This is a genomic window from Coleofasciculus sp. LEGE 07092, from assembly GCF_015207375.1.
Classification (GTDB): domain Bacteria; phylum Cyanobacteriota; class Cyanobacteriia; order Cyanobacteriales; family Coleofasciculaceae; genus LEGE-07092.
The window spans coordinates 1-86,798 of the sequence record NZ_JADEWY010000005.1; the positions used below are offsets into that span (position 1 = coordinate 1).

The 86,798-nt window shown below is 46.2% G+C and carries 81 protein-coding genes, 2 tRNA genes, 2 pseudogenes and 1 CRISPR repeat array; of the genes and pseudogenes, 41 read left to right on the top strand and 44 right to left on the bottom strand.

Going from position 1 to position 86,798, the window contains the following annotated elements; all coding sequences use genetic code 11:
- Positions 1 to 36: 36 nt before the first annotated feature.
- The 3 genes and pseudogenes from sppA to IQ257_RS02200 form a co-directional block, all read right to left on the bottom strand.
- Positions 37 to 1,854 carry a signal peptide peptidase SppA gene (gene sppA / locus IQ257_RS02190; protein WP_193932909.1) on the bottom strand — a complete coding sequence of 606 codons (1,818 nt, stop codon included), beginning with the start codon at positions 1,852 to 1,854 and terminating at the stop codon, positions 37 to 39.
- A gap of 124 nt (positions 1,855 to 1,978) precedes the next feature.
- A complete protein-coding gene (gene fni / locus IQ257_RS02195; RefSeq protein ID WP_193875769.1) occupies positions 1,979 to 3,007 on the bottom strand; it encodes a type 2 isopentenyl-diphosphate Delta-isomerase in 1,029 nt (342 codons plus the stop codon).
- Positions 3,008 to 3,352: 345 nt separating this feature from the next.
- A pseudogene (locus tag IQ257_RS02200) lies at positions 3,353 to 3,544 on the bottom strand (transposase); the annotation flags it as partial.
- Between the two features lie 47 nt (positions 3,545 to 3,591).
- On the opposite strand from IQ257_RS02200, the gene IQ257_RS02205 reads away from it, so the two are divergent.
- Positions 3,592 to 4,113, top strand: coding sequence for a hypothetical protein (locus IQ257_RS02205; RefSeq protein WP_369076440.1), 522 nt, complete (start codon positions 3,592 to 3,594; stop codon positions 4,111 to 4,113).
- A 4-nt stretch (positions 4,114 to 4,117) separates the two neighbouring features.
- Positions 4,118 to 4,651 (top strand): hypothetical protein, encoded by a 534-nt coding sequence (locus tag IQ257_RS02210; RefSeq protein WP_416207921.1) that lies wholly within the window; start codon positions 4,118 to 4,120, stop codon positions 4,649 to 4,651.
- Positions 4,652 to 5,116: 465 nt separating this feature from the next.
- Here IQ257_RS02210 and pyrR read toward each other — a convergent pair whose 3' ends face one another.
- The 4 genes from pyrR to IQ257_RS02230 form a co-directional block, all read right to left on the bottom strand.
- A complete protein-coding gene (gene pyrR / locus IQ257_RS02215; RefSeq protein WP_193875763.1) occupies positions 5,117 to 5,662 on the bottom strand; it encodes a bifunctional pyr operon transcriptional regulator/uracil phosphoribosyltransferase PyrR in 546 nt (181 codons plus the stop codon).
- Between the two features lie 255 nt (positions 5,663 to 5,917).
- Positions 5,918 to 6,892: an adenosylcobinamide-phosphate synthase CbiB gene (gene cbiB / locus IQ257_RS02220; protein ID WP_228060351.1), complete on the bottom strand. Its 975-nt coding sequence runs from the start codon at positions 6,890 to 6,892 to the stop codon at positions 5,918 to 5,920.
- A 203-nt stretch (positions 6,893 to 7,095) separates the two neighbouring features.
- The gene (locus IQ257_RS02225) at positions 7,096 to 7,485 is read right to left on the bottom strand and encodes a GFA family protein (protein WP_193875761.1); all 390 of its coding nucleotides are present in this window, start codon (positions 7,483 to 7,485) and stop codon (positions 7,096 to 7,098) included.
- A gap of 18 nt (positions 7,486 to 7,503) precedes the next feature.
- The gene (locus IQ257_RS02230; RefSeq protein WP_193875759.1) at positions 7,504 to 7,947 is read right to left on the bottom strand and encodes an Rrf2 family transcriptional regulator; all 444 of its coding nucleotides are present in this window, start codon (positions 7,945 to 7,947) and stop codon (positions 7,504 to 7,506) included.
- Positions 7,948 to 8,180: 233 nt separating this feature from the next.
- Here IQ257_RS02230 and IQ257_RS02235 point away from each other — a divergent pair, with 233 nt between their 5' ends.
- Positions 8,181 to 8,576, top strand: a complete 396-nt coding sequence (locus IQ257_RS02235) for an AbrB family transcriptional regulator (protein ID WP_193875757.1) — start codon at positions 8,181 to 8,183, stop codon at positions 8,574 to 8,576.
- Positions 8,577 to 8,806: 230 nt separating this feature from the next.
- Here IQ257_RS02235 and IQ257_RS02240 read toward each other — a convergent pair whose 3' ends face one another.
- A complete protein-coding gene (locus IQ257_RS02240) occupies positions 8,807 to 10,291 on the bottom strand; it encodes an ArnT family glycosyltransferase (RefSeq protein ID WP_228060352.1) in 1,485 nt (494 codons plus the stop codon).
- Positions 10,292 to 10,969: 678 nt separating this feature from the next.
- On the opposite strand from IQ257_RS02240, the gene IQ257_RS02245 reads away from it, so the two are divergent.
- Complete coding sequence (locus tag IQ257_RS02245; protein ID WP_193875755.1) at positions 10,970 to 12,877, top strand: cation:proton antiporter; 1,908 nt, start codon at positions 10,970 to 10,972, stop codon at positions 12,875 to 12,877.
- Positions 12,878 to 13,073: 196 nt separating this feature from the next.
- On the opposite strand, the gene IQ257_RS02250 is transcribed toward IQ257_RS02245, so the two are convergent.
- Positions 13,074 to 13,778 carry an esterase/lipase family protein gene (locus IQ257_RS02250; RefSeq protein WP_193875753.1) on the bottom strand — a complete coding sequence of 235 codons (705 nt, stop codon included), beginning with the start codon at positions 13,776 to 13,778 and terminating at the stop codon, positions 13,074 to 13,076.
- 43 nt (positions 13,779 to 13,821) lie between these two features.
- On the opposite strand from IQ257_RS02250, the gene IQ257_RS02255 reads away from it, so the two are divergent.
- From IQ257_RS02255 to msrA, 4 genes are all read left to right on the top strand, one after another.
- Positions 13,822 to 14,556: a precorrin-2 C(20)-methyltransferase gene (locus tag IQ257_RS02255; protein ID WP_193875751.1), complete on the top strand. Its 735-nt coding sequence runs from the start codon at positions 13,822 to 13,824 to the stop codon at positions 14,554 to 14,556.
- Between the two features lie 81 nt (positions 14,557 to 14,637).
- Complete coding sequence (locus tag IQ257_RS02260) at positions 14,638 to 15,858, top strand: energy transducer TonB (protein ID WP_193875749.1); 1,221 nt, start codon at positions 14,638 to 14,640, stop codon at positions 15,856 to 15,858.
- Between the two features lie 120 nt (positions 15,859 to 15,978).
- Entirely contained in the window at positions 15,979 to 17,055 is a 1,077-nt protein-coding gene (rfbB, locus tag IQ257_RS02265; RefSeq protein ID WP_193875747.1) for a dTDP-glucose 4,6-dehydratase, read from the top strand.
- A 12-nt stretch (positions 17,056 to 17,067) separates the two neighbouring features.
- Positions 17,068 to 17,538, top strand: a complete 471-nt coding sequence (msrA, locus tag IQ257_RS02270; RefSeq protein ID WP_193875745.1) for a peptide-methionine (S)-S-oxide reductase MsrA — start codon at positions 17,068 to 17,070, stop codon at positions 17,536 to 17,538.
- Here msrA and IQ257_RS02275 read toward each other — a convergent pair.
- Positions 17,529 to 19,265: an NAD+ synthase gene (locus IQ257_RS02275; protein ID WP_193875773.1), complete on the bottom strand. Its 1,737-nt coding sequence runs from the start codon at positions 19,263 to 19,265 to the stop codon at positions 17,529 to 17,531. The two genes, msrA and IQ257_RS02275, sit on opposite strands and share 10 nt — an antisense overlap.
- A gap of 541 nt (positions 19,266 to 19,806) precedes the next feature.
- Between IQ257_RS02275 and IQ257_RS02280 the strand changes: the two genes are divergently transcribed.
- From IQ257_RS02280 to gndA, 4 genes are all read left to right on the top strand, one after another.
- Positions 19,807 to 20,649 carry a DUF928 domain-containing protein gene (locus IQ257_RS02280; protein ID WP_193875743.1) on the top strand — a complete coding sequence of 281 codons (843 nt, stop codon included), beginning with the start codon at positions 19,807 to 19,809 and terminating at the stop codon, positions 20,647 to 20,649.
- 30 nt (positions 20,650 to 20,679) lie between these two features.
- Positions 20,680 to 21,375, top strand: coding sequence for a purine nucleoside permease (locus tag IQ257_RS02285; RefSeq protein ID WP_193875741.1), 696 nt, complete (start codon positions 20,680 to 20,682; stop codon positions 21,373 to 21,375).
- Between the two features lie 49 nt (positions 21,376 to 21,424).
- Positions 21,425 to 23,674: a CHASE2 domain-containing protein gene (locus IQ257_RS02290; protein ID WP_193875739.1), complete on the top strand. Its 2,250-nt coding sequence runs from the start codon at positions 21,425 to 21,427 to the stop codon at positions 23,672 to 23,674.
- A 963-nt stretch (positions 23,675 to 24,637) separates the two neighbouring features.
- Positions 24,638 to 26,086, top strand: a complete 1,449-nt coding sequence (gene gndA / locus IQ257_RS02295) for an NADP-dependent phosphogluconate dehydrogenase (RefSeq protein WP_193875737.1) — start codon at positions 24,638 to 24,640, stop codon at positions 26,084 to 26,086.
- Between the two features lie 72 nt (positions 26,087 to 26,158).
- Positions 26,159 to 27,418: a CRISPR direct-repeat array (repeat unit 37 nt; unit sequence GTTTCAATCCCTGATAGGGATTATAGAGGATTGCGAC).
- A 364-nt stretch (positions 27,419 to 27,782) separates the two neighbouring features.
- Here gndA and IQ257_RS02300 read toward each other — a convergent pair.
- Entirely contained in the window at positions 27,783 to 28,376 is a 594-nt protein-coding gene (locus IQ257_RS02300; protein WP_193875735.1) for a Uma2 family endonuclease, read from the bottom strand.
- A 101-nt stretch (positions 28,377 to 28,477) separates the two neighbouring features.
- Complete coding sequence (locus IQ257_RS02305; RefSeq protein WP_193932912.1) at positions 28,478 to 30,475, bottom strand: protein kinase domain-containing protein; 1,998 nt, start codon at positions 30,473 to 30,475, stop codon at positions 28,478 to 28,480.
- Between the two features lie 298 nt (positions 30,476 to 30,773).
- Here IQ257_RS02305 and IQ257_RS02310 point away from each other — a divergent pair, with 298 nt between their 5' ends.
- Genes IQ257_RS02310 through IQ257_RS02320 form a run of 3 tightly spaced genes read left to right on the top strand, consistent with a single transcriptional unit; the run spans position 30,774 to position 33,800 of the window.
- A complete protein-coding gene (locus IQ257_RS02310) occupies positions 30,774 to 31,361 on the top strand; it encodes an FHA domain-containing protein (protein ID WP_193932914.1) in 588 nt (195 codons plus the stop codon).
- 58 nt (positions 31,362 to 31,419) lie between these two features.
- On the top strand, positions 31,420 to 33,537 hold the full coding sequence (locus IQ257_RS02315; protein ID WP_193873042.1) for a mechanosensitive ion channel domain-containing protein: 2,118 nt from the start codon (positions 31,420 to 31,422) through the stop codon (positions 33,535 to 33,537).
- Between the two features lie 17 nt (positions 33,538 to 33,554).
- Positions 33,555 to 33,800 carry a helix-turn-helix transcriptional regulator gene (locus IQ257_RS02320; RefSeq protein WP_193873041.1) on the top strand — a complete coding sequence of 82 codons (246 nt, stop codon included), beginning with the start codon at positions 33,555 to 33,557 and terminating at the stop codon, positions 33,798 to 33,800.
- Positions 33,801 to 33,916: 116 nt separating this feature from the next.
- Here IQ257_RS02320 and IQ257_RS02325 read toward each other — a convergent pair whose 3' ends face one another.
- Complete coding sequence (locus IQ257_RS02325) at positions 33,917 to 34,774, bottom strand: shikimate dehydrogenase (protein ID WP_193873040.1); 858 nt, start codon at positions 34,772 to 34,774, stop codon at positions 33,917 to 33,919.
- Between the two features lie 227 nt (positions 34,775 to 35,001).
- Between IQ257_RS02325 and IQ257_RS02330 the strand changes: the two genes are divergently transcribed.
- The 3 genes from IQ257_RS02330 (at position 35,002) to IQ257_RS02340 (ending at position 38,416) form a co-directional block, all read left to right on the top strand.
- Positions 35,002 to 35,199, top strand: coding sequence for a chlorophyll a/b-binding protein (locus tag IQ257_RS02330; RefSeq protein ID WP_193873039.1), 198 nt, complete (start codon positions 35,002 to 35,004; stop codon positions 35,197 to 35,199).
- Between the two features lie 401 nt (positions 35,200 to 35,600).
- Positions 35,601 to 37,085 carry an Asp-tRNA(Asn)/Glu-tRNA(Gln) amidotransferase subunit GatB gene (gatB, locus tag IQ257_RS02335; protein ID WP_193873038.1) on the top strand — a complete coding sequence of 495 codons (1,485 nt, stop codon included), beginning with the start codon at positions 35,601 to 35,603 and terminating at the stop codon, positions 37,083 to 37,085.
- 311 nt (positions 37,086 to 37,396) lie between these two features.
- A complete protein-coding gene (locus tag IQ257_RS02340; RefSeq protein ID WP_193873037.1) occupies positions 37,397 to 38,416 on the top strand; it encodes an aldo/keto reductase in 1,020 nt (339 codons plus the stop codon).
- Positions 38,417 to 38,584: 168 nt separating this feature from the next.
- On the opposite strand, the gene IQ257_RS02345 is transcribed toward IQ257_RS02340, so the two are convergent.
- From IQ257_RS02345 to psbX, 4 genes are all read right to left on the bottom strand, one after another.
- Entirely contained in the window at positions 38,585 to 39,103 is a 519-nt protein-coding gene (locus IQ257_RS02345) for a TolB family protein (protein ID WP_193873036.1), read from the bottom strand.
- A complete protein-coding gene (locus tag IQ257_RS02350; protein ID WP_322744142.1) occupies positions 39,100 to 39,651 on the bottom strand; it encodes a TolB family protein in 552 nt (183 codons plus the stop codon). Before IQ257_RS02350 ends, IQ257_RS02345 begins: the two co-directional genes overlap by 4 nt.
- A 25-nt stretch (positions 39,652 to 39,676) precedes the next feature.
- Positions 39,677 to 40,492 carry a Ycf66 family protein gene (locus IQ257_RS02355; protein ID WP_193873034.1) on the bottom strand — a complete coding sequence of 272 codons (816 nt, stop codon included), beginning with the start codon at positions 40,490 to 40,492 and terminating at the stop codon, positions 39,677 to 39,679.
- A gap of 167 nt (positions 40,493 to 40,659) precedes the next feature.
- Positions 40,660 to 40,779 (bottom strand): photosystem II reaction center X protein, encoded by a 120-nt coding sequence (gene psbX / locus IQ257_RS02360; protein ID WP_193873033.1) that lies wholly within the window; start codon positions 40,777 to 40,779, stop codon positions 40,660 to 40,662.
- Positions 40,780 to 41,169: 390 nt separating this feature from the next.
- On the opposite strand from psbX, the gene IQ257_RS02365 reads away from it, so the two are divergent.
- On the top strand, positions 41,170 to 41,454 hold the full coding sequence (locus tag IQ257_RS02365) for a YggT family protein (protein WP_193873032.1): 285 nt from the start codon (positions 41,170 to 41,172) through the stop codon (positions 41,452 to 41,454).
- 40 nt (positions 41,455 to 41,494) lie between these two features.
- Here IQ257_RS02365 and accC read toward each other — a convergent pair whose 3' ends face one another.
- Positions 41,495 to 42,841, bottom strand: a complete 1,347-nt coding sequence (gene accC, locus IQ257_RS02370) for an acetyl-CoA carboxylase biotin carboxylase subunit (RefSeq protein WP_193873031.1) — start codon at positions 42,839 to 42,841, stop codon at positions 41,495 to 41,497.
- Positions 42,842 to 43,081: 240 nt separating this feature from the next.
- Here accC and IQ257_RS02375 point away from each other — a divergent pair.
- The 3 genes from IQ257_RS02375 (at position 43,082) to IQ257_RS02385 (ending at position 43,906) form a co-directional block, all read left to right on the top strand.
- Positions 43,082 to 43,163: transfer RNA gene (locus IQ257_RS02375), tRNA-Leu, on the top strand.
- Entirely contained in the window at positions 43,125 to 43,445 is a 321-nt protein-coding gene (locus tag IQ257_RS02380) for a hypothetical protein (protein WP_193873030.1), read from the top strand. The genes IQ257_RS02375 and IQ257_RS02380 overlap by 39 nt, the downstream gene beginning before the upstream one ends.
- A 125-nt stretch (positions 43,446 to 43,570) precedes the next feature.
- Positions 43,571 to 43,906: a hypothetical protein gene (locus IQ257_RS02385; RefSeq protein WP_193873029.1), complete on the top strand. Its 336-nt coding sequence runs from the start codon at positions 43,571 to 43,573 to the stop codon at positions 43,904 to 43,906.
- A gap of 317 nt (positions 43,907 to 44,223) precedes the next feature.
- On the opposite strand, the gene IQ257_RS02390 is transcribed toward IQ257_RS02385, so the two are convergent.
- From IQ257_RS02390 to IQ257_RS02410, 5 genes are all read right to left on the bottom strand, one after another.
- The gene (locus IQ257_RS02390) at positions 44,224 to 44,883 is read right to left on the bottom strand and encodes a hypothetical protein (RefSeq protein WP_193873028.1); all 660 of its coding nucleotides are present in this window, start codon (positions 44,881 to 44,883) and stop codon (positions 44,224 to 44,226) included.
- The gene (locus IQ257_RS02395; protein ID WP_193873027.1) at positions 44,867 to 46,480 is read right to left on the bottom strand and encodes an S-layer homology domain-containing protein; all 1,614 of its coding nucleotides are present in this window, start codon (positions 46,478 to 46,480) and stop codon (positions 44,867 to 44,869) included. Before IQ257_RS02395 ends, IQ257_RS02390 begins: the two co-directional genes overlap by 17 nt.
- Before the next feature lie 253 nt (positions 46,481 to 46,733).
- A complete protein-coding gene (locus tag IQ257_RS02400; RefSeq protein WP_193873026.1) occupies positions 46,734 to 47,375 on the bottom strand; it encodes a flavin prenyltransferase UbiX in 642 nt (213 codons plus the stop codon).
- Positions 47,376 to 47,594: 219 nt separating this feature from the next.
- Positions 47,595 to 48,299 (bottom strand): actin-binding WH2 domain-containing protein, encoded by a 705-nt coding sequence (locus IQ257_RS02405; RefSeq protein ID WP_193873025.1) that lies wholly within the window; start codon positions 48,297 to 48,299, stop codon positions 47,595 to 47,597.
- Between the two features lie 220 nt (positions 48,300 to 48,519).
- The gene (locus tag IQ257_RS02410; protein ID WP_193873024.1) at positions 48,520 to 49,005 is read right to left on the bottom strand and encodes a sterol desaturase family protein; all 486 of its coding nucleotides are present in this window, start codon (positions 49,003 to 49,005) and stop codon (positions 48,520 to 48,522) included.
- A 338-nt stretch (positions 49,006 to 49,343) separates the two neighbouring features.
- On the opposite strand from IQ257_RS02410, the gene IQ257_RS02415 reads away from it, so the two are divergent.
- Both IQ257_RS02415 and IQ257_RS02420 read left to right on the top strand, forming a co-directional pair.
- Entirely contained in the window at positions 49,344 to 51,050 is a 1,707-nt protein-coding gene (locus IQ257_RS02415; RefSeq protein ID WP_193873023.1) for a GH3 auxin-responsive promoter family protein, read from the top strand.
- Positions 51,051 to 51,408: 358 nt separating this feature from the next.
- Positions 51,409 to 52,845, top strand: a complete 1,437-nt coding sequence (locus IQ257_RS02420; RefSeq protein ID WP_193873022.1) for a trypsin-like peptidase domain-containing protein — start codon at positions 51,409 to 51,411, stop codon at positions 52,843 to 52,845.
- A 206-nt stretch (positions 52,846 to 53,051) separates the two neighbouring features.
- Here the strand turns inward: IQ257_RS02420 and IQ257_RS02425 are convergent, their stop codons facing one another.
- Positions 53,052 to 54,086: a nitrilase-related carbon-nitrogen hydrolase gene (locus tag IQ257_RS02425; protein WP_228060353.1), complete on the bottom strand. Its 1,035-nt coding sequence runs from the start codon at positions 54,084 to 54,086 to the stop codon at positions 53,052 to 53,054.
- A gap of 190 nt (positions 54,087 to 54,276) precedes the next feature.
- Positions 54,277 to 54,555, bottom strand: coding sequence for a photosystem I reaction center subunit PsaK (psaK, locus tag IQ257_RS02430; protein WP_193873021.1), 279 nt, complete (start codon positions 54,553 to 54,555; stop codon positions 54,277 to 54,279).
- Between the two features lie 259 nt (positions 54,556 to 54,814).
- Here psaK and IQ257_RS02435 point away from each other — a divergent pair, with 259 nt between their 5' ends.
- Positions 54,815 to 55,444, top strand: coding sequence for a phosphoribosylanthranilate isomerase (locus tag IQ257_RS02435; protein ID WP_193873020.1), 630 nt, complete (start codon positions 54,815 to 54,817; stop codon positions 55,442 to 55,444).
- Positions 55,445 to 55,562: 118 nt separating this feature from the next.
- On the opposite strand, the gene IQ257_RS02440 is transcribed toward IQ257_RS02435, so the two are convergent.
- Positions 55,563 to 55,859, bottom strand: coding sequence for a WGxxGxxG family protein (locus tag IQ257_RS02440; protein WP_193873019.1), 297 nt, complete (start codon positions 55,857 to 55,859; stop codon positions 55,563 to 55,565).
- Positions 55,860 to 56,181: 322 nt separating this feature from the next.
- Between IQ257_RS02440 and IQ257_RS02445 the strand changes: the two genes are divergently transcribed.
- The 3 genes from IQ257_RS02445 (at position 56,182) to IQ257_RS02455 (ending at position 58,545) form a co-directional block, all read left to right on the top strand.
- The gene (locus IQ257_RS02445; protein ID WP_193873018.1) at positions 56,182 to 57,048 is read left to right on the top strand and encodes an alpha/beta fold hydrolase; all 867 of its coding nucleotides are present in this window, start codon (positions 56,182 to 56,184) and stop codon (positions 57,046 to 57,048) included.
- An 85-nt stretch (positions 57,049 to 57,133) separates the two neighbouring features.
- Positions 57,134 to 57,568 (top strand): ferritin-like domain-containing protein, encoded by a 435-nt coding sequence (locus IQ257_RS02450; RefSeq protein WP_193873017.1) that lies wholly within the window; start codon positions 57,134 to 57,136, stop codon positions 57,566 to 57,568.
- Positions 57,569 to 57,600: 32 nt separating this feature from the next.
- Positions 57,601 to 58,545, top strand: a complete 945-nt coding sequence (locus tag IQ257_RS02455; protein ID WP_193873016.1) for an FTR1 family iron permease — start codon at positions 57,601 to 57,603, stop codon at positions 58,543 to 58,545.
- On the opposite strand, the gene IQ257_RS02460 is transcribed toward IQ257_RS02455, so the two are convergent.
- The 6 genes from IQ257_RS02460 to IQ257_RS02485 form a co-directional block, all read right to left on the bottom strand.
- Positions 58,546 to 58,851 carry a hypothetical protein gene (locus IQ257_RS02460; protein WP_193873015.1) on the bottom strand — a complete coding sequence of 102 codons (306 nt, stop codon included), beginning with the start codon at positions 58,849 to 58,851 and terminating at the stop codon, positions 58,546 to 58,548. It abuts the gene before it with no gap.
- 194 nt (positions 58,852 to 59,045) lie between these two features.
- Positions 59,046 to 59,786 (bottom strand): pentapeptide repeat-containing protein, encoded by a 741-nt coding sequence (locus tag IQ257_RS02465; protein WP_193873014.1) that lies wholly within the window; start codon positions 59,784 to 59,786, stop codon positions 59,046 to 59,048.
- Positions 59,787 to 59,905: 119 nt separating this feature from the next.
- Positions 59,906 to 60,610: a pentapeptide repeat-containing protein gene (locus IQ257_RS02470; protein ID WP_193873013.1), complete on the bottom strand. Its 705-nt coding sequence runs from the start codon at positions 60,608 to 60,610 to the stop codon at positions 59,906 to 59,908.
- 337 nt (positions 60,611 to 60,947) lie between these two features.
- Positions 60,948 to 61,295 (bottom strand): hypothetical protein, encoded by a 348-nt coding sequence (locus tag IQ257_RS02475; RefSeq protein ID WP_228060354.1) that lies wholly within the window; start codon positions 61,293 to 61,295, stop codon positions 60,948 to 60,950.
- Between the two features lie 84 nt (positions 61,296 to 61,379).
- Complete coding sequence (locus tag IQ257_RS02480) at positions 61,380 to 63,014, bottom strand: alpha-D-glucose phosphate-specific phosphoglucomutase (RefSeq protein ID WP_193873012.1); 1,635 nt, start codon at positions 63,012 to 63,014, stop codon at positions 61,380 to 61,382.
- 225 nt (positions 63,015 to 63,239) lie between these two features.
- Positions 63,240 to 64,127 (bottom strand): rhodanese-related sulfurtransferase, encoded by an 888-nt coding sequence (locus IQ257_RS02485; RefSeq protein ID WP_193873011.1) that lies wholly within the window; start codon positions 64,125 to 64,127, stop codon positions 63,240 to 63,242.
- Positions 64,128 to 64,283: 156 nt separating this feature from the next.
- Here IQ257_RS02485 and IQ257_RS02490 point away from each other — a divergent pair.
- Positions 64,284 to 64,356, top strand: a tRNA-Ala gene (locus tag IQ257_RS02490).
- 136 nt (positions 64,357 to 64,492) lie between these two features.
- Here the strand turns inward: IQ257_RS02490 and IQ257_RS02495 are convergent.
- From IQ257_RS02495 to IQ257_RS02500, 3 genes are all read right to left on the bottom strand, one after another.
- Positions 64,493 to 65,404, bottom strand: coding sequence for an AAA family ATPase (locus IQ257_RS02495; protein ID WP_228060355.1), 912 nt, complete (start codon positions 65,402 to 65,404; stop codon positions 64,493 to 64,495).
- Positions 65,405 to 65,449: 45 nt separating this feature from the next.
- Complete coding sequence (locus IQ257_RS31335) at positions 65,450 to 65,635, bottom strand: AAA family ATPase (protein ID WP_228060356.1); 186 nt, start codon at positions 65,633 to 65,635, stop codon at positions 65,450 to 65,452.
- Between the two features lie 199 nt (positions 65,636 to 65,834).
- The gene (locus tag IQ257_RS02500) at positions 65,835 to 65,990 is read right to left on the bottom strand and encodes a hypothetical protein (RefSeq protein WP_193873010.1); all 156 of its coding nucleotides are present in this window, start codon (positions 65,988 to 65,990) and stop codon (positions 65,835 to 65,837) included.
- A gap of 121 nt (positions 65,991 to 66,111) precedes the next feature.
- On the opposite strand from IQ257_RS02500, the gene IQ257_RS02505 reads away from it, so the two are divergent.
- Positions 66,112 to 66,600 carry a hypothetical protein gene (locus IQ257_RS02505; RefSeq protein WP_228060357.1) on the top strand — a complete coding sequence of 163 codons (489 nt, stop codon included), beginning with the start codon at positions 66,112 to 66,114 and terminating at the stop codon, positions 66,598 to 66,600.
- The gene (locus IQ257_RS02510; protein ID WP_193873009.1) at positions 66,597 to 67,019 is read left to right on the top strand and encodes an HNH endonuclease; all 423 of its coding nucleotides are present in this window, start codon (positions 66,597 to 66,599) and stop codon (positions 67,017 to 67,019) included. Before IQ257_RS02505 ends, IQ257_RS02510 begins: the two co-directional genes overlap by 4 nt.
- A 144-nt stretch (positions 67,020 to 67,163) precedes the next feature.
- On the opposite strand, the pseudogene IQ257_RS31340 reads toward IQ257_RS02510, so the two are convergent.
- Both IQ257_RS31340 and IQ257_RS02520 read right to left on the bottom strand, forming a co-directional pair.
- Positions 67,164 to 67,761, bottom strand: a pseudogene (locus tag IQ257_RS31340) (Uma2 family endonuclease).
- A 28-nt stretch (positions 67,762 to 67,789) separates the two neighbouring features.
- Entirely contained in the window at positions 67,790 to 68,008 is a 219-nt protein-coding gene (locus IQ257_RS02520) for a hypothetical protein (protein ID WP_193873008.1), read from the bottom strand.
- Between the two features lie 5 nt (positions 68,009 to 68,013).
- On the opposite strand from IQ257_RS02520, the gene IQ257_RS02525 reads away from it, so the two are divergent.
- Genes IQ257_RS02525 through IQ257_RS02540 form a run of 4 tightly spaced genes read left to right on the top strand, consistent with a single transcriptional unit; the run spans position 68,014 to position 73,105 of the window.
- Positions 68,014 to 68,760 carry a DUF6884 domain-containing protein gene (locus IQ257_RS02525; protein ID WP_193873007.1) on the top strand — a complete coding sequence of 249 codons (747 nt, stop codon included), beginning with the start codon at positions 68,014 to 68,016 and terminating at the stop codon, positions 68,758 to 68,760.
- Positions 68,757 to 70,256, top strand: a complete 1,500-nt coding sequence (locus IQ257_RS02530; protein WP_193873006.1) for a DNA double-strand break repair nuclease NurA — start codon at positions 68,757 to 68,759, stop codon at positions 70,254 to 70,256. The genes IQ257_RS02525 and IQ257_RS02530 overlap by 4 nt, the downstream gene beginning before the upstream one ends.
- Before the next feature lie 15 nt (positions 70,257 to 70,271).
- Positions 70,272 to 72,074: an ATP-binding protein gene (locus tag IQ257_RS02535; RefSeq protein WP_193873005.1), complete on the top strand. Its 1,803-nt coding sequence runs from the start codon at positions 70,272 to 70,274 to the stop codon at positions 72,072 to 72,074.
- 5 nt (positions 72,075 to 72,079) lie between these two features.
- Positions 72,080 to 73,105 (top strand): hypothetical protein, encoded by a 1,026-nt coding sequence (locus tag IQ257_RS02540; RefSeq protein ID WP_193873004.1) that lies wholly within the window; start codon positions 72,080 to 72,082, stop codon positions 73,103 to 73,105.
- Positions 73,106 to 73,403: 298 nt separating this feature from the next.
- On the opposite strand, the gene IQ257_RS02545 is transcribed toward IQ257_RS02540, so the two are convergent.
- The 6 genes from IQ257_RS02545 to IQ257_RS02570 all read right to left on the bottom strand — a co-directional run bounded on the left by IQ257_RS02545 (position 73,404) and on the right by IQ257_RS02570 (position 78,550).
- Positions 73,404 to 73,652: a DUF4926 domain-containing protein gene (locus IQ257_RS02545; protein WP_193873003.1), complete on the bottom strand. Its 249-nt coding sequence runs from the start codon at positions 73,650 to 73,652 to the stop codon at positions 73,404 to 73,406.
- Between the two features lie 15 nt (positions 73,653 to 73,667).
- Positions 73,668 to 74,102: a type II toxin-antitoxin system VapC family toxin gene (locus tag IQ257_RS02550; RefSeq protein WP_193873002.1), complete on the bottom strand. Its 435-nt coding sequence runs from the start codon at positions 74,100 to 74,102 to the stop codon at positions 73,668 to 73,670.
- On the bottom strand, positions 74,099 to 74,431 hold the full coding sequence (locus tag IQ257_RS02555; RefSeq protein WP_193873001.1) for a hypothetical protein: 333 nt from the start codon (positions 74,429 to 74,431) through the stop codon (positions 74,099 to 74,101). Before IQ257_RS02555 ends, IQ257_RS02550 begins: the two co-directional genes overlap by 4 nt.
- A gap of 253 nt (positions 74,432 to 74,684) precedes the next feature.
- Positions 74,685 to 75,422, bottom strand: a complete 738-nt coding sequence (locus IQ257_RS02560; protein WP_193873000.1) for a hypothetical protein — start codon at positions 75,420 to 75,422, stop codon at positions 74,685 to 74,687.
- A gap of 161 nt (positions 75,423 to 75,583) precedes the next feature.
- The gene (locus tag IQ257_RS02565; protein WP_193872999.1) at positions 75,584 to 77,797 is read right to left on the bottom strand and encodes a phosphoketolase; all 2,214 of its coding nucleotides are present in this window, start codon (positions 77,795 to 77,797) and stop codon (positions 75,584 to 75,586) included.
- A 231-nt stretch (positions 77,798 to 78,028) separates the two neighbouring features.
- Entirely contained in the window at positions 78,029 to 78,550 is a 522-nt protein-coding gene (locus tag IQ257_RS02570) for a DUF1499 domain-containing protein (protein WP_193872998.1), read from the bottom strand.
- Positions 78,551 to 78,804: 254 nt separating this feature from the next.
- Between IQ257_RS02570 and pds the strand changes: the two genes are divergently transcribed.
- The 3 genes from pds to IQ257_RS02585 all read left to right on the top strand — a co-directional run bounded on the left by pds (position 78,805) and on the right by IQ257_RS02585 (position 82,320).
- The gene (pds, locus tag IQ257_RS02575; protein ID WP_193872997.1) at positions 78,805 to 80,250 is read left to right on the top strand and encodes a 15-cis-phytoene desaturase; all 1,446 of its coding nucleotides are present in this window, start codon (positions 78,805 to 78,807) and stop codon (positions 80,248 to 80,250) included.
- A 17-nt stretch (positions 80,251 to 80,267) separates the two neighbouring features.
- Positions 80,268 to 81,194 (top strand): 15-cis-phytoene synthase CrtB, encoded by a 927-nt coding sequence (gene crtB / locus IQ257_RS02580; RefSeq protein WP_193872996.1) that lies wholly within the window; start codon positions 80,268 to 80,270, stop codon positions 81,192 to 81,194.
- A 202-nt stretch (positions 81,195 to 81,396) separates the two neighbouring features.
- On the top strand, positions 81,397 to 82,320 hold the full coding sequence (locus tag IQ257_RS02585) for a hypothetical protein (RefSeq protein WP_193872995.1): 924 nt from the start codon (positions 81,397 to 81,399) through the stop codon (positions 82,318 to 82,320).
- Positions 82,321 to 82,396: 76 nt separating this feature from the next.
- On the opposite strand, the gene IQ257_RS02590 is transcribed toward IQ257_RS02585, so the two are convergent.
- Positions 82,397 to 82,828, bottom strand: coding sequence for an FHA domain-containing protein (locus IQ257_RS02590; RefSeq protein ID WP_193872994.1), 432 nt, complete (start codon positions 82,826 to 82,828; stop codon positions 82,397 to 82,399).
- Between the two features lie 259 nt (positions 82,829 to 83,087).
- Between IQ257_RS02590 and IQ257_RS29725 the strand changes: the two genes are divergently transcribed.
- The 3 genes from IQ257_RS29725 (at position 83,088) to IQ257_RS02605 (ending at position 86,690) form a co-directional block, all read left to right on the top strand.
- Entirely contained in the window at positions 83,088 to 83,204 is a 117-nt protein-coding gene (locus tag IQ257_RS29725; RefSeq protein WP_322744148.1) for a WD40 repeat domain-containing protein, read from the top strand.
- A gap of 33 nt (positions 83,205 to 83,237) precedes the next feature.
- Complete coding sequence (locus tag IQ257_RS02600) at positions 83,238 to 84,596, top strand: hypothetical protein (protein ID WP_193872993.1); 1,359 nt, start codon at positions 83,238 to 83,240, stop codon at positions 84,594 to 84,596.
- Positions 84,597 to 84,779: 183 nt separating this feature from the next.
- Positions 84,780 to 86,690, top strand: coding sequence for a pentapeptide repeat-containing protein (locus IQ257_RS02605; RefSeq protein WP_193872992.1), 1,911 nt, complete (start codon positions 84,780 to 84,782; stop codon positions 86,688 to 86,690).
- The last annotated feature ends 108 nt before the right edge of the window (positions 86,691 to 86,798 follow it).

Sequence of the window (86,798 nt, forward strand, 5' to 3'; positions counted from 1 at the left end):
CTCCCCATCTCCCCATCTCCCCATCTCCCCATCTCCCTAATCCAATCGCCAGTTAAAAGGCAAACGCGCATAAATCCCTTTCGGATCATTCATTGCCTGCAAAATCCCTAAGTCTGCTTTCAGTTTCAGAAATTCTGCGGTGAGGAGATCCGATTGCAACCGATTGCGGACACCGCCTTCTCCAATGAGATTTGTCAAAATCTGTTCTTCTAAGCTGCGAACTTTTGGATACTCTTCCAGTTCCCAATCATTCCCTAACTTAGCTTGCTTGGCTGCATACTCGATAGCGGCATCAAGTCCACCAAGCTCATCGACTAAACCTAATTGCTTGGCATCGATTCCTGACCAAACCCGTCCTTGGGCAATCTGTGCTACTTTTTGTTTGGGGAGTTTGCGGGATTCTGCTACTTTATTGAGGAAGCGATCATAAATCTGATTGACCATGCTTTGATAGATTGTCAGTTCTTGGGGTGTTTTGGGACGGGCAACGGTTTGACTATCTGCAAGACGCCCGGTTTTTACCACATCCCAGGTGATGCCATTCTTGTTTGCCAGTTCTTGAACATTCGGTAGTAATCCAAAGACACCAATAGAACCGGTGACTGTATTCGGTTGGGCAAAAATGCGATCGCTATAGGTAGAAATCCAGTAACCACCCGATGCTGCCACATTTCCCATTGATACAATCACAGGCTTCTTCTCGCGGGTAAGTCGCACCTCTCGCTGAATCACATCAGAAGCCGTCGCACTCCCCCCCGGACTATTAACCCGCAGCACTACCGTTTTGACGTTTTCATCAAGTCGTAACTGCCGCATCTGTTCAGCAAAGCTGTCTCCCCCTATCTGCTGAACACCACCTTCACCATCAACAATTTCGCCTTCGGCGTAGAGTACAGCAATTTTATTGTCTGAAGAGCGATGTATTGCCTTTTTATTTTTTACATCTGCGTAGGTAGCGAGGCTAATTTGTCGGAACGATTCATCCTTTTCACTAGCACCTGATAATTCTTTGAGTTCAGCAACGACTTCATCAGAATAGGCGACTTTATCCACCAAACGCCCCTGAAGCGCTGCCTCAGCCATTAATACTCCTTGATTATTAGCGATCGCTTGTAACTGTTGCGGGGGAATTTTGCGACTCTTGCCCACTTCTGTCAGAAATTCATTCCACAAATCGCCCAACAAGGCTTGCATCTGCTGTCGGTTTTCGGGACTAAGCTGTTTGAGAACAAAAGGTTCTACCGCTGACTTGTACTTTCCAACCCGAATCACCTGAACACCAATGCCAAACTTTTCCAATGCCCCTGTAAAAAATAGCGGTTCGGAACTAAAGCCATTCAGTTCCATGCTACCCATCGGGTTGAGTATGATTGTATCCGCAACTGAAGTCAGGTAGTACTCATCTTCACCTAAATCCACGTCGTAGACGATAATTTTCTTGCCCGTCGCTTTAAAACGCTCTAAGGCTTCCCGTACCTCTTTGAGAGTGGCAAAGCCAGTATTGCTGCCAGCACCTGTGCGAGAACCGTCTAAGTAAAGGGCAACAATGCGTGAGTCTTTGGCTGCCTTATCCAAGTTGTCTAGAACGGTACGCAGGGTAATTGTATCGGTTACCTCGCCCAATACCGCCTCTTGGAGCGCGTCGCTAGTGCTAGAACTCGGATCAGTATCAGTGATAGTCAATGCCGTATCGAAAACCAGCACCGACTTATCCTTAACCTGTGGACTCGTATCTCTTGAGGCTGCTGCAATAATGAGTAGTAGTAGCCCAGTGGTTCCTAAACCGAAAAATAAGATCAGACCTGCAAGGCTACCAATCAAGCTGGCAAAGGTTTGTTTGAAGAATTGACGCATTTGGGAAATGGGAGAATAGGGAATAGGCTTCCGCCGTGAGCATCAGCCGAACGGGAATGGGAAATGGGGAATAGCAAGAACTTTGCCCCAATCGCCAATAACCACCTACCAGGTATCAATACCTTTATCCTAGCTTCTGCAATGCGTCGGATTGTTTCAGTTGAGACAGGGTAGCATTACCCGTACAAAAAAGTACCGTAGTAATTTCTGCAATTAATAGCTGCACTAGGGCATCAACGGTATCCCCCGACTCAGCGGCGGCTTGCAGAAAGGGAAATGCCAAACCTGCAATATCAGCCCCCAGTGCGATCGCTTTGGCAACCTCTAACCCATTCCGCAATCCCCCAGAGGCAATTAATGGTACATCGGCAGCAATTGCCCGAATGCTGGTAATGCATTCCGCCGTTGGCAATCCCCAATTAGCAAAGGTTTGTCCCAACCGACGTTGCTGGAGGTTTAATGCCCGTTCGCTTTCGACTTTTGCCCAGGAAGTGCCACCAGCACCCGCAACATCAATGGCTGTCACCCCCGCACCCAGTAACTTATGTGCCATTTGCGCGGAGATACCGTTTCCGACTTCTTTCACAATGACGGGTACGGTTAATTTACTGCACAAAATGTTAATTTTGTCAATCAATCCTCGAAAATTTGTATCCCCTCCAGCCTGAACGCATTCCTGTAAAGGATTGAGATGCAAAATCAAGGCGTCTGCGGATAAAAGCTCAACCACACGCATACATTCATCGAGTCCGTAACTGTAATTGAGCTGAACTGCACCGAGATTAGCAAATAATAGGATATCAGGAGCGAGCGATCGCACGGCAAAGGTATTGGCAACGTTGGGGTTTTCTACCGCTACCCGCTGAGAACCAACGCCCATCGCTAGTTTATACTGTTGAGCAACTTCAGCTAGACGAAAGTTAATCATCTTTGCCTGTTCGGTTCCCCCAGTCATGGACGAAATCAGCAGCGGTGCGCCTAGGGTTTTGCCCAGAAACTTGGTGCTGATGTCAATCTCACTGCGGTTGAGTTCTGGCAAACAACTGTGAGTGAAGCGGTAGCGTTCCAGTCCATTGGTGACGCTGTGAAATTGGACATCTTCATCAAGACAAATTCTGATATGGTCTGCCTTTCGCGTCTGGGTGTCGGTCATAGGTCTGGGATGGGCAGGTTAACGAACGATCTTGATTGTCCCATCAACCCGTACATTGGCTAAATATGCAAGCATCTCTGATTGTGGAGTCTGTACGCGGTAATTTAACGCTTGTATTCCTTGCTAGGCTTGCCTTGGAGCGTTTTCAGTTGGTTAGGAGATGCTTGCAAAATCCCCCAACCTTTGACTAGGCAAGGATTTCGGAGTTCTCCTGCTTTGGAAAAAATGAGGATTTGGCAAAAATTTGACCCTTTTGTAGCTCCTAACGGGACTTAAACAAATATCAGCCCCAGATAAAGCCCAAACTGGCTTTATATTGGTATTCTTTTAACCCTAACCATCCCTTGGCTTCTTGATAAATTCTTTGTCTTTTTTTCCTGACTCTAATGCACGGGAGGGCTGATACAACTCTATATCTAACGGCAAGCTTTTTTTGCCATCGTATAAATGGGTCGTTACTACCACTACCCCGTTATCCGTTTTCCCTATTTCTCCAATGTATTGTCTTCCTACCCCGGCGGTAAAATTCCCGCTTTGTTCCAACACTTAATCCTCGGAAAGCTTATGGAGGTACAAGTACAGCTATAAAATTTTTTCAGGAACTTTCTAAGACTTTCAAATACGTTCGCTTAATCTGCTACGATGAAATAAATGCTGAAACATTAGCAATTTTTTTTGAATATAAATTGTTTTCCTTGAAAAAAGATACAAATGAAGCCAAACAAATTATATCCTTAGCTAACTCTAGTGGATGTAGTTTAGCTGTCAGAGCTGAAGATATTTTTGTCGTTACCCATTGGCTTACAGCTTATTTGGGTCAGCAGTTAGTTTCATGGCAAAAACAAGAGTTTAATCAGCCTCCTAAACCAATGGTTTATCTTATTCAAGACTATGAAGCCGGATTTTATCCGTGGGGTAGTGAACATCTGCTAGTGCGTAGCACTTATGAATATAAGGAACCAATGATAGCCGTGTTTAACAGTAACTTGCTAAAGCAGTATTTCCATAAGCAGAATTACCACTTTGACCATGAATACAGTTTTGAGCCAAAAATGAATGAGGCGCTAAGTAACCTGCGTAGCAACTTGAAGGAAAGGAAAACGTAAGCAAATACTTGTTTATGGTCGTCCTTCAGCGCAAAGAAATGCATTTAGCTTGATTGTTGAGGGATTGCGTATTTGGCGTCACCGTTTTCCCCTGGCATCCACTTGGACAATACTATCAGCGGGACAGCCTCATTCCAATATAGATCTCGGTGATGGTGTAGTAATCAAATCTATGGGCAAACTTAGTTTAAAGAACTATGCTTACGCTCTTGGTGAATCTTCAGTAGGCTTATCTTTAATGGTGTCACCTCATCCGAGTTATCCACCGTTGGAAATGGCTCATTACGGAATGTGGGTGATTACCAATAAGTATGAAAATAAGGATATTTCTTTATGGCACGATAATATACTTTCAATAAATGATTGTTCTCCTGAAAATATTGCTAATAACTTAATCACTCTCTGCCAACGGATTGAAGCTGATCCAATGTCCGGTTGGGAGGGCAAATCACATATAGAGGATTATGTTTCGGATGCTCCTTTGTTCCCGTTCATAGAAGAATTGTGCGAGCTATTACAAAAAAGTGCCGATTTTTAACTGGATGGAAACTTTATCCCATATTCCCTACATCAACTTGTGAGATACAAGTATTACGTTAATTCTAGGTATATAAATCGGCGAGTCGGTCATGGGTTGAATCTTTATCTCCAATAGATAATCACGGGAAGAATCTACTCGTTCTGAGGTAGTTCTGTTCAAGATAATCGGGAGCATCCCATTTTGGAAAAGAGAGAAAACTAATTCACGAGATTCCATCACGAATAATGCTTTGAGCCTTTTCCTAAAGTACCGTTTTAGCTGTGCCGCACCAGTAATATCCTTATCCTTAAATTTTGCAATTGTTCTTGCTGACTATTACCTCGACTACTGTGTAGCTGTGTGTGGCTGCTGATTTGGCTACTGACTTATCCAAATGAGCGAACGGTAAGTACTCACTGGTGCTATTACCTTTGATACCGTAAGTTGAATTAAATCTTGTGGGGTGGGCATCTTGCCCGCCCTTCACGACGGTAGAACTTTAACTAACTCCACAGCATCCCGCCCATCGATTTCTTGCAAATAAACCTTCACCTGTTCTTCCCTAGATGTAGGTAGCTGCTTACCTGTAAAATCAGGACAAATCGGCAACTCCCGATGTCCCCGATCGACAAGAACCAATAACCGAATGGCTTGAGGTCTACCGTATTCCGTTACAGCATTCAAGGCAGCCCGAATAGTACGCCCACTATAAATAACATCATCTACTAATACCACCGTCTTGCCAGACAGATCACAAGAAATTTCAGTTTTAGCCGGTGTCCGGGTGCCAATTCGATCCAAATCATCTCGATAAAAAGTAATATCTATCGCTCCCACCGACACCGATACCTGTTCTAAAATTTCTATCTGACGCCCTAGCAGCTTGGCTACAGCTACGCCTCTGGTGTAAATCCCTAATAGCACAACTTTAGACAAGTCTCCCGATTGTTCGATTACCTGAGACGCCAAGCGGGTAATCGTGCGGCGTAATTCTTCGGGGGAGAGAATTTCAATAATTTGGGTAGACATTCTAAATGATGACATTCTAACGCTTAAAGTCCTTGGTTCACCGACCCCTGAAGAGTTGAAAACGTTAAACTCTGTCATTACAGAAATCAATACCTGGTTGACTGACACAACTTGTGAGCAGATGCCCAGAAAGCCCTCACCCTAGCCCCCTTCTTGATAACAACTTTATTTTATATAGACAGGTAAGGGTTTACAGGCAAATTTGGGTAAGTCCTGGTACATTTAGTTTTCTTACCCACTCCCCAACTTATTCTTCTAGCTAGAAAGGACTAACAGAGCGATCGCTAAAGCAAGCCAAATAAAAACGCAATACCTTGTCAACTGTAAAGCTTGGTTAATTGTTGCTGGGGTAATGGGGTGAACCGCATCGCCCAACAACGGTTTATATTTGGCAATGCCCTGATACCAATTCGTTCCTCCTACTTGCACCTCCAGAATTACGGCATAAGCACACTCACTCCACCCGGAATTAGGGCTAGAGTCTTTAGAAGCATCGCGGCGGCAAACGTTTAAGACAGTTCCAGGTTTTCCAGACACAAAAGCCAGAGTCAGTACTGTTAAGCGACAGGGTAGCCAGGTAAGGAAGTCTTCGAGTCGCGCACTAAACCAGCCCAAATCTTGATACGGTTCGTGTCGGTAGCCAATCATGGAATCGAGAGTACTGGCAGCTTTATACCCTAATGCCAGAGGAACGCTACCCACTACCGGGAAAAATGCCCCAAGAATAGCATAGAAGAGAGGAGCCGTTACGCCATCAGTGGCATTTTCCGTCACCGTCTCCAGTACAGCGCGGAAGATTTCGGGTTCGGACAGTTTTTCTGTATCTCTACCAACATACTGACTTAATTTCAAACGCGCTTCCTTGAGTTGTCCTGTGGTTAGCGGTTGCAATACATCAACGGCGGCTGCCCGCAAACTCCGACCGGCAAAACAGCTAGCTAGTAGAATTCCTTCTACCGCAATACCCGCCACCGGATGCAGCCAGCTTGCACCTCGAACTATCAACCATCCCATTAGTCCGCTACCGATGATCACTCCCAAACCCACTCCAATTCCCCCTAGCCGTTCCTGCCATTTACTGTGGCAGTTATTAATAATCCATTGAGTGCAGCGAGAAATTATCCAGCCCATAACCTGTACTGGATGCAGCCAACCCCAAGGATCGCCAATTAGGAAATCTAAGCTAGCCGCTATTAATAAAACAATGGTAGTAATCGTGGTATTCCCCAAAATTAATCAGCGATGAACTTTCCAGAAGGCTGAGGGCAGAAGAATGGATTGGATGAACCAAAAGCCATTTACCCTAGTTGTGACAAGTTTTGACCCAATGGTCTAACAAATTTTGGATAATAGGTAACGGCAAAATGCCAATGATCCGCTTCTGCCCAGGTTTTATTGTCCGCACGAATGGGTTAGTTCTGAGGGAAGCTGTTCTAGTCTTTTAGCTTGTCGATATTCTCTTCCCAATTGGCACCATCGAACGGCACAATCTGAAATCGAGACAGTCTATCACCATCAAGACAGCGCACATTAACATCAATTGCGTGTGGATGAGAACGAGGTCGATAAAAGGGATGAATACCACAAATACGGCAAAATGTATGTTTAGCCGTGTGGGTGTTAAAAGTATAGGTTGTTAAGGTATCAGTGCCCCTGAGTAAGGTAAACTGTTCGGGGGACACTATCAGGTGTAAGAATCCCTTTTTTTTACACATCGAACAGTTGCAATCAACTGCCTCGTGCTTGTCAACAATTACACGGAAGCGGACGGCACCACAGTGACAGCCGCCTTCATAGGTAACGAGTGGGTTTGCGTTCGTCATCTTGGTTGAAAAATTTACTCAAATAACGAAACTGGTTTCTGCTCCTTGTGCCGCTTGCCAACTACGGGCATCGTAGTAAAGATCGGCAAGGGTAATACTATATAAAGCCTCTTTGAGCTTTTGGTGCAACCGATGCCAGAGAGTAAATGTTACCCAGTCTTCGGCTTGCTTGGCATCGGGGGTATGGTGGGGTAAAGGTTCGATTGTTTCACCGACAGCTTCTAAGATATCACCCAGAGAAATTTTTGAAGGCTCACGAGCTAATTGATAGCCACCTTGAGCGCCCCGCACGGAATCCACTAAATGAGCGCGACGCATTTCAATCAACAGCTTTTCTAAATAGGGAGCGGGTAAGTCTTGGCGATGAGCGATCGCTTTGACAGATGTCGGTCCGTAACCGGGTTGCAGGCTGAGATCTAGCAGTGCTTTGACACTGTAATGTCCGCGAGTTGTAAGCTTCATATTGATTAAAAATTTCCTTCATTATCCCAAGGGTTTGGTTGTTTACAACCTCTCACTACGGATAGATCCCGAATTACAAACCCGGATCAAAAAAATATAACGAACCTAGTTGACAGTTTCCGTGTAATATAGTTTTATAGGCTGATATAACACCAAGATTTTTTGTCTTGGTTGACGATCAGTAGAGCGAAACCGCTGCATACCAGTTAACTGCTTAGTGTAAATTCAAGTTAATGGCTAAAAAGAAAAAAATGGATCCCTTAGAGGGTGAAGCACTGATTCAGAAAGTCAAAGAGCTAGGGAATCTCAGCAAAGAAGAAAAAGCCAGAGCCTGTGGCTACTACACCGTCACAAAGAACGGAGTAGAGCGAGTCAACATGATGAAGTTTCTCAATGCTCTCATTGATGCTGAGGGGATTGAGTTAGACAGCAAAGTCAATGGCAATGGACGAGGTGGAAGGAGTGCCAGTTATCGCATTTCGGTGCAGTCTAACGGCAACCTGCTAATTGGTTCTGCCTACACCAAACAAATGGGCTTACAACCAGGAGATGAATTTGAAATCACCTTGGGACGAAAGCACATTCACCTCAAACAAATCGATTCAGAAGACGAGGTTGAGGAAATCTAAGTCCCTTTCCCAAGGAAAAGGATAGAGTTATCAAGATTCGATTGTTCTACAAACCTCAATGGTTCTTGAGGCAGAAGCTGCTCAATCGATAAATTTATGTCCTAACTGCTAGTTTTGGCAAGTCGATTAGGTAACGACAGAAAGCCCACGCTACAACCGTTGGGTTTAACGTGGGCTAGTGTCGGGTAAATTATGTTCTAAACCATTAGGAAATCTTCAGGTTCCCTAGATTAGCCAGGAGAGTCGGTTGAATCTATTGAAGGTTTTCTCAAAGAGAGAAGATCCAGGGATCTGCCTGTGGGTGCGCCTGAGTGAAGAACAGTGTCAACCGATTCAACAGGGGTAACTTCGGGTAGTTTCCACATCCAATGGGGAGAGGTTGTAAACAACAGCAGCGAGACATAAAGACCCCAAAACAGAATAAAAATAAACTGTAAGTCGCGTCGGGCTACCAGAAACGCTGCGATCGCTAGAGTCAAGGCAACGGAAGTGGAAATGACAGGCAAGGAACGATCAGCCGTTGTGAACACAAAATAAACAGTAGCGGCGACTCCCCCGACAGCCATGAGGCTCAAACCAATGCTCCAGAAACGGGGATAAAACTGACGGATAGAGCCATTCCAAACTTCAGCAAGCTGAAATCCAGCAGCAAGTGCTAAGGCGGGGTAGATAGGCAAAATATACCAGGGCAGTTTGGTTGCCATCAAGGAAATTGCCACAAAACCAACACCAGCCCAAACCAGGACTAGTTTTGCCCAACTCCAATTACGATGTTCCCAAGCCAGCCGTAATCCGTAGGGTATAAACAGCAACCAAGGGGCTGAAAATTTCAAGAGTTCTACCCCGTAGTACCACGGAAAACCGTTGTTACCTTCAACGGCTATCCAGAGCGGTTTAAAGGACTGGTTTACAACACCAGTGATAAATCCTGGACCGTATTCTAGCCAACCCGCCATGTACCAAGCTAAGGCGGGTGCAATGCCCAGAAGCAAGCCAATCCACCAGTAAATAGACGTTAAGAGTCGGGGAGTATCCCAGGCTAGAAATAAGCAGACAATTGCTCCCACCAAAAATCCCAGGAAAAGTCCTTTGGTAAGGCAAATCAACCCCAATCCTATGCCCACGCCCAATGCCCAACGGAAGTCACGACGCGATCGCAATGCGCACCCTATCGCCAGCATTACAAAGCACAATGCCGCTCCATCCGGGATTGCCAGACGCCCGTAACCAACCACTGGCAATAGCGTTAAATAAATCAAGCTAGCAAAAATTGCGCTCTGACGCGAGGGAAAAATTTCTCGACCAATTCCATAAAGTAGCGGGACTGAAAAGGCACATAATATAGCACCTGGCAAGCGTATTGCCCACTCGTTATCGCCACCCACCTTATCGGCAAAAACAATTAGCCAGTAAAGGAGGGGAGGCTGTTGATGGTTCAGGTTGCCATCAACAGTTGGATAAAACCACTGCCAAGACGCTACGGTTGTTTTACTAATTTCATGACTTAACAGCGGTAAACTGTCTAGATTAATGCAAAATAAGAGCAACGCTGCTAGGAGTATCCCTAAAAGCCACATTCGCTCAACCCAGCGTTGAGTTTTGCGAATTCTGTTTCCTGAACGTCCCCAAGTAAAAGTTTGACGATTCATCTCAACTAAACAATTCAGATTGCTGCTTGTTGCCAGTCGGATTGCGGCTGGCAAGCGTGCGTTCAATGTCAGTCGCCCAGTTGCACTGCGCAATCAAAAGGTGACTTTACCAATTATGGCTTTCCAATTAGAAATAAAAAACGCATCTCTACAATAATTGGTGTAAATTGTCGGGTGACTTGTCCGCAAGCTAAGAGCTGTAGCGCCTGCTGCACGAGATAAAGGAGGGAGTAAAAGCCTGATAGCCGTGACTTCCCTGCCAACATCGAAGTGCTAAAATACCTGGAATGAAGCACACGTTAATTTTTTTTTCAAATTTCCATCCAAATTTCCAAAGTTGTTGTAAAGCGGTACGCTCAGAGTTTCCTCTAACTACATCCTTACGGAGGTAGCTCGGCTCATTCAGTAACAATCCTCCAAAATAGAGCAGAAAATCAATACGATGAGAACCAACATAGCCCCAACTGTACAACAATGACAGCCAGACGATTCCCCCTCGCATTCTCCAGAAGAAAATCTATTATACGGTGGAGTTGGCAACCTTCACGACAATTACGACATGACAGCAACCAGGATTTTTTGAAAAAAGCAAGAGAAGCTAGAGATGCTCTAGGGGCAGTGTTAGTTCACAATCATTACTTTGAGACAAATGACCTATCAACAAACTCAACCCACTGCTACATTTAAACATGGAAAAGAATGAGGCAATAAGACCTGAGTCGATCGCCAGCGACAGGTACGCATATGGAAGGATCGTTTGAATTAACCCTACAGATGGTCATCACCATCTTCGCCGGAATCAGTGCGCAGGTCATTGCTGAGTACTTAAAAGTTCCCAGTATTGTCTTTCTCCTGATCTTTGGCGTTTTGCTCGGACCTGATGGCTTCGGTCTGTTGCATCCGCAAGAACTGGGCATTGGCTTAGAAGTCATTGTCGCCCTCTCTGTGGCAGTCATTCTATTTGAGGGAGGACTGAACCTAAATCTACGAGACTTGGGCAAAGTTTCTGGCAGTCTGAGAAACTTGGTAACGCTAGGGACGCTGATCACGTTACTGGGAGGCGGAATGGCAGCCCACTGGTTAGGAGAATTTCCCTGGTCTATCGCCTTTCTTTATGCAGCTCTCGTAGTCGTTACCGGTCCAACAGTTATTGGTCCGCTGCTCAAACAAGTGAAAGTCGATCGGCGAGTCGCAACACTTTTGGAAGGCGAAGGCGTTTTAATTGACCCCGTAGGTGCCATTCTTGCGGTTGTCGTACTAGACACGATCTTAAATAGTGATGCTGGTCCTTCAGCAGCAATTATCGGTCTGAGCCTACGCCTCGGCATTGGCGGTGCTATTGGCGGTATTGGTGGCTGGTTGCTAGGTTTGTTTCTCAAACGTACTGATTTTTTGTCAGAAGACCTGAAAAATCTGGTTGTGCTGGCGGGACTGTGGGGCTTGTTCGGATTGGCTCAAACGATTCGCTCTGAATCTGGACTAATGGCAACTGTCGTGGCGGGAATCGTGATGGGAGCCTCTTCCCTACCTGAAGAGCGGTTGTTGCGACGGTTTAAAGGACAGTTAACCGTTCTCGGTGTCTCGGTGCTGTTCGTTTTGCTTTCGGCAGACCTTTCCATTGCCAGTGTCTTTGCCTTGGGTTGGGGCAGTCTCTTTACCGTCTTAGCGCTGATGTTTGTCGTGCGTCCCCTGAGCGTCAGCCTGTGTACATGGAATAGTGGGCTAAACTTCCGGCAGAAACTCTTTCTATTTTGGATTGCTCCCAGAGGAATTGTCAGCGCTTCGGTTGCGTCCTTGTTTGCAATTCTCTTGACGGATCGGGGGATTAATGGGGGTGATTCTATCAAAGCGTTAGTCTTTCTCACCATTATGATGACGGTATTTTTACAAGGGCTAACGGCTCGCTGGGTTGCAAAATGGCTGCAACTCAACCCCCAGGAGAAGGCAACCGGTGCGGTAATCGTAGGGTGCAATCCACTCAGTCGCCTGATTGCCCGTATTTTTCAAGAGCGAAACGAATCAGTGGTACTGATTGATACTGACCTAGAAGCGTGTCAAAAAGCAGAGGAAGAAAATCTGCGAGTCTTCCACAGTAGTGGTTTAGATGTTGATGTACTTGAAGATGCCGGAATTGAATCGGTGGGAACCTTTCTAGCAATGACTAAGAATGCTGAGGTGAACTTGGTTTTGGCTCAACGCACGGCTGAGGAATTTACTCCCCCACGAGTTTTAGCCGTATTTCCTCGTGACCCCCAAGCTAACCCAAGTAACAACAAAAACAAAGTCACTCAGGCGTTTGTTCCCCAACTTTCTATCAAAGCTTGGAACCAATACATTACGGATGGGCAAGTGAAGTTGGGTAAAACGACATTGAAAGAAGCTGGATTAGCGTTTCAACGAGCACATTTACAAGCCCTCATTCGTTCAGCAGAACTGGTGCCTCTTCTGGTAGAACGGGAGGGTAACGTTCAAGTGGCAGGAGCCAATGAAACGTGGCAGGCAGGGGATGAAATTATTTATCTGCTACACGATCCTAGACCCAAACTTTTGAAACGCTTGTCGGGTGGCTCATCTTCCTCTCGTCTGGCGGTAGAGAAGCTGCCAGAAGTGGAAGAAATTCCCATTTCAGAGCCGATCTCAGAACTGATTTAACGACTTGCTATCAGGTATCAGTTCTCTGTTATTGCTCTGGGTGCTGGGTACAGGACACGGGTAAAGGCATTCCCTATTGTGCTTCCCCTCGATCTGCCTTAAATAATAATTTCTTGGGAGCGTTATTCATATTACCAAGATGGTGAGGACGTTACATTCAACCTCTCTACGTCATGGCAGGAAAGTCGATTGTCTATCAAATCAAATACGATACCCAAGATTCCATAGATTCCGGCGAACCATACCAAAGTCCCACTCTCCTCGGAGAATGCAGCACCCCTTCCAGCGTAAGATTTGTTGCCCCTTCCAAATGAGCCGCATCAATCGGCGTGATACCATCACCCCAACAGTTACCTTCACCACAGGTCAACTTATAACTGTTATAAGCCAACCACTGACCTAAGCGCCTCTTACCGTAAATTGCCTTACCCGCCACACAAACATACCGAACCTGCGGGTAAAACGCACCCGGATAGTGAATTTTCACAAAATCCAGATTTCGTTTAGTCCAACGTTCTTGGCTGATATGAGGTGTACCCAGCGTCACCAACGTCGCAACGTCAGGGTGAGCGTGCCACAACCCGACTGTTGATTCAGTTACATCCCCATGAATAATGTAGGGTTTTTCCCCTAAATAAATCCGCGCAATCCAGCCCCCCGCCGAGTGACCGATTAAGTTAACTTGAGAAACGTTATACTCCTCAAGCATCCCTTTCACGGTTTGGTCGATTGTCCGCAAAATCGGTACGATTGAACGCCCTCCCACCGTGGGAAACCAATCCCGTTGTTGCAGGGGTACAGTGACGGTAGGAAACCCCAATTCCTGTAAGGATTGCTCTAAAGCCCGATATTCAGTTGCCCCAGCGAAAAAACCCGGTAAAATGACGGTCGGTAACGGCATTTAGGATTTAAACTGTTACATTTTCTTTACATTTTAGAAGATTGTGCAACCCGGTATTCTCTATGGCATCAGTGTTGGACCCGGCGATCCCGAATTAATGACGCTCAAAGGACTGCGAATTTTGCAACAAGTGCCCGTGGTGGCTTTTCCGGCTGGAGTTCACGGCAAACCAGGATTCGCTCAACAAATTGTGAATTGTTGGTTGAATGAGCATCAGGTGCAGCTTTCCTTAACTTTTCCTTATGTGCAAGACCTTGACATTTTGACTCAAGCATGGATAGAAGCGGCAGAGCAAGTCTGGCACTATCTTCAAGCCGGTCAGGATGTGGCATTTGTTTGTGAAGGCGATATTAGTTTTTACAGCACGTTTACCTATTTGGCGCAAACCCTGCAAGAACAGCATCCTATGGTGACGGTGCAGAGGGTTCCGGGAGTCTGTTCACCGATGGCAGCCGCTTCAGTGTTAGGGTTGCCCCTAACCTTGCGGCAAGAGCGCCTCATTGTGCTGCCGGCTCTCTATAATGTGGAGGAGTTGGAAACAATTTTAGACTGGGCAGATGTCGTAGTCCTTATGAAAGTAAGCTCGGTTTACGAACAAGTCTGGAAAATACTCCATCGCCGTCAGCTATTGGAGAAGGCGTGGGTGGTGGAACGAGCAACACTACCTGACCAAGTAATTTATGAGGATTTACACGATCGCCCTACCCTAAACTTGTCCTACTTTTCTTTAATGATTATAAAAGTGAGCGAATCCTACCCCTCAATTGACGCAAGTTAATAGATAAAACTTTTCTACTGATCCCATCCCCCGACCCAACAACCTGCGTACCCCAATGCAGTGAAGTGAACTATAACAGCTATGTCTAAAGATTCCTTTATCAAAAGCGTCTCTGAAAAGCTCAATCAACCCACCAGTATCGCAGTAATGGCATCTGTAGGTATTCACGCCATACTCGGAGTGTCACTACCCTACGTCATGCCGGTTTTTTCCCGCGAAGAACCGCCACTGCGACAGACTGTTCAAGTGCTAGAGTTAACACCAGCAGATTTGAGCCGTCTCCCGGATCTTTCTGTACCGTCTTTACCGCCCTATTATCAGACACCGTTGTCTTCTCAGTCGCTGCTACCGCCTCAAACCCCACCAGATTCCCGAAAGTCTGGTAGCACGTTTTCTTTAGATCCTCGCCAGTCATTTCAAATTCCTTTGGGAGGTAAACAAACTGATCAAAGGGGAAGTAAACGAACCGCTCAAAAGGGCAAAGGTGAAAAACAGGAGCAGCCCCAATCCAGAATTGTCGTGCCTCATAAGAATCCGGCAATGATAAATCTGCCCCTATCAGGTGGCAGACTCGCTTCGGCTTCCCTTGAACAATTTGAGTCTGAGAATCAGGACACTCAATCACAAGGCTCCTCCACTACAAGGATGGATTCAGGGACTAGTGAGCGTCGGAATCAAGAGCGGGAGTCTCAGAGAGGGATTGCACCACCAGGAGAAGCTTTCAAGCACGACATTGTTGCCCATAATCCCCAAGCCAACCATCAATCGCCAACCAATGAAAATTCTGACGCTCAACGCCCACGGCCGTCACAACAAAACACCCATGATCTAGCGGGGAACTCGAAACCTGACAGCACAAGTACTGACAATCAGGAAGTTGCGCCAAATAATCCTACAGGGCGAGATGGGAATACACCAACGATAGAAATGCCTTTGGCTGGCACCTATCCGAAAGAGGCTTGCTCAAAAAAACTGAGCGGTACAGCAGTCTTTGGGGTATTAGTGGGTGCTGATAGCAAGATTGCTAATATACAGGTACTCCAGAGTGCGGGTGAGCTTCTCGATACACAGGCGCGACGACAGATCAATGCCCGCCGTTTTGAAAATTCAACGGGTCAACAAAAAGCTTATCGGGTTTCCGTCCCCTTTGAGTACAACAATAAGATTTGTCCTTCTTCGTCGGCTCCCCCAGACTCCCCTCAATCGGAAAACTCTCCTGAACCGGAAAACTCTCCAGCAGCTCGGCAAACTCCCAAACCGGAAAACTCTCCTGACGCTCAAGAGACGCCTGATAACGAATAACCTGTCCGTTCTACTGGAATCCCCAAATTTCAAGGGCGCTGGATGAGAGAATAAGATTAGCAACGATTCGGGGCTTAACCAAGCCGTGTTCAGATTACAACAAGAGGAACCCAAGTCACTATGCCTTTAAGAGAACCTCGCCACTTGTTAGTAACGGGTGGAGCGGGGTTTATCGGCTCCAATTTCGTCCATTACTGGTGCGATCGCTACCCAGGTGATCGCGTAGTTGTGCTAGATTTGCTCAGTTACGCTGGCAATCGCCGCAATCTAGAAGCGTTGGAGGGAAACCCCAATTTTCGGTTTGTACAGGGAGATATTTGCGATCGCACCTTAGCAGACGCCCTACTGCAAGCTGAAAATATCGATACCATCGCTCATTTTGCCGCAGAATCCCATGTTGATCGCTCGATCTTAGGACCTGAAGCCTTTGTGAGAACTAATGTTCTCGGCACCTCTACCCTTTTAGAAGCCTTTCGACAACACTGGCAGCAGCGAGGGCAAAAGAATAACACCTTTCGCTTTTTCCACATTTCCTCCGATGAAGTATTCGGTAGTCTCAATCCTGAGAGCCCACCGTTTACAGAAACCACGCCCTATTCTCCCAACAGTCCCTACGCTGCCTCCAAAGCGGGTAGCGATCACATCGTCCGTGCCTATCACCACACCTACGGCTTACCCACACTCATTACCAACTGCTCAAATAATTACGGTCCCTACCAATTTCCCGAAAAGCTGATTCCCTTGATGTGCATTAACATCTTAACGGCTCAACCCTTACCGATTTACGGAGATGGAGAGAATGTACGGGATTGGCTTTACGTCGGTGATCATTGCAACGCTATTGATTTGGTGATTCACAAAGGCACCCCAGGAGAAACCTATAACATTGGTGGTAATAACGAAATTAAAAATATCGAACTGGCTCGCATGGTGTGCCAGCTTATGGATGAACTGGCACCCAACTTGCCCGTGCGCCCGAGTAGCCAATTAATCACCTTTGTCAAAGATAGACCAGGACATGACCGTCGTTACGCTATTGATGCTAGCAAGATTAGCACTCAATTTGGTTGGAAACCTCAAAAAACGATTCAAGAAGGTTTGCGCCAAACTGTTGAATGGTATTTAAATAACCGTGATTGGTGGGAACCCTTGCTGTCAGACGAATATCAAGCTTACTACCGACAAGTTTACGCTTAGAAATTTGTCCTTATGGAAAAAGCTACATTTGGAGCCGGTTGCTTTTGGGGAGTAGAGGCAGCATTCGGCAAAGTCAAAGGAGTGACATCTACCTCAGTCGGTTATATGGGGGGGCATTTTCCCAACCCCTCCTACCTTGATGTTTGTGCCAGAATAACCGGACATGCTGAAGTCGTACAGATTGAATACGACTCCTTGCAGATCTCCTACTCTGAACTCCTTAATGTAGTTTGGACTATCCACGACCCCACCCAATTCAACCGCCAAGGAGTTGACAGAGGCGAGCAATACAGATCCGTGATATTTTTCCATAATTCTGAGCAGGAGAAAACCGCAAGAGCATCGAAACAGAAACTTCAGCTATCTGGCAACTATGACAAAGACATTGTGACGGAAATTAAGCCAGCGTCAGACTACTATTTAGCTGGAGAAGAACACCAGCAGTATTTTGAAAAGCGGGAACGACGGATCAATCATTCATAATTCACCCAACGACTAGCAATCGGCATCCGCCAACCCGTGCCAAAAGCGCGATCGGTAATTTTCAGTCCCGGTGGGGCTTGCCTGCGCTTGAATTCAGCACGGGCAACCATTCGCAGAACTTTATTCACAATGGCTCGATCATGACCGACATTGATAATTTGCTCCGGAGATTGATGGTTGTGAATCAGTCGGTGCAAGATGTCATCAAGAACGTCGTAAGAGGGTAGAGAGTCTTGGTCAAATTGATTGGGCTTGAGTTCTGCACTGGGGGGTTTAGAGAGAATAGAACTCGGAATAATTTCGTTTTGGAAACTGGATTCAGATGTCCCAATTCCCCTACTATTAATCCACTTACATAAGGAATAAACGCGGGTTTTAGGAACATCTGCGATCGCAGCCAATCCCCCATTCATATCCCCGTAGAGGGTGCAGTACCCAACTGCCATCTCTGATTTGTTACCCGTCGATAAGAGCAGATAGCCAAACTTATTCGCAACTGCCATTAACAAGTTACCCCGAATCCGGGCTTGAATGTTCTCCTCGGCAACGCCAAACTCCGTCCCCGCAAATAGCGGTTCTAACGTCTGTTCATACCCTTCCATTAAGTTCCCAATCGGCAGAACGTGAGTCTTGATGCCCAAATTTCCTGCTAAAGAGAGGGCATCGCTAACCGAGTGTTCAGAACTAAACGGCGACGGCATCAGCACACCCAGCACATTTTTAGCCCCTAATGCTTCTACTGCAATCGCCGCAACCAGAGACGAATCAATACCACCACTCAACCCAATAACAACTTGCTTAAAACCACATTTACGGGTATAGTCTTTTATACCGAGAACGAGGGCTGACCAAATCTCCTCATCTTCATTGGCTGATGCTGCTGCTAAGGTTGTTGGCAGCAAGTCTCTCATGTCCTCCTCAAAGTCCAAAATTATCAAATCCGTCTCAAACCCACGGGCGTGACAAACTTTCTCTCCAGCCCGATTAAACGCCACACTGTTACCATCAAAAATCAGGTCATCGTTTCCCCCCAACTGATTGACGTAGAGAAGGGGTTGCTGGTAGCGCTTTGCAGTATGCTGCAACAGCGCCTCTCTCAGTTTCTGCTTGCCGACACTGTAGGGCGATGCTGAGAGGTTAACAATAATATCGACACCCTGTTCGGCTAAGTCTGTAATGGGATTGACTGCATAATTTTTTTTGCCCCAAAACTCCTCATCATTCCATAAGTCTTCGCAAATGGTAACGCCTATTTTGACTGAGGATGTCACAGGCTTACTCTGCTGTGTTTCTACAACCTCTAAGGTAAAAGAATTACTGTGAAGCCCTGGTTCAAAATAGCGGTTTTCATCAAAGACATCGTAAGTGGGCAAGAGTCGCTTGTGAAAAACCTGCTGCACCTTACCCTGCTCAATCAAGGCGATACTATTAAATAGGGGCTTACCACCTGCAATTTGTGCTTTGGGATTTGGCGTCACTGTTCCCACCAAAACCGCTAAAGAGGGGGGTAGCTGCTGCGTTAGCTGTTCCAAGGTAACAGCCATAGAGTCCACAAAACTGGGATTGAGCAGCAAGTCTCTGGGTGGATAACCACACAGCGAAAGTTCTGGGGTTAGCAAGAGGCGAACACCCTGACGGGCAACCCTATTGGCAGCCTCGAGAATCTGTTGGGCATTGTCAGTGAGGTTGCCGATGGTGGGATTGAGTTGAGCGATCGCGAGTTTCATCGTGTCGGTTTTGCGGCACACAATATCCAAACTCTAATCGATCTGTGAAGGATGAGCAAAGTTTAGGTGAATTTTAAGGGAGTAGGGAATAGGGAGTAGGGAGTAGGCTTTTGCCGTGAGCGTGACCCTAAGACCTGTCGAAGGGTCACGCCGAAGTCCGAACGGGAGTAGGGAATATCAGGGGCTGTTACCGAACCTTTGCAAAAAATACACGTTATGTTTGTTACAAATGAAGCAAAGTTCACCGTTTCTTTTTAATCGGTTAAATTTTGTTTCTCATTTCTTTAAGTTTGTGGTCTATGGAGAGAAGCTATTCACTGTATTATTACTAGTTACAGGCAGTATGAAATTAGGAGTTTTAAGGTTTTAGAGTCTAATTTAAAAAAAATACCGTTCAATGCCTTCCTTTTATTCGTTAAAATCCTAGGTAAATTTGCCAAATTTAGGAACGGAAACTAATCGGTTTAAGTTGTCGTCAAGAATTAACTGAGACTGATTCTGGCTGTAGGATTCATGATTAGAATCGGAGAAACATAAACATATGGTTTACTGGAAGCATCTTTCCTATCTAGGCGCTTTTGGCGTCACCCTCTTTTTACAAGTGGCAACATTTTCTTTGGCAGTACCGCAGCTCAAGGCGCAATCCCTAGAAGTTAGTCTCACTTTTCCACCTGGAAAGGGTGTAGGAGCGCCCGCTAGAACAGGTGGCGGGGGACGGCGTTCGGGACTTAGTTGTGTGCAAGGTAATATTCCCCTAACCGCCTTAACCCCGACGAATAATCTGATAACAACTGCTTCCGGGAATCCCACCTTGTTTTGGTATATTCCTGCCACTAAGGCGGATTCGGCAGAACTGATTGTGGTTGACGAAGAGGGAAACGAAGTCTATTTGAATACCTTAGCACTTCAGAATGCTCCTGGTGTTGTGGAACTGAGTCTTCCAGAACAGGTATCCCTGGAACCAAATAAGCGATACATCTGGCAGTTTTCTATTATTTGCAATCCGTTAGATCGGAGTGAGGATAATTACGTCCGGGGTTGGATTGAGCGTAAACAGAGTCAGGAGCTGGACATAACCTTAGCGGAACTGAATCAAAACCTGAAGGAACTGGAAACTAACCCCTGTGAGGTAAAAAAACGCCTGCAACAGCAAGCTAAAGATTTAGCAGGGGCTCAGATTTGGGCAGAGACAATTACCATTCTTGCCCGGTTATACCAGACACTGCCAAAAGATCGCACGATCGCGACGGAATGGGAAGAACTATTAGAATCAGTGGAGTTAAATGCGATCGCGACAAAACCCCTATTGGATTGTTGCAGACCTGAACCCCAACCGACTGACGGGGTAACGATGTCTCCAGAGGAGATATCCGACGAAAATTAAAACAGACTTTTGCTATAGCAACCAATTTGTATGAATAAGAGCCTTACTATCTGTGCTATTACTGCCACCATTTTGATTTTGGGTTCAGTGTCTACCAAGGCGCAGACAACCTTTCAAAATCCCTTATTGTTTTCCCAACAACGCAGCAATACGCAAACGACTGAGGGTGAAACGAGGGTTCGTATTGACCTCAATCGTGCCAAAAACTTAGCTCGTCAAGGGGCAGAGAGAGCTAATGGTGGACTTGGGCGCTATCGTGCCGAACCAGCTATGCATGGTCCGATAGAAGAGTCGCCTTATGTGGATAATGGTGATGACACTTGGACGTTTACCTTTCAGGGAGGCGCACCGAATTCCAGACCTGATATCGAGACAGTTGTAACGGTTAGCGAAACGGGAACGGTAACGATAGACTACAACGGCGCAATTCGTACAACCGAAAACACCATCACTCAACGACGCAACGCTACTATTGACCTTAATCGGGCTAAAAATTTAGCCCGTCAAGCGGCTGAAAGACTCAATGGCGGATTGGGGCAGTATCGCGCTGAATCGTCTATGCACGGTCCGGCAGAGAAATCGCCTTATGTAGATAATGGTGATGGCACCTGGACGTTTACGTTTAAGGGCGGCACACCCACTGATCAACCCACAATTGAGACGGTGGTAACGGTTAACCAGACGGGGAACGTAACTGTAGACTACAACAGTTCAATTCGCCAGTGAAACTAATGTAGAGATGTACCTAGGTATGTCTCTATAGGATGAAACAATTATGCCAAGACCCTTAAAGCAACTACTTTGGGAATGGCGCGGCGTGTGGATTACTGCCCCGGCTGTTACAGGTGTAGTGATTTTACTGCGCCTGACTGGTTTTTTCCAGTCATGGGAGTGGGCAGCTTACGATCAATATATGCGCCTGCGTCCTTATGAAGAACCCGATCAACGAATTGCGATTGTGGGTATTGATGAAGCGGATGTGAACGAAATCGGTCAGGCAATTATTCCCGATGGCACTTACGCCCAGTTAATTGAAAAACTCAAAACTAGCGAACCGAGAGCTATTGGTTTAGATGTTTATCGGAATGTACCAGTAGAACCTGGCAATCGAGAATTGTTGCAGGTGTTCCAATCGACACCCAATCTGGTTGGCATCCAAAAAGTGGTTGGGGACAGCAGCCGGGAGGCTGTAGCACCGCCACCTGTCCTGAAAGAAAAAGGGCAAGTGGGTGCCAATGATATTATCTTTGATTCCGATAGCAAGGTTCGGCGCGGCTTGCTGCAAGTCGAGAGTAGCAATGGGGAAACTCTTCCCAGCTTCGGATTGTATTTGGCACTGCTTTATCTAGATGCTGAAGGTATTGCCCCCAAACCCTTTACTGACAATCCTTTTATATGGCAGTTGGGCAAAACTATGTTTACTCGGTGGCAAGCCAATGATGGGAGCTATGTGCGAACTGATGACCAGGGTTATCAAGTAATGTTGAAGTATCGGGGAGGTGAGAAACCCTTTGAAACCGTCTCTATGCAAGATGTTCTGAAAGACCGCTTACCGAAAGATTGGGGACGCGATCGCATTATTTTAATTGGTTTTGTGGGTGAGAGTTTTCAGGATTTTATCTTTACCCCCGATAGCAGCAGTTTGTTTGCCCTACCAAAACGCATGGCGGGGGTTGAATTCCATGCAAATCTCACCAGTCAGGTTATCAGTGCTGCCTTAGAAGGTCGCCCTCTCATCAAAAGTTGGTCAGAACCTGTAGAGGGCTTGTGGATTTTGCTATGGTCTGCCGTGGGTGCTGTTTTGAGTTGGCAGGGACGATACAAGCGTGGCATTCGCCAGATTTCTTTGGGCAGGATGATAAAACCGATTCTGGCTGGGGGAATTTTGGTGGGGAGTACGTTTGCAGCATTTTCTTTGGGGTGGTGGATTCCGGTTATACCCCCCTTCGTTGCCATATCGGGGGCAGCGATCGCCATTACCAGTTACCTGGCGTACAATGCAGGCAAAATCCGCGAAACCTTTGGGCGCTATCTCACCGATGAAGTGGTTGCCAACTTACTAGAAAACCCCAACGGCGCAAAAATCGGGGGCGAACGGCGCAAAATCACGATCCTCACCTCTGATTTAAGGGGCTTTACTGCTACATCAGAACGCTTGCCGCCTGAAGAGGTGGTGAAGGTACTCAACCTGTATCTGGGGCACATGGCAGATATCATTACCCAGTACCAGGGAACCATTGATGAGTTTATGGGGGATGGGATTTTAGTGTTGTTTGGTGCTCCTACCCTCAGAGATGATGATGCCCAACGAGCGATCGCTTGTGCAGTTGCCATGCAGTTAGCCATGGTATCTGTGAATCAGGAGATGAAGCGATTAGATTTGCCATTTTTAAAAATGGGAATTGGCATCAACACGGGTGAAGTGGTTGTGGGAAATCTGGGATCGACAACACGAACCAAATACGGTGTAGTTGGCAGTCAAGTGAACCTGGCTTATCGTATCGAATCCTATACCACTGAAGGTCAAATTTTTATCTCTGAGTCTACTTTAGACGCTGTTGGGCAAACTGTAAAAATTGAGGGGGAGAAGCAGGTTCAACCAAAAGGAATCAAGGAACCCATTACCATTTATGAGGTGGGTGGAATTGGGGAACCTTTTAATCTGATTTTGCCCAAAGAAGAAGAGGTATTCGTTGAGCTAGCCGCAGAAATTTCTATACACTATTCTGTTCTCGAGGACAAGCATATCAGCAACACCCGCTTTGAGGGCAGTTTAACGAAACTTTCTACTAAAGGAGCTGAAGTGCGATCGCCGCATTCTGTTGCCCCCTTGAGTAATATCAAGCTAAATTTATTAAGCTCAAATAATCAATCTCAATTCAGTGAAGATATTTATGCTAAAGTGTCGGAAAAACCAACCTCTAACGAAAGCTTTTACATCCAATTTACATCCTTACCACCTACGGTAGAAAGCATTCTGGAAAATCTCTATCAGTCTTCTCAAGTTGACATCTCCCTCGGTTAAAACACGAAGGATTCTAAGAGGATGTGGCTACGGGGTCTAAAAGACGCCCTACGCCACACTCCTTACGATATGATTTGGTCAGACAACTGATTACATCGTATCGTTGTGGGACTGCCAAATCTCCCCTTTAGAGTTAATGGTGCGGAGTTCTTTCCCGGTGCGACTGTCCCACAGTTTAATTGTCAGAACGTTACCGTAGTTATCGTAACTGCTGCTAGGGAAGGAGGGAAGGTTTGCCCGTTGGGACTGAATCTTGAGATAATCTTCTTCTTAGTCAAGCTTTCGGCTGATTTCCGCAGACCAAGCAGGACTCCATCAGTATAATTAAAGGCTGACCGCAATAGACGCATTTTCTCTCAAAAGAATTGCTCAGTTGCTCTTGAGGCAATTCCCGACACTTCAGGCACCCGAAAAACTCATCCCGGCTTTTAACGGCAAAGCAGCAGCATCCCGAGCATTTTTGTACTTTCCAAGTTACGTCGAGCATTGATTATTAAGCAAACGGTAAATAAGCTGCCACCTAAATGCCATCGATTGCGCTGATAAAGTCGCATTACTTCAGTCACTAAGGAGCAGACGGTGAATTCAGAGCCAAGAACGCAAAAACTTTCTCTCCGTTTTCTCATCCACAAGAGGGAAGCAAGAAATTGAACGGGCGGGTTATTTTTGCTTTGGCTGACTATATAGCGTTTTTCTATCGAGTGAGATACAAAGCCCTGGATTTCAGGGAGTCAAGAGTAGGCAGTAGGCAGAAAACTCGATGTACCTGACTGTAAAGAGGAATTGCTATATAAACTCCACTAGTTTGGCACAAGTTTTTATCATCTACCATAGGGTAGATTTCTTTTAGTCCACTGGGGCAGACTCTTAATGTATTTTTTACGAGACTACTCCACAGATCGGGCTACCCTGTAGGGGAGATAAACCCTACTACAACCTAAACAGAGTTCTGACGAGAGTTTTATGACACAACCAAGCTTTGGCGTAATTGGTTTGGCAGTGATGGGAGAAAACCTGGCTCTTAATGTTGAGAGTCGAGGATTTCCCGTAGCCGTTTACAACCGTACCGCCGCAAAAACCAAAGATTTTATGGCGGAGCGAGCTCCGGGCAAGAACGTTAAGGATACTTATTCCGTTGAAGAATTCGTGCAAGCTCTAGCACGCCCCCGCAAAATTCTGGTAATGGTAAAGGCAGGCAAACCCGTTGACGCAGTTATCGATCAACTCAAACCCCTGCTAGAACCCGGAGATATGATTATCGATGGCGGAAACTCTCTCTATGAAGATACCGAGCGACGTACCAAGGAGTTAGAAGCCACAGGACTAGGTTTTGTGGGCATGGGTGTCAGTGGTGGCGAAGAAGGAGCGCTCCACGGCCCGAGCTTGATGCCAGGAGGAACTGATACGGCTTATAAGGAGTTAGAGCCAATTCTCACCAAGATTGCAGCTCAAGTCGATGATGGTCCTTGCGTCACTTACATCGGTCCCGGTGGTGCCGGTCATTATGTAAAGATGGTGCATAACGGTATTGAGTATGGCGATATGCAACTCATTGCTGAAGCCTACGACTTACTCAAGAACGTCCTAGGACTTGATCACAACCAGCTTCATGAGGTGTTTGCCGAATGGAATACCACCGACGAGCTGAATTCGTTCTTAATTGAAATTACCGCCGATATTTTCAAGTACATTGACTCAGACACGAAGGGTTCCCTGGTAGAGTTGATTCTTGATTCTGCCGGACAAAAGGGAACGGGACGCTGGACGGTGGTAAGTTCTCTAGAGTTGGGTGTACCGATTCCGACGATGTACGCGGCGGTGAATGCCCGTGTGATCTCGTCTTACAAGCAAGAACGGGTGGCTGCTGCCAAAGAGCTAACGGGACCAACGAGCAAGTTTGATGGGGATGCGAAGGCATTTGTCAACAAAATTCGTGACGCCCTCTATTGCTCAAAGATGTGTTCCTACGCTCAGGGCATGGCATTGTTGAGTAAAGCGTCTGAGGAGTTTGGCTATAATCTGAACTTGGCAGAAACGGCTCGGATTTGGAAAGGTGGGTGCATTATTCGTGCAGGCTTCCTGGATAAAATTAAGAATGCCTTCAACGAAAATCCCAAGCTACCCAACCTGCTGCTAGCGTCTGAGTTCAAGCAAAGTATTTTGGATCGGCAAGAGGCTTGGCGAGAGGTGCTGATAGTCGCGAATAAACTGGGGATTCCAGTTCCGGCGTTCAGTGCTTCCTTAGATTACTTCGACAGCTATCGACGGGAACGCTTGCCGCAAAACCTGACGCAAGCACAGCGTGATTATTTTGGTGCGCACACTTACGAGCGAACCGATAAAGAGGGCGTCTTCCATACGGAATGGACTCAAACCGATAAAGAGTCGTTGCAACTTGGCACTACTGATTAGGGAGGGTTTTGCCCTTACCTTCTAACCCCCTCTCTCAATATTGGGAGAGGGGGTGTTCACTAGTGCAACTGAGTTTCAATCCCTGATAGGGATTATAGAGGATTGCGACATCCGCTACATCCTGAATGGCGTCCAAGTAAAAGGTTTCAATCCCTGATAGGGATTATAGAGGATTGCGACTTATACCTATCCTCACACCTGTTATTCAGAAGTAGGTTTCAATCCCTGATAGGGATTATAGAGGATTGCGACCTGGGGCTACCTCAAAAATTACCTCATGAGGATGTTTCAATCCCTGATAGGGATTATAGAGGATTGCGACCTTCATCAACTTGGCGATCACGGAAATAGATTGCTAAGTTTCAATCCCTGATAGGGATTATAGAGGATTGCGACTCATGCCGAACTACTGGCTGATCAGACCGAAGCTGTTTCAATCCCTGATAGGGATTATAGAGGATTGCGACCTAATGATAAATTACGACGCAGACTCTAGCCAAAAGTTTCAATCCCTGATAGGGATTATAGAGGATTGCGACTTACTAGTTTTATAGCACTTTTGCTACTTTTATAGGTTTCAATCCCTGATAGGGATTATAGAGGATTGCGACATTTGGTTATTCGCCGCCATTGCAGAGTAGGCTGATACGTTTCAATCCCTGATAGGGATTATAGAGGATTGCGACTAAATTGCAGCAGTACTTCCCCAAGGAAAAGCACGGTTTCAATCCCTGATAGGGATTATAGAGGATTGCGACGTAGCTCAGTGGTAGAGCAGCTATTTAATAGTTGGTTTCAATCCCTGATAGGGATTATAGAGGATTGCGACTTGGCTGTTTTGCCTCTCAGTTCGGGAAAAACCCGTTTCAATCCCTGATAGGGATTATAGAGGATTGCGACCAAAGGCTTGAGCAGGATTGCCATTGAGTTCGCAGTTTCAATCCCTGATAGGGATTATAGAGGATTGCGACAATCTTTAGGTAAAGTTCCTCATCAATGGGTTCTGTTTCAATCCCTGATAGGGATTATAGAGGATTGCGACTAAAGGAAACTATCAGATGATGTTCCTGAAACTAGTTTCAATCCCTGATAGGGATTATAGAGGATTGCGACCTTCCTGTCTCAAATTTTGAAATAATTGCCCCATTAGTTTCAATCCCTGATAGGGATTATAGAGGATTGCGACGGACGAAGCGTTCCGCTCATTGCAAGCCAGCTACCTGGGTTTCAATCCCTGATAGGGATTATAGAGGATTGCGACCATCGATCATCTTTCCGAAGAAGCCTCGGAGTTGGTTTCAATCCCTGATAGGGATTATAGAGGATTGCGACCGCAGGCATCCAGAACCCTTACCGTATTTAGTTTTCAAGGTGCGTTGGTGACAGTCTCCTCTCATAATAGCATTCCAGAGCCAAAGGTTGACAAGAGGAAATTTTTAAATCGGCTGAAATCCATTCATAGTAAGGCTTTCAGAAGCGGTGACACCCTCCTTTACAAGGTAAAGGCTGTAAACCCTTATCCAATAAGGAATGTAGCCCGAAAATCCAAACAACTTCAGAAAACACCTACAGGTTGTCACCATCAAGGGAAAAAATCGAATTATCTCGCAATTGCTCACCGCCAATTCTCTCCATTTTACCCTGGCAATAAGGACAAAGAGAGTAAAAGCTAACGCAAATACCTCTTCAAGTACTCTTATCCCTCACCCCGCCGCAGTCCTCGTGTAAATTCCCTTAATGCCTCAATTTTGGAAGCCATCATCAGACACCGAGATAGTAGGTTGATGTCCAATTGTGGCAGAACTTCTGAGCGCTCAATCCGCTCGTATTCTGACTTACGCAAATGGTAGAGCCTAAACACCCCATCTTCCCAAAGCCATACTTCAGGGACACCTAAAGCTTGATAGCGAGTCAACTTGCGTGAGCTGCCACTGGTAAAAATCACTTCAATCGAGAGATCGGGACGGGTCGCTGAGAAGCTCCCAATAGCAAAGGATTCATCAGCTTGTGCCGAAACCTCAAGTTCCTCTTTTTCTTGAGTACAGCTACCTAGTGGGTTAAATTCGAGTTCTTTCTCCAGAAAATACTGAACTAATAACGCCGTAATCATTCGGCTGATTGATTCGCAGTCTGGAGAAACTCTCAAGATCTCAACCTCTTCCTTGTAGTAACCCAGCCGTATCCCAGGTGAGTCGGCAAAGCTTTCCTGTAGTAGCTTGAACTGTTGCCAGTTCATTCCAGTGTGAATGAACTGTTGTGTTGTTGGCTTGTCTAGTGGTTTTGTGGTCATGGCGATCGCCTCTTAATCTGCCCTCTTAGGACTAACAAATGGCATCTAAACTTATGCCACAGACTACTAGTAGATTGCTAAAACCTTGTCAACAAGCTCTGTTATCGTTTGGTCTGGGCTGCTAGAAGCATACTCAGAGCGTATTCGTTATGCGGTTGAATTGCCAATGCTTTTTTGAGGGAGACAACGGCATCATCAAAGCGTTTTAGATCCATCAAGGCTTCGGCTTTGTTGACCCAAGCATCGACTGAATTGGGATTAAGAGCAGTAGCTTTGTCAAGGGCAGTAAGCGCTTTATCAGGATTCCCTAACAAAATGAGTGCGACTCCCTGGTTAATCCAGGCATCGGCAAAATCGGGATTGAGTGTTGTGGCTCGTTCGTAGAGCGCTAATGCTTCTTGGTGCTTTCCTTGCTGTTGCAGGGCAGAACCCTTACTCCACAGCGCCTCTGGGTAGTTTGGGTTAATGGCAAGTGCGCGATCGCAGGCGGTAATTGCTTCAGCAAAACGTTGCTGCGTGTTCAGATTGTAGCAGCGCTGCCACTGGGCGGCGGCGGCGGCTGCATCGACTTGGGGTTCAGGGGGAGGGGCAGCCGGTTTAGCAGGGGATGGTGCTGGAGAGGCTTGAGGGGCAGCAGGTTTATTTGACGTTGGTGGTGCTTGAGTACCAGGGGGTTTTTCTGAAGCTGAGGGGGTTTGGGTAGCCGCAGGTTGCTTTGGTGATTGAGTCGTAGCCGATGTCGATGGGTTTGTATCCTTCGGCGTACTTTCAGCAACAGGACGTTCAGAGGGAGCTGGCTCGGACTCCTTATCCGTTTTTTCAGGGGTCTTTTCAAGGTTGGAACGATCAGTTGCAGGTGGCTTGGCTGACTCCGTAGAGCTGACAGCCGTCTGTTCGGCTGACGTTTTATCGGTAGGAGTTTGACTGACAAACTGGGAGAAGAAAAAAGTCCTAGCCAGCAAACCTCCTCCACCCACTGCGGCTAAAATAGCGATCGCGAATAAAGGCTTGAGGAAGCGTCTCTGGGCTGGTTCCGGTGCAGCAAGGGTTGGCGATGAACTCCCCGATGAGTGTGCAAAGTGGCGTTCCGTTGTGGGTGGGGCTGTGTTGCTAGCCGCAGGTTGAGGCTGAACTGGGGGGTTTGTCGGCACCCAAAAATGGGTCGATAAATCATCTGTCCCAGATGCCGTTGAGTCTGGGGTTTGAGCGGATGCGGGTAAGGATAGTGCGATCGCTCCTGAGATACTCTGCAAGGCGTCCAACGCTGCTGCTGCTGTCTGGTAGCGAACGCGAAAGTCGTAACGCACCATCAGGTCAAGAAATTCCGTCAGTTCAGGGTTAACTTGAGGTGCAAAATCGCGCCAGTTAATTTCTCCCGTTTCGGAATCTTCCCGTAGCAACTTGGGATGAAGTCCGGTTAGTGCCTGAATCCCAATGATACCCACGGCGTAAATATCGCTGCTAAAGCGAGGCTGTCCCCCTAACTGTTCTTTGGGAACGTAACCCTGAGTGCCAATTGAAATAGTCAAGTCTGTTTTGCCAGATGAGGGATTGAGCAACTGCGTCGTAACTTGCTTGACCGCACCAAAGTCAATCAGTACAATTTTGTCATCTGAGGAGCGACGCATCAGATTGGACGGTTTGATGTCGCGGTGAATGACATTCTGATCGTGAACGAAAGCCAGCACCTGGAGAACATCTTGCAGCAGGGCAATCGTCTGGCTTTCTGACCAAGGCTTACCATTCCGCAACTCTTTGGTGAGGGGGTTTCCGACAACCAACTCCTGAGCCAGATAAAATTCTTCATTCTCCTCAAAGTGGGCAAGCAGGCGGGGGATCTGGTCGTGGTTACCAAGTTGGTAGAGAACTCTAGCTTCTGTATCGAAAAGCCGTCTTGCCGTTTGCAGAAAGGCAGCATCATGGGTCTGAGGCTTGAGCTGCTTGACCACGCATTGGGGTCGATCTGGTAAATGCAAGTCTTCTGCCAGAAAGGTTTGACCAAACCCACCCGCTCCTAGCTGGCTGATAATTTTGTAGCGTCCGCCTAGGGGTTTCTCGGAGTTGGTCGGTTGAAATAGACGTAAAAGGTTCAATCCCATGCCCTGCCCTTACTAGCTCATTATTTTAACCGATTATTTTCGAGGAGGGGTTGTTGTCCTATCTACCCTACCGTCGTAATTATTTTTAACTATAGTATTGTTTGTAGTTACCCACTCCTATCGTCAATATTGCCAAGATTCTGAGTCCTTCGTCCCAGAGTTTTGACGTTAAAACTCCCGCTAGAGTTTCAGTTTCCTCCTAAGTTGGGAAAACGGTTATCAAATCTGAAATAGCCAGATAACCCTAGTTTTTTGACTAAATAACGATGTCAGCCGGCGTTTTATATCCATTTGACTTATGTACATTCAATTGAGGTGGGAAGACCCAGAAACCGGGGAGGTAAAGCGATCGCTTTTGGTAGCGCCAATTGCTGTTGGTCGAGAAGCAGACCAGATGCCAGAACAGTGGGGAGGACGAGCTGTCTCGCGTCTAGAGTTAGTCCATCAGGAAATTTCTCGGTTTCACGCCCTGATTTCAGTGGAGAACAACAAGCTCTATGTTACCGACCAGCAGAGCGCCAATGGCACCTTTCTCAACGGACGCCGAGTTCGACAAAGCACCCAGCCCTTTGGCAGTAAAGATACACTCCGCATCGGTCCTTATAAAATGACAGCAACACTGATGGGGGAAAATGACCTTAATGCCACTGCTCAAAATCCCGATCAGTCGAATCTTTCACCACCCGTTAAATCACTTTCTAAGAACACCCTAATCGTTTGGACAATTGGTGTGGGCGTGCTGCTATTGGCAGGTTTTGGGGCTTGGGCAGCATTCAGTGCCTTACTAGAGCAATCCCGTCCTCAGGTGCCAACGACTCCCACGCCTAAGACAAGTTACTTGAGGCAGGGAAGGGGAATGGGGGAGCTGGGGAAATTTAATTGCTAATTTATGGCTCGCTTACAACTTTTTAGCTCAATTATTAACTTCTCCCAACTGCTGACTCATGGCGTTCTCTAAGCAACCCCTTTCTAGAGTCTTTCGTTTTAAAGCGATCGCTCCCCGATTCTGGCGTTGGTTTCAACAACCTGTCCATTTCCAGTCAAACAGACAAAAACAGTACCACAGCAGGCGGCGTTGGCGGTTGGTGTTGCTGGGTTTGCTGGCGCTGCTGCTGACTTTAATATCGGTTCCCAGCGCGGCGCAAACGTCCCCTGTTGAACAGAATAAAGTTCCTGTAGTACTGGACGGTCGCGTTTTGTTTGAGGTGGGGAATTTTGGCACTGGCTACCGGGCTGCTAAACGAGCCGAAATCATTAATAACGCTCTGAAAGAAGAGGTGCAATCGCCTCAATTGGCAGAGATTGTCGTGGTTCGGGAAGATGATTTGATAGCCCTTCGCTCTCGGCAGAACCAACGCCATCTTTTAACGGTGAGGGAAGAAGATACCCTTGAAGGTCCAAACAGTTTGAGCCAAGCCAATTTTTGGCGGAAGACTATCGAAGATGCCCTGCGTCGGGGGCAGCTAGAACGAACTTCAACCTATTACCGTAAGGCGCTAATGCTTGCGGTTGGTGTGGTACTCGGGGCGATCGCTGTTCATGTTAGCCTACTCTTTTTTAGAAAATGGGCATCTCACCGCCTGTCTCTCTGGCTGAATGAATCGACTTCCCCACTTCATTCGTGGGAGCAGTCGGCTCGGCTTTTGCTAAAACTGGCGCTGCTGGGAGTACAGGCAGGTTTGTGGACGGCAGTTGCTTTTTACCTGACTGACTTGTTTCCCCAAACCCGAAGCTGGCGCTATGAGCTATTCAACTTTCTCCCCAAGTTATTTAACTTCCTAAATTCTCCCGTCATTAATCTAGGTAACAGCAATTATTCAGCTCTGCAAATGCTGTTACTGCTGGGTTTGACGGTAGGACTGTGGTTTGCCGTTAGCTTTGTCACCAAACTTTTTAAATCCTACGTCTTGGGTCGAACAGGAGCTGAACCGAGGGTGCAGGAGGTTATTGCGGTGCTAACGCAGTATACCCTCACTTTCCTGGGATTGATTGTACTGTTGCAAATTTGGGGGTTGGATGTTGGTTCTTTAACGATTCTCGCCAGTGTCTTGGGGGTGGGAATTGGCTTCGGCGTTCAGAACATTGCCAACAACTTTATCAGTGGCTTGATTATTACCTTTGAGCGACCGATTCAGGTCGGAGATTTTGTGAAGGTGGGTGAGTTATTGGGAACGGTGGAGCGAATTGGCGCACGGAGTACAGAGATTTGCACCCTTGATCAGGTGACGATGATTGTACCCAACTCCCGATTTTTAGAGAGTGAAGTGATTAACTGGAGTCACGGAAATCCTATTTCTCGCCTGCGGATTCCCATTGGTGTGGCTTACGGTTCTGATGTGAAGAAGGTACAAATGGCACTTATAGAAGCCGCCAAGAGTCATCCAGAGGTATTGCTGCAACCCCATCCCCAGGTTTGGTTTCAGGGATTTGGTGATAGCTCCCTCAACTTTGACTTATTAGTCTGGATTGGAGACCCGAAGCGGCAGTTTAAAATTAAGAGTGACCTCAACTATCGGATTGAGGAGACTCTCCGGTGCTACGAACTGGAAGTACCCTTTCCCCAACGCGACTTGCACTTGCGATCGCCCCAACTGGATGCATTAATGGGGGCATGGCTCCAACAGCAGACGCCAATGCTATCTCTACCCCAGCAAACGGAGGCTCCGAATGGTGATCAACCCAGTGTAGAGTATAACTATACTCCAGAGAATCCCTTAGACGATACTGTAGGTTCAGCAGAACCTTTATCTGAGCAATTGTTAACCTCGACTGTTGTCAAAAAGGAACTGACCTATACAGACATTGAGGCATTAGTCAAGGCAATGCGGGAATCAGGGGGACTCGAAATTAAAGACCGCAGCTATCGTCTGAATATCTATCCAAACTGTTTTATTGGGGCACAAGCCGTTGAATGGTTGGTGCAGCAGCAAAAGTGTTCCCGGAAAGAAGCGATCGCTCTAGGGCAGTTCTTGATCGATCGCGGTATTATTCATCACGTACTAGATGAACGTTCTTTCCAAGATGACTATTCATTCTATCGGTTCTATGTTGATGAACGATGAGGAGAAGATTGGGACTGATGAAGCGAAATGAAATAAGTCAAGAGTGTCAACCCGAGTTGAAGAAACTTAGAGAGCAGTCAGGATTATCACAAGCAGCGCTTGCCAAATTAGTTGGCGTCACAGGCAAAACTGTAAGTAATTGGGAACGAGGAGTAACTCCTGCTAATTTGACTCTTTATCAAATGAAGGATTTATGCAGTGCGCTGGGGGTGACGCTTGAGGAGTTTACGGAATTATTTGGCTCCGTTCAAGTTGATGATTGAGCAGGTAGATCATGAACCGAAAACCTTTGTAATATGCTTGTTGAATCTTACAGTAACAATTGTTTCATCAGTTGGGGAAAGTAAGGTTGATTTAGACTCATTGAAGCAGGAGATCCCTACTGCTGCTGCAACGAGCGCCGCATAGTATCAACAGGTGGCATTTGTCCCAACCAGATTTTTAAAGCCGCAGCGCCTTGTTGCACCAGCATTTCCAACCCATCAATAGTAATCGCTCCCTGTTGTTTTGCCTGTTTCAGAAATTGGGTAGGATTGGGAGTGTAAATCAAGTCATAGGCGATCGCTCCTTCCCGCAATCCTTGCATTGTTACCGCATCTACAGGAGATTGCTCAATGTGAGGATACATCCCCACAGGTGTCGTGTTAACCAGTAAATCCGCTTGGGGTAAAACTTGGGGGAGTTGCTCCCAATTATAAACGTTGATACTTGCAGATAGGCTAGTATTTGCCCAACTTTGCTGAAATTGGCTTAATTTTTCCCGATTACGACCGACTACGTGAATCTGGGTGCAACCCAACTGCATACAACCAACCACAACCGCTCGCGCTGCACCTCCGTAACCTAAAATAACGATTTGGGTTTGACTCCAATCTTGCTCGTCAGCTTTTAAGGGAGTAATAAACCCTTCAACATCAGTATTAGTACCACTCCAACCACTATCAGTACGCCAAACCGTATTCACGGCGCCCACGAGTCGAGCAATATCTGATACCTCAGATAATAGGGGAATAATCCCTTGTTTGTGGGGAATAGTGAGATTGAATCCTTGCAAGCCAATCGCGGCAAACCCTGCAATCGCCACATTCAAATCTTCTGGTTTTACAGGTAAAGGGAGGTAGACATAATCAACACCCAATTGTGCGATCGCGCTATTGTGCATGATCGGAGAGAGAGAATGCTCGACCGGATGACCGATAACACCCAATAGTTTAGTTGTCCCTGTAATCTGTTGCATTAAAATCCATTGGTCTACTACTAAAGCTAGTTTATGGGACTCCGTGAACTAGGGACAGAATAGGGAATGGGGAATTCAATAGTTGTTGCATACAAATGTATCCTTTCCTTCTATAGGATTAAACGTAAACTCAGAAGCTTCTAACTTAAGAGAGATAGCTTCAGCTCCCATAGACGTTACATTTATTTACATAAGCACTAGTAAGTGATTGAAAAGGAGCTTTTTCCATGACTAACCAACCCAACACACCCATCACTAATCCCGAAACCATCACCAATCCCCAAGAGCGTAATGCATGGATATTCGGCTTCAATCCCCAAGCAGAAATTTGGAATGGTCGTCTAGCCATGCTAGGATTCCTTGTCGCTATTCTCATCGAACTATTTTCTGGGCAAGGACTCCTACACTTCTGGGGACTCCTCTAAATGAGTTGTTCCATTAGTCTAAAACAAGAACTTGAGAGGTTGAGACAAGCCTCTCAGGTTTTTTATTCCACAAAAATTATCTTCAAATTAACTAATGTAAACCTCCCGCCGGCTTTTATAAATACCACCACCCGTTATCATAAAAACCGCCAATCTTCTTCCTAATCTCCTCAACTCCTGCCACCAAACCTCTCCTCCTCTCTGCGTACCTCGGCGAAAACCTCTCTTGCCCCTCTGCGTAAAAAAAAAGCCACCTATCGAGCCTACTCAAAAATCTCAACCTCCAAAACTATCTAAACTGCAACAGCAACAATAACATCTCAATTCATAAAAGTTTGGACTCAAGCAAAAGCTAAAATACAATAGAGAACTGTTGCAATCAAATAGCCAACTAAACGCCTATGACCACTGCTGCACCGGCTAAAACGGAGTACGAAGCAATCATTGGTCTAGAAACCCATTGTCAGCTCAGTACCCAAACCAAAATTTTCTCATATTCCTCTACAGAATTTGGCGCTACCCCAAATACCAATATCGATCCGATCTGTATGGGATTGCCAGGAGTGCTGCCCGTCCTCAATCAAAAGGTACTAGAATATGCCGTCAAAGCGGGTTTGGCGCTCAACTGCCAAATTGCCCCCTACAGTAAATTTGACCGCAAACAGTACTTCTATCCCGACCTTCCCAAAAACTATCAGATTTCTCAGTACGATTTACCGATCGCTGAACACGGTTGGCTAGAAATCGAACTAACAGACGATGAGGGCAACCTCATCCGCAAGAAAATCGGCATTACTCGCTTGCATATGGAAGAAGATGCTGGCAAGTTGGTTCACGCAGGAAGCGATCGCCTTTCCGGTTCCACCTACTCCCTAGTGGATTACAATCGCGCCGGGGTGCCATTGGTAGAAATTGTCTCAGAACCCGATATGCGATCGGGTAAAGAAGCCGCAGAATACGCCCAGGAACTCCGCCGGATTATGCGTTACCTCGGCGTTAGTGACGGCAATATGCAAGAAGGTTCCCTGCGTTGCGATGTGAATATCTCCGTGCGCCCCATCGGACAGGAGAAGTTCGGCACTAAAGTCGAAATCAAAAACATGAACTCCTTCAACGCCATCCAGAAGGCGATTGAACATGAAATCGAGCGGCAAATCGCCGCTATTGAAGCAGGAGAAACCATTTTTCAAGAAACGCGACTGTGGGAAGAGGGTAGTCAGCGCACTATTAGTATGCGGATCAAAGAAGGCTCTAGCGACTACCGCTACTTCCCCGAACCTGACTTACCGCCGATTGAGGTATCCAAAGAACAGTTAGAGCAATGGCGGGGTGAACTGCCCGAACTTCCGGCACAGAAACGGTATCGCTATGAAAAAGAACAGGGACTTTCGGCATACGATGCCCGCGTGCTGACTGAAGATCGGCTAGTTGCCGAGTATTTTGAAATGGCGGTTGCAGCTAATGCCAATCCCAAACAAGTCGCTAACTGGGTAATGGGAGATATTGCCGCTTATCTGAATACGGAAAAGCTGATTATTAGCGAGATTGCCCTCAAACCTCTTATCTTGGCAGAACTGATTACTCTCATTGAAGAGGGTACGATTAGCGGTAAGATTGCCAAAGATATATTGCCCGAACTCCTGACTAAAGGCGGTTCTGCAAAAGAATTGATTGAGCGCAAGGGATTGATTCAAATCTCTGATGCAAGTCAACTTGACGCCATTATTGACGAGGTGATTGCCGCTAATCCCAAGGAGCTTGAACAGTATCGCAATGGCAAAACTAAGCTGCAAGGGTTCTTTGTCGGTCAGGTGATGAAGAAAACCAGTGGACGAGCTGACCCCAAACTGACTAATCAACTTTTGGGCAAGAAGCTGAAGGCTTAAGAGGAATGTCACTGGCTTAAACCGACATACCCCGCTTTCAATTAAACTTCACAGAAACTTCAAATGAGGGGTAACACCCCCCATCCTATTATTGCTATACTGTGATATGTAGATGCACCCTGATGATCGGGAGAGTCGCCTTAAGTGGCTCTCCTTTTATTTTTTTTCTAGTGGAGGTTGGCAGAAATAACTGACCCCATCTAGAGTATGAAAAGCTTTCACTGTTTGACTGCTAGGGAATCACCGTGGCTTCAGCCCGGTGAGGATGTCAAACCCCTTATTGTTGCAATCGTTCAACCCAAGTTCATAAGATGAACCTACCTGCATCAAGCCGAACCCAATTTACCCCGGATTTAAACATTTGTCGCATTTTAAACGGAATGTGGCAAGTATCGGGTGCCCATGGACGCATCGATCCCAAACAGGCAATCCAGACGATGTTCGATTACATGGATGCTGGTTTCACGACTTGGGATTTGGCAGACCATTACGGACCTGCCGAAGATCTTATTGGCGAGTTCAGGCGTCAACTCGCCGAAACTAGTGGTAAAGAGGCGTTATCTAACCTGCAAGCCTTCACGAAATGGGTACCAAGACCCAGCCGCATGACCAAGCAGGTCGTTGAGAAAAATATCGACATCTCCCTGAAACGGATGGGAGTAGAAAGTCTCGACCTGATGCAGTTCCATTGGTGGGAATACCGTGACCCCAGCTACCTAGATGCTCTCAAGTATATGACGGAACTCCAGGAGGAGGGAAAAATCAAGCACCTGGCTTTAACCAACTTTGATACCGAACATCTGAAAATTATCACCGATGCAGGTATCAAAATTGTATCGAACCAGGTGCAATATTCTCTAATTGACCGCCGTCCAGAAGTCAGCATGGTAAAGTTCTGCCAGGAACAGGATATCAAGCTGTTTACTTACGGTACTCTCGGCGGCGGTTTGCTATCAGAAAAGTATCTGGGACATCCTGAACCAAAAGGGACAGAAGTAACTACCGCTAGCTTGAGAAAGTACAAAAATATGATCGATGCGTGGGGCGGTTGGAGTCTGTTTCAAGAGTTGCTTTCTGTACTTCAGGATATTGCTGTCAAGCATAAGGTCAGTATTCCGAATGTGGCAGTGCGATATATTTTAGATAAACCTGCCGTTGCTGGTGTAATTGTGGGTGCCAGATTGGGAGTATCCGAGCATTTGGCGGATAATGGCAGGGTATTTGAGTTTGAGTTGGATACTGACGATTGTCATCGGATTGATGGAGTTCAGGCTAAGTCGCGGGATTTGTATCAACTCATTGGTGACTGTGGTGACGAGTATCGACGGTAACGGCTGCATTCCAATATTGAAAAATTTCCCTAAAGCAGGCATCTTGCTTGCTGCTTGAGTCGGACGGACTGCAAATCGGTAAACATCCACCAAATTAGTCGGGAGTTCCCCCGTTTAGCGGGGGAGTTTCCGTTTAGAAGCGGCTAAAAGCTTTCTATTGCCAAAATTCTACTCATAAGTTAAAAGCCGTTTCCCAGAGCGATCGCAAACTATAATATCCCATTGACCATTTTCACTCGATTCAAAAGCAATAGTACTGCCATCGGCGCTAATCGTAGGATTACGAACTTCAGCGTTAAGATTTTCGGTTAGATTCCGCAACTGATGAGTGTCCTGGTTATAGAGGTAAATACCGGAACGCCCTTCCTGTGTAGCAGCAAAAACGAGGGTTCGCCCATCTTCGGAAATCGCGGGGTGTGACGAGATCGCATCTAGAGCATTGAGTCCTGGCAACTCGACTAAGCGGCGATCATTAATAGCGTACAGGTAAACATCCTGACTCCCAGCTCGATCAGAAACAAATACAATTAACTGTCCGTTGACGTGAGGAGTTAATTCAGAAGCGGGACTGTTCAAACTACGTCCCCCGCTATCAAAGGGAAAACTCAGCAGGTGTGAATTTCCCGTACAACTGGTCAATATCCCGACCAGGGTACACGCTATTAGGAGTAACAGGAAACGCTTCACTCTTGAGACACTGGACTCCCATCCGGTATATCTAATTCAACATCAAAACCTCGATCGAGTACTTCAATATCCCACTGTCCACGACGGGAGGTTTCAAATACAATAGTACGACCATCGGGGCTGATACTGGGATTTCTGACTCCCCTGCGATAGCCAAGGGGCAGAATTTGTGATCGCTGGGTGGCTTGGTCGTAAAGTTCGATGACTGGGGTTCCCCGTTCATTGGCGATATAAGCAATGTAACGACCTGTATAACTCAAGCTGGGACTCTCTGCGATCGCATTTCGTCGATTCAAGCTTGGTAAATCTACAAGTTGTTGCTGTTGCAGGTCGTACATCAAAATTTGGCGAGTTCCACCCCGGTTAGACACAAAAGCCAGAAAGCGACCATTACCGCTCAAGGCAGGTTGCTCTTCTGTATAACGGCTGTTCAGGGTAGTGGGTTCAATTTGAGAGTTTACAGGAGGACTGCAAGCGACAATTAGACCCGTCAGTATCAAAACAATTCCCCAAAGCAGCCGTTTGGCTCTTTGCTGTCTGGCACTCACTGATTTCGCCGTCTTACCATTCAGCTTAGTACTCCGAACCTCTCGGTATGGTGTCCTCGTCCTCTTCTTCCAAGGGGTCAATTGGTTGATAATCGACATAATCGCCAGATGCCGTATCTGTCTCAACAGGAGGGACAGATGGCTTGCGATCTTGGGGCGGACGCCGCTTTCTCGGTCTTGATACCGTCTCCTCGTCTAAGTCGCGGTTGGGTGGACGTGTTGGGCGGGTACGGCTTCTGGGAGAAGGTCTTTCTTCCCACTCACTCTCTACATCTACTTCAGCGTCCCAACTCTCAACCGACCGCTCCGGAGGAGCACTGCTCGGACGAGGGCGGCGCTTACGGTAGCTATCTTCGGGTGGTACAGACCGTTCTGAGGTGCCGCGACTCCGAGAACGGCGAACGTCTTCTTCCTCGTACTGATCTCGATAGCGAGGGTCTGCCGTTCCCCGCAACCGCCGATTGACGTATCGATCCTCAATAGGTTCGAGTTCATCCAACTCGGCAACTTCTCGGTACACCTTACTAACAGGTCGCTCATCGTCCACAATCCGTGTATTGCGCTTTGCCTGTTCAGTCGCAATACCCCGCAAACGAATCGTTTCTACACCAAAAAAGATAGCAGAACCCGTGAGCAGAAACTGACCGAATTGCAAAATCGGATCGAGTCGCCACCCTTGAAATAAGAGGATAAAACCACACAAGAGTCCTACTGCGGCAAAAAAGATATCATGATCTCGTGCCAACTCTGGACGTACCGAACGCAAAAAATAAAGTCCCGCTCCGGCAACTGCCAGAAAAATACCCAGAATGCTGGCTGAGTTCAGCCCAAAATTTACCATCGCTGCTCTCCTACAGTCAGTCCTATGGTAGCGAGTTTCCTGACCAACCTCTACTCTAACTGAGATGGTGCAAAAATTTATCGGCGTCAGCCCTGCCGATTGAAACAGGGCAGCTAACTTCCCCGCTGCCCTGTCTTGATTGAGGTTTCAAAAACTGATACTCAAAATTAGGAACGTTGGACTCTGTCCTTCTGACTGATAAAGATTAGTGCAACCGTTGCGGGGATAACCACGATTGCGCCACCTAAAAGTAGACTCCAGAAAAAGTTTGCTAACGAGGGCGTCATAGAACTTCAATCCTTGTTGATATTCTTCATATTAATTTTAATGGTCTGTGGGCGACTTGAGAAGTCTCTATCTAAATAAGACGCGATCGCACCAGTCCCAAGGCAGCACTTCAGTAGCGTGTCCACTTCCTACTCCCGACTCGCCATTGAACGACCTTCTTTATCTCTTAAAGCTTCGTTAAAATTTGTGTAGCCATAGCGCTTAAAATTTTAGGATTGTGGGGGTCTGACCTCTACTCCCATGGCTGGTGGGATGTCTTTGATGAATATCATTTCCCCCCTCTATCCTGAATTTTGCGATCGCACCCTTTGGGGCGGTGGCAAAGTCAATCACACCTAGCCACTGAGGATTTACACTCAACTCAATCTAAAAATTGCGAACTCTAACCCATGACTGCTGCTACTGTTGCTAATTGGATTCTCGGCCCCTTACTGGGACTTGCTATCTTTTTATTTATCTTCCGCATCATACTCACTTGGTATCCCCAGGTAGACTTGAACCGCTTTCCGTTTAACGTGATTGCGTTACCAACGGAACCCTTCCTAGTGCCGATGCGCAAACTTGTCCCGCCGATTGGTGGGGTTGACATTACTCCAATTCTATGGGTGGGAATTTTTAGTTTGCTGCGAGAGCTTCTTTTAGGTCAGCAGGGATTACTGAGAATGATTCACTAAAGTTAAGGTTCAGCCTCCCTGCGTCTTCCAGAATGAAAGTTCACGTTTGCATCATCTGCTCGACAAAATTGGTATAAACTTCCCCCTCTAGAAACGCTGGGGTTTCCAGAATTTTTTGATGGAAACCGATTGTGGTGGGAACGCCCGTAATCGCACATTCCCGAAGTGCCCGTTTCATGCGCCGAATGGCGGCATCGCGGTTGGGTGCCCAAACAATTAATTTGCCAATCAGTGAATCGTAATAGGGGGGAATTTCATAATCGGTATAGACGTGGGAGTCCATACGCACCCCCGGTCCTCCCGGTGGCAAGTAACCGCTGATTCGTCCCGGTTGGGGGCGAAAACCGTGATCGGGGTCTTCAGCATTAATTCGGCATTCAATTGCATGACCCTTAAGAACAACTTGGTTTTGGGTTAGCTGTAATGTCTCCCCTTGAGCGATGCGAATTTGTTCAGCAATCAAGTCGAGTCCTGCAATCATCTCGGTTACGGGGTGTTCGACTTGAATGCGGGTGTTCATTTCCATGAAGTAGAAGTTACCGGACGCATCGACGAGAAACTCAACCGTACCTGCCCCCACGTAGTTAATCGACTTAGCTGCCATTACTGCTGCCGTACCCATTTTTTCTCGTAGTTCTGGGGTAAGAAGAGGACTGGGTGCCTCTTCAAGGAGTTTTTGATGACGCCGCTGAATGGAACAATCTCGCTCACCTAGGTGGATGACATTGCCGTAACTGTCGGCGAGAATTTGAAACTCGATGTGGCGAGGGCGAACAATAAATTTTTCCAGATAAACCCCTGGATTGCCAAAGGCAGCTTCTGCTTCTCCTTGAGCTGCTTGGAAGAGCTTGGTCATAACACTCTCTTCTGGCACAAAGCGCATCCCGCGTCCGCCACCGCCTGCAGTGGCTTTAATCATGACCGGATAGCCAATTTGTTTGGCAATGGTTAACGCTTCTCGTTCGCTGGTCAGCAATCCCTCACTGCCTGGTACGGTCGGTACGTTAGCCTGTTGCATGGTTTCTTTAGCGGTGGATTTGTCTCCCATTGCCCGTATTGCTTCTGGAGAAGGACCGATAAAGGAAATTTGATGATCAGCGCAGATTTCGGCGAATCGGGCATTCTCTGCCAAAAAACCATAGCCGGGATGAATGGCAGTCGCGTTGCGAGTCAAGGCGGCGGCAATAATATTAGGAATGTTCAAGTAACTTTTGCTACTGGGGGGTTCGCCAATGCAAACGGCTTCATCTGCTAGTTGTACGTGAAGAGCGTGTCGGTCAATTGTAGAGTGAACGGCAACGGTGGCGATTCCCATTTCTTCACAAGTTCGGAGAATCCGCAGGGCAATTTCCCCGCGATTGGCAATCAGAATCTTTGAAAATTGCATAAAACAGTGCTGCTATATCCGTATCAGTAGGATAGAGGCGATCGTGTACTCTGTTGGATACTGTATGTAGTTGCGTTCGATCCCAAAGTTGGAACGAGAAAGCGAACTAGCCCAGAAGCAGTAATTTTCTCATGACGGCTTTACTCATTTTTAGCGATCGCACTATTTTTAGCGATCGCCACCCAAAAATTGCTGGATTAGAAGTAGATCTGCATTTTTTTTGATATACTGAGTAATCGCGCGGATGTGGTGGAATCGGTAGACACGCACGCTTGAGGGGCGTGTGACGAAAGTCTTGCGAGTTCGAGTCTCGCCATCCGCACTGCCCAAGGGTGCGTTGTCAAAACTCCTGACGGGTGCTTTCTATAAAAGTTCATCTCCCGCCGATAAGCGTTGGAGATTGCCAGTCATCAGTCAATTGAACTGGAAACTGGTAGCCGAGAACTGGGGTAGCAGTTTTCCTTCCGTCCTTTGGAAGGAGACGGGCATCTTTGCTGCCTCTGGTGAAATCGGATTTTCTGGTGCGGACAAGCAGCAGGCTATGGCTGCTTGCGTTCTGGTGCTGGAATATTATTGCTGGGCATTTATTACAAGCATTCAATGAATGAAAGTATTCGTTGCTTGTAACAATTTGTAATATAATGTGAGCAACATTTACAGAAAAAATGTTCGGTTCAACACAACAAGGGGGTGAAGGTTGTGAATAAAGAACTCAAGGAGTACAACTTCATGATGCTTGATTTAACAGAAAACGTATGGGTTAACACTCTCATTCCCAGTGCTAACCATGCCGCCTTACGGTCTGGATTTGCTGGATATCCGATTAATCCCCGTTGGAATGCTGCAAAGTTTAAGGCATGGAAAACGGGACGTCAGTGGCGAGAAGCACTCGACCGAGGTGAGATGGTTGTGCGTTCTACAGACTCCATGCTAGTGCCTACAGCCAAACAGGAGGAAAAGTTGACTGACCAAGGCAATCGTTCCCCAGAAAAATCTTCGGAATCTCATCGATTTAAGTTCCCCTTCGGGGCTAAACAATTGTTAGCAGCGTTCCACGCTGTCTGAATTGACGACAACGGCAGAATTGCTGTGGATTGAGTTGGCAAATCTGATATGGATTATTTTAGTTTTTAGAGGCGCGAGCAATCGCGTCTCTACGAGTATAGAGAGTCCTAATTGTTAACAAAAATAAGGAAAAGGGCAAAATTAATGGTTTCGTTTAACCCTTTTCCTTTCCCTTAACTTAAATAGAATATAGCGTTTCCTGGCGTCGTAAGGTACAGCATCGTTTTCTTACCCACTCCCTACTCCCTACTCCCTGAACTCCCAAGTGTTGTACCTCACCAGATAGAGAAACGCTATTGTGAATGCATACCCGAAGGTTAAATCTGACTACGGGCAGCATTAAGCAGTATCGTCAACACCGCTTGAATTGCCCTTAATTCTTCAGGGGGTTCGTTTAAGAGGTCAAAATCACTAGCATTAATCAGGGCGTTGTAGACTTCAATCACATTGACAAGTTGAGCTGCTTCCACCCTCCCCCCAGCAGTCAGGTTCGGCAGACTAGAGGCTAAGTTTTGGGCAAGGGTTTGACTTGCCCCGGCATTAATCAGAGCATTCTGAATTTGAGTGACACTCAAACCCACATTGCCCTCTCCAGTCACAATCAGTCCTAAATTTTGCTGTACCGATGCTGGAATTGCCGTAGGAGTTCCGTTAGCAACAACGGGCAAATTTCGCTGCTCTAGCCGTTGGTTAATTACACTAGCAGCGCTGTTGACGGCGTTCTCAATCTGCGGAGTTCTGAATACTAAAACCTCATCTCTAGCACTACCACGGACGAAGGCACCGTTAACGATGTCACCGCTTGTAATAATACTGCCGCTAGTATCGGTCTGAGCTGAGGCTGGTAGCATTTCCCAAACACCCCCAGCCGTTCCCAAAATCAAACCGAACCCGACCTGTAAAACAAAATCCTTAGCGTTCATAACGACCTCTTTTTTCCCGATACGTCCAACTTCTGACCTAGAACGAGATGGCATAACCAATCCCTAGGATAAACCGTACTCCATCCCCAGCTTCTCCAGTGATATCGGCAGCAGCGGGAGTGATGATGAGAGGTACACCCTTGATGGGGACAATTGAAGCGCCCACGTTCAAATCTTGACCGCTCCATTCGGCAATCACCGTAACGGGTTCAATGACTTGCACGCCAATACTGCCAAAGACGTTGGTCGAACCCTCTTCATTCTCAATATCATCAGCGGAACGAAACCGACCACCGCCGAGACCTACGGAGGCAGTAACCCGGCTGAAGGGGGCTGACCTTTCCTCCTGTAGTTGAAATATTTTACTCACAACGCCGTAAACACTGCTGACAGCATCGGGTTCGCCCCAGTTAATCAGATTCTCGACGCCAACTGCCACGGCTAAATCCCCCGGCAATAAGCGGTGAACCTTGAAGCTGACGCCCCCATCTTCAAAGGTATCGCCAAACAAATCATAAATTGAAACGGCGGTTTCGAGGGCAACGAGTCGTTCTGCATCCCCAAGACCGAAGCCCAGTACAACCCCGCCATCGTCTTTATTAGAAAGGCGGGTACTTTCTTGATAACTTGCCCCAACAAAAAAGTCACCCGTTTGAGCACCAAACGCCGTCGGCGTCATAATACTCGAATTTCCCCGCACAATCCGCCGCAGCCGTTCTTCTACTGGCGGAGTTGGGAGTAGGTACTGCTGTCGTAAAGCGGTTAAGTCTTGGGGAGGAGTTGGGGGTTGAGCGATGGGGGGTTCGTAGCCAACAATATACCGACTCGCTACACTTGTGGGACTCAACTGTGGTAAGACGCCTTCGTTCACTAACGCCTGATAAATAAATGCTGCCACATCAGCACGGGTAGCAATCTGGTTGGGGTTCAAGAACGCTACATTCGGATAGTTGACCACCAACTGATTGACGGTTGCCGCTGCCACGCTATTCCTAGCCCAGTCAGGAATTTGGGCGGCGTCTTGAAAGTACTGATTTAATACCGCCGTTGCTTGAGCTGGAGCGGACAAATCTAGCCCACTCGCCAAGGCAACGAGTACCTGGAGGCGAGGAATATTTTGCTCAGGCAAAAAGATATTGTTAGGATAGCCTTCCAAAAATCCCATGCGGTAGGCTTCTTGAATGGCATCAAATGCCCAATAATTTCGGGGGATATCAACAAATTGTGTACCCTGGCGTTGAAGGCTTTGTTCAAACGCCTGACGAATCATCGCTGCGAACTGAGCACGGGTAACGGGTTGATTCGGTCGAAACGTGCCATCAGGAAACCCGGCAATGATATTCCGCTGGGTTAGGGCTTCAATAAAAGGCTGTGCCCAGTTACCCTGAATATCGGGGAAGGATCTAGCTTGCGCCAGTTGTGCCGCTGTACCTGTTGGGGGTTGTGTTGTCCCCGTAGTAGGGTTTTGAGGACGCAGGGCATCGGCTCCTAGCATATTATTCAGGAGAGACGAGCCTAATGAACCTCCCTGGTCAGTTTGCGAATTAGTTTCGGCTCGGGCACTACCCTGAAGATTGGCAACGACGGTTGCTGCCCATAGCATTGTGCTACCGAGGATGGAACTAATGAAAATACGTCCCCAGTACCGCATAGTTGGGTTAACTGAATAAAAATCACTCCTACACCTAGAGTCCCTCATCACTTTTGCTATGCTCCCACAGTTAGTTGAATACCTCCAAGTTACATGAGTTTAGCGAATTAATTGCCCTAATTTCCCGAATGCTAAACCCCAATCTAACCCTCCTCTTGAAGCTGGGATAGGATGTTTGTGGCTCATTGCTTGACTCCCGTGAATCCTCAACCTTTAGAGATAACTATCCCGCTTTCGGCTAGTCGTCACTAATCTAATGTCCCTGCCACCGATTTAGAGGAATACAGTCAACATTTAACTGATCAAAAGCCCGCGCTACCACAAAATCTACTAAATCTTCAATGGTTTGAGGGTTGTGATACCAAGCCGGGATAGCTGGCACAATTCTAGCACCAGCTTCTGCCAGGGTGGTAAGATTACGCAGGTGAATGAGGCTGAATGGTGTCTCGCGGGGGACAATTACTAATTGACGCCCTTCTTTGAGTTGAACATCTGCGGTTCGCTCTAGCAGGTCAGAACTTAAACCGTTAGCGATTTTTGCCACCGTACTCATGCTACAGGGAAGGATCACCATTCCTAAGGTGCGAAAGGAGCCACTAGCAATTGTTGCTCCAACATCTCCCCAACGGTGACAAATCAGTTTGCCTCCTATGGGTACTCCTGCTTGCTGACGCCAGAATTGTTCCTGTTGGTCGGGTTCTGGAGGCATTCGGATGTTCTGCTCTGCCTGCCAGACCATATAGGCTGATTTAGATGCAACTACTTCAATGTTGTAGTCAGCTTCTAGGAGAAATTTTAATGCCCGTACTGCATAAATTAAGCCAGAGGCACCCGTAATGCCGAGAATTAAGGGGAAGGTTTGAGGGGTGAAATTGGAGTTTTGAGTTGAAGACACGGGATTTTCAAGGGGGAATTAACACCTGATGTTATCCCCCCTAATTAAAGGGAGGTTGGGGGAAAATCTATTTAAAGTAGTTCAAATTTAACGGTAGAGAGAGTAAGGTAGGCTCTCTTGTACGGAAAGTGATGCACTACCCGCACCTTATTCGAGGGAAGATTTTAGTTTCTTTGCACACGGACTCTTTAATAGCATACCCCCATTCTTCATTCCTGATTATTGAAAACCCAAAATTTCGCTGAGTGCATTGACAATATCGAGGTAAAAATTGCCGTTCATCTGGCGAAATAGCTCAAAAGAGGAGCTGGGCTTGCCGAAGAAGGGGCGTAACGTCCAGGCTAGCTGTGTACCGACAAAGGCGTAGAGGACGAGCCAAAACCGTAAAATATTCATCCGGGTTTCGAGTCCTTCGGTGTCTTCTTCAGAGAGTAGCTGCATACCCTGATAGAGAAACTTGACGCCAATAAAGCCGGTGATGGCAAAGATAGCGACATTCAGGAGCTTGTAAAACTGGTAATGATTAGTGGAGATTAGGAAAAACAGGGTAATCGGCGCGAAGCTAAAGAGGAGAACACTAATCACTGCCACTGCTGTTAAGAGCATGGCAAAATGCTGCCCAAAGCTTTTTCGAGAACCAAAGAGGATATTGAAAAAGTATAAGGTAGGAAAGCAAATAATTAGGGTAATTAGGTAAAGTGCCGGTAGTTTGATGGCTGAGGATAGTGCCTGTAGTAAACTGTGGGACGAGCCGATAATGGCTCCGTAGACGGCAAAAAAGAGGGAACTGCAAATCAGCAGCGCTGTAATCTTTCCTTCTAGTTTGATGCCTTGACGGATTTCTTTGAGAAATAAGGAGCGATCGCGCAGCAGCCCGATTAAGGTGGTAAAGTACCGCGTTGTCTGCACTGGACGTTGAACCATAGTCCTCTCCCCTAGTGTTTATCCAGTTCTAGCAAAAATTTTTGGGCAATCCCCTTATTCGCTTAAAATCTTATACTTGACAAAGAAAACGGATGATGTATAGTTAAGTAGTGTGTGTGAGGAAAAAAGAAGAAGCGCTTGGAGTCGAAACACGGCAAGACGCCCAAGCGCTTTTTCCATTGAATTTTTCTATTGAGAGAGTACAGGTCAGTGAACTGACTTACCACCACCGCAGTTGCAAATAACCTCGTTCGGGTTGGTTTACTTCCTCCTCTGTCAGCCACTCAACGGATTTGTAGGTGCCAAATAGTCGATCCCACCAATCTACTGCCAGACCGAAGTTGTGATGCCACATCTGGTATTTATGATGCACGTAGTGAACCGGCATTTTCATCCAAAAGCACTTGGTTGGGTTTTCGTGCTGAAGCTGATGAGCATAGGCGGAAAAGGCGGAGTAAACTAATCCCCCCAAAAACCAACCGAGTCCGGCATCCCACGAATAGAGAAACATTAGACACATCACCAGTAGACCAGCCTGCACGTAATCCCGAAACTCCCACAGTACACCCTGACCTTCATTACGGCGATGATGGTCACGATGGCGTTTACCAACCCGAGCATTGACGTGCATCAGGCGATGTATCCAGTACTCCAAGAAACTCGCCAGGATAAATCCCAGGACAAAACAGATGATCGGGGTTATCAACTTTCTTTCCTCGCACGCTTTGCTTTCTAAAAAATACCCCTCTGGAGATTTTTACATCCTTAGGGTTACTGATAATGTAGCTATTTTCTCACTTTCGAGGTGAGTTCGCGCACATTGAATTTGCCTATCCTCAAACCAAGATAGAGGCGATCGCTCCTTTTGCCCAACGGTTGCCAACTCTCCCTTGCTGACAGTAGCGGCAACTTGTAAAAGTACTCCAGCGTCGTCAGAGTTTGTTGACGCTAGCCCCCAGACAACTCCTCTACCATTTGGAGCTACTGGATAAATCTGCTTTAATCAACGTTTAATGCATTCTTGGGAATTGGTGTGAGGCTTTAATGGCGAATTATTTACTGCCACTTTTGACTGCTTTTGCTGGACGTGTTAAAGCTAATTTCGTTCAAAAAACCCACCAGACTGAGGCGATACAGGAGCAGTTTTTGCTGCAACTGCTGCGGGTTCATCAGGATACTGAGTTCGGTCGTCACTACGGGTTAAGGGATATCAAAACCGTTGACCAATTCCGCGATCGCTTGCCAGTTCTGCCCTACAGCAGCTACGAACCCTACACTCAGCGCATATCTCAGGGGGAGACTAATGTTTTAACCCCCGATCCGGTCGTTTACATCAATCTCACTAGCGGTTCGACCGGTCCTCAAAAACTGATTCCTGTCACCAAGGGATTTCAGAATTCCTTGAGACGGGCGAATTTAACCAGCATCGGCTTTTTAGCCGACGCCTTAAAAAAGAGAGAGAGTAAATTTGGCAAATTGCTGCTCACCAACTCCGCTCATACCCTAGGACGCACGCCAGGGGGAATCAATTACGGTCCAGCTAGTGTTGGGGTGCTGCGTATGGGAAAATTTCTCTACAAGCAAGTCTTTGCCCACCCCTTCGAGACACTGCTACCGGATGATAGCTTAGCCCGTCATTACGTTTGCTTGCTGTTTGCACTGCGCGATCGCACAATGCGGGGGATAATTGCCAATTTTCCCATGCTACTGCTGCGTACCAGCATCTATTTGGAGCGCTACGCTGAAGACTTCATTCGAGATTTGGAAAAAGGCACCATTGCCTGCTGGCTAGAACTAGAACCCACCGTCCTTGCTCAATTGGAGCATCAGTGGTCAGCCGACCCCATTCGCGCCCGTGAACTGAAGGATATTCTAAACCGTGAGGGACGGCTAACTCCCAAACAGGTTTGGTCTGATTTATCCTTTGTTGCCACTGCACGAGGCGGCACCTCTGATTTTTACTTCGAGCGCTTTCCTGAGTATTTTGGTGATATCCCAGTATTTGGAGCCGTTTACTCTTCTGCTGAAGCTACCTTTAGTATTTACCCAGATGTTGATACCGATGGTAGCGTTTTGGCAATTGAGAGTGGCTTTTTTGAGTTTCTGCCTGAAGACCAATGGGACCTAGAATACCCCAAAACTCTCCTACCAACAGAGGTGAAAGTCGGAGAATGCTATCGCTTATTAACGACCAACTACAGTGGTTTCTACCGCTACGATATTGGCGATGTGGTAGAAGTTGTAGGATTCTACAACACAGCTCCTTTAATTGTCTTCCGTTACCGTCGCGGTGGTATGATGTCTGCGACGAGTGAGAAGACAACTGAGTATCATGCCACTCAGGTAATGCAAGCCCTACAAAAAGAATTTGACGTGGCTCTAGAGGATTTTTGTCTCACTTTGTCTGAGAGTGTTGTTTCAACTCGCTATCTAGTGAATATTGAACTGGCTCCGGGTGAAAAACTAGATGATCCGGAAGCATTCCTCGCCAGTTTTGAGCGCAACCTTCAACAAGCCAATGCCTCCTATGGGGCGAAGCGACCGAGTAATTATATCCCGACACCTCGCCTGCGTATCCTTGCGCCTGGTAGTTTTGCTATCCTCCGCCAGCGCCAGATAGAACGGGGAATTCCGGATTCTCAGCTTAAATTTCCTCACACGAGTGAAGATAGGCAGTTTTTGGCGGGTCTAGAGGTGCAGCAGGAGGTAAGGTTGCCGGAGGATGTGAGCGAACCGACTGTATCGGTTTAGAATATCGTTACCTGGAGGATGAGGGTGAGGTACAAGGGTTGGTGTGATGTTCATCCGCTGATGAAATCGAGTAATAACATCAGGGTAATTTTCTACCAAGGTGCGAACTTCTTGCTCTCGCTGGTGCAGAATTTCTTAGAACTGATTAATAAGGGTTGCATCATCAACAAGTTACGGTATGTAGTAGGGGCAGAGCCTCTTTAATTATTCTGCAAGATCTGATCTTTGAGAAACCAGTCAGGGGCTAGTGGAGTCTTAATAATGAATGAAAGGAATCAAACCCTCTGCCCGCCCATTGCCTATCCCTTCGAGATCGAAAATGTTACGACAGTTCCCTAAGGTTCAAGCCCATCAACTTATGAGTACTAAACGCCTGCGTATCGCCACATCGGGAATCATTACTGCCGCAGCCGCTATTGGTGCTATTACCTTTGACGCGATCGCAACTGTTGATGGGTTCAGTTTTTCTCTGAAACCTCATGCCGTTTTAGCTCAAGATATTGATGAACAAATCAACATTCGCGTCTATCAACGAGCCAGCCCAGCCGTAGTTTCGATTGACACGGGAAACAGTACCGGCAGCGGCAGTATCATGACATCGGATGGGATAGTTTTAACCAATGCCCATGTTGTTGCCGGTTATCCTACCGTTAATGTGATGTTGGCAGACGGTAGACGGTTAGCGGCAGATGTTATCGCTTTTGGGGATAGCGGTTTGGATTTAGCCGTTTTAAAAATTCGCAGTCAGAACAATTTACCCACCGTTACCCTTGCGCAGACTTCCGTTCAAGTGGGACAGCGAGCCTTTGCGATTGGCAATCCCTTTGGTCAGTTTCAAGGCACGTTTACCGTGGGAATTGTCAGCCGCATCGACCCACAACGAGGTTTAATTCAAACGGATGCTGCCATTAATCCTGGTAATTCTGGAGGACCCCTACTTAATAGTCAGGGTGAATTGATTGGCGTCAATACCGCTATTTTTGGCAGTCCTAACGGTGGTAATATTGGGATTGGGTTTGCGATCGCCATTGATAAAATTCAACCCTTTTTAGCCGCTGTACGTGAGGGACGCGCTCCCCGAACAGCCGTGCAGCAAGCCCCCACCCCTAGTGATCGCCGCCCGCAACCCTTAGCCTTAAATGGTGCGGTGGTGCCTGGTCGATTGGGTCAGGGGAGTAATGTTCTGCCCGTAGACAACAGCTTCTTTGACCTCTATGCTTTTGAAGGAAGGGCAGGTCAGCGAATCCAAATTGACATGAGCAGTCGGCAAATTGATTCCTATTTGATTTTGCTTGATGTTAATGGTAATGATTTAGCTCAAGATGATGATAGTGGAGGTGGGACTAACGCCAAAATCGTTACTACCCTACCCACCAATGGTACTTACCTATTAATTGCTAACTCCTATGAAGCCGGACAAGCTGGAAGTTACAACCTACAGGCGGCGGCGGCAGGGAGAAGTTCAGTAAGTCGCGATCGCTTTATTTTGCAGCAAGAGGGCATTCTCGATCCCGGTGCGTCCGTACTTCCCTCTGATGGCAGTTTGTTCAAAGTTCATGCCTTTGAAGGTCGAGCCGGACAGTCAGTAACCCTTGACTTGATTAGTCCTGATTTTGACACCTATTTAGTTGTACTCGATTCTAACGGTCAGCCGATTGGTGAAAATGATGATATCAGTCAAAACAATTCTAATTCCAACCTCACCGTTACCTTACCTCGTACTGGCGTCTACAATGCGATCGTTAATGCCTATGATCGGCGCGGGCGGGGTCGGTATCGTTTGACGGTACGGTAAAAGTCAAAAACTCACCCCCCTAATCCCCCCTTAAAAAAGGGGGATATGTCTATAGTGCAGCAAAAGTAACTTTAGTATTGAAACCGATATGGCTGCTTATCGGCGTGAATTAGATGCTGAAGTCTCTGACTCAGAAGACAGTTCCGAGGAGAGCCAGTCAGTGTGAGTCGATATAGCATTTTTATTCAGAGTGACAAAAGAGCGATTCAAATCAAGCCCATTTTATCCAAACGCTCAATCGCTTCTCGCTGAGTTTGGATAAAATGCTGACGATTGGGGACACCATCCACCATCGTGTTTGCTGGATAAACCTGAAATTGGCGGTAGCTGTCGGCATACAGTTCCAAGCGCTGGCGGGAAAGCAGGTTATTCAATCCCGGACGGCGGCGGTATCGTCGCAAAGCCGCTAAGTCAATCTCAGTAAACGCTGCCATACTTTCTCCTGCCCCTGTTTCCGTTAATACCAATCCCCGATAATCAATAATCTTAGATCCACCATCTACAGATGCTTCTGGAATGGGAATATTGGCAATCCCTGCGGTATTGGCAGATACAATATATGCCATATTTTCGACCGCACGGGCAATCTTAGCTGCTTCTTTAGGCGATCGCAGATTACCATACACTTCTGACGTTGAGTGCAAGAAAATCTCTGCCCCCCGCAATGCCAAACACCGTGCTACCTCGGGATAGAGGATTTCTTCAGATGCTAGTGCTGCTAAATTACCGATCGCAGTTTTGGCAATGGGAAATACCCCCTCTAAACCATAACAGTCGAGGTATTTGTCCCATACGTCATGAGGAGTAGGGGCAAACATAGAATTAAGCCGTCGATATCGCAACACCATCGCTGCCGATGGATCGAGAATAAAGCAAGTCTGGAAATACAATTTGGGAAAGTTAGGATCGAGTTCGTAGGCATTTCCCGCCAGAAAGATGTCATGCTTCTGGGCAATTTCGCCCAATGCCTCGTAGATTGGATCTGCCATATCCAGACAAGCTTTCTCTGCCCAAACCGTCAGCGATTCTCCCATCGGAAAACCCGTCAGGAAGTATTCCGGCAACACTACTAACTTACAGTCTGACCCGATAAAGGCAATACTTGCAGCAATTTGTTGATCTAAACCCTTGATGGCATTTTGTATGAATGATCGCGCTTCGGTACTGTCACGCGCTTGATTAACGGCGTGACACTTAACCTGGAGTGCTAGGGCAACGAAGGAATCGATAGCAGTACTCAAGTTAATGAAATGATTGAGAAGGGGGAAAGGGAAAATAGTCCCGCGATCTTTCACTTGTTTCTTAGAAGACTCTACCTTATCCCTGTAAAAATCGCTAATTTCCTCTATTGCTCTTGAAGGGCTAGAGGCTAGCTCCTTTGACAGAAGAGGGAGTAAGACTCCTCGGTTTTCCTACTCCCTGTCCCTAGGATTAAATGGCTCCTGCGTTAGTCAATCCCAAGATAACGCCAGCGCCGATAATATGACCCAAGCTGACTGTCGCCAAGAGTTCGGGCAGACCAAAGCGTTTGAAAATATCTGGCTTGGGAACTGGTAAATCTGGACCTACCCCACTTTTCTGGATAGCGAAGTAACCGACTGCGATCGCAAACAGGTTACACAAAATCATAACTAGTCCGACCGTAGGCGTCCACGCTGGGGTTGGCGGTACGGTGGGTTGGACAGCGGCTAATAAGATTGTGTCAATCAAGAGATTTTCTCCTTATGTTGATAAACTGATACAGAGCCAACTGCTACACCGACAAGCGGATATAGCTTGTAACTCACCAGAAAACTGGTTGAAGCCTACGGCGTATTGACTGACGCCGACTCCTCCGTCTCTACCGAAAACTGATTTCGGATGCCAGTAGAGGAGAGAATATAAAAAAATAATAAAAAGCTTTAGGTAGAAAAATATCAATTTGTTTTGAATAATTAACAATTTTTACAAAAGACTGCCAATTTCAACCATGCGGGTCAAAATTTGCGGCATTACCACACCAGAGCAGGGTAGGGCGATTGCGGAACTAGGCGCAACAGCTTTGGGATTTGTCTGTGTACCCGCCTCCCCCCGTTACGTCAGTCCCAGTCAAATTCTGGCTGTGATTGAACAGTTGCAGAAATCTGTTGACCGGGTTGGTGTATTTGCCAATACTCCTGTTGAGGAAATCTGCAAGATTGTTATCGAAGGGAGTTTAAATGCAGTTCAGCTACATGGTGCTGAACCAATCGAATTTTGCAGACACCTGCGTCAAGTACTCCCAGAAGTAGAGATTATCAAAGCCCTGAGAGTGAAAACACCAGATTGTTTAAAACTGGCTCAGACTTACACCCCTTGGGTGGACACGCTACTGTTGGATGCTTACCATCCTAATAGCCTAGGCGGTACTGGCAAAACTATTAACTGGGAAACCCTAGAACAGTTTCATCCTAACCGTCCTTGGTTTCTAGCTGGTGGCTTGACGCCAGATAATGTCTTAGATGCGCTCAAAGCAGTCCAACCCAGTGGAATTGATTTATCCAGTGGTGTTGAGCGATCGCCAGGTGATAAAGATTTAGACAAAGTTGCCTTACTCTTCCAGAAGATAGCATTGCTGTGACTCCTAGCTAAGGGTCTGGTTTTCCCAGTGAGGCTCCCGTTATAACGTGGGAGTGTTTAACGGGAGAGAACATCACGGAAGGTAGCCAATTCAGGAGTCACAGCTTGGAAGGCAACGACTAACGATGGTAATCTGACCCAGGACGAACTCCCACGGTAGGGTCATTAGTAACATAATCCGTAGTACTTACACTAGGTTCTCTGCGCTTTTTACCAGCTAAACCTGCTAATCCTAACAAACCAAGCAAACCTAACCAACCCCAGTCGAAGTCATTTTCAGTTTCTACTTCTTCAACTCCATCATAGGTCTCAGGTTCGGCATACTGAGCTTGTGCGGGAGCCGTGAAGGGGGCAACTGCTAAAGTAGCTGCCATTACACTAGCTCCAGCCCATTTGGAAAACTTAGAAAGGTTCATTACTTTTATCTCCTTTTTTTCAAGGCGATGTTATTACTTAACTACTTTATTCTTTGTTTATTTAACTTCAATCAATCTTTAGTATGAAGCTTTAAGAAATGGGGATGAGACTGAAGAAGGAGACAATTAGATGAGGTAATCTCCCAAAAAGAGGATGGTCAAAAAACCTTTTATCCTAAAGAGACTCGCAGGGGAACTGATAAGGCTTTTTTTGTTAATTATTTACACTCGAGCTTCCCTAGATTCTCTCCATTGAGAGAAGCGCTTGAGCCTAACCCAAACAAAAGTTGATAAGATTGCAAAAAAAGCGCGGGAGATATCCATGTCTGTACTAGAAGGAACGTGGCAGCACAAGTACATTGTCAGCAATTGGGTCAAACTGCACTACGTGACCGAAGGGGAAGGTCCGCTGATGCTGATGCTGCATGGATTTCCAGAGTTTTGGTACTCGTGGCGTCACCAAATTCCGGAATTTGCCAAAAATTATAACGTGGTTGCCCTAGATATGCGCGGCTACAACGAAAGCGACAAACCACAAGAGCAAACCGCCTATGCAATGAGAGAGCTGATTGCAGATATTGAGGGCGTAATTCGGGCGCTAGGGTATGATCGCTGTATACTTGTGGGTCATGACTGGGGTGGTGCGATCGCTTGGTGTTTTGCCTACGCTCATCCTGATATGGTAGAGCGGCTGATTGTACTCAATATACCCCATCCTGCTAAGTTTATAGAAGGGTTGCGAATTCCCCAGCAATTGTTGCGTAGCTGGTATATATTGTTCTTTCAGTTACCCCTATTGCCAGAACTGTCCTTGCAGGTATGGGATTACAGCTTAATTGATCGTATCCTTACGGAGATGACAGTTGATAAAAACACCTTCACCCCAGCCGATATAGAAGCCTATAAGGATGCAGCAGCGCGACGGGGGGCATTAACGGCAATGCTCAACTACTATCGCAATATTGTCAGCGGACTGCTGCAAAAGGAGTGGGGTGTCCTGTCGGTGCCAACGCTGATGATTTGGGGTGAAGAGGACAAAGCTTTGGAGAAGGAGTTGACTTATGGAACGCAAGCCTATGTCAGTGACTTCCAAATCCGTTATATTCCCAATTGCAGTCATTGGGTGCAACAGGAACAACCAGAGTTAGTCAACCAGTATATGCGAGAGTTTCTAGAAAATGGAGAATAGAAGATTGAGAGATTCAGTGTTTTGAAAATCTCTGAGCTTTCGAGGACAACCCTAAGTTAACCTAATCACTAAACACTCAAAATTGATGAAAGAGCTTGATCTGCAAAAGACTATTAGCCTCCTCAACAGCATCATGGAATTCGAGCTGGCGGGTGTTGTGCGTTACACCCATTATTCTCTGATGGTGATAGGTCCCAACCGAATTCCAATTGTAAATTTTTTTAAAATGCAGGCAACAGAATCTTTACTCCATGCTCAACAAGCCGGAGAGATTATTACGGGCTTAGAAGGGCATCCCAGTCAGAAGATTTCACCCATTGAGGAAACTTACCAACATTCAGTGCGGGATATTTTGGCAGAAAGCCTCAACCACGAGAAGAAAGCATTAGAACTGTATAAAGAATTACTGGATACTGTTGACAATGCGAGCGTGTATCTAGAAGAATTTGCCCGTACCCAAATCGGTCAAGAAGAAATGCACAGCCTAGAAATTAAAAAGATGTTGCGCGACTTTGGTTGATTCGTCCTTCGTCTTTAGACTCGCTATAAATCATGGATTTTAGTCCTGCTATACCCACTTTTGTTATTACTCTCCGGGAAGGAGTAGAAGCTGCCCTTGTGGTAGGAATTGTACTGGCGTGCCTCCAAAAAGCCAAAGCCGAACAGCTCAACCCTTGGGTGTATAGCGGTGTGGTGGCGGGAATTGTTGTCAGTGTTTTAGTGGGTATCTTATTTACTTGGGGCATTCAGGCTTTGAGTGCCACCTATCCCGAGTACGCCCCCGTAATTGAACCCCTTCTAGAGGCAGTGTTTGGTGTTATAGCGATCGCACTGCTCAGTTGGATGCTAATTTGGATGACGCAGCAGGCGAAATCGCTCAAAGCTGAAATAGAAGGGAATCTCCAATTAGCGATCGCCCAAGGGACAAAAGCAGGTTGGGGCGTCTTTGGCTTGATTTTCATTGCCGTTTTGCGAGAAGGTTTTGAAACGGTTGTCTTTATCGTTGCTAAGTTTCAGCAAGGGCTGGTGCCTGCTTTAGGAGCAGTGGCTGGCATCATCGGAGCTGTCGTCGTTGGTTTTCTCCTATTCAAGTGGGGCGTCAAGATTAATATCCGCCAGTTTTTCCAAGTGATGGGCGTCTTATTACTCCTGATTGTGGCGGGTTTAGTCGTGGGAGTCTTAGCTCATTTTGATCAAGCTGCTGCTGCTTTGGCGCAGATAAACCCTCAGTCACAACCTTTGTGCTTCTACTATGATCACTTGGCAGAAGAGCATTCCTGCTTCTTGGGAGCAAGGGTTTGGGATACTAGCGGTATTTTACCCGACAATAAATTTCCCGGTTTAGTACTTAAAGCGTTATTTGGCTATCGAGCCAAAATCTATTTACTGCAAGCGGTGAGTTACTTGCTATTTTTGTTTGCGATCGGCAGCATTTATTTCCGCAGCTTAAGTGTACCAACCAGGGAACCCGTGAACAGCGATCGGGCAGTACAATAACTAACGAGGCTCCTGTCTTAGTTCTTCACTAAGGTCACGGATCGTATTTTCATGGTTTTTTGCCATTACCGCAGCCGCATTACTCGCTTGTGTTGCACGCCGAGACGCCACAACAGCTTCCCTAGCCGTTTGGGTGAGTTCGGTAATGGCGATCGCTTGTTCAGTTAATACACCAACAAACTGCTGAATCATTTGCTGCTGCTCCTGTGCTGCCTGAGCTTGCCGTTCTACAGTCTCAGCAAGCTGTTCGACTACTGCTAACAGGCGCTCTAGACGCTCTTCAGTTGGGTCTAGTGGCAAGGTCATTGTGTTGCTCGTGTAGTTATCTAGACTCTACCACTGAGAGTCATCAGCAAAAACAACGAATAATAACAACACTTTGACTTCACTGCCAACAAGACCGCTTACAACATCTTTCCGTGAATGCTCCAGCGCTTCACCCTGACTAAAGTCTAGAAATCACATGACGTTTAGGCTTTGCTATCACTTGATGCTGACCCTCAACTAGAATTGGATGCTTCAGCCACACTGAGGATAGTACCTTCGAGTTGGGCATTGTTTAACTTAGCATGGGTAAAGTCAGTGCCAGCTAAGTTAGCATCCCTTAAGTCAGTATTCTCTAACAAAGCCGCATTGAGTTTAGCGTAAGCAAGGTTAGCTCGGCATAAACTAGCACTTTCTAGGTTAGCTTCCGTCAGGTTAGCTTCAATAAGGTTGGCTCCACCCATGTTGGCATTACTCAGGTTGGCACTACTCAGGTTGACTCCAATCATGTTGCTAATAGTCAAGTTAGCTCCACTTAAGTCAGCCTCATAGAGGTTGGCTCTAATCAGGTTGGCACCACTGAGATAGGCAGTCGTTAAATTGCTGTGACTCATGTCAGCACAGCTTAACTCAGCACCACTTAAATTGGCACCAATCAAGTTGGCATCCCGGAGATTGGCAACACTCAATTTGGCACCAATCAAGTTGGCATCCTGTAGGTTGGCATCTCGCAAATCGGCATTCCTAAGACTGGCAAGAATTAGGTCAGCACCACTGAGATCGGCACCCATCAAATTAGCGTCGCGCAAATCGGCTTCGCTGAGGTCAGCATCATGCAAGTTGGCACCGGTTAGGTCTGCCTCCCGCAAGTTGATCTCACGCAAATCGGCACCGTGCAGGTCAACTTCGCGCAGGTCAATGTCTGGAAAATCCCTCTCTCCTGCTGTATAACGCGACTGAAGTTCGTCGGCATCCATAGGTATGTCTGGTGTTGTAGGAATTCAGGTTTAACAGAATTTTGCCACCAAACATTGAAGGAGTATGAAGAGATAGATATTCCTTTACACTGAGATTGACTCAGGTCAATTCTGTTTTATTAAGACATTGAGCTAGGTTGGGAACTTTCAGTCATTTTCAGAAGAGTTCCTTCTAAGTTGGTTCGCTCTAGATTGGCATCGGTTAAGTCTGTTTGAGCTAAATTGGCGTCTTTTAAATTTGCATGATACAAAGAAGCTCCCGTTAATTTGGCATGAGCTAGATTCGCTCTATATAGCTTGGCTTCATTTAAGTTAGCACCACTCAGATTGGCTTCAATCAAGTTAGCGCCACTCAGGTCTACACCAATTAAGTTGGCATCGACCAAGTTGACACCAATCAAGTTGGCAAGACTTAAATTCGCACCACTCAGATTAGCCTCACTGAGGTTGGCTTTAATTAAGCTGGCATCACTGAGATAGGCACGACTTAAACTAGCACGCACCAGGTTAGCACCCCCCAATTCCGCACTAATCAGGTTGGCACCCACCAGATTCGCCTCACTCAGATTGGCAATACCCAACCGAGTCCCAATCAGATTAGCCTCGTTCAGGTTGGCACCACTCAAATTTGCATCACTCAGAATGGTAAAAATTAGATCGGTATCTGATAAGTTAGCACCACGCAGGTCAGCCTCGCTCAGATTGGCACCACTCAAGTCAGCATTCCTCAGGTCAACTTCCCGCAAGTCTGCCCCCTGAAGGTCAACCCCCCGAAAATCTCGCTCTCCGGCGGCATAACGCAACTGAATTTCTTTAGCATCCATGGGTTTTGTTTGAAAACATAGTTTTTAACAGACCTTTTCTCAAGGTTCAGTCCCTGAACCAGGCTTTGCCACTTAAACGTCTCTAACCCCAGCCGCGATCGCTTGAGGAATTAACGAGGAGAGTACAAGTTTCTTGCCAACTTTCAGGAATGGCTGAAAAACACCTTGTAGAAAGTATTAACGTAGTTAGTTTTACTTGAGTGTATCCCGTTAGCCAGGAAATTTTTGACCTGAGTCTGTGGGATTTCCTTCTAGTTCCTGAATGTCGGTAGTTGCAGGGGTTTTGGCAACTGCCGCTCTTCTTTTTGTCAGTCAATCAGGAAACAGCCTTTAAGAGCTACCGTTTGAGAACATTACAAATCAGCTCACCTGTACCATTGGGTTCAAACGGTACAGCCGTTCCATCTTTTTGAACTCTCAGGCGTGAGCGACAGTTATAGATCTCAAGGGGTCGCTCAATTCCATCGACACTAACGACAGCTCTATACTCCCAATAATATTTAGCACTGCGCTTGATACTCAAAATACAAATAGAGTGGTCTTTCGTGTTGCGGCAAAAAGACGCTTCAGCAGGAAAAGCAATAGCAAAGGATAGTACCAAGAACAACACGAGAGTCATCAATTTCATGAGCAACACAAAGTACAGGGTAGAGGCACGGCAGATGTAATGGTTCTCTAGACTCATCAAGCCGTGCCTTTAGGGAACTCCAAACAATAAATTACCCCGTAGGACAGGCATCTTGCCTGTCAAAGATGTCAAAGACGACCATCAGGTAATAACCGTCGGCTTGTCCATACCCGTGAAACTACGGATTTGAGCAATTTCATCAGCGATCGCAATAAACTTGGCGAGTGCCTCCTGCGGATCGAGATGCTGCTTGGCAACATCCGGTTCGTAACTTTCTAGATAAACCCGCAGCGTTGCACCCTGAGTGCCAGTACCAGAGAGTCGGAAGACGATGCGGGAGCCATCGGTAAACCCAATCCGAATGCCCTGCTTTTGGCTAACGCTACTATCAACGGGATCGGTGTAGCTGAAGTCGTCAGCATAGTCAACTTGATAGTCACCAAACTGCTTACCTTTCAGGTTGGGTAAGCTAGAGCGCAGATTTTCCATCAGGGTGTTAGCGCGATCGCTATCCACACCTTCATAATCATGGCGGGAGTAGTAATTGCGCCCGTAAGTCTGCCAGTGTTCTTTTACAATTTCCTCCACAGACTGTTGCCGCGCGGCTAGAACATTCAGCCAGAACAGCACCGCCCATAGCCCGTCTTTTTCGCGCACATGATTAGAACCGGTGCCAAAACTCTCTTCGCCACAGAGAGTTGCCATGCCTGCATCCAGCAGATTACCAAAGAACTTCCAGCCGGTGGGTGTCTCGTAGCAATCAATTCCTAGCTGTTTCGCCACTCGATCTACGGCTGCACTCGTGGGCATCGATCGCGCCACGCCTGCCAAACCGTCTTTATAACCGGGAACTAGTTGGGCATTCGCGGCTAAAATAGCGAGACTATCGCTGGGTGTGACAAAGAACTTGCATCCTAAAACCATATTGCGATCGCCATCCCCATCAGATGCCGCGCCAAAGTCCGGGGCGTTATCCCCGTACATAATTTCTACAAGGTCATGGGCATAGACTAAATTTGGGTCAGGATGTCCACCACCAAAGTCTTCTAAGGGTATTTCATTCATCACCGTACCCCCAGGCGCTCCCAACCGTTCCTCAAAAATAGCGCTGGCATAGGGACCTGTCACAGCATGGAGGGAATCCATACACATCCGGAAGTTACCGGAGGTTAGGAGTTGGCGGATGCTATCAAAATCAAACAGCGATTCCATTAAATCTGCATAATCTGCCACTGAGTCAATCACCTCAACTGTCATCTCATTCAGTTGAGAGGTTCCCAGTTCGTCTAGATTGACATCGGCGGCTTCAAAAATCTTGTAGCTCTCAATTTCCTTGCTACGGGCGTAGATTGCCTCCGTTACCTTTTCCGGTGCAGGTCCACCATTACTGATGTTGTACTTGATGCCAAAATCCCCCTCTGGACCACCGGGATTGTGGCTAGCAGAGAGGATAATGCCACCAAATGCCTGGTTTTTGCGGATAATGCAGGATACGGCTGGAGTAGACAAGATACCCCCCTGCCCAACCAGCACTCGTCCCCAGCCATTGGCGGCTGCCATTTTAAGAATAATCTGGATTGCCTGACGATTGTAATAACGACCGTCGCCGCCCAAAACTAAGGTCTTTCCTTGATAGCCTTCTAAACTATCAAAGATAGACTGAACAAAATTCTCTAAGTAATGAAACTTACGGAAAACGGGGACTTGCTTCCGGAGTCCCGACGTACCGGGCTTTTGGTCTGTAAAGGGTTGGGTGGATACGGTTTTTACATTCATGAGATAGTTTGAGACAATTCCACACAATGAAGTTGAATTTGTTAATCCCCTGGTTACGGGTCTTGTTCCCTAGGGAAACATACCCAGGTTAAGACAGTATAAATTCCAGGAGTTACTCTTCATTTTCAGGGATTTCCTTCACCACCGGGAGCATTTATGGAAGAAAGGGTGTGGGGTATGAAAAGAAGGGGGATTGTTGCTTTACTCTTCCCAAAAATTCTCCTGCTACACTCTACCTCCCTTTGAGAATTTCTGCTGCTGTCTTTCCTGCTGACGCACCCGCTTCTCTGGTGTCAGGCTCTCAAAACAATAGGGGCAGGAAATACCCGCCTCGTATTGGGGGGAAGTTTTATCGGTATCAGAAATAGGGTGTCCGCAGCTTTGACACATCTCATGGGTTCCTTCTGCCAAGCCATGCTGAATGGCTACGCGCTCATCGAAAACAAAACACTCCCCCTGCCATAAGCTTTCTTCGGCTGGGACTTCTTCTAAATACTTGAGAATGCCTCCTTTGAGGTGATACACCTCCTGAAAGCCTTGACTTAGCAGAAAGGAAGATGCTTTTTCGCAGCGAATGCCGCCTGTACAAAACATGGCAACTTTTTTGTGCTGGGTTGGATCGAGATGGCGGCGAATGTAATCTGGGAATTGTCGAAATGAGGCGGTTTTTGGATTTTCTGCTCCTTTAAAGGTGCCGATATCTACTTCGTAGTCGTTGCGGGTGTCAATGACAACAACGTTTGGATCACAGATGAGAGTGTTCCAGTCTTTGGGACTGACATAAGTGCCAACTTGGTTGTTTGGGTCAACTTCAGGAACACCCAAGGTTACGATTTCTTTCTTGAGTCGTACTTTCAGGCGCTCAAAGGGGGGAGAGTCGGTGTAGGACTCTTTTGGCTCTAAGTCTGCTAGGCGGGAGTCAGAACGCAAAAAGGATAGGGCTGCATCAATCCCCTGACGCGAACCTGCAATCGTGGCGTTAATGCCTTCTTCGGCAAGCAGAATGGTTCCCTTGATGTCCTGTTGGGTGCAGTACGAGAGTAGAGGGGATTGTTTCTCTGCAAAATCTGGCAACCGAACGAATTTATAAAAGGTGGCAACAACAATCGTCATGTTTCCGCTCCAATCAGAATAGACAGCAAAGGCTGGAAATTAATGCCTTCTGCTCCCCTGCCTAATTTTTTTTTGCTTATCGCTATGCAATGGGACTTTAACGTGTATAATAACGAAGGTGAGGTTAAATGTGTTTCTTCGCCTGTTCTGTGACCTGGGGGTTTAGCTCAGTTGGTAGAGCGCCTGCTTTGCAAGCAGGATGTCAGCGGTTCGAGTCCGCTAATCTCCATTGCTATTGTCAATTAACATTTGGCTCTCAATAGTCAAATTCGTCATCTAACCAATCTACTTTCTCTATTAGAATGCGCTCGGCTAATTTTGTAGCGGTTCGTGCATCGGCACCATCTTCCACTATCACGATGAACTCAGTCACTTCCTTCTCCTTCAACAACCCAATCCTCACCCTCAGCATCCCAAAACTCTCCAGTAGTTAAGGTTTGTTTTGCCCATTCCACATCCGGATGTTCATCCAAACGTTTGGAGAGGGTGAAGCCCGAATTGGTGTTACTTAATACATGGACTTGAGAAGGAGTAAGTTCATCCACAATATAAGGAGAATGAGTAGAAAAAATAATTTGCAGATTGTTCTTGTCTTGAATAATTTCCTTAAAAACAGTAATTAGTTCTCGTTGCGCTTTGGGATGGAGTCCCTGTTCAACATCATCCAGTAACACTAAATTAGGTTGATTAGGATTTATCAGAACAGTTAATAATCCTAGCGTGAGCATTGTTCCTTCACTAACGGCATGGGCTGGAATTCGCTTACCCGTATTCATGTCTAGGACAACTTCCTGCCCTGCCATTTCCTGGCTTTCTTCGTATGAGATTGATTTTCCATCGACTTCGATTAAACGTTGCCGATTGACAAGAACCTTGGCTCGCCTTACTCCTACCTCCCGTACACCTGGGACAATCTGTTGCAACATTTCTTGTAAGGATTGAAAGTTATCTGGAGCTTCGTTACGAAGATAGTCTAAAGTAGGTGCTAAACCTGAACCATCGAACTCTACTCGCGGCGTAATTGCATCACTATAAGAGGGTTTAGCAAGATTACTGGCTACTAGCTTTAGGTGAACTGAGTATCTCAATGCTTGAGGTATTGGAGAGGGAGCATTGTTTAACGAGCTTTTCCATCCTTCCAAACTTCCCTGATCTTGATCAACCTTCCATGAAGCTGTTGGAAACCAAGGAGGACTAACGCTTTGTTGCCATCGATAAGAAGCTTGCCAGTTTTGCCGATTGCTGTATCCCCAGAAACCACTCGCAGTAACAGACATTGTATCTTCCCCAATTGTTGTAATAAATTGAGGTTCCCTCTCATACTAAAATATATGTGCGAATGATGAATTATCGTAACCTGCCAGTCTAGTCAGATAATGTAATGCTTGCAAAACTGATGTTTTGCCAGAACTGTTCTGTCCTACGAGTGCGTGTAAGCGCGACTTGTCTAAACTAAGTTGTGTATATTTATGACTTTTGAAATTATTAAGTATTACCTCTTTTAGCATTTAATCGCTAACATCCTTTCATACAACAATAAGCTTCTTAACATCTGCTTAATTATTGAGTAAATCAGAACAAATTGGTTCAATTTTTTATTGTACCGTAACTGCGCCACAATATTTTTGTAGCCATTAATTATTGTAAACAAAATCCCCTACCCAAGACTAACTCAGGCAGGGGAAAGCTAACTAATTTAACTTAATTCTACCCAACCAATTCCGTCGCCCGCTTCGCCAAATTCTCCGCCGTTAACCCATTAAACGCCATCATCTGACCAGCACTCGATGCCGTCAATTGATGATTAAACTGATAGCTCGAAGCGATCGCATCCCTACCTCCCAAGTTCAAACGTGCGATCACTTGACAAATAATGTTTTTTCAAGGATTATTTTTAACATGGTAAGAATATGCCCATCTATAAAAGCAGCAGCACTTCAGCTATAGTGCACTTCAGCTATAGTAGAGATAGCTTGCCGTGGCTATGGCTAAGGCTATTCAGAGGGAAGATAAAATTGACAATATCCAGCTACATCCCGGTCAGACCATGACGACTCAGCGAGTGACGATTGAGCTACCTGAACCTGTCTTCCGCCAATTGGCTCGCATTGCCGAAGCAACGCAACAGTCTGTAGAAGTGCTAGCTGCTCAAAGTGTGGTTAGCAATCTGCCACCCTCTGTGGAAAACGCTTCACCAGAGATGCAGCCGGAGTTGTTGAAGATGCAAAGCCTCAGTACTGAGGAGTTGTTAGCGATCGCCAATGCTAAGGTGGAACCCAGCCAGCACAAGCGTCATATTGAGCTATTGGAGAAGAATAAAGAAGGTTCGCTTACCTCCGAGGAACGGCAAGAACTGACCGACTTACGGTTAGCTGCGGATCGTTTGATGCTGCGTAAAGCCTATGCTTGGTCTGTTTTACGCTGGCGGGGACATCGGATACCTCCATTGAAAGAGCTATCTGCCGCAGTGTGACCATTTCAGAAAAACTACGTCAGCAAGTTATTGTCGCAGCAGATTATCGCTGTGAATACTGTAAGACATCCTCCCGGCTAACTGGAACACCACCAGTCATGGAACATATTCTCCCGCGATCGCTTGGAGGAACGGATGAGCGCGAAAATTTGGCGGCATCTTGTTATCGTTGCAATGAGTTCAAGGGAGCGAAAACTCATGCTGTCGATCCTGAAACGGGTCAGCTTGTAGCGCTATTTAATCCCCGGACTCAGACTTGGACGGAACACTTCGCTTGGGTTAACGGTGGAACTCATATTGCTGGACTCACCCCAATGGGTCGAGCGACGGTGATAGCTTTGCGGCTTAATAATGAGAATGTCGTTGAGGCACGAGCGATATGGATTGAAGGCGGATGGCATCCACCAACCGATGATTAAACTGATGGATGGAAGCGATCGCATTCCTACCTCCCAGATTCAAATGTGCGATCAGCTTCACTGATGCCGTTTGCCTAGTGTCTCGTTCGCGGATGAAACTGAGAATAATGGGTTCAATAACTTAACATGATATTAATCCGGAAATTACGACTGTCGAATCGCATTAATAAACGCCATTCTCGCGTCAACTATATCAGGCATTAACACACAGCGCACCAGCAACTCTAAATCCAAGTTTGGGAGAAACTCACTGCGCTCAATTTGCTCATAGTCATTTTGTCGAAAACGGTAAATTAAAATTTTATTATTTTGCCAAAACCAAACTTCAGGAATTTTAAACCGCTTGTACTTTTTTAGTTTATCCGTTCCGCCACTGGTCAGAGCCACTTCAATTGCCAGATCAGGATGGTCTTTCTTTGTGCCAATATAGTTAAGACTCATCTGGAGCAAAAGAAGCACCTTTTATTTCAGCTTCACGAGTTGCATTCCCAATGGGGATAAATCGAATACCCTTTTCAAATAAGTAGGCTTCTATGAGAATCGCTAGACATTTTTTAATCATTTCATGGTCTTCACCTGTCGTCATGAACTCCACACACCCATCAAGATAAGTTAATTTTAATCCAGGGACATCTTGCATTACGGCTTGAATTGCCTTGAATTGCTGCCAATTATAACGACCGGGTAGGATAAAATACTGGTCGTTGACTGGGTTGAGTTGTTCTGTAAGGTTTATAGTCATAGTGAAGTTCAAGAAAGAAGCTGTTTTTCTAATTCTTTGAGGGTAATGTTAATATCGCTGTTAAATAGTGTAAACTCTCAACTTCCTGATTGAGTTCATGACGATAGGCAGCCATATATCCTAATACTTCATCGACTAAGGGATTGTTTTTGAACGTGGCAGGAACCTGTAGTAAAAGATTATTTTGCTGGGGAGACTTGCCTGTTACTGGCTCATTCTCTCTTGTCCCAGCTATATAGTTTGCCATAGTCTATGTCCCTCACAGATCCGAGTCTACTAATCCTTGCCTGTTCCCAGCGTAAACGCTCTGACCCTGGTCTGCTACCTGCAATTATTCGATACGATGGGCCAACTTTCCGCCTACTGCGTCGCTTTCTAGCACACCAAGCGTCACACTCAAGGGCAATATCCGTATATATACTGTCGGCAGAATTTGGATTAATATCCGATGATCGTGAAATACCGTACTATGATCGGCGGATGACACGGATGCGATCGCACCAATTACAGCCCAAAGTTGTTGCTGAACTAGAGAATATACTGAGTTTTAGCTCTTACCAAGAACTTTTTATTTGTGTCGGTCGAGATTACCTTCAAGCGTTGGATGGATACAAGGCAATCATCCCAGAGGGGTTGGGTGTGCGAATTGCTACAGGCAGTTTGGGCAAAAAGTTATCTGAATTACACTATTGGTTATATGGGGAGCTAGCTAAACAATACCACAGTTCCCCAGTTGTAGCTCCAAAAGGCAAAGCACATCTCAAAGGGATTGAGGTAGCGCTGACACCAGCGCAAGTGCTTGATATTGCACATCAGGCACTAGCTGAAGGAAAGGGTAAACCATTTAGTTATCAGTCGTGGTATGTGTTGATTGATGGGCAGCGGGTATCTCCTAAATGGCTGGTGAGTCAGTTGACAGGATTGCCTGTAAGTGATTTTCATTCAATTGCGGCTAGGCGGATGCTAATCCAGTTAGGTATTGAAGTGAGGTATGAATGAATCAACAAGAAAGTCCAAATTCCAGTTTAACAGAGCAAGGCGTGATAGCTGATTTACAGAGTCAGCCTCACCTGATGATTAAGTTACAGGAAAACGCGCTTCTTGTTGCAGAGAGTCTGCGGGATAACTACTTCACAAATACTGCAAAATTTGTCACACACCTACGACGAGCAATGCGCGAGGCAGATTTAGGAAAACGAGATCAAATACTGAGTGCTAAAGCAATCAACGAGCTAGATTGGCAAAAGGTTCAGGGTGAGGTTGTAACGTTTATTGATGGGGGTCTTGGTCAAGTTCAAATGTCCAGTCCAGTTCCTATTCTTCTACGAGTAGGTTCTTATCGTGTACGAACCGGGGAACGTAATCTGGCTGAACGTGAACAGTTTGGCTATTATCCCGTTATTCTTGGCGATTTAGAAGGGGGTAGTAAAGAACGGAAAGATTTCCCTGATATTGTCCGAATTACGGCTGAACTTTTAGGGGGGCTGTCAGCTTTGAAACGGACACCTGATTTACGAGTTTTAATGTTTCATGGTCCGCTAGTTTACATGATGAGTGGCTATGCTGGACATACGCCGTTCACGGAAAAAGACATTGACCTTTTTTTGAACCAGTACGCACAAGAACCTGAATTAGCTCAACAGCTTAAAGATGAGTTTATAGGCGAAGCAGAACTGGAAATATATCCTAAAATGGCTCCTGATCGCTGTGATGAATGGGTAGAAAGAAGGCTCTTTGAACCTCTATCTTGGATAGCATTTTTATATCGTCAATTAATCAAAGAAGCGAAACAGCGAAAACCAAAAACTATCATTACTGGTGTTATTGAGCGAGGTGGTGAATTACGAGAGTTCAGTGAGACAGTTCTTTTAGAGAGAATATTTATAAATTTAAGAAAAAAGAAGAAACAAAATTATTTCAATGAATTATATGGACGCAAAGATATCAAATCACCTAAAGCCTTATTAGACAGACTAGGTTATACAGATGCTCTCCTGCTATCTATGTTACTAGAACCGGGTCAGTTTTCAGAGCCTTGGGAAATTAAAAATAAATATGCCGGACTCACTAAAGGCAAAATTTCCTTACCTGATGAGTCTTATACAACAGATGCAGATTGGGGTTGCCTTAAACTATCCAATAAAATTGGCTTTCCCAAGGTTCGGGGATGCTATGTAAAAGTTTCGGAAACTACTGAACCATTTAGAATAGAAGTTTTTGCTGATTTAGGTACTGATCAAATTCTAGAAGCTGCTCGACGGGCTTATTTGTATGCTCGTGTGCTGCCTGGGTATGCTTTTCCAGTAGGGTTAGACATTGTTGATAAGTACGCTAAGATACCAAACTGGCTAACAGAGTCTTATAGCAAGCTAATCAAGTATCACTTGGGTGTTAGCTTGCAAAATGGACAGATTACTGACGCTGAGATGCGACGCATCATAGTTCAGTCAATTTACATGACAAAGCGGGATTGGCTATTCCGCCCTAATGTTTAGAGTAGAACAAAACCTATGGCAACGTCTTCTAAAAAAACACAGCAACCAAACAATCCAGGTACTAATTCTGTTCAAGTTAACCGTTATGTCGGCACGTTGGTAGGCGAAAGTACAAGCCGCGAGTTTCGACTAGCAGTAGCACCCGAAGCAGTTCGGGAACAAGACATCATTGCTGTAGATGCTGAATTGCGCCAATCAGAAAATAATGCCTCTGTAGAAAAAATTCGTATTTGGGCTAAAGTTCAAACCATTGAACGGATAAATCCTCTTTTTCCAACTGAAGCAGGACATGAATTAGCTGCTACCCGGACAAATCCATTTGATACAGTGCTTTCATTAAGCCAGGAAATGGTTACTGCGGTTTGTCAGGTATTAGGTGCTGAACCTGTGGATCGTAGCGGAGGTGGTAAGCTAAACAAACTTCGTTATCCTCCTAAACCTGCTTCCACTGCTTACTGTCCTGACTCACGAAACATTGCTCGTATCGTTCTTGGGGAATTGCAAGACAAGCAAAATCGTGCTTTAGCTATTGCTACTCTTTCCAATCGTCCTGAAGTAGATGTCACTGTAGATGGTCATGCTATTGTCACCCGTCACCTAGCAATTTTAGCCATGACTGGTGCTGGCAAAAGTTGGACGGCGCGGCGAGTTATCGAACAATTAGCTGCCAAAAATTATCCCATAGTGATATTTGATCCTCATGGAGATTATACGGGTTTAGCAGATGTTCCAGATTTAAAGGAAAAAGTGCATCGTTACTACGCACAGTTTCCGATTTTTGAGGAAGACAGCGACACAGTAGCTCAAATTGTTAGTAATCTTGGGTACGATCTAACACCTACTATGCTGACCCGTTTTGCTGATATATTTCAGGCTGCTAAATCTTTCTACATTAAAGATGAGATGACCGAGCGAGTGATGTGGCTTGCTAAACGCATAAATAAATCGGATTTGAATCGATATGGCGTGCAACAGAATCTATGGTTAATTGCTCATATGGCTGAAGCTGGTGAAGCTGCGCTGCGTGACCATGATGGTCAAGATGACAAACAGAAATTACAAGAGTGGGGTTGGAATGGATTCACAAGCTATTCAAAAAGTGACATACGTACACTTGAAGGAATCAAAAAGCGAACTTATGCAGCAGCGGCAGCTTTACGACGAATGGAACAGACTAACCAAAAAGTAGCTCGTAGCGGTGCTGAACCATTGCCAACTGACCGAAAAGAATTAGTAAAATATGGTCAAATAAGTATTGTATCTTTAGCTGGATATACAGAAGAATTTCAATCAACAATCTACAGCATTATTGCTGACAACATTTTTGATGCAAGGGTAAGAAATGAGCTAAAATTTCCAGTGCTTCTGCTACTTGAGGAAGCTCATAAGTTTGCCCATGTAAATGCAAATACACCAGCCCAGAAAAGATCTATTAATGTTACAAGACAGATAGCTCAAGAAGGTCGTAAATTCGGTGTAGGATTGATTTTAATTAGTCAGCGCCCGTCCCGACTGGATGAGACAACTCTCGCCATGTGTAACTCATACATCATCATGCGTATGGTTAACCCTGCTGATCAAAGTTTTGTGCGTAAGGTGATCGAAAGTTTAGGTGAGGAAGAAGTAAAGATGCTTCCAGATTTAGAAAATGGTGAAGCAATTCTGTCTGGACAACTCACTAGCTTCCCTGTTCTCGCAAAAATCAAAGAACCTGCTTCCAAAGGAGAACGCGAAGAACAGGATGCGTTTGATACGCTAGAAGCGGCGTACAAGGAAGTTCTAGAGGCAGAGCGAAAAGAAAAATCTGTAAGGAGATAAAATGCTTGGAAATTGTTGCTGGTTTGAGCCTCCAAGGAATTAAGCCCCGTGTATGGGATTCAGCATCTGAGTATTACCTGCAAGACCTCAAAGCAGTAATGATTTCTTATGCCGACTTTCATAAAATGCCTAACCGCAGACGGTGGGCAATGGAGCAGGGTATACACAAATATCTAGGCATTCCTGAAGGGGTTCAAGTTTACCTAGATAATGGTGCTTTTTATTTTGTAACTCGTGAGGGAGAAACACCAGTCAAAGAATATGAAGAATTTGTAGAACAAGCTAAACCAGACTGGTTTCCTATCCCTCAAGATTTTATCCCTACTCCCAAGATGTCACGAGATGATCAGGAAAGATGCTTTTACCGCACAATGGAAATGAATCTTAATTATCAACACGGTTCCTATGTGCCAGTTATTCACATTAGTAATTTCCTTGAAGATTATGTTGATCAAATGAAAAAACACCAACCTTTGTTAAACAAACCCTATATTGCTTTGGGTGGAATTGTGCCAAACTTGTTACGCGCTACTAAAGCAATGCCCTACAAAAAAATCCTGGAAAGTCTACATCACGTCCGTAAAGAATTCAAAAGCCAAAAGCTTCATGTTTTTGGTATTGGTGGTACAGCTACTCTCCATCTAGCTGCTTTATTGAACATCGACTCGGTAGACTCAAGTGGTTGGCGTAATCGAGCAGCTCGTGGCATGATACAGCTACCAGGAACAGGAGAGCGAATAGTAGCTCCTTTAGGTAAATGGAGAGGTCGTGCGGTTAATCAGGAAGAAGAGAAAAAATTAAAGGAATGTCTATGTCCAGCTTGTCAAAAGTATGGGTTAGATGGTTTAAAAGCTAGTAAAGTGGAAGGTTTTTGTAATCGAGCCACCCACAACCTATGGATACTTATAGAAGAGGCTCGGCTGATTCAAGAACATAAAACGAAGGGAACGTATAAGGATTGGTATAAAGAACACTTAGACAATACAACCTATCGTCCGCTAATCGCTCAATTAGTAGAAATCTCCCTATAAGGAGCTAAAATGATAGAAAACGTATAATAAAAATGTCAAAATGACGAGTATTTATACTCATATGAAGCGCGTTTGCCTTTTTTTTATTTTACTACCTTATCTTTTTGCAATAAAAAATCAAGGTAGTCCTCTAATTGCAGCCGTCTCGATTCTGATATAGCGTTTCCAAATGAGTTGTAAACCTAGAAGGTCTTTTCTTCTTGTACTTAAAAACTCTGTATCTCTTTCCCCTGTTGCCTGTTGCCTGTTCCCCGTTGCCTTTTCCTGAATAAGTGTGTTTACATCCCAAATGAAAACGCTATAGCTGACGCAACTTGCGTAAAATTATTTCTTTCCGCTGCCACTGAACAACGGGGATAATTTGCGAGGCAGCAACCTCGATTGTCACTTGAGGCAAATCAAACCCTTCTAAACTGTATCCATCCTCTTCACCTTCAGCCATAGGGTAATATTCCACAATTGTTGCAATATCTCCCCGTTTCAGGCTGTATTCTGGTAAGTCATGAGCCAGGGCAACTTGGGAAAATAGTGGATATTGTAGCTTCATGAATTAGCTCCTTGCTCAATTATGTACTGTCCAGTCTTCAAATACCAAACCAGGTACTTGTACAAAATCACGCTGGTTGCGCGTAACGAGAATAGAATTTTCTGCCAGCACAATAGCGGCAATTCGTAAATCTTGTGTGCCAATGCGTATTCTTTGACGACGCAACTCCTGATAATGAGCGTAAGCCTCTTCACTGAAGTCAATTAGATTTAATCGGCTCAGATATTTCACCACATCTCGCAATCCTCTATAAGCCCATATTAATCGTTCAGGTTGGGAAGATTGGGAGGTTTTTCTGATAGCACTGAGCCATCCCCGTACTTGTTCTTCAACAGTTACTACAGTCACACCAACATCGTCACAATTAACTGCACTAATGCGCTGGGTAACAATTGGATGAACTTGTTGCAAAAGTGTGACATGATCGGTATCCAGAATGTATCGAGTCACTTAGCTTGAACCTCGGCGTCACGTTCACGATAATAAGCTTCTGTTTCCTGATCGAGTTCATGACGATAGGCTTCTATGTATTCTAATACCTCATCGAATAAAGGATTATTTTTGAGGGTAGCTGGAACCTGTAGTAAAGGATTCTGCGACTGCGGAGACTTACTTGTTATCAGCTCCTGCTCTCTTGTCTCGGCGATTTCCTTGACATTATCTTGAAGCTGCTTTTCCAGCCTTCGCTTGTAAAGTTGTTCAAATAATAAGGCTTGATCTTCCAGAGAAAGGGCTTCAATGGATTCAATTATTGTTTTCAGAGATGGCGAGATACTCATAAGTTTTGTTTTAATCCTAATTTTGGCTCTATCATAGCAATCCCCCACCCAAGACTAACTCAGGCAGGGGAAAGCTAACTGATTCAACTCAATTCTACCCAATCAACTCAGTTGCCCGCTTCGCCAAATTCTCAGCCGTCAACCCATTAAACGCCATAATTTGACCAGCACTCGATGCTGTATTATGCCTATAAACTCTGACGCGATCGCATCCCTATTTATTTATTAGTAAATTTCCTTACTTAGATATTTTTTATTTACGCTGATTATGGAGCTTTTTGATTTCCTCTTGCACACCTATTGCCACCTGCAACGCTTCGTTAATTAGCTGACCACTTTCACCAGCTTTCTCACTAACATCCAATGCTCTTAAAGATGCTAAATTATTAGCAAATAGCTCAGGTCGCATGTTTATGATGTCTTTGCTTTCTCTTAAAATTCTCTCAGTTTTAAGGGCGCAAACTAAATCTGCCCTTGTCAGATCAAGTGCTTCACTTATCTTTTTCTTATCAATCAATTCTACTGAATTTCCAACAGCTTCTATCTGGCTTTGAACCTCTACTATTTTTGCAACTTGATTGTACTTACAAACTTCTTCAAGCAGAGGGATTGTAGTTTGGGAAATTCTTTTATTTGCAAAATATTTTCTAATCGTTAAGTAGATAACTGTTGCAATAAGGCAAGAAAGACCTATAGAAATAACTGGTGCATTGTTAGTGATAGTTAGCGTATCAATGAGCGAGAATCTAAGCCAAAGTATATGCCTTATAAGTAAAAAACAAATCGTAATTAGAGAAATAAATAAAACCTCCAACCAAGCTCGACGAATTATTGCTCTTCTTAAGGTAAGGGGCTTGTGTAACGGAATGCCATTTAAATCAAAGCCTGTTAAGTGTTTTAATTCCCCTTTCGTAATCTCTAAACCCTGTAGATTAGACCAAACAGAATTAGAATCATCAACCGACTTATTCCATTCATCTATGTCAGCCACATCTAAATGCTCCCTATACTGAGTTACCTATATTTTAAGAAAAGTGGCTTTGAAGGGACTAGAAGTTCATATAATTTATTGAACCAATCTTGACATACAAGCAGGATGTCAATTAACCCCCACCTGGTAAAGGGGCAGGCAGGGGCATCACATCCAACGATTTAATTTACTAACTCAGTAGCACGTTTCGCCAAAGCCTCAGCCGTCAACCCATTAAACGCCATAATTTGACCAGCACTCGATGCAGTCTCACCCCGCTTCCAAGCAAAAGTATCCCGCTTCAAATTACTCCGCAACATAATGGGTTCCAGCATCCCACTCGTACCCCCAGTCACCCCAATCAACGCATCACCACCAAAGAGTTTCTCAAACCCTTCATCATCTAAGAAATGACTATCCTTTTCAGTACAAGTTGCCCAAGCAACATCATGAGGACGATACAAGCGACGGGGACTAATTACCGAAACAATTCGCACGCCAATTCCTTCATTTTCCAAGTGAACGGCAGCATCAAATACCGGAATTAACGTCATATCTCCAATAACGGCAAAAACGACTTTCTTTTTCCCTTCCGTTTCATGCAACACCACCCCACCATCTTGCAATGCTTGACGAGTATCTTCAAAGGTCGTTAATACAGATAACGGTGACTTACTAGCAGTAATGGTAATTCCCTTATTCTTCGTTGTCAGCGCCCAATCGTAACAAACTTGGATACTATTTGCATCGCAGGGAAATAGAGGGAAAACATTGCCATTCCGCATCATGGCAGCAAAGTAATTCTCAATTTCTGGACGCTGGTGAGTCCAACCATTGCGTCCTTGTTCCAATGCCCCTGCTGTAAATAAGGTAATTGTAGAAGGAGTAGGACGGCGCAATTCTGCCATTGCCTGTGTTACCGTCTGCCAAATGGGTAAACCATTAATCGCAAAAGACTCGTAAGAACACCAGAGAGTCCTTGCGCCAAATAATGCTAAAGCTGCTGCTAACCCTGCACAAGCATCCTCACTCAATGGTTCGTATACCTGACCCTTAGGTCCCTGATAATAGAGTTCGTCAGAGGTGGGGTGGATAATTTTCAGTGCCACATTAATGTTATTAATCCCAGATGCGGCATTCCCGTCAGCATTGGAGATAATAAAGCTGGGATCTTTGTGTCCCACATGGGCAACTAACGCACCCATTGCCGTAGTTGCAACTTGCTTATCTTCCTTAACTGAAAACTCATTTAGAGGCAATTTCCCTAAATCTGGCAGGGGCAATTCTTTTTCCGTCACCACTTGGTGAGATGCCGGACCCCCTGCAGCTCGTTCACAGTTAGTGCGGACGAGTTGCCAAGCTTCTGGGGATAAGGCACGCTGTTTTAAAGCCTTGATCACATCTTCATTCTCTAAGGTGTGGTGGGCATAGAGGTTGTGAGCTTTTGCACCTTTATCATGTACCCCCGCCCCTTTAAGCTGTTTAATAATCAGCACCGTTAGCTTACCACCGAGGGCAGATTTCGCGGCTTTATCTGTGGCTTCTAAGACCGCTTTGGTGAATTCTAAACGCTTTTCCCAAGAAAACGCGGTGCTATCGACATAGTCTCCGGGTTGGTTGGCGTCATCAAAGTCTTTGGCATTAACTAAGATAATTTCTTTAAATCCGTTACCCTCCCAGTATTCAATCATTTCCTGGTTGGGTTTAGTAGACACCATGCTGTGGTGTTCCTGAGAATAGCCGTTCCAAACCAAGATGGGCAGGAAATTAGTAACTTCGGGATATGCCGTGTGGAAGTGACCGAAACTACTCATTATATAGGGTTCACCGATACCCCCGTCACCAATCGTAACGGGGAAGAGGGTATCTCGGTGCAGTAATGCCCCCGCCATAGCAAAATGCTGCCCTTGTCCGAGGGGTCCAGCCGGGTTGAGGAGTCCGGGAATTTGACCGGAAAGGTGTCCTAGGAGTCCGTGCATTTCCCGGAAGCGTTCCCGCATCTGTTGCACGGTTTCAATCCCCATGTCCTCTAGGGAGCGATCGAGGAACATGGTACTGTAAAAGCCTGGAGCATGGTGTCCTACTTCGGTGATGATATTCTTATAACCCAGCATGATCAGGGCGGCAATGCCTTCCACCACACTGGCAAATCCGCCTGGGTGACCGGAGGCTTTAGACGCGGTAACTTGCAGAATGAGGTAACGCAGGGCGTCAGCAGCGAGGAGGGTTTGGAAGACAGCCGCTGGGTCAGAAGGAGATGCGATCGCACTTTTACCCTCAGCAATGGCAGGTTTTCCACCATACGTCTCGAAACCCGGAAGGGCTTGTCCGAAGTACTGAATGCCTTCGCAAAATGCTGGAACGGGTGACGTAGTTTTTGGGGTCGTTGCAGTCATGCTGAGTACCTTAAATCAATGTATCGGTAGATTAAGTTACTAAAAATTTTACTACCTTTTAGCAACATTTAAGTTGCTAAAGTTTATTAGTTCTGCGTTATGCAGTGATAACTTAAGGTAATCAGACAGCAATGAATCTTCCCCTCGGCGCTAAGTGGATCGGCACAATTAAACTGAACTGCTGAGAGGAGGGAGTGGGGGAAGTTAGGGCGTTTTCATCATTACAAATACCTACACTGGGTTTTGCAGTTCGTTGAGTTGCCCTCGGATCGTTTCGATACGCTTGCGATTTACGTCCAAGTCTGAACGTCCTAGGCGAGAAGCGGAGCGAACTTGGATGGTATTAGCACTTTCGCCGAAGAAAAATTCCACGTCATCGACAAATCCCATCAGCTTACTGGTAAATTCTGCATAGAGGTAATTCTCCGTTTCCGTAATAATGTTCGTTTTCTCCATGTTCTGGATTACGGTCTTCAGATCAGCCATCGCCTTTGGCAGCGTTGAGGTGTACTTTAAGGGTTCGATTCCGTGGGTGGAGTCTTGGGCTTGGCTATTGACGCAGTTGGGGGTATTGGGACACGGGGTTAGTTTCCCTGCTTGAACGCCTAGATTGGTGGGTTTTTTTCCGGCAAACATCTCTCCTCCTGAAAACGCTAAAGTTACGCCTATCGTACAGGCAGCAACGAATATTAGGGATATAAAGACGATCGCTACCGATTGAAGGGTCGATCGCTTTTGAACCTCTGAGGTCATGGGATTTTAGTCACTACTTGTTTCGAGCCTGTTATAGAGCTTACCGAAAAAGGGGAGCGGGGGAGCGAGGGAGATATTTAGCGGGTAGCGTGATTTCTGCTAACTTGCACGATTAACTTAGGGTTAATCGACTTGTTGCCGATTTCAGTAAGGCTCGAATTCTTACGGTTGAATTAGAAAATGTAACAGAATGCAAAGTATAATGAGGTCGAGATTACAATGACAAGAACCTAGAGGAAGAGTATTACTATCACATGCGAGTTGCGATCGCTGGAGCAGGTCTAGCAGGGCTTTCCTGCGCCAAATACCTCACCGACGCAGGTCATACCCCTATTGTCCTAGAACGTCAAAATGTTTTAGGCGGTAAAGTTGCTGCGTGGAAAGATAAAGACGGAGATTGGTACGAAACAGGTTTGCACATATTCTTCGGTGCTTACCCAAATATGTTGCAGCTATTTAAAGAACTGGATATTGAAGATCGGCTGCAATGGAAAAAGCATACGATGATCTTCAATCAGCCGGAAATCCCCGGAACCTATTCTCGGTTTGACTTTCCCGATTTACCAGCCCCCATCAACGGCATTGTCGCGATTCTGCGCAACAATGATATGCTCACTTGGTCGGAGAAGATTCGCTTTGGGTTGGGTCTGCTACCGGCGATAATCAACGGGCAGAAGTACGTTGAAGAGATGGATCAATACTCCTTCTCCGAATGGCTGAAGTTACAAAACGTACCGCTAAGGGTGGAGAAGGAAGTTTTTATCGCCATGTCCAAGGCGCTGAACTTTATCAACCCGGATGAGATTTCAGCAACGATACTCCTCACCGCGTTAAATCGCTTCCTTCAGGAAAAAAATGGTTCTAAGATGGCGTTCTTAGATGGTTCTCCGACAGAACGACTCTGCCAACCCTTAGTCGATTACATTACCGCACGGGGCGGAGAAGTGCGTCTGAATGCACCCGTTAAAGAATTCTTGCTCAATCGGGATAACACGGTGCAGGGATTTTTAATTCGGGGTGCGAACGGGGAGGAAATACTGACAGCAGATGCTTACGTGTCAGCTATGCCAGTTGATCCCTTGAAGCTGATGCTTCCCGAATCCTGGAAAACGATAGATTTCTTCAAACAGCTAGAGGGGTTGGAAGGCGTCCCGGTGATCAACCTGCATCTGTGGTTTGATCGCAAGCTGACGGATATCGATCACTTGTTATTTTCGCGATCGCCCCTGCTCTCGGTCTATGCTGATATGAGCAACACCTGCAAAGCCTATGCCAATCCCAACCGTTCAATGCTGGAATTAGTGTTGGCACCCGCAAAAGACTGGATTGGCAAATCCGAAGGGGAAATTGTAGACGCGACCATGGCAGAATTGAAAAAACTCTTTCCCAAGCATTTTGAGGGGGATAATTCCGCCAAACTGCTTAAATATCATATTGTCAAGACCCCGCGTTCTGTCTACAAAGCAACCCCAGGACGACAAGCTTATCGCCCTGCTCAGGAGACGCCGATTGCCAACTTTTACTTATCGGGTGATTACACGATGCAACGTTACTTGGGCAGTATGGAAGGTGCCGTACTTTCTGGTAAGCTGACATCGCAGGCAATTGCAAAGAACTCCGAGTCAGACGTTCAACGTCACCAATCAGACGTTCAACTTCCTGCTACTCCCAGTACCCAACCTGTAATCCCCAGTCCCTAGCTGCCTGCCTGCTACGAATGCTTAAACTGCCTAACTCCCCGTGCATGAGAACGCTGGTTTCCCAGTCTGACGCTTATGAAATCTGCCGTCAGATTACGGCAAAGTATGCTAAGACGTTTTATCTGGCGACATTGTTAATGCCAGAGGAAAAACGCCGAGCGATTTGGGCGATATATGTCTGGTGTCGGCGAACTGACGAGCTGGTAGATGGTCCCCAGTCGCCGTTAACGACGCCAGAAACCCTGACTCGGTGGGAAGAACAACTAGAATCTGTCTTTGCTGGACAGCCAATTGACGAACCGGATGTAGCGTTAGTCGATACCCTACAACGATTCCCAATGGAGATTCAGCCGTTTCGAGATATGATTGCTGGTCAGCGTATGGATTTGTACCGCAGTCGATACGAAACCTTTGATGAGTTAAAGCTCTACTGCTATCGGGTTGCTGGTACGGTAGGGCTAATGACTAGTCCGGTTTTGGGGTTGGACAACTCGCCCAACCAAACTCCATGGAATAGTCAGGATGCAAACAATCCCGTCGAAGAAGCAATCTCACTGGGCATTGCTAAACAGTTGACAAATATCCTCCGAGATATTAGTGAAGATGCTAGCCGGGGTCGCATCTACTTACCCTTAGAAGAATTAGCACTGTTTAATTACACGGAAGAAGACTTATTCAAAGGGGTTGTTGACGAGCGGTGGCGGGAACTGATGCGCTTTCAAATTCAACGCGCCCGTAAGTTCTATGCTAGAGCGGATAGAGGAATTGGAATGCTCAGTCGTGATGCTCGCTGGCCCGTCTGGGCAGCATCAATGCTTTATCAGGGTATTTTGGGGGCGATAGAGCGCAACCACTATGATGTCTTTAGTACACGCGCTTACGTCTCTAAACCGCGGAAGCTGTTATGGCTTCCAGTCGCCTGGTTGAGAGCACAAGCGCTTTAATAGATGGGAAGCAGAGGTACGGGGGAGACAAAGCGAGGAGTAACACATTGACAGGGTGACAAGCAAACCGAGGGCTTGATTGAGCAAGCTTTCTACGCTATTGACCTACAAAAGATGAAAGCTTATTGACGGATCATCTCCCCGTTTTAAGGATGGCTAGAAGCTAGAATAGTGAGTCGGACACTTAATTCATCCCACAGTTATGTTTGATTGGGTCTGGTTAGCGCGAGTGACGTTGATGGGTTTGGTGGGAACCGCCACTGGAGCCACTTTATTAGTCTGGACATTAGGTAAAACCCCACTCATCAACACCAACAGTAACCCTAGTCCGGTTGCGAACGTTACTCCAGGACAGCCTCAACCCGTACTCCTACCACCGCAACCCCTAGTTCTTACAACCCAATCCAATCCCGTTAGTTTAGTTGAGGGTGCGACAACTGTCTTGAATGGTCCCTTCGATCTCAAGAAAACCCTCAGTAGTTTGACTCCCTTATTTGCAACCCCAACTTCTTTAGGTATGGTGGCGATTGGAGTAGCAGAAGGCAATTACCGACTTCTCGTTGAAAACGGCAATCTCTACGTGCAGCAAACTGCCTCCTACTTCGGACACACCGATCCGGGTAATTTATCTTGGGGTGACGTAGTGACAAACTATGGTCCTTGTAGCGATCAAGGACGCAGTGGCGGAGATATCACCCAGGCAGAGCAACTGTGCTTGCAGCGATCGCGTTCTCGACTGTCTACCCATCTCGTGGATCTAAACGCTGTCGGTATCGACCCTAGCGCAGACATAGAAGCCTTGCTGAATGCAGCGGATTTGTACAATCAAGCCAAACCCATTCATTCCCGCTTTTTTCCCAAAGCGCTGGCAATGGCACGAAAAGGCGGTTTGACTGGTATTGAGGCGATTGCTTGGGCAAGGACTGCCTCCTTCTATCTCAACTTAAACAATGAGATGGACTTGCAAGGCGGTTTAAATCAAGCCACAGGACTCATCGGCATTTGCGCCCGTGAAAACCGTCCGATTACCGAGTGGGATTGTGTTTACAGCGACCAAATGCGACGGGTTAAAGCCATTGCTTCTGTTTTAGACAAGTATCGCCTAACCTATGCTCCCAGTAGCTAAGGTGTGTCGGCAGAAAAAATTTTACCGTAGGACAGGCATCTTGCCTGTCCTACCCCTAACGCTGGGTAGCAAAGTTCTAATCCTGAATAGAATTATAAGCTGTATAGCCAACAGCTTTTAAAGCTGTAGCCCCCTGAACGCGCCTGCTTTTCAGCAGAGGGCTGGGGGCTGAAGACGTTAAGTGAATTTGGAGCTGAGGACCAGACATAGCGAGTCGAACGATAATGCCATCCGTCACAACGGCTTCAGTGATGGGTTCACCGTTCAGATAAGTGCCGTTATTGCTAAAGCTAACTGCTTTCCACTCAGATGCAATGCGCCGGAGTTCAATATGGTGGCGGGAGACGACCGAGCTGTGCAGTACGATATGGTTATCAGAACAGCGTCCGATTTTAATCACAGGTTGATCCACAAAAGTCCACTGCTGCACCGGAGCATCCTGAGATGGAAATCGCAACGAAAGCGTCACGACATTAGGAGCAGTATTTGCCCGAAATAAAGATTTCACGATCAATTGTTGCACCCCCAGAAAACGCAAGTTTAATAAGTAGCCAATAACTATGCGTAAATTTTAAGTAGATGCCTTCAGTTTACAGAAACTAGAAGGGCTTTACAGACCGTATTTTTACGGATTTTAGCAGATACCCATACAAAAATACCCATGGAACCTTCTAGGGGTACGGTATACCTACGGACTAGAACCAGGGTTAGAACATGGGAGTTGGTACGGTAGTATTAAGCTGTGGCAACTTAGTACGGGCAAGGAAATCTGCACATTAAAGGAACACGTAGCCGTAGTGAATTCCCTAGTCTTTAGTCCAGATGGGAAGACATTAGTCAGTTGCAGTTCGGATAAAACGATTAAAATTTGGCAGCGGGATTAAGGTGTTGATTACCATTTCTAGAGCAGGCTGTTAATGAGTCGCCGTCGCTGGCTAGAAATTGCTGAATATTTGTCCCTTGCTAGTTCAGCATTGGGAACGGTTGTAGCAGCAGCCACTCAGCAGGTGGTGTATGCGGCAGCTCCCTTGAGTATAAGTCTTGCCTTGAATCTAGCCAATCGGCAAAGGCTCAACCTGTTGCATCGACAACATTCAGAAACAGCCCTGGCACAACTCCATCAACGCCTTGATCCGATTAGCCAACGCCTGACTGAATTGGAGTCTCGCATATCCCAGAGCGATCGCCAAATTGAAAACTTAAAAGATACCCTAGCCGAATACCAAGCTCAACTGCAAGCTCTGGAGCAAATAGGCAGGATTGATGTATCAGTACAGTTGCCTCCATACTCCTGCCCAATACCACAGGAGATACAATTACTTCCAGAGTTTCACCCCGTTATTCTACCTACCCCTGAATTAATCCCAGAAACACCATCCCTTAATTGGCGATGTACAAACACTCTCACAGGAAATTCAGCGGTTAAATGCCTTGCCATTGCTCCAGATGGGGAAATACTAGCCAGTAACAGCACTGACTATAGTATCAAACTGTGGGATAGTCGCACTGGACAAGAACGATGCATTCTTAAGGGGCATTCCTATCACGTCCTGTCCATTGCCTTCAGTCCTGATGGAGAAACCCTGGCTAGTGCCAGTGCTGATAATACCATTAAGCTGTGGGATATTCGCACCGGACGGGAAAAACGTACTCTCAAAGGGCATTTGTACTACTTTTTAGCGATCGCATTTAGTCCTGATGGTACAACTCTCGCCAGTGGTAGTGCAGACTGTACAATCCGATTGTGGGAGGTGAGTACCCTGACTCAGAAGCGAATTCTCAGGGGACATGGTGAGAAAATTCAGGCTGTCGCGTTTAGTGCAGATGGACAAACTCTTGCCAGTGGTAGTCGGGACGGCATCATTAAACTTTGGGATAGTAGCCCTATTGTTCGGAAAGATAGTATGACGTTAACTGGACATAGCGGTGCAGTTCGTTCCGTCGCCTTTAGTCCTGATGGACAAATCCTTGTCAGTGCTAGTGCAGATTTTACGATTAAGCTGTGGGATGTACGCACCGGACAGGAGAAGTGTACGCTACAGGGACATTCTGACGAGGTAAGTTGTGTTAGTTTTAGTCCGAATGGCACTATCTTGGCGAGTGGTAGTTACGACCAAACTGTTAAATTATGGAATTGTAGCAGTGGGGATTTGCTTGGGAGGCTATCCGGGCATTCTGGTGCTGTTCAGTCTGTGATTTTCAGTTCAGATGGGCAGAGATTAGTGAGTGGTAGTAGTGACAAGGCGATTAGGATTTGGGAGTGTGAAACACGATGATTTTGGCTTTCAAGGCTAGTTGCTGTAGCGTAGTGTGATTATTGACTGGCTTTTGGAGCGGTTTGCCATTTGCTAAATTAGTGTCAAGTTGCGAGTGTTTTCCCGATGAACACAGTCCAACTCACAGCCAAAAATTAACCCTAGACAACATTCTTAGTCACACGGATACCGAAAGCGAAGAGCATGAAAGCTGAAGAAGTCCTGAGACGATATGCAGAGGGGGAAAGAGATTTTCGCCGTGTAAGTCTTCGCGGGCAATCGTTTAAAGGTAAAGACCTTTCGGGGGCAGACTTTAGTGAGGCGGATATTCGAGGGGCAAATTTTACGAATGCTTACCTCAAAGATGCTAAGTTTTGTGGAGCAAAAGCTGGACTACAACGGCGATGGCAGACGGGTTTAACAGTAATGGCTTTACTGCTGTCGGCAGTTTCCGGAAGACTCTGCCGCTTCTCCGGATATTTTGTAACATTCATATTCGGTAGCGATCCTGCAAAGATTGTGGTTGGCTGGCTGGCTATCGGTGTAATCGTTGTCTTCTGGATTATCGTTATCAGCAAAGGGATTAACCCTGGAGTGTTCGCTTTGGCTTTTGCTGGAGCTGTCGCTTTTGCTGTCGCTTTTGCTTTTGTTGGAGCTGAAGCTTTTGCTTTTGGTGGAGCTGTAGCTATTGCTTTCGCTGGAGCCTTGGCTGGAGCTGAAGCTATCGCTTTGGCTGGAGCTATCGCTTTGGCTGGAATTTTGGCTGGAGCTATCGCTTTTGCCGTAGTTTTTGCTTTTGGTGGAGCTGTCGCTATCCCTGGAGCTATCGCTTTCGTTCTACTGTGCGCTTACGTTAGCTGGCAAGCATTGGCTGGAGATGAAAAATACACCCTCATTCGCACAATTGCCCTTACCTTTGCTGCTACAGGAGGCACAAGTTTTTACAATGCCAATTTAACTGATGCTGAATTTTCTCAAGCCAGCCTTAAGAGTACAGATTTTAGACGCGCTAACCTCACCCGGACTTGCTGGCACCAAACTCAAAAACTCGATCATATTCGTCCTAGTACAACGTATCTGCAAGACAAAAAAGTGCGGCAATTACTGATTACAGGACAAGGACAAGACCAAAACTTTAACAGCAAAAACCTGCAGGGAGTCAATTTACAAGGTGCAAACCTAGCCGATGCCAGCTTCATCGGTGCTGATTTAAGTGAAGCGAACCTGCAAGACGCGGACTTATCGAGAGCCAAACTGGTACAAACCCAATTAGATGAAGCTGATTTAACAGGTGCAACCCTTACCGGAGCCACGATTGAAGACTGGAGCATTACGAGTAGTACCCAATTGCAGGGGATTCGATGCAGATATGTCTTCATGCGTTTACCGACTAAAGATGACCCCAACCAACGCCGCAAACCAGATAACTGGGACGAAGAGTTTGAGGATGGGGATTTTGCTGATTTTATTAAACCAATTGTCGATACCCTTGACCTCTACCACAATCAGGGAGTTGACCCTCGTGCGATCGCTATCTCATTCAAGCGGTTAGCGGAAAATAATCCAGACGCTGGACTGGAGATTGTGGCGATGGAGAAACGGGGTAAGGATAAGTTTTTACTCCGTGCGGCAACGGCTCCAGAAAGCGATCGCTCTGCACTCAGCGCTAAGTATTTCACGACATACAACCAGATTAAAGCCTTGGCAGAGGCAGAGGTACAGAAACTTTTAGCAGAGAAAGATAGTCGAATTTCTAGTTTAGAGAATATGGTAGAGACGGCGCTACAGCGTCCAAGTTTTTATACAAGCAATCAAATACAAGAGGTAGGTAGTATGACAAACAATCCTGGTGGATTTTCTGTTGGTGGTTCTGTCGGTGGCGATATCCGCAACCTTCAAGGTGACAAGAACCGAGCCATTCAAGGTGACAATAACCAAGGTGTTCTTGGCGATAACAATCAAGTAACTCAAAGTCAAGGTGCTGCAACGGCTGAAGAACCGCTCACAAAAGCCGATGTGATTGCGTTACTGGCAGAACTCGACAAGTTAGTTCGAGGGGCAGAATTACCAGAAGAAGCCAAAGAAGAAGCAACTATCGCTCTTTTGTCACTCTAGGAAGAGGAAAAGTGGAAATCAGTCTGTTCTTGAGCTGTAGGGATAGCTCCCGGAAACCGATTCATAAAAGAAATTAATCGAGTAAAACCCACTTCTAAAAGTGGGATG

Coding starts and splice junctions, on each gene's coding strand:
- sppA (WP_193932909.1), bottom strand. CDS start 1,854: ATGCGTCAATTCTTCAAACAAACCTTTGCCAGCTTGATTGGTAGCCTT.
- fni (WP_193875769.1), bottom strand. CDS start 3,007: ATGACCGACACCCAGACGCGAAAGGCAGACCATATCAGAATTTGTCTT.
- pyrR (WP_193875763.1), bottom strand. CDS start 5,662: ATGTCTACCCAAATTATTGAAATTCTCTCCCCCGAAGAATTACGCCGC.
- IQ257_RS02225 (WP_193875761.1), bottom strand. CDS start 7,485: ATGACGAACGCAAACCCACTCGTTACCTATGAAGGCGGCTGTCACTGT.
- IQ257_RS02230 (WP_193875759.1), bottom strand. CDS start 7,947: ATGAAGCTTACAACTCGCGGACATTACAGTGTCAAAGCACTGCTAGAT.
- IQ257_RS02235 (WP_193875757.1), top strand. CDS start 8,181: ATGGCTAAAAAGAAAAAAATGGATCCCTTAGAGGGTGAAGCACTGATT.
- IQ257_RS02245 (WP_193875755.1), top strand. CDS start 10,970: ATGGAAGGATCGTTTGAATTAACCCTACAGATGGTCATCACCATCTTC.
- IQ257_RS02250 (WP_193875753.1), bottom strand. CDS start 13,778: ATGCCGTTACCGACCGTCATTTTACCGGGTTTTTTCGCTGGGGCAACT.
- IQ257_RS02260 (WP_193875749.1), top strand. CDS start 14,638: ATGTCTAAAGATTCCTTTATCAAAAGCGTCTCTGAAAAGCTCAATCAA.
- rfbB (WP_193875747.1), top strand. CDS start 15,979: ATGCCTTTAAGAGAACCTCGCCACTTGTTAGTAACGGGTGGAGCGGGG.
- msrA (WP_193875745.1), top strand. CDS start 17,068: ATGGAAAAAGCTACATTTGGAGCCGGTTGCTTTTGGGGAGTAGAGGCA.
- IQ257_RS02275 (WP_193875773.1), bottom strand. CDS start 19,265: ATGAAACTCGCGATCGCTCAACTCAATCCCACCATCGGCAACCTCACT.
- IQ257_RS02280 (WP_193875743.1), top strand. CDS start 19,807: ATGGTTTACTGGAAGCATCTTTCCTATCTAGGCGCTTTTGGCGTCACC.
- IQ257_RS02285 (WP_193875741.1), top strand. CDS start 20,680: ATGAATAAGAGCCTTACTATCTGTGCTATTACTGCCACCATTTTGATT.
- IQ257_RS02290 (WP_193875739.1), top strand. CDS start 21,425: ATGCCAAGACCCTTAAAGCAACTACTTTGGGAATGGCGCGGCGTGTGG.
- gndA (WP_193875737.1), top strand. CDS start 24,638: ATGACACAACCAAGCTTTGGCGTAATTGGTTTGGCAGTGATGGGAGAA.
- IQ257_RS02300 (WP_193875735.1), bottom strand. CDS start 28,376: ATGACCACAAAACCACTAGACAAGCCAACAACACAACAGTTCATTCAC.
- IQ257_RS02305 (WP_193932912.1), bottom strand. CDS start 30,475: ATGGGATTGAACCTTTTACGTCTATTTCAACCGACCAACTCCGAGAAA.
- IQ257_RS02310 (WP_193932914.1), top strand. CDS start 30,774: ATGTACATTCAATTGAGGTGGGAAGACCCAGAAACCGGGGAGGTAAAG.
- IQ257_RS02315 (WP_193873042.1), top strand. CDS start 31,420: ATGGCGTTCTCTAAGCAACCCCTTTCTAGAGTCTTTCGTTTTAAAGCG.
- IQ257_RS02320 (WP_193873041.1), top strand. CDS start 33,555: ATGAAGCGAAATGAAATAAGTCAAGAGTGTCAACCCGAGTTGAAGAAA.
- IQ257_RS02325 (WP_193873040.1), bottom strand. CDS start 34,774: ATGCAACAGATTACAGGGACAACTAAACTATTGGGTGTTATCGGTCAT.
- IQ257_RS02330 (WP_193873039.1), top strand. CDS start 35,002: ATGACTAACCAACCCAACACACCCATCACTAATCCCGAAACCATCACC.
- gatB (WP_193873038.1), top strand. CDS start 35,601: ATGACCACTGCTGCACCGGCTAAAACGGAGTACGAAGCAATCATTGGT.
- IQ257_RS02340 (WP_193873037.1), top strand. CDS start 37,397: ATGAACCTACCTGCATCAAGCCGAACCCAATTTACCCCGGATTTAAAC.
- IQ257_RS02355 (WP_193873034.1), bottom strand. CDS start 40,492: ATGGTAAATTTTGGGCTGAACTCAGCCAGCATTCTGGGTATTTTTCTG.
- psbX (WP_193873033.1), bottom strand. CDS start 40,779: ATGACGCCCTCGTTAGCAAACTTTTTCTGGAGTCTACTTTTAGGTGGC.
- IQ257_RS02365 (WP_193873032.1), top strand. CDS start 41,170: ATGACTGCTGCTACTGTTGCTAATTGGATTCTCGGCCCCTTACTGGGA.
- accC (WP_193873031.1), bottom strand. CDS start 42,841: ATGCAATTTTCAAAGATTCTGATTGCCAATCGCGGGGAAATTGCCCTG.
- IQ257_RS02385 (WP_193873029.1), top strand. CDS start 43,571: ATGATGCTTGATTTAACAGAAAACGTATGGGTTAACACTCTCATTCCC.
- IQ257_RS02390 (WP_193873028.1), bottom strand. CDS start 44,883: ATGCCATCTCGTTCTAGGTCAGAAGTTGGACGTATCGGGAAAAAAGAG.
- IQ257_RS02395 (WP_193873027.1), bottom strand. CDS start 46,480: ATGCGGTACTGGGGACGTATTTTCATTAGTTCCATCCTCGGTAGCACA.
- IQ257_RS02405 (WP_193873025.1), bottom strand. CDS start 48,299: ATGGTTCAACGTCCAGTGCAGACAACGCGGTACTTTACCACCTTAATC.
- IQ257_RS02415 (WP_193873023.1), top strand. CDS start 49,344: ATGGCGAATTATTTACTGCCACTTTTGACTGCTTTTGCTGGACGTGTT.
- IQ257_RS02420 (WP_193873022.1), top strand. CDS start 51,409: ATGAGTACTAAACGCCTGCGTATCGCCACATCGGGAATCATTACTGCC.
- IQ257_RS02435 (WP_193873020.1), top strand. CDS start 54,815: ATGCGGGTCAAAATTTGCGGCATTACCACACCAGAGCAGGGTAGGGCG.
- IQ257_RS02440 (WP_193873019.1), bottom strand. CDS start 55,859: ATGAACCTTTCTAAGTTTTCCAAATGGGCTGGAGCTAGTGTAATGGCA.
- IQ257_RS02445 (WP_193873018.1), top strand. CDS start 56,182: ATGTCTGTACTAGAAGGAACGTGGCAGCACAAGTACATTGTCAGCAAT.
- IQ257_RS02450 (WP_193873017.1), top strand. CDS start 57,134: ATGAAAGAGCTTGATCTGCAAAAGACTATTAGCCTCCTCAACAGCATC.
- IQ257_RS02455 (WP_193873016.1), top strand. CDS start 57,601: ATGGATTTTAGTCCTGCTATACCCACTTTTGTTATTACTCTCCGGGAA.
- IQ257_RS02460 (WP_193873015.1), bottom strand. CDS start 58,851: ATGACCTTGCCACTAGACCCAACTGAAGAGCGTCTAGAGCGCCTGTTA.
- IQ257_RS02465 (WP_193873014.1), bottom strand. CDS start 59,786: ATGGATGCCGACGAACTTCAGTCGCGTTATACAGCAGGAGAGAGGGAT.
- IQ257_RS02470 (WP_193873013.1), bottom strand. CDS start 60,610: ATGGATGCTAAAGAAATTCAGTTGCGTTATGCCGCCGGAGAGCGAGAT.
- IQ257_RS02475 (WP_228060354.1), bottom strand. CDS start 61,295: ATGAGTCTAGAGAACCATTACATCTGCCGTGCCTCTACCCTGTACTTT.
- IQ257_RS02480 (WP_193873012.1), bottom strand. CDS start 63,014: ATGAATGTAAAAACCGTATCCACCCAACCCTTTACAGACCAAAAGCCC.
- IQ257_RS02485 (WP_193873011.1), bottom strand. CDS start 64,127: ATGACGATTGTTGTTGCCACCTTTTATAAATTCGTTCGGTTGCCAGAT.
- IQ257_RS02495 (WP_228060355.1), bottom strand. CDS start 65,404: ATGTCTGTTACTGCGAGTGGTTTCTGGGGATACAGCAATCGGCAAAAC.
- IQ257_RS31335 (WP_228060356.1), bottom strand. CDS start 65,635: ATGCTAAAAGAGGTAATACTTAATAATTTCAAAAGTCATAAATATACA.
- IQ257_RS02505 (WP_228060357.1), top strand. CDS start 66,112: ATGGCTAAGGCTATTCAGAGGGAAGATAAAATTGACAATATCCAGCTA.
- IQ257_RS02520 (WP_193873008.1), bottom strand. CDS start 68,008: ATGGCAAACTATATAGCTGGGACAAGAGAGAATGAGCCAGTAACAGGC.
- IQ257_RS02525 (WP_193873007.1), top strand. CDS start 68,014: ATGTCCCTCACAGATCCGAGTCTACTAATCCTTGCCTGTTCCCAGCGT.
- IQ257_RS02530 (WP_193873006.1), top strand. CDS start 68,757: ATGAATCAACAAGAAAGTCCAAATTCCAGTTTAACAGAGCAAGGCGTG.
- IQ257_RS02535 (WP_193873005.1), top strand. CDS start 70,272: ATGGCAACGTCTTCTAAAAAAACACAGCAACCAAACAATCCAGGTACT.
- IQ257_RS02545 (WP_193873003.1), bottom strand. CDS start 73,652: ATGAAGCTACAATATCCACTATTTTCCCAAGTTGCCCTGGCTCATGAC.
- IQ257_RS02555 (WP_193873001.1), bottom strand. CDS start 74,431: ATGAGTATCTCGCCATCTCTGAAAACAATAATTGAATCCATTGAAGCC.
- IQ257_RS02565 (WP_193872999.1), bottom strand. CDS start 77,797: ATGACTGCAACGACCCCAAAAACTACGTCACCCGTTCCAGCATTTTGC.
- IQ257_RS02570 (WP_193872998.1), bottom strand. CDS start 78,550: ATGACCTCAGAGGTTCAAAAGCGATCGACCCTTCAATCGGTAGCGATC.
- pds (WP_193872997.1), top strand. CDS start 78,805: ATGCGAGTTGCGATCGCTGGAGCAGGTCTAGCAGGGCTTTCCTGCGCC.
- crtB (WP_193872996.1), top strand. CDS start 80,268: ATGCTTAAACTGCCTAACTCCCCGTGCATGAGAACGCTGGTTTCCCAG.
- IQ257_RS02585 (WP_193872995.1), top strand. CDS start 81,397: ATGTTTGATTGGGTCTGGTTAGCGCGAGTGACGTTGATGGGTTTGGTG.
- IQ257_RS02600 (WP_193872993.1), top strand. CDS start 83,238: ATGAGTCGCCGTCGCTGGCTAGAAATTGCTGAATATTTGTCCCTTGCT.
- IQ257_RS02605 (WP_193872992.1), top strand. CDS start 84,780: ATGAAAGCTGAAGAAGTCCTGAGACGATATGCAGAGGGGGAAAGAGAT.